General features: G+C 59.8%; 109 protein-coding genes and 1 tRNA gene (2 of these 110 running past the window's edge). 53 read left to right on the top strand and 57 right to left on the bottom strand.

Going from position 1 to position 112,863, the window contains the following annotated elements:
• The 3 genes from HPQ64_RS15930 to HPQ64_RS15920 all read right to left on the bottom strand — a co-directional run.
• A protein-coding gene (locus tag HPQ64_RS15930; protein ID WP_246270722.1) for a GNAT family N-acetyltransferase crosses the window boundary here: on the bottom strand, positions 1-570 show its beginning. The gene continues 771 nt to the left of window position 1, outside the view; only the first 570 of its 1,341 coding nucleotides appear in the window; the start codon lies at positions 568-570; the stop codon falls past the left edge of the window.
• Positions 571-659: 89 nt separating this feature from the next.
• On the bottom strand, positions 660-1,442 hold the full coding sequence (locus HPQ64_RS15925; protein ID WP_172889478.1) for a glycerophosphodiester phosphodiesterase family protein: 783 nt from the start codon (positions 1,440-1,442) through the stop codon (positions 660-662).
• Positions 1,443-1,472: 30 nt separating this feature from the next.
• The gene (locus HPQ64_RS15920) at positions 1,473-1,937 is read right to left on the bottom strand and encodes a RidA family protein (RefSeq protein WP_172889477.1); all 465 of its coding nucleotides are present in this window, start codon (positions 1,935-1,937) and stop codon (positions 1,473-1,475) included.
• 164 nt (positions 1,938-2,101) lie between these two features.
• Between HPQ64_RS15920 and HPQ64_RS15915 the strand changes: the two genes are divergently transcribed.
• On the top strand, positions 2,102-2,965 hold the full coding sequence (locus HPQ64_RS15915) for a cell envelope integrity EipB family protein (protein ID WP_172889476.1): 864 nt from the start codon (positions 2,102-2,104) through the stop codon (positions 2,963-2,965).
• A 1-nt stretch (position 2,966) separates the two neighbouring features.
• Here the strand turns inward: HPQ64_RS15915 and HPQ64_RS15910 are convergent, their stop codons facing one another.
• The 3 genes from HPQ64_RS15910 to HPQ64_RS15900 all read right to left on the bottom strand — a co-directional run bounded on the left by HPQ64_RS15910 (position 2,967) and on the right by HPQ64_RS15900 (position 5,366).
• On the bottom strand, positions 2,967-4,286 hold the full coding sequence (locus tag HPQ64_RS15910) for a DNA polymerase IV (protein ID WP_172889475.1): 1,320 nt from the start codon (positions 4,284-4,286) through the stop codon (positions 2,967-2,969).
• Between the two features lie 92 nt (positions 4,287-4,378).
• Positions 4,379-5,050, bottom strand: a complete 672-nt coding sequence (locus HPQ64_RS15905) for an HAD family hydrolase (RefSeq protein ID WP_210260295.1) — start codon at positions 5,048-5,050, stop codon at positions 4,379-4,381.
• A complete protein-coding gene (locus HPQ64_RS15900; protein WP_343036026.1) occupies positions 5,043-5,366 on the bottom strand; it encodes a DUF3572 domain-containing protein in 324 nt (107 codons plus the stop codon). Before HPQ64_RS15900 ends, HPQ64_RS15905 begins: the two co-directional genes overlap by 8 nt.
• Positions 5,367-5,545: 179 nt before the next feature.
• On the opposite strand from HPQ64_RS15900, the gene HPQ64_RS15895 reads away from it, so the two are divergent.
• Complete coding sequence (locus HPQ64_RS15895; RefSeq protein WP_172889474.1) at positions 5,546-5,914, top strand: response regulator; 369 nt, start codon at positions 5,546-5,548, stop codon at positions 5,912-5,914.
• Between the two features lie 25 nt (positions 5,915-5,939).
• Complete coding sequence (locus HPQ64_RS15890; RefSeq protein ID WP_172889473.1) at positions 5,940-7,304, top strand: PleD family two-component system response regulator; 1,365 nt, start codon at positions 5,940-5,942, stop codon at positions 7,302-7,304.
• A 431-nt stretch (positions 7,305-7,735) separates the two neighbouring features.
• Here the strand turns inward: HPQ64_RS15890 and rpmG are convergent, their stop codons facing one another.
• The 10 genes from rpmG to HPQ64_RS15840 all read right to left on the bottom strand — a co-directional run bounded on the left by rpmG (position 7,736) and on the right by HPQ64_RS15840 (position 19,698).
• Positions 7,736-7,903: a 50S ribosomal protein L33 gene (gene rpmG, locus HPQ64_RS15885; RefSeq protein WP_160774408.1), complete on the bottom strand. Its 168-nt coding sequence runs from the start codon at positions 7,901-7,903 to the stop codon at positions 7,736-7,738.
• A gap of 120 nt (positions 7,904-8,023) precedes the next feature.
• Positions 8,024-9,205, bottom strand: coding sequence for an MFS transporter (locus HPQ64_RS15880; RefSeq protein ID WP_172889472.1), 1,182 nt, complete (start codon positions 9,203-9,205; stop codon positions 8,024-8,026).
• Positions 9,206-9,256: 51 nt separating this feature from the next.
• Complete coding sequence (locus tag HPQ64_RS15875; RefSeq protein WP_172889471.1) at positions 9,257-10,000, bottom strand: NUDIX hydrolase; 744 nt, start codon at positions 9,998-10,000, stop codon at positions 9,257-9,259.
• A complete protein-coding gene (locus HPQ64_RS15870) occupies positions 9,997-10,461 on the bottom strand; it encodes a DUF983 domain-containing protein (protein ID WP_172889470.1) in 465 nt (154 codons plus the stop codon). The genes HPQ64_RS15875 and HPQ64_RS15870 overlap by 4 nt, the downstream gene beginning before the upstream one ends.
• Positions 10,458-12,776 carry a ribonuclease R gene (rnr, locus tag HPQ64_RS15865; protein ID WP_172889469.1) on the bottom strand — a complete coding sequence of 773 codons (2,319 nt, stop codon included), beginning with the start codon at positions 12,774-12,776 and terminating at the stop codon, positions 10,458-10,460. Before rnr ends, HPQ64_RS15870 begins: the two co-directional genes overlap by 4 nt.
• Entirely contained in the window at positions 12,773-15,430 is a 2,658-nt protein-coding gene (gene topA / locus HPQ64_RS15860; RefSeq protein ID WP_172889468.1) for a type I DNA topoisomerase, read from the bottom strand. Before topA ends, rnr begins: the two co-directional genes overlap by 4 nt.
• Positions 15,431-15,619: 189 nt before the next feature.
• Entirely contained in the window at positions 15,620-16,768 is a 1,149-nt protein-coding gene (dprA, locus tag HPQ64_RS15855) for a DNA-processing protein DprA (RefSeq protein WP_172889467.1), read from the bottom strand.
• Positions 16,765-17,385 carry a glycerol-3-phosphate 1-O-acyltransferase PlsY gene (plsY, locus tag HPQ64_RS15850; protein ID WP_172889466.1) on the bottom strand — a complete coding sequence of 207 codons (621 nt, stop codon included), beginning with the start codon at positions 17,383-17,385 and terminating at the stop codon, positions 16,765-16,767. Before plsY ends, dprA begins: the two co-directional genes overlap by 4 nt.
• Positions 17,386-17,411: 26 nt before the next feature.
• Positions 17,412-18,713, bottom strand: a complete 1,302-nt coding sequence (locus tag HPQ64_RS15845; RefSeq protein ID WP_172889465.1) for a dihydroorotase — start codon at positions 18,711-18,713, stop codon at positions 17,412-17,414.
• A 16-nt stretch (positions 18,714-18,729) separates the two neighbouring features.
• Positions 18,730-19,698: an aspartate carbamoyltransferase catalytic subunit gene (locus HPQ64_RS15840; RefSeq protein WP_172889464.1), complete on the bottom strand. Its 969-nt coding sequence runs from the start codon at positions 19,696-19,698 to the stop codon at positions 18,730-18,732.
• Between the two features lie 437 nt (positions 19,699-20,135).
• Between HPQ64_RS15840 and HPQ64_RS15835 the strand changes: the two genes are divergently transcribed.
• Positions 20,136-21,800 carry an acyl-CoA dehydrogenase family protein gene (locus HPQ64_RS15835; protein WP_172889635.1) on the top strand — a complete coding sequence of 555 codons (1,665 nt, stop codon included), beginning with the start codon at positions 20,136-20,138 and terminating at the stop codon, positions 21,798-21,800.
• A gap of 2 nt (positions 21,801-21,802) precedes the next feature.
• On the opposite strand, the gene HPQ64_RS15830 is transcribed toward HPQ64_RS15835, so the two are convergent.
• Both HPQ64_RS15830 and ruvX read right to left on the bottom strand, forming a co-directional pair.
• Positions 21,803-22,729: an AEC family transporter gene (locus HPQ64_RS15830; RefSeq protein ID WP_172889463.1), complete on the bottom strand. Its 927-nt coding sequence runs from the start codon at positions 22,727-22,729 to the stop codon at positions 21,803-21,805.
• Between the two features lie 3 nt (positions 22,730-22,732).
• Positions 22,733-23,230: a Holliday junction resolvase RuvX gene (gene ruvX / locus HPQ64_RS15825; RefSeq protein WP_172889462.1), complete on the bottom strand. Its 498-nt coding sequence runs from the start codon at positions 23,228-23,230 to the stop codon at positions 22,733-22,735.
• A 133-nt stretch (positions 23,231-23,363) separates the two neighbouring features.
• On the opposite strand from ruvX, the gene HPQ64_RS15820 reads away from it, so the two are divergent.
• A complete protein-coding gene (locus HPQ64_RS15820; protein WP_172889461.1) occupies positions 23,364-24,071 on the top strand; it encodes a metal-dependent hydrolase in 708 nt (235 codons plus the stop codon).
• A 70-nt stretch (positions 24,072-24,141) separates the two neighbouring features.
• On the opposite strand, the gene HPQ64_RS15815 is transcribed toward HPQ64_RS15820, so the two are convergent.
• Entirely contained in the window at positions 24,142-24,345 is a 204-nt protein-coding gene (locus tag HPQ64_RS15815; RefSeq protein ID WP_172889460.1) for a hypothetical protein, read from the bottom strand.
• A 149-nt stretch (positions 24,346-24,494) separates the two neighbouring features.
• Here HPQ64_RS15815 and gatC point away from each other — a divergent pair, with 149 nt between their 5' ends.
• The 5 genes from gatC (at position 24,495) to HPQ64_RS15790 (ending at position 30,980) form a co-directional block, all read left to right on the top strand.
• Positions 24,495-24,782, top strand: coding sequence for an Asp-tRNA(Asn)/Glu-tRNA(Gln) amidotransferase subunit GatC (gene gatC, locus HPQ64_RS15810; RefSeq protein ID WP_172889459.1), 288 nt, complete (start codon positions 24,495-24,497; stop codon positions 24,780-24,782).
• A gap of 59 nt (positions 24,783-24,841) precedes the next feature.
• Positions 24,842-26,320, top strand: coding sequence for an Asp-tRNA(Asn)/Glu-tRNA(Gln) amidotransferase subunit GatA (gatA, locus tag HPQ64_RS15805; RefSeq protein WP_172889458.1), 1,479 nt, complete (start codon positions 24,842-24,844; stop codon positions 26,318-26,320).
• 45 nt (positions 26,321-26,365) lie between these two features.
• Positions 26,366-27,481 (top strand): FAD-dependent oxidoreductase, encoded by a 1,116-nt coding sequence (locus HPQ64_RS15800; protein ID WP_172889457.1) that lies wholly within the window; start codon positions 26,366-26,368, stop codon positions 27,479-27,481.
• A gap of 357 nt (positions 27,482-27,838) precedes the next feature.
• Complete coding sequence (locus HPQ64_RS15795; protein ID WP_172889456.1) at positions 27,839-29,572, top strand: ATP-dependent nuclease; 1,734 nt, start codon at positions 27,839-27,841, stop codon at positions 29,570-29,572.
• Positions 29,559-30,980 (top strand): UvrD-helicase domain-containing protein, encoded by a 1,422-nt coding sequence (locus HPQ64_RS15790; protein ID WP_172889455.1) that lies wholly within the window; start codon positions 29,559-29,561, stop codon positions 30,978-30,980. Before HPQ64_RS15795 ends, HPQ64_RS15790 begins: the two co-directional genes overlap by 14 nt.
• 548 nt (positions 30,981-31,528) lie before the next feature.
• On the opposite strand, the gene HPQ64_RS15785 is transcribed toward HPQ64_RS15790, so the two are convergent.
• The gene (locus HPQ64_RS15785) at positions 31,529-32,098 is read right to left on the bottom strand and encodes a TetR/AcrR family transcriptional regulator (protein ID WP_172889454.1); all 570 of its coding nucleotides are present in this window, start codon (positions 32,096-32,098) and stop codon (positions 31,529-31,531) included.
• 218 nt (positions 32,099-32,316) lie between these two features.
• Between HPQ64_RS15785 and HPQ64_RS15780 the strand changes: the two genes are divergently transcribed.
• From HPQ64_RS15780 to HPQ64_RS15765, 4 genes are all read left to right on the top strand, one after another.
• Positions 32,317-32,508, top strand: a complete 192-nt coding sequence (locus HPQ64_RS15780; protein WP_172889453.1) for a hypothetical protein — start codon at positions 32,317-32,319, stop codon at positions 32,506-32,508.
• A 253-nt stretch (positions 32,509-32,761) separates the two neighbouring features.
• A complete protein-coding gene (locus HPQ64_RS15775; protein ID WP_172889452.1) occupies positions 32,762-33,574 on the top strand; it encodes a sensor histidine kinase in 813 nt (270 codons plus the stop codon).
• Between the two features lie 117 nt (positions 33,575-33,691).
• Positions 33,692-33,997 carry a phosphatidylglycerophosphatase gene (locus HPQ64_RS15770; RefSeq protein ID WP_172889451.1) on the top strand — a complete coding sequence of 102 codons (306 nt, stop codon included), beginning with the start codon at positions 33,692-33,694 and terminating at the stop codon, positions 33,995-33,997.
• Positions 33,998-34,130: 133 nt separating this feature from the next.
• Positions 34,131-34,526, top strand: a complete 396-nt coding sequence (locus tag HPQ64_RS15765; protein ID WP_172889450.1) for an ester cyclase — start codon at positions 34,131-34,133, stop codon at positions 34,524-34,526.
• 23 nt (positions 34,527-34,549) lie between these two features.
• Here the strand turns inward: HPQ64_RS15765 and HPQ64_RS15760 are convergent, their stop codons facing one another.
• From HPQ64_RS15760 to HPQ64_RS15750, 3 genes are all read right to left on the bottom strand, one after another.
• Complete coding sequence (locus tag HPQ64_RS15760) at positions 34,550-35,173, bottom strand: class I SAM-dependent methyltransferase (RefSeq protein WP_172889449.1); 624 nt, start codon at positions 35,171-35,173, stop codon at positions 34,550-34,552.
• Positions 35,174-35,203: 30 nt separating this feature from the next.
• Positions 35,204-35,800, bottom strand: a complete 597-nt coding sequence (locus tag HPQ64_RS15755) for a DUF2238 domain-containing protein (protein WP_172889448.1) — start codon at positions 35,798-35,800, stop codon at positions 35,204-35,206.
• A gap of 378 nt (positions 35,801-36,178) precedes the next feature.
• Positions 36,179-37,057, bottom strand: a complete 879-nt coding sequence (locus HPQ64_RS15750) for a LysR substrate-binding domain-containing protein (RefSeq protein WP_172889447.1) — start codon at positions 37,055-37,057, stop codon at positions 36,179-36,181.
• Between the two features lie 123 nt (positions 37,058-37,180).
• Here HPQ64_RS15750 and HPQ64_RS15745 point away from each other — a divergent pair, with 123 nt between their 5' ends.
• The gene (locus HPQ64_RS15745; RefSeq protein WP_172889446.1) at positions 37,181-37,885 is read left to right on the top strand and encodes an SDR family oxidoreductase; all 705 of its coding nucleotides are present in this window, start codon (positions 37,181-37,183) and stop codon (positions 37,883-37,885) included.
• On the top strand, positions 37,875-38,129 hold the full coding sequence (locus HPQ64_RS15740; RefSeq protein ID WP_172889445.1) for a DUF6552 family protein: 255 nt from the start codon (positions 37,875-37,877) through the stop codon (positions 38,127-38,129). The genes HPQ64_RS15745 and HPQ64_RS15740 overlap by 11 nt, the downstream gene beginning before the upstream one ends.
• A gap of 27 nt (positions 38,130-38,156) precedes the next feature.
• Here HPQ64_RS15740 and HPQ64_RS15735 read toward each other — a convergent pair whose 3' ends face one another.
• Complete coding sequence (locus tag HPQ64_RS15735) at positions 38,157-38,411, bottom strand: DUF6455 family protein (RefSeq protein WP_172889444.1); 255 nt, start codon at positions 38,409-38,411, stop codon at positions 38,157-38,159.
• A gap of 198 nt (positions 38,412-38,609) precedes the next feature.
• Here HPQ64_RS15735 and fliK point away from each other — a divergent pair, with 198 nt between their 5' ends.
• The 6 genes from fliK (at position 38,610) to HPQ64_RS15705 (ending at position 44,050) form a co-directional block, all read left to right on the top strand.
• A complete protein-coding gene (gene fliK / locus HPQ64_RS15730; protein ID WP_172889443.1) occupies positions 38,610-39,842 on the top strand; it encodes a flagellar hook-length control protein FliK in 1,233 nt (410 codons plus the stop codon).
• Positions 39,839-40,111 (top strand): EscU/YscU/HrcU family type III secretion system export apparatus switch protein, encoded by a 273-nt coding sequence (locus HPQ64_RS15725; protein ID WP_172889442.1) that lies wholly within the window; start codon positions 39,839-39,841, stop codon positions 40,109-40,111. Before fliK ends, HPQ64_RS15725 begins: the two co-directional genes overlap by 4 nt.
• Positions 40,112-40,186: 75 nt before the next feature.
• Entirely contained in the window at positions 40,187-40,996 is an 810-nt protein-coding gene (locus HPQ64_RS15720; protein ID WP_172889441.1) for a class I SAM-dependent methyltransferase, read from the top strand.
• Positions 40,997-41,173: 177 nt separating this feature from the next.
• Positions 41,174-42,655 (top strand): Asp-tRNA(Asn)/Glu-tRNA(Gln) amidotransferase subunit GatB, encoded by a 1,482-nt coding sequence (gene gatB / locus HPQ64_RS15715; RefSeq protein WP_172889440.1) that lies wholly within the window; start codon positions 41,174-41,176, stop codon positions 42,653-42,655.
• Positions 42,656-42,678: 23 nt separating this feature from the next.
• Positions 42,679-43,137: a GNAT family N-acetyltransferase gene (locus HPQ64_RS15710; RefSeq protein ID WP_172889439.1), complete on the top strand. Its 459-nt coding sequence runs from the start codon at positions 42,679-42,681 to the stop codon at positions 43,135-43,137.
• A gap of 199 nt (positions 43,138-43,336) precedes the next feature.
• Positions 43,337-44,050, top strand: coding sequence for a glutathione S-transferase N-terminal domain-containing protein (locus tag HPQ64_RS15705; RefSeq protein ID WP_172889438.1), 714 nt, complete (start codon positions 43,337-43,339; stop codon positions 44,048-44,050).
• An 84-nt stretch (positions 44,051-44,134) separates the two neighbouring features.
• Here HPQ64_RS15705 and HPQ64_RS15700 read toward each other — a convergent pair whose 3' ends face one another.
• Positions 44,135-44,581, bottom strand: a complete 447-nt coding sequence (locus tag HPQ64_RS15700) for a DUF2147 domain-containing protein (protein ID WP_172889437.1) — start codon at positions 44,579-44,581, stop codon at positions 44,135-44,137.
• Positions 44,582-45,032: 451 nt separating this feature from the next.
• Between HPQ64_RS15700 and HPQ64_RS15695 the strand changes: the two genes are divergently transcribed.
• Together HPQ64_RS15695 and HPQ64_RS15690 are read left to right on the top strand one after the other, a co-directional pair.
• A complete protein-coding gene (locus HPQ64_RS15695) occupies positions 45,033-45,302 on the top strand; it encodes a hypothetical protein (RefSeq protein ID WP_172889436.1) in 270 nt (89 codons plus the stop codon).
• A 220-nt stretch (positions 45,303-45,522) separates the two neighbouring features.
• Positions 45,523-45,612: transfer RNA gene (locus HPQ64_RS15690), tRNA-Ser, on the top strand.
• A 229-nt stretch (positions 45,613-45,841) separates the two neighbouring features.
• Here the strand turns inward: HPQ64_RS15690 and HPQ64_RS15685 are convergent.
• Positions 45,842-46,831 carry a quinone oxidoreductase family protein gene (locus HPQ64_RS15685; RefSeq protein WP_172889435.1) on the bottom strand — a complete coding sequence of 330 codons (990 nt, stop codon included), beginning with the start codon at positions 46,829-46,831 and terminating at the stop codon, positions 45,842-45,844.
• Between the two features lie 438 nt (positions 46,832-47,269).
• On the opposite strand from HPQ64_RS15685, the gene HPQ64_RS15680 reads away from it, so the two are divergent.
• Positions 47,270-48,148: a hypothetical protein gene (locus HPQ64_RS15680; protein WP_172889434.1), complete on the top strand. Its 879-nt coding sequence runs from the start codon at positions 47,270-47,272 to the stop codon at positions 48,146-48,148.
• Positions 48,149-48,250: 102 nt separating this feature from the next.
• The gene (locus HPQ64_RS15675) at positions 48,251-49,516 is read left to right on the top strand and encodes an MFS transporter (protein WP_172889433.1); all 1,266 of its coding nucleotides are present in this window, start codon (positions 48,251-48,253) and stop codon (positions 49,514-49,516) included.
• A gap of 122 nt (positions 49,517-49,638) precedes the next feature.
• Here the strand turns inward: HPQ64_RS15675 and araD are convergent, their stop codons facing one another.
• Positions 49,639-51,378, bottom strand: a complete 1,740-nt coding sequence (gene araD, locus HPQ64_RS15670) for an L-arabinonate dehydratase (protein ID WP_172889432.1) — start codon at positions 51,376-51,378, stop codon at positions 49,639-49,641.
• Between the two features lie 164 nt (positions 51,379-51,542).
• Here araD and HPQ64_RS15665 point away from each other — a divergent pair, with 164 nt between their 5' ends.
• Positions 51,543-52,448 carry a dihydrodipicolinate synthase family protein gene (locus HPQ64_RS15665; protein WP_172889431.1) on the top strand — a complete coding sequence of 302 codons (906 nt, stop codon included), beginning with the start codon at positions 51,543-51,545 and terminating at the stop codon, positions 52,446-52,448.
• A gap of 39 nt (positions 52,449-52,487) precedes the next feature.
• On the opposite strand, the gene HPQ64_RS15660 is transcribed toward HPQ64_RS15665, so the two are convergent.
• The 7 genes from HPQ64_RS15660 to HPQ64_RS15630 all read right to left on the bottom strand — a co-directional run bounded on the left by HPQ64_RS15660 (position 52,488) and on the right by HPQ64_RS15630 (position 60,978).
• Complete coding sequence (locus tag HPQ64_RS15660) at positions 52,488-54,017, bottom strand: aldehyde dehydrogenase (NADP(+)) (protein ID WP_172889430.1); 1,530 nt, start codon at positions 54,015-54,017, stop codon at positions 52,488-52,490.
• Between the two features lie 14 nt (positions 54,018-54,031).
• The gene (locus tag HPQ64_RS15655; protein WP_172889429.1) at positions 54,032-54,970 is read right to left on the bottom strand and encodes a Gfo/Idh/MocA family oxidoreductase; all 939 of its coding nucleotides are present in this window, start codon (positions 54,968-54,970) and stop codon (positions 54,032-54,034) included.
• Between the two features lie 308 nt (positions 54,971-55,278).
• Positions 55,279-55,548: a hypothetical protein gene (locus HPQ64_RS15650; RefSeq protein WP_172889428.1), complete on the bottom strand. Its 270-nt coding sequence runs from the start codon at positions 55,546-55,548 to the stop codon at positions 55,279-55,281.
• A 275-nt stretch (positions 55,549-55,823) separates the two neighbouring features.
• Entirely contained in the window at positions 55,824-57,842 is a 2,019-nt protein-coding gene (locus HPQ64_RS15645; protein ID WP_172889427.1) for a cytochrome c3 family protein, read from the bottom strand.
• Between the two features lie 270 nt (positions 57,843-58,112).
• The gene (locus HPQ64_RS15640) at positions 58,113-58,388 is read right to left on the bottom strand and encodes a response regulator (protein ID WP_172889426.1); all 276 of its coding nucleotides are present in this window, start codon (positions 58,386-58,388) and stop codon (positions 58,113-58,115) included.
• A gap of 92 nt (positions 58,389-58,480) precedes the next feature.
• Positions 58,481-59,092, bottom strand: coding sequence for a response regulator transcription factor (locus HPQ64_RS15635; protein ID WP_172889425.1), 612 nt, complete (start codon positions 59,090-59,092; stop codon positions 58,481-58,483).
• Positions 59,089-60,978 (bottom strand): sensor histidine kinase, encoded by a 1,890-nt coding sequence (locus tag HPQ64_RS15630; RefSeq protein ID WP_172889424.1) that lies wholly within the window; start codon positions 60,976-60,978, stop codon positions 59,089-59,091. The genes HPQ64_RS15635 and HPQ64_RS15630 overlap by 4 nt, the downstream gene beginning before the upstream one ends.
• Before the next feature lie 563 nt (positions 60,979-61,541).
• On the opposite strand from HPQ64_RS15630, the gene HPQ64_RS15625 reads away from it, so the two are divergent.
• From HPQ64_RS15625 to hemA, 3 genes are all read left to right on the top strand, one after another.
• Positions 61,542-62,414, top strand: a complete 873-nt coding sequence (locus HPQ64_RS15625; RefSeq protein ID WP_246270721.1) for an HAD family hydrolase — start codon at positions 61,542-61,544, stop codon at positions 62,412-62,414.
• A gap of 82 nt (positions 62,415-62,496) precedes the next feature.
• Complete coding sequence (locus HPQ64_RS15620; protein ID WP_172889423.1) at positions 62,497-64,062, top strand: arylsulfatase; 1,566 nt, start codon at positions 62,497-62,499, stop codon at positions 64,060-64,062.
• A gap of 368 nt (positions 64,063-64,430) precedes the next feature.
• Positions 64,431-65,642 (top strand): 5-aminolevulinate synthase, encoded by a 1,212-nt coding sequence (gene hemA, locus HPQ64_RS15615; RefSeq protein WP_172889633.1) that lies wholly within the window; start codon positions 64,431-64,433, stop codon positions 65,640-65,642.
• Positions 65,643-65,735: 93 nt separating this feature from the next.
• Here the strand turns inward: hemA and HPQ64_RS15610 are convergent, their stop codons facing one another.
• From HPQ64_RS15610 to HPQ64_RS15595, 4 genes are read right to left on the bottom strand one after another with little or no spacing between them, the layout of a single operon-like run.
• Entirely contained in the window at positions 65,736-66,890 is a 1,155-nt protein-coding gene (locus tag HPQ64_RS15610; RefSeq protein ID WP_172889422.1) for a fumarylacetoacetate hydrolase family protein, read from the bottom strand.
• Between the two features lie 17 nt (positions 66,891-66,907).
• Positions 66,908-67,825 (bottom strand): dihydrodipicolinate synthase family protein, encoded by a 918-nt coding sequence (locus HPQ64_RS15605; protein WP_172889421.1) that lies wholly within the window; start codon positions 67,823-67,825, stop codon positions 66,908-66,910.
• Between the two features lie 48 nt (positions 67,826-67,873).
• Entirely contained in the window at positions 67,874-68,476 is a 603-nt protein-coding gene (locus HPQ64_RS15600; RefSeq protein WP_172889420.1) for a LysE family translocator, read from the bottom strand.
• 34 nt (positions 68,477-68,510) lie between these two features.
• Positions 68,511-69,545 carry an L-idonate 5-dehydrogenase gene (locus tag HPQ64_RS15595; RefSeq protein WP_172889419.1) on the bottom strand — a complete coding sequence of 345 codons (1,035 nt, stop codon included), beginning with the start codon at positions 69,543-69,545 and terminating at the stop codon, positions 68,511-68,513.
• A 161-nt stretch (positions 69,546-69,706) separates the two neighbouring features.
• On the opposite strand from HPQ64_RS15595, the gene HPQ64_RS15590 reads away from it, so the two are divergent.
• The 3 genes from HPQ64_RS15590 to HPQ64_RS15580 are packed head-to-tail and all read left to right on the top strand — an operon-like array spanning position 69,707 to position 72,377.
• Positions 69,707-70,471 carry an SDR family oxidoreductase gene (locus HPQ64_RS15590; protein ID WP_172889418.1) on the top strand — a complete coding sequence of 255 codons (765 nt, stop codon included), beginning with the start codon at positions 69,707-69,709 and terminating at the stop codon, positions 70,469-70,471.
• Positions 70,472-70,502: 31 nt separating this feature from the next.
• Entirely contained in the window at positions 70,503-71,441 is a 939-nt protein-coding gene (locus HPQ64_RS15585; protein ID WP_172889417.1) for an NAD(P)-dependent oxidoreductase, read from the top strand.
• Between the two features lie 45 nt (positions 71,442-71,486).
• Entirely contained in the window at positions 71,487-72,377 is an 891-nt protein-coding gene (locus HPQ64_RS15580; RefSeq protein WP_172889416.1) for a phytanoyl-CoA dioxygenase family protein, read from the top strand.
• Positions 72,378-72,379: 2 nt separating this feature from the next.
• Here HPQ64_RS15580 and HPQ64_RS15575 read toward each other — a convergent pair whose 3' ends face one another.
• From HPQ64_RS15575 to HPQ64_RS15565, 3 genes are read right to left on the bottom strand one after another with little or no spacing between them, the layout of a single operon-like run.
• Complete coding sequence (locus HPQ64_RS15575; RefSeq protein WP_172889415.1) at positions 72,380-72,703, bottom strand: AzlD domain-containing protein; 324 nt, start codon at positions 72,701-72,703, stop codon at positions 72,380-72,382.
• Positions 72,700-73,413, bottom strand: a complete 714-nt coding sequence (locus tag HPQ64_RS15570; RefSeq protein ID WP_172889414.1) for an AzlC family ABC transporter permease — start codon at positions 73,411-73,413, stop codon at positions 72,700-72,702. The genes HPQ64_RS15575 and HPQ64_RS15570 overlap by 4 nt, the downstream gene beginning before the upstream one ends.
• A 17-nt stretch (positions 73,414-73,430) precedes the next feature.
• Entirely contained in the window at positions 73,431-73,910 is a 480-nt protein-coding gene (locus HPQ64_RS15565; RefSeq protein ID WP_172889413.1) for a hypothetical protein, read from the bottom strand.
• Between the two features lie 273 nt (positions 73,911-74,183).
• Here HPQ64_RS15565 and HPQ64_RS15560 point away from each other — a divergent pair, with 273 nt between their 5' ends.
• Positions 74,184-74,933 (top strand): SDR family oxidoreductase, encoded by a 750-nt coding sequence (locus HPQ64_RS15560; RefSeq protein ID WP_172889412.1) that lies wholly within the window; start codon positions 74,184-74,186, stop codon positions 74,931-74,933.
• A gap of 104 nt (positions 74,934-75,037) precedes the next feature.
• Here the strand turns inward: HPQ64_RS15560 and HPQ64_RS20735 are convergent, their stop codons facing one another.
• The 4 genes from HPQ64_RS20735 to HPQ64_RS15540 form a co-directional block, all read right to left on the bottom strand.
• Positions 75,038-75,925, bottom strand: coding sequence for an NAD(P)-binding domain-containing protein (locus HPQ64_RS20735; RefSeq protein WP_172889411.1), 888 nt, complete (start codon positions 75,923-75,925; stop codon positions 75,038-75,040).
• A gap of 76 nt (positions 75,926-76,001) precedes the next feature.
• Positions 76,002-77,597 carry a TRAP transporter large permease gene (locus HPQ64_RS15550; RefSeq protein WP_172889410.1) on the bottom strand — a complete coding sequence of 532 codons (1,596 nt, stop codon included), beginning with the start codon at positions 77,595-77,597 and terminating at the stop codon, positions 76,002-76,004.
• Positions 77,598-78,398 (bottom strand): TRAP transporter small permease subunit, encoded by an 801-nt coding sequence (locus tag HPQ64_RS15545; RefSeq protein ID WP_210260292.1) that lies wholly within the window; start codon positions 78,396-78,398, stop codon positions 77,598-77,600.
• Between the two features lie 82 nt (positions 78,399-78,480).
• Positions 78,481-79,488 (bottom strand): TRAP transporter substrate-binding protein, encoded by a 1,008-nt coding sequence (locus tag HPQ64_RS15540; protein WP_172889409.1) that lies wholly within the window; start codon positions 79,486-79,488, stop codon positions 78,481-78,483.
• Between the two features lie 219 nt (positions 79,489-79,707).
• Here HPQ64_RS15540 and HPQ64_RS15535 point away from each other — a divergent pair, with 219 nt between their 5' ends.
• Positions 79,708-80,361, top strand: a complete 654-nt coding sequence (locus HPQ64_RS15535) for a GntR family transcriptional regulator (protein WP_172889408.1) — start codon at positions 79,708-79,710, stop codon at positions 80,359-80,361.
• 60 nt (positions 80,362-80,421) lie between these two features.
• Entirely contained in the window at positions 80,422-81,267 is an 846-nt protein-coding gene (locus tag HPQ64_RS15530; RefSeq protein WP_172889407.1) for a fumarylacetoacetate hydrolase family protein, read from the top strand.
• Positions 81,268-81,295: 28 nt separating this feature from the next.
• Here the strand turns inward: HPQ64_RS15530 and HPQ64_RS15525 are convergent, their stop codons facing one another.
• Both HPQ64_RS15525 and HPQ64_RS15520 read right to left on the bottom strand, forming a co-directional pair.
• The gene (locus HPQ64_RS15525; RefSeq protein ID WP_172889406.1) at positions 81,296-82,243 is read right to left on the bottom strand and encodes a 2-hydroxyacid dehydrogenase; all 948 of its coding nucleotides are present in this window, start codon (positions 82,241-82,243) and stop codon (positions 81,296-81,298) included.
• A 194-nt stretch (positions 82,244-82,437) separates the two neighbouring features.
• Complete coding sequence (locus HPQ64_RS15520; protein WP_172889405.1) at positions 82,438-82,860, bottom strand: Lrp/AsnC family transcriptional regulator; 423 nt, start codon at positions 82,858-82,860, stop codon at positions 82,438-82,440.
• Between the two features lie 150 nt (positions 82,861-83,010).
• Here HPQ64_RS15520 and rocF point away from each other — a divergent pair, with 150 nt between their 5' ends.
• From rocF to speB, 3 genes are all read left to right on the top strand, one after another.
• Complete coding sequence (rocF, locus tag HPQ64_RS15515; protein WP_172889404.1) at positions 83,011-83,964, top strand: arginase; 954 nt, start codon at positions 83,011-83,013, stop codon at positions 83,962-83,964.
• Between the two features lie 18 nt (positions 83,965-83,982).
• Positions 83,983-85,197: an ornithine--oxo-acid transaminase gene (gene rocD, locus HPQ64_RS15510; RefSeq protein WP_172889403.1), complete on the top strand. Its 1,215-nt coding sequence runs from the start codon at positions 83,983-83,985 to the stop codon at positions 85,195-85,197.
• A gap of 186 nt (positions 85,198-85,383) precedes the next feature.
• Positions 85,384-86,337 carry an agmatinase gene (gene speB / locus HPQ64_RS15505; protein WP_172889402.1) on the top strand — a complete coding sequence of 318 codons (954 nt, stop codon included), beginning with the start codon at positions 85,384-85,386 and terminating at the stop codon, positions 86,335-86,337.
• Between the two features lie 11 nt (positions 86,338-86,348).
• Here the strand turns inward: speB and HPQ64_RS15500 are convergent, their stop codons facing one another.
• Together HPQ64_RS15500 and HPQ64_RS15495 are read right to left on the bottom strand one after the other, a co-directional pair.
• Entirely contained in the window at positions 86,349-86,951 is a 603-nt protein-coding gene (locus HPQ64_RS15500) for a DUF6653 family protein (protein WP_210260291.1), read from the bottom strand.
• A 126-nt stretch (positions 86,952-87,077) separates the two neighbouring features.
• Positions 87,078-88,883 carry a PHA/PHB synthase family protein gene (locus HPQ64_RS15495; RefSeq protein WP_172889401.1) on the bottom strand — a complete coding sequence of 602 codons (1,806 nt, stop codon included), beginning with the start codon at positions 88,881-88,883 and terminating at the stop codon, positions 87,078-87,080.
• A 277-nt stretch (positions 88,884-89,160) separates the two neighbouring features.
• On the opposite strand from HPQ64_RS15495, the gene HPQ64_RS15490 reads away from it, so the two are divergent.
• From HPQ64_RS15490 to HPQ64_RS15465, 6 genes are all read left to right on the top strand, one after another.
• Positions 89,161-89,595, top strand: coding sequence for a hypothetical protein (locus HPQ64_RS15490; RefSeq protein WP_172889400.1), 435 nt, complete (start codon positions 89,161-89,163; stop codon positions 89,593-89,595).
• A gap of 183 nt (positions 89,596-89,778) precedes the next feature.
• Positions 89,779-90,996 (top strand): LL-diaminopimelate aminotransferase, encoded by a 1,218-nt coding sequence (locus HPQ64_RS15485; protein WP_172889399.1) that lies wholly within the window; start codon positions 89,779-89,781, stop codon positions 90,994-90,996.
• Positions 90,997-91,014: 18 nt separating this feature from the next.
• Complete coding sequence (locus HPQ64_RS15480; protein ID WP_172889398.1) at positions 91,015-92,340, top strand: homoserine dehydrogenase; 1,326 nt, start codon at positions 91,015-91,017, stop codon at positions 92,338-92,340.
• A 41-nt stretch (positions 92,341-92,381) separates the two neighbouring features.
• Positions 92,382-93,377, top strand: a complete 996-nt coding sequence (glpX, locus tag HPQ64_RS15475; RefSeq protein ID WP_172889397.1) for a class II fructose-bisphosphatase — start codon at positions 92,382-92,384, stop codon at positions 93,375-93,377.
• Positions 93,378-93,436: 59 nt separating this feature from the next.
• Positions 93,437-95,254 carry a single-stranded-DNA-specific exonuclease RecJ gene (gene recJ / locus HPQ64_RS15470; protein ID WP_172889396.1) on the top strand — a complete coding sequence of 606 codons (1,818 nt, stop codon included), beginning with the start codon at positions 93,437-93,439 and terminating at the stop codon, positions 95,252-95,254.
• A 367-nt stretch (positions 95,255-95,621) separates the two neighbouring features.
• Positions 95,622-96,518, top strand: coding sequence for a nitrilase-related carbon-nitrogen hydrolase (locus HPQ64_RS15465; RefSeq protein ID WP_172889395.1), 897 nt, complete (start codon positions 95,622-95,624; stop codon positions 96,516-96,518).
• Positions 96,519-96,561: 43 nt separating this feature from the next.
• On the opposite strand, the gene HPQ64_RS15460 is transcribed toward HPQ64_RS15465, so the two are convergent.
• Genes HPQ64_RS15460 through HPQ64_RS15450 form a run of 3 tightly spaced genes read right to left on the bottom strand, consistent with a single transcriptional unit; the run spans position 96,562 to position 98,889 of the window.
• Complete coding sequence (locus HPQ64_RS15460) at positions 96,562-97,401, bottom strand: ABC transporter substrate-binding protein (protein ID WP_172889394.1); 840 nt, start codon at positions 97,399-97,401, stop codon at positions 96,562-96,564.
• 11 nt (positions 97,402-97,412) lie between these two features.
• Entirely contained in the window at positions 97,413-98,189 is a 777-nt protein-coding gene (locus HPQ64_RS15455) for an ATP-binding cassette domain-containing protein (RefSeq protein WP_172889393.1), read from the bottom strand.
• On the bottom strand, positions 98,182-98,889 hold the full coding sequence (locus HPQ64_RS15450) for an ABC transporter permease (RefSeq protein ID WP_172889392.1): 708 nt from the start codon (positions 98,887-98,889) through the stop codon (positions 98,182-98,184). Before HPQ64_RS15450 ends, HPQ64_RS15455 begins: the two co-directional genes overlap by 8 nt.
• A 196-nt stretch (positions 98,890-99,085) precedes the next feature.
• Between HPQ64_RS15450 and HPQ64_RS15445 the strand changes: the two genes are divergently transcribed.
• From HPQ64_RS15445 to HPQ64_RS15425, 5 genes are all read left to right on the top strand, one after another.
• Complete coding sequence (locus tag HPQ64_RS15445; protein WP_246270720.1) at positions 99,086-99,511, top strand: DUF423 domain-containing protein; 426 nt, start codon at positions 99,086-99,088, stop codon at positions 99,509-99,511.
• Between the two features lie 123 nt (positions 99,512-99,634).
• A complete protein-coding gene (locus tag HPQ64_RS15440; protein WP_172889391.1) occupies positions 99,635-100,888 on the top strand; it encodes a sarcosine oxidase subunit beta family protein in 1,254 nt (417 codons plus the stop codon).
• A gap of 9 nt (positions 100,889-100,897) precedes the next feature.
• The gene (locus tag HPQ64_RS15435; protein ID WP_172889390.1) at positions 100,898-101,203 is read left to right on the top strand and encodes a sarcosine oxidase subunit delta; all 306 of its coding nucleotides are present in this window, start codon (positions 100,898-100,900) and stop codon (positions 101,201-101,203) included.
• Positions 101,200-104,205 (top strand): sarcosine oxidase subunit alpha family protein, encoded by a 3,006-nt coding sequence (locus HPQ64_RS15430; RefSeq protein WP_172889389.1) that lies wholly within the window; start codon positions 101,200-101,202, stop codon positions 104,203-104,205. Before HPQ64_RS15435 ends, HPQ64_RS15430 begins: the two co-directional genes overlap by 4 nt.
• Positions 104,198-104,764 carry a sarcosine oxidase subunit gamma gene (locus tag HPQ64_RS15425; protein ID WP_172889388.1) on the top strand — a complete coding sequence of 189 codons (567 nt, stop codon included), beginning with the start codon at positions 104,198-104,200 and terminating at the stop codon, positions 104,762-104,764. Before HPQ64_RS15430 ends, HPQ64_RS15425 begins: the two co-directional genes overlap by 8 nt.
• Before the next feature lie 36 nt (positions 104,765-104,800).
• Here the strand turns inward: HPQ64_RS15425 and HPQ64_RS15420 are convergent, their stop codons facing one another.
• Positions 104,801-106,852 (bottom strand): M3 family metallopeptidase, encoded by a 2,052-nt coding sequence (locus tag HPQ64_RS15420; protein ID WP_172889387.1) that lies wholly within the window; start codon positions 106,850-106,852, stop codon positions 104,801-104,803.
• Between the two features lie 136 nt (positions 106,853-106,988).
• Entirely contained in the window at positions 106,989-107,888 is a 900-nt protein-coding gene (locus tag HPQ64_RS15415; RefSeq protein WP_172889386.1) for a DUF6492 family protein, read from the bottom strand.
• 437 nt (positions 107,889-108,325) lie between these two features.
• On the opposite strand from HPQ64_RS15415, the gene HPQ64_RS15410 reads away from it, so the two are divergent.
• Positions 108,326-109,186: a glycosyltransferase domain-containing protein gene (locus HPQ64_RS15410; protein WP_172889385.1), complete on the top strand. Its 861-nt coding sequence runs from the start codon at positions 108,326-108,328 to the stop codon at positions 109,184-109,186.
• Here HPQ64_RS15410 and HPQ64_RS15405 read toward each other — a convergent pair.
• Positions 109,105-110,400 (bottom strand): glycosyltransferase family protein, encoded by a 1,296-nt coding sequence (locus HPQ64_RS15405; protein WP_172889384.1) that lies wholly within the window; start codon positions 110,398-110,400, stop codon positions 109,105-109,107. The genes HPQ64_RS15410 and HPQ64_RS15405 overlap by 82 nt on opposite strands.
• Positions 110,401-110,553: 153 nt before the next feature.
• Between HPQ64_RS15405 and HPQ64_RS15400 the strand changes: the two genes are divergently transcribed.
• Positions 110,554-110,871 carry a hypothetical protein gene (locus tag HPQ64_RS15400; RefSeq protein ID WP_172889383.1) on the top strand — a complete coding sequence of 106 codons (318 nt, stop codon included), beginning with the start codon at positions 110,554-110,556 and terminating at the stop codon, positions 110,869-110,871.
• A 6-nt stretch (positions 110,872-110,877) separates the two neighbouring features.
• Here HPQ64_RS15400 and HPQ64_RS15395 read toward each other — a convergent pair whose 3' ends face one another.
• Together HPQ64_RS15395 and HPQ64_RS15390 are read right to left on the bottom strand one after the other, a co-directional pair.
• Positions 110,878-111,438, bottom strand: a complete 561-nt coding sequence (locus HPQ64_RS15395; RefSeq protein ID WP_210260290.1) for a CAP domain-containing protein — start codon at positions 111,436-111,438, stop codon at positions 110,878-110,880.
• Between the two features lie 30 nt (positions 111,439-111,468).
• Positions 111,469-112,287 (bottom strand): phosphodiesterase, encoded by an 819-nt coding sequence (locus tag HPQ64_RS15390; RefSeq protein WP_172889382.1) that lies wholly within the window; start codon positions 112,285-112,287, stop codon positions 111,469-111,471.
• A 241-nt stretch (positions 112,288-112,528) separates the two neighbouring features.
• Between HPQ64_RS15390 and HPQ64_RS15385 the strand changes: the two genes are divergently transcribed.
• On the top strand, positions 112,529-112,863 hold the start of the coding sequence (locus HPQ64_RS15385) for an ArnT family glycosyltransferase (protein WP_172889381.1). It continues 1,060 nt past the right edge of the window; 335 of the gene's 1,395 nt are visible here — the first part of the coding sequence; its start codon is at positions 112,529-112,531; its stop codon lies off the right edge, out of view.

The raw sequence follows: 112,863 nt of genomic DNA, 5'->3' as shown, positions 1-112,863 counted from the left end.
AAGTGCGGCGATCGCCACGTTACGGTCGATACGCTCTCCGGTCAGGAATCGTCGTCCGGTGGCCGGAGTGAAGGGAACCGAAGACTGGAGCTTCGGATAATAGCGCCCGCCCGCGCGATGGAAGGCATCCGCCCAGCCGTGATCGAAGACATATTCGCCCATTGAGTGGTTCTTGAGATAGCACGGCAGTGCTGCAAGCGCGGCGCCTCTCTCGTCTTCCAGAACGAGGTGCTGGCCGAGCCATCCCGTTTTCGCCGAGGCGCATCCGGCATCTTCCAGAGACGACAAAAAAGCATGCGAAATGAAGGGGTTGTAATCGGATTTCTCATCTTCCGATTCCCAGCGGCGATTGCTCGTCTCAACTGCTTCAAGTGATGGTTCAGCTTGACGCGCGCCGGCGTTCGCCGGTGCCGCGAGTGCCGACGCATCTTCCGTCTTGCGCAGCTTGCCGCCCGGTTCGAGCGACCAGCCCGGGTTGGCGAGCGCATCCCAGGCGGCGGATGGAATGTCGGATAGCGAGGTGTGAACCCGGATGCGGAATTCCTGATCGGTGTCCGGCGTATCGTTCAAGGAAATGCCTCTTCGCAGTGACTATTGACTGCCACACGACAAACTATTGCATGCGGGCGAAACCTCAAGGCGAACAGGGAGCGGAAATTTTAACCGCTTGTGCGGTTGCCCGTATCGCCATCGGGATCGAAGCCTTCGAATACCATTTGGTCAGCGAAGAGCTTTGCACGCTGACGATCTTCTTGTGTGCGAACCGTCCATGTGATGATCGGCAGGCCGAACCAGCGCTTGAGGATGGAAGGGCCAAAGGCCGGTAGGTCATGCACGTTGTAGGAGATGAAGTGCGGCCGCGTTCTCGGCGCATGCAGGATATGGCGGATGACGAACCGCTCGATCCGCGTCAAATGTCCATAGTGTTTCGGATCCCGTGCTCCTTCCGCCACGATGCCGCGCGGAAGATCTGGCGCGATCTCGCGCAGCACGCCCAGCATGTCCGGATCGAACGTCTTCACGACCACGGGGCCGGTGTAGTGCTTAAGGCGCGTGGCAATGCGTGTCACGAAGTTGCGTTGTGAATCCTTGCGCAAGAGCGATTTTATCTCGATGCAGATGCCGACCTGGCCGTCTACCAGCCGGAGAAGGTCGTCCAGCCGCCAGAGCTTGTCGTCTGTCCCGCGCATGGGGATTTCGGAAATCTCCTCAAAGCGTTTTTCGATGACCGGGCCGGTCTCGAAGGTCAGCCGGTCCAGCTTATCATCGTGGAAGACGAGGGCATCCCCGTCGGCGAGTTCCTGCACGTCGACCTCGACGGGCAAGCCGCGTTCCATCGCCGCTTTGACCGCTGATGGCGTATTCTCGATTCGGCCTGCGTGTGCATCGTGAAACCCGCGATGCGCAATCGGCTTGGCTGTCAGCCATGAAATGTCGGGCATGGTATGGTGAAGCTTTCCGGTCCGCGTCGATCAGGCAATCTCGAAGATCGCTTCGATCTCTACTGCCACGTCGAATGGCAGGGCCGCCACGCCAACGGCGGAGCGGGCGTGCCGGCCCTTCTCGCCAAGCGCCTCTACCATAAAGTCCGAGGCACCATTCACCACCTTCGGCTGGTCGCCGAAATCGGGCGTTGAATTCACAAAGGCAACGAGTTTGACGAGGCGTTCGATCTTGTCGAGATCGCCGAGGGCGGCCTTGGCTTGTGCCAATATGTTGATCGCGCAGAGTTTCGCTGCGGCTTGCCCCATTTCCACGGAATAGTCGTCGCCAAGCTTGCCCTGATGCTCGATGCTGTTGGCTCCCATCGGGATCTGTCCGGAAATGAAAAGCTGCGAACCGGTGATCACATAGGGAACGTAATTTGCCGCGGGAGCGGCGGCCTGGGGAAGATCGATCCCGATCTCCGCCAGGCGGCTTTCGATTTCACCTGCCATGGGAGCCTCCACCAATGGTTTTCTCGCGCGGACAGTGACCCAGAATCGCAGGCGCATCAAGCTGCCCGATTTGAAGAAAACGCGATCGGCAATCGGGGCTGGCGAAAGAGGCGCATTTGCGCGAAACTCTGCATCGATTTGAACCGGAGCAGGTGGAGCAGTTGATGGGACTCGATCGTATCGCGGCGCGGCGTCTGGCCGCGCTTTGCGCCCTCGGCGCTGGCTTGGGCGGATTCAGCCCGGACGCGGGCGCGGGTATCGATCTGATGCCGCACCGTGCGATTTACGACATGGAACTCGGCGATGCGCAGGATGGGTCCGGGGTTTCGGGTGTCAGCGGCAGGATGGTGTATGAATTCACCGGCGGTGCATGCGAAGGTTACAGTGTTTCATTCCGGTTCGTTACGAAGCTCGCCAACTCGGACGGCGCCATCAGGCTGACCGACCTGCAGACGTCTTCCTTTGAGGAACCGTCAAGCCAAGGGTATCAGTTCTATACGAAAACCTTCATCGATCGGGAGCTTGCAGAACAAACCAAGGGGCGTGCCGAACATGTCGACGGCAGGGTCGCCATATCCCTGCAGAAACCCTCCGAAAAGAAGGTCGAGCTGGAACACTCCGCGCTGTTTCCCACAGAGCATCTGAAGTCGCTTCTTGCAGCTGCCGAACGCGGTGAGCGCGTTCTGGTTGCCGATGTTTTCGATGGCTCGGAAACGGGTGAGAAGGTCTATTTCACCTCTTCGATCATCGGCGAGCAGCGCGAGGGGCCTGGAAAGCTGTCTCAAGACAAGGAAGAGGCGGTTTTGAAGCTTGGAAAAGTGCCGCACTGGCCGGTTACGATTTCCTATTTCGAGGAAGAAGCTACCGCTGCCAATGGTGAAGAGACGCCGGTCTATCAGCTTGGTTTCCTGCTATATAAGAACGGCGTAAGCCGGCGGCTCATGCTCGACTATGGTGATTTCAAGATTCGAGGGCGCCTCGTGAAGTTCGAGCCTCTTGAGACCGTCGACTGTCCCGCCGGGAACTGACCTATTCCCGATTCCGACGTGGTTTCCGCCGTTGACCTAGGGTGAGGCCGAGTTCCACCGAACTGTCGCCGAACTTCGATCTGAGAACATCTATGGCGCGCTCGGCTTGAGCCCGCCGCCCGGCATCGGCGTCCACAAGATCGGTCGGGTCGGCCAGCGTGGCATCGCCAAGCTCGCTGACCCCGATCCCGATCAACCTGTATCTTTGACCGTTCGTCTCCGGCCGCAGCAGTTCCTCGCCGGTGCGGTAAATCCGGTCGGCCAGTTGTGTCGGATCGGACAGCCCCTTGGAGCGTGTTACCGTCTTGAAACGGTCGGTCTTGAGTTTGAGCGTGACTGTACGTCCGGCGATTCCGCCGCGTTTAAGGCGCGCGGAAACCTTTTCCGCCAACCTTCTGAGCACGATCCGCAATTCCTCGAAGGAGGCGATATCCCGGTCGAATGTCGTCTCCGTGCTGACGCTTTTCGCTTCGCGGTCGGGCGAAACGCTTCTGTCGTCTTCACCTCTGGAAAGCTTGGAGAGCCGTAACCCCATGACGCCGTAGCGCCGGGCAAGTTCGGTCGCTTCAATTGTTTGTAGCTGACCGATGGTGCGGATGCCGTCGCGCTCGAGCTTTTCCTGAAACGCCTTGCCCACCCCCCAGATCAGCCCCACGGGCTGTTTGGCGAGAAACTCGAGCGCTTCGGCATAGCCGATCACTGAAAATCCACGCGGCTTTTCGAGATCGGAGGCGATTTTTGCAAGAAATTTGTTAGGTGCCAGACCGACGGAAACGGTAACGCCGACTTCCGTTTCAATATTGCGCGCGAAGCGCGCCAACGTCTCCGCAGGTGCGGCGTGGTGCAGCTTTTCGGTGCCTGACAAATCGAGGAACGCTTCGTCTATCGACAGCGGCTCGACCATCGGCGTCAGTGCCGTCATGCGTTCGCGAATTTCCCGTCCGACGCGAACGTATTTTTCCATGTCCGGCTTGATGACCACGGCATCGGGACAGCGCTCCAGCGCCTTGAACATGGGCATGGCGGACCGTACGCCGGAGATGCGGGCGATATAGCAGCAGGTGGAAACCACGCCGCGCTTTCCGCCGCCCACGATAACCGGCTTGTCCCGCAGTTCGGGGTTGTCCCGCTTTTCGACCGATGCGTAGAAGGCGTCGCAGTCGATATGTGCGATTGAGAGGGTGAATAACTCCGAATGGCGCACAAGACGCGGGCTCCCGCATGTGGTGCAGCGGCGCGCTTCCGTGGCATTGCGATTTCCGCAATCCCGGCAAAGTGCCTGATGTGTGCCTGGAGGTCGTATCGTAGATTTATGCTCCATCGCTGCCTGTGCGAATTGGAAGAGAGGTCTTCTCCGGCACTCTGCCGGCTGGTGGATCGAATGCGTGAAACCTCCCTAAATGGCCCGCTATCCTAACTCTCGCTTGCTAACAGTTCCTCGATAAAATTGCAGGCTTGCCGCCAGTCATTTGTTTTGAGATGGATGCCCGCGATCGGATCGGCCGATGCGAAAAACCTTTCGTCGGCGATGAACTGGATAAGTGTCGCGCCGGCGTAGGAGCTTTGCACGGACCGAAGGTTCGTCGGGCTGTCGTCTATGAAGATGACCGGTGCGCGCCGCCCGCCCGCAAGGGCTGAGACGGCGCCGCCTTTCGGGCCGCTGTTCGTTACAAGTGGAAAACGAATTTCATGGTCGGCCAGCAGCTTCTCGCGAACCGGTTTGTTGTGCTGGCCGGGCAGGTTCGTCAGCAGAATGATATCAGCGCGAATCGACAATGCGGCGAGCGCATCGGCTGCGCCGTGAACGGGCCGTTGATTAGCGGTGTGAGTGTCGAAAAACGTGCTCAGGAGCGCGCGTACAGCATCCCTGGATGCCGGTTTTCCGTCGTCGTCGACAATATTTCCGTTGAGACGATAGCGGTGATCGGTGAAACGAAAGCCCTGCTTCCCCATGAAATCCTCGAGATGGGAGATGAAGTGCAGGATCACCTCGTCCACGTCGCAAATGATCAAAGGCTTGTTTGTGCGTGGAATTTCGACGATCTGCGCAAGCGTGTGCGGATTTGCCGTGGTGGGCTCAGCCATTTTCTTCAGCGTTCGCGTCGTCAATTTCAGCATTGCAAAGCACAAGATGCGCCGCCGCCACCATCGTCGGCCGGTAGCCTTTTGTTTCGGTGAAGGCGAGCAGAAGCGATTCGTGCTCCATGTAGAATTCCAGAACGCCGACAAGAAAGCCGGGCTCGGTGGAAGCCGCGCGCAGTTCCGCGGGGCCGATTCCCGAAAGAGCGAGAAAGCGGCCAAGGTGCTCCAAATCCTGCGCGAGATAGCCGAGGGCGTCGGTTGCCAGCTTTTCAGCTGCCTCGGTTGTCAGGCTGCGCGTACTACCTAACGTCATATACATTTGCCTTTCCGAAACGAATTCTCCGTAAGATAGTCGCGAATGTAATGCGGGGAAGAAGCGGACGCCATACGTGGCAGGGGCCATACTATAATCATCTCCTGATTGAGTATGGGTTCTGGAGGCACGAGGGTCGGGAAAGCCGGCCTGTACTGGAAGGCGCTGCTGAGAAGGCGGAAAAAATGTCCAAAACCGTGCTGATCGTTGAGGATAACGAACTCAACATGAAGCTGTTCCATGACCTTCTCGAGGCGCATGGTTATCAGACCCTGCAGACGCGCACCGGCATTGAAGCGCTTGAGCTTGCGCGCGCGCACCATCCGGATCTGATCCTCATGGATATCCAGCTTCCCGAGGTTTCCGGGCTGGAGGTGACCAAGTGGATCAAGGAAGATGACGACCTGAAGACCATACCCGTGATCGCGGTGACCGCCTTTGCCATGAAGGGGGACGAGGAGCGAATCAGACAGGGTGGATGCGAGGCATATATTTCGAAACCTATTTCAGTCGTTAAGTTCCTTGAGACGGTTAGATCGTATCTTGGGGAATGATTGGTAAAGGGCTGGGGCTGGCTAAATGACGGGGCGAATTCTGGTCGTCGATGACGTCAAGGCGAACGTGCGTTTGCTGGAAGCGCGTCTGCTCGCAGAATATTTCGAAGTGAAATGCGCGACCTCCGGCGAAGAGGCGCTCAAGACGATCAGAGATTGGTCCTGCGACATCGTCCTCCTGGACGTTATGATGCCCGGTATGGACGGCTTTGAGACCTGCGCCAGGATAAAGGCCGAACCACGCACACGGCATGTTCCCGTCGTCATGATCACCGCGCTTGACCAGACGCAGGACCGGATCAAGGGGCTGGAGGCCGGTGCCGACGACTTTCTGACAAAACCGATCAATGACGTGGCGCTTGTCACACGCGTGCGTAACCTGATCGCGTTGAAGCGCGCTTCCGACGAATTGCGTATGCGCGCGCATACCGGCAGCGTCCTCGGTTGCGACGATGATCAAGCCGCGGCCGAAGGCGCTGCAAGCCGCCTGCTTGTCGTTGACGATCGCGCCTCGTCGTTGGAGCGTCTGGAAAAGATGCTCAGTGCCGAACATGTTGTCGACGGAGAAGCCGATCCGGCTCAGGCGGTGGAGCGCGCCGCGGGCGGGCAGTACGAGCTGGCTGTCGTCAACCTTTCGCTTCAGAACGCGGATCCGTTGCGGTTTTGTTCGCAACTGCGCGATCAAGAGCCCACGCGGCAGTTACCGATCATGGTGATCGCCGATCCCGATGACACGCCACGGATGATGCGCAGCCTCGATCTCGGCGTGAACGACTATGTGCTGCGCCCGGTCGACAAGCATGAACTGCTGCTGCGCGTTCGCTCTCAGGTTTCGCGCAAACGCGCCAACGACCGCCTTATGAGCGATGTTCAAAAGACGATCGCGCTCGCGGTTACGGACGCCCTTACGGGCCTCCATAATCGCCGGTACCTGGAAACGCACCTTAATACGCTGACAAGGCAGGCGCGCGATAGGGAAGGCAATCTTTCGGTGCTTACCCTCGATATCGACTTTTTCAAGTCGATCAACGACACGCATGGGCATGATGTCGGCGATGAAGTGTTGAAGGAATTTGCCCGCAGGCTCAAGTCCAACATACGGGGGCTGGACCTTGCATGCCGCCATGGTGGCGAAGAGTTCGTGCTGGTCATGCCTGATACCGATCTTTCCGTGGCGTATCAGGTCGGCGAACGTATCCGGCGCCTTGTTGCATCGGAGCCGTTCCGGGTGCAGAACGGGCCGGAAATGCTTACGGTGACGGTCAGCGTTGGCGTGGCAAGCTATCATGGCGAGGGCGATACGCCCGAGGAAATCCTCAAACGTTCTGATGAGGCGCTATATTCCGCAAAGCGTGAAGGGCGCAATCGGGTGGTCTCCCAGGCAGCCTGAAACCATCCACGTTCAAAGCATATATCTGGACGTAATTTTGCTCCCGTCTTTCGTGCCGGTCTTCACGGAAATCGAAATTAACCTCGTTACTTTACTAAAATTGTAATTTTTCTTGGACGGTGCTCTCATGTATGTTGCTTCCAGGCTTCGGCACTGTAGTCTCGACATACGAGAGAAATCGCGGACATCCCGTCATGAACTCGGCGGATGAAACCGTTTGAGATCCCTACGGTACTCTCAGGTCCGCCGCATCTCCTGGGTTCCGTAGGGTGGGCCGGTTGCGGTGCAGGATAGAGTGGCCTCCTCGTTACGCCTGCGTCGCAACCGGCCGAATCATTATCGATTGGAAACAAATTTGTTAGAATAACTCGGTAATAAAAAAGGGCGCCGAAGCGCCCGATTTCAAAAAGCATAACCTGCAGTCAATCGGGTTACTTGATTTTCGCTTCGCGGAACTCGACGTGCTTCTTCGCGACCGGATCGTATTTTTTCTTCGTCATTTTTTCCGTCATGGTGCGGGTGTTCTTCTTGGTGACGTAGAAATATCCGGTGTCGGCCGTCGAGACGAGCCTGATCTTGATTGTTGTCGCCTTGGCCATGGCTTTCGTCCTTGCGTGTGTCGTGCCCGAATACGCTGGAATACCGCTTGCGAAGCGGTGAGCTGCGGCCGGGCGATCAGTGAAAACGTCGCGCGCACCATAAGGATGGTTCCTATAAAGTCAAGCCGGATTCCGGTTGGAGCCGGACCATATTCTGTAAAGGGCGATGAGCGCGAAGACGGCGAAAAGAAACGCGCATACGTATGGCAATCCGGCTGGCCCGATCGTTGTCAGCCCCGCCCCCATCATCGTCGGGCCGATCAACATTCCAGTGGAATACATCATGACGAAGGCGGCATTGGCGCCGGCAAGGGCTTTTCCCCGGTAGCGCGCACCGAGATGCGTCAGTCCGATCGTATAGAGGCCCGCGATAAAACCGCCCCAGACGAACAAGACCGCTAGCAGCGTCGGGAAGTCTTGCGAGACGGGCGGCATCAGCAGCGCTCCGCCCGTGCCGATCGCGGCGCATGCGAACAGGAGCCATCGCCGGTCGTATCGGTCGGCGGCTATCCCCAACGGTATCTGAAGCAGGACGTTGCCCAGGGCAACCGCCGAAACCAATAGCGCGGCATCCGACGGCCCGAGACCGACGCGTACCCCGAAGATCGGAAGTAGCGACAGGGCGCCTTGTTCCACTGCACCGAAGACAAGGCCCGCGAGCGTGCCCAGTGGTGCGGCGAAAAGATAGGTAAGGATCGGCAGGGAGGTCTCTTCGCCATGCCGGGACGGTTCGTCGGCCCGCGCAAGCAGCACCGGTACCGCGGCGATCACGAGCAGGATGGCGCCCGCGACGAATGGAACCAATCCGGCTGTCCCGGTCAGGGTGAGGATGGCCGGTCCCGTGGCAAAACCGATCGATAGCACCGTGGCGTAAATGCCCATTACGAAGCCGCGTCTGGCATCGGGCGCAAGCGCGTTGATCCAGTATTCCGAAAGGATGAATGCAATGGTGACCGCTCCGTGGAAAATGACGCGCAGCGGAAACCACATCCAGAAGGCTTCGGCGAAATAAAAACCGATCAGCGATATCGCCGCGAATACCACGCAGAGGAAGGTTGTGCGGGCTGTGCCGATCCGGAACGCAAGTCCCGGTGCGATTGGCGTCACGGCAAGCGAGGCAACGCCTGCCATTGCGGTGTTGATGCCGATCCACGTGCCGGAAACACCGCGCGCTTCCAGCGTCAGCGACAGGAGCGGCAGGCTGATCGATAGCGCGATGCCGACGGCGGTGATCGCCGATATGGCGGCGGCTATGCCGCGCAGGCGCCGCGCCTTATCGACAGTCGCACCCAAAGCGCCCACCGCTTGAACCCTCCGATAAAGAAAGCGCTCATTATTGACGCAGCGTCTATCTCAGACTTCTTCGCGGATAAAGCCCTTGCCGCGCCAGTAGTAGAAGGGGACGGGCGTTTCCGGTGCCAGGTCGCGGTCCGAGGAAAGCCGGTTTTGCAGTTCCTCGATGATCGTCAGCGTGATCGTTGGGAGTTCAAGATCCTTCGCCGCATCCAGCGTCAGCCAATGGACGTCCTCCAACTCTCCGGAAGGGCCCGTACCTTCGGCAAGCTGCCCGGCGATCGCATCTGCGGGAACGGCAAGAAATCTCGTGTCGAATCGGCGCGGGCGGCGCGGCGGAGTGATGGCGCGCGCAATCAGGCGCATGGGCGTGAGGTCGGGCATGAGGCCGCGATCGGAAAAGGCTGCGAAATCCCCTTTTCCCTGCCATTTGCTTTCGATCCTGGAGCCGACGAAAACCCCTGCTTCCTCGTAGGTTTCACGCACGGCCGCCACCGCAAACGCCCTTGCACGGGCGCCTGTTTTCGGCCCTTTCATGGAATGGGCAAGTTTGCGTGAAACTTCCGGGTGGTAGCTGCCGGTAACGGGAGTGCGGGAATCCGATGGATCCACGCGCCCGCCCGGAAACACGAACATGCCGGGCATGAAGCGGTGGCGCTTGTGCCGCCGCCCCATCAGTACCTTGAATTCGCCGTTCGCCTGTCTGTCGAGGATCAGCAGCGTCGCCGCGTCCTTCGGCCGGACGTTGGGATGGTGCGTCTGCCTTTCCGCATTCGACAGGCGTTCGACGAGGGTTTTGCTCATGAGCGCTCGGCCATGACGACGCCCGCTTCTTCCGGGGCGTCCGGATCGACGCTGTTGGGGTCGAAGCCATGCATGTAGAGGCCCCATTGCAGGCCAATCAATGCGCCTTTTATGGGCCGGAGGAAAAAGAGGGATGAAAGGATCGTCAGTGGCAGCCAGAGCGCCATGTGTATCCACATGTCGGGCCGGTAGGCGATTTCGATGCCGAGCGCCAGTGGAACGATCAGGTGGCCGACGAGGAATATGGTGAAATAGGGCGGGGCATCGTCGGCGCGGTGATGATGCAGCTCCTCGCCGCAGGAATTGCACTCACGAGCCACGGTCAGGTAACCGTTGAAAATACGCCCCGCGCCGCAGGACGGGCACTTGCAAAAAAGCCCGCGCAGCACCGCCTTGCCGGTATCGCGCTTGGGAAGCGCAATTTCCGGCGCTTCATGTTCGGTTCCATATGTCACGCTCATCTGCGTCGACCTTTCTTCTGGCGGCCTGGCGCCTTTTGGGCGGCATCTCTGACGCGGCCGCTTCGGGTCTGCGGCCGCTTGAAGGCGGACCGTTTCGTTAGATAACGACCCTCGCTCAGGAGTTCAAACCGCAGCGCGCCGGCAAACGGCGCTGCCTCTACAAGGCGAACCTCTACATGGTCGCCCAATCGGTACGTTTCTCCCGTGGATCGGCCGATCATGGAATGTGACGTTTCGTCGTAGTGGTAATAATCCTCGCCGATTGTCGATGCAGGCACGAAACCATCCGCGCCGGTATTGTCGAGGCGGACGAATAGGCCGGATTTTACAACGCCCGAAATACGGCCGTTGAACGTAGCGCCCACCTGATCCTTCATCCAGATGGCAATCAGCCGGTCGATCGTCTCTCGTTCCGCCAGCATCGCCCGGCGCTCGGCAGCCGATACTTCCGCGCCGATCGCCTCCAGCTTGCTCTCGATGCCTTCGGGCAGGCCGTCGTTGCCGAGGTCGAGCGCGCGAATGAGGCCGCGATGAACGATCAGATCCGCATAACGGCGGATCGGCGAGGTGAAATGTGCATATCGGCGAAGGTTCAGGCCGAAGTGGCCGATATTCGCCGGAGCGTATTCCGCTTGCGCCTGGCTGCGCAGGATCACCTCGTTTACGAGCTGGTCGTTGGGCGTTCCCTGCACTTTTTTCAAGATACCGTTGAAAACGGAGGGACGCAGGCCCCCGCGCTGGGACAGCTTGATGTCGAGCGTTGCGAGAAAGTCCTTCAACGCCTCCAGCTTTTCCGGGCTGGAAGCGTCGTGAATCCGGTATAGTAGCGGCGTCTGCCTTTTTTCGAGCGTTTCGGCGGCGGCGACATTTGCCTGGATCATGAATTCCTCGATGAGCTTGTGCGCATCGAGGCGTTCGGGCACATAGATCGCGGCCACCATGCCCTTCTCGTCGAGCCTGATTATTCTCTCCGGCAGGTCGAGGTCGAGGGGTTCGCGGTCATCGCGCCCCTTTTTCAAGACGGCGTAGGCATCCCAAAGCGGTTTCAGAACACCGTCCAGAAGCACTTCCGTCTTTTCGTCCGTCTGGCCGTCGATCGCGGCCTGCGCCTGAACGTAGGACAGTTTGGCCTGCGAGCGCATGAGGATGCGGTGGAAGCTGTGGCTACGCTTCTTGCCCGCCTTGTCGAAAACCATGCGTACGGCCATCGCCGGCCGGTCTTCCAGTTCACGCAGTGAGCACAGGTCGTTCGAGATGCGTTCGGGCAACATCGGAATGACACGGTCGGGGAAATAGACCGAGTTGCCGCGAATGTGCGCTTCCCTGTCGAGCGCGGAGCCGGGCCGCACATAAGCTGCCACATCGGCGATCGCGACTGTGACGATATGGCCGCCTTCGTTGTCGGGCGCATCGTCCGCCACCGCATGCACCGCGTCGTCATGGTCCTTGGCGTCCGGCGGGTCGATGGTGACAAGCGGCAGGTCGCGCCAGTCTTCGCGTTCGCCCGGCTTTACCGGCTCGGCGCTTTCGGCTTCCGCCAGCACGGTGGCTGGAAAGTCATGCGGGATGCCATGCGTATGGAGAGCGATTTCGGAAACCGCCATCTCGGAGTTCATTGAGCCGATACGCCTGGTAATTCGCGCCTGCGGCAGCCCGAAGCGGCTGGTTCGGGTAATCTGGACGGTTACGAGATCGCCATCTTCCGCGCCCTTGAGGTCTGATGTGTCGACCTGCAGCTCTTTTTGTTTTCGCTCCACCGGCTCAAGCCTTGCGCCGGCCCGGCCCGAATGAAGCCGCAGGATGCCAAGAACGGTCGTCTGCCGGCGCTCAAGCAGCTTGATAATGCGTGCCGAGTGCTTCGCTTCCCGGCCCGGGTCGACATCGGAAAGGCGAACGAGCGCCTGATCGCCAATGCCTCCGGCAGGGCCGGGCTTCTTGTGGCGCTCCGGAAGTATGAGGATCTTCGGCGGTTTTCCGTTCTCCTCCTCGTCCCATTTCATCGGTTCGCCAAGGAGTTCGCCATCGGCGTCCCTTGCGATCAGGTTGACGACCAGAACGGGCGGCAGATCGCCCGGCCTCATGAGCCGTTTCTGCCGCTTTTCCAGAACGCCTTCCTCGGCAAGGTCGTTCAGGAGGCGCTTCAAAAAAATGCGCTGTCCGCCTTTGATGGCGAAATGCTTGGCGATTTCCCGCTTGCCGACCTTGCCCGGCTGAGAGGCGACGAAGGCAAGAATGTCCTCGCGGCTTGGGAGTTCGTCGCCTCCCTTGTCGGTCTTCTTGCGTTTCTTCGCCTTGGCTGGTCCGCCGCGTGTCAAGATGCGTCTTCCGTCGCGCTTTCCGTCGCGCTCTTGCGAGATGGCTTCTTTGCCGTCGATTTCTTGGCTGCAGGCTTCTTTGAAGCTGCCTTCTTGGTCGTTTTGCCCTTGCCGCTCTTCTCGGCTTTTGCATTGACCAGTTCGATTGCGCGTTCAAGCGTGATTGACTGCGGATCGCTATCCTTCGGCAGCGTGGCGTTCACCTTGCCCCACTTGGCGTATGGGCCATAGCGCCCGTCGTAAACGGCTATTACGCCGCCGTCCGGGTGTTCGCCAAGCTCTTTCAGCGGTGCTGCCGCAGCCCCTCGCCGTCCGCCGCCCTTGGCGCGCTTTTGCGCCAGCGCGTCAACCGCCCGGTTAATGCCAACGGAGAAGACCTCCTCGGGGCTGTCGAGATTGGCATATGTCCCGTCATGCAGGACGAACGGGCCGTAGCGGCCAATGCCCGCGCTGATCATCTTGCCGTCTTCCGGGTGCGGGCCCACGTCGCGCGGCAGCGACAGGAGCCTGAGCGCTTTCTCCAGATCCATAGCATCGGCCGACCAGCCGCGCGGAAGCGAGGCGCGCGGCGGCTTTGCGCCTTCGCCGCGCTGCACGTAGGGGCCGAAACGGCCGCTGCGAAGCGTAACGTCTTCGCCCGTTTCCGGGTCCTGGCCAAGCAGGCGTGGGCCTTCGGCCGCAGCCGCCGCTTCCCCGTCCTGCCCGTTTGCTGAAAGCTGTCGGGTGTAGCTGCAGGGCGTGTCCGGATCGTTGTAGTTGGAACAGCCGACAAACGCGCCGAAGCGGCTGACCTTCAGGGACAGCTGACCCTTGCCGCAGGCGGGGCACACTCGAGGGTCGCTGCCGTCTTCGCGCTCAGGGAAGATATGAGCGGCTAGCAGGTCGTTCAGCGCATCGAGAACCTCGGAAACGCGCAAATCCTTGATGTTGTCGACCGCGCCTGAAAATTCACGCCAGAAGTCGCGCAAGACGTCTTTCCACTCTAGTTCGCCGGCGGAGATGCGGTCGAGCTTTTCCTCAAGATCGGCGGTAAAGTCATATTCGACATAGGTGTCGAAGAAGCTTTCCAGAAATGCGATCACGAGCCGGCCCTTGTCTTGTGGAACAAGGCGCTTCTTGTCGAGTTCGACGTAGTCGCGGTCGCGCAGCGTCTGCAGGGTGGATGCATAGGTCGAAGGCCGGCCGATGCCCAGTTCTTCCATCTTCTTGACGAGCGTCGCCTCGGTGTAGCGCGGCGGCGGCTCGGTAAAATGCTGGTCGGCTTCGATGAAGATACCTTTTTCAGAAGCGCCTTTGCTCAGGCCCTCGTTTTCCTTCACGTCGGGCAGGCGCTTGGCTTCCTCGTCTTCCTCATCGTCGCGCCCCTCCTGGTAAAGCGTGAGAAAACCGTCGAAACGCACGACCGAACCGGTCGCCCGAAGGTCCGCCTTGCGGCCACCGGACGAAGCGGCAATGTCGATCGTCGTGCGTTCCAGCACGGCGGATTCCATCTGGCTTGCGATCGTGCGCTTCCAGACCAGCTCATAAAGCCGCGCCTGGTCGGGATCGAGAAAACGTGCAACATCCTTCGGCCGGCGCGACAGGTCGGTCGGGCGGATCGCTTCGTGAGCTTCCTGTGCGTTCTTGGCCTTCGAGGAATAGTGCCTCGGCTTTTCGGGAACGTAATTGGTGCCGTAGTCTTGGCCGATTACCTTGCGGGCGCCGGAGATCGCTTCTCCCGCGATCTGCACGCCATCGGTACGCATATAGGTGATGAGGCCGACGGTTTCGCCGCCGATGTCGATCCCTTCGTAAAGCTTCTGGGCGATCTGCATTGTGCGCTGGGCGGAAAACCCGCATTTGCGCGAAGCTTCCTGCTGCAATGTCGAAGTCGTGAAGGGGGCGTAAGGGTGCCGCTTCTGCGGCTTCGATTCGATCGAGGCAACCCTGAATCCTGCCCCTTGCAAAAGGCTTTTGAGATCGTCCGCCTGCTCTTTGGAAGTGATATCCAGCCGCCCGAGCTTCTTTCCGTCGGCGCCCACAAGGCGCGCCTGCAAGGGCTCTCCCGCTTCCGTCTTGAGGTTCGCGAGGACCGACCAGTATTCCTGCCTTACGAAGGTCTCGATTTCGCGTTCGCGGTCGCAGACGAGGCGAAGCGCAACGGACTGGACGCGGCCGGCGGATCGCGCGCCGGGAAGTTTTCGCCACAGTACCGGAGAAAGCGTGAAGCCCACCAGATAGTCTAGTGCGCGGCGCGCGAGATAGGCATCGACCAGCGGCGCGTCGATGGGGCGCGGATGCTCCATGGCCTCCAGGATCGATTTCTTGGTAATGGCGTTGAAGACGACCCTTTCGACGGGTTTGTCCTTCAGGACTTTCTTGTTCTTGAGCACCTGTAGGACATGCCAGGAAATTGCCTCGCCCTCGCGGTCGGGGTCGGTCGCGAGGATCAGGCGGTCGGCATCTTTCACGGCCCGCGCGATTTCGTTCAGACGCTTCTGGGATTTTGAATCCACATCCCAGGTCATGTCGAAATCGTCGTCCGGGCGAACCGAGCCGTCCTTTGCCGGCAGGTCGCGCACATGGCCATAGGACGCCATGACCTGATAGCCGGAGCCCAGGTACTTGTTGATTGTCTTGGCCTTGGCCGGCGATTCCACAATGACGATATTCATCGATACCCAATCGCAAATGACGTGAAAGACGTGCGGCGCTACGATGCCGATACGTCGAGGTCTGGCGTGACGATCACCAATCGGAAGTCGGCTGTCAAATGGCCCGTTCGGGGAACGCGGTCAAGGCCTTCTGCTGCCGACTTATAGCTGAAACATATCTATATAATTGAAATATATATTGAAACGCCGTCAGTGACGGGCATCTATCAGGGATATCTTGCCGCCGGAATGTCGCTCCACCCTTCCGGCGACCTCCAGTTCCAGGATGACGACGTTGATCATCCTTGTTGGAATTCCGGTGAATTGCGCGATTTCGTCAGGGTCGGCAGGGGTTGGGCCGAGTGCCGAAATAACGCGCCCGCGGTCCGTATCGTCGAGCGGCCCAAGGTCGTCCACCGGAGTTTCCTCTCCGAAGAAACTTTGTTGTGCGGGGCGGATGATATTGCGGCCGTTGCCGAGGCTTTCAAGCACGTCTTCGGCCGTGCCCACAAGTGTTGCTCCCTCGCGGATCAGGCGGTTTCCACCCTCCGAGCGCGGGTCGAGCGGGGAGCCCGGCACAACGAAGACCTCCCGGTTCTGCTCCACGGCGAAGCGCGCCGTATGCAGCGAGCCGGAGGCTCGCGCGGCCTCGATGAGGATGATCCCGCGCGAGAGCCCAGATATCAGGCGGTTCCGGCGTGGGAAGTCGCGCGCTCTCGGCCGCCACCCAAGCGGAATTTCGCTGATGGCCGCCCCGCCGAGGTTGACGATATCGGCCAGCAGGGCTTCGTGCTGAGGCGGATAAAGCACGTCGATACCGCCTGCGAAGACGGCGATCGTCCCGGTTTTCAAGGCCGCCTGGTGTGCGGCTCCGTCGATCCCTCGCGCAAGGCCCGAGACGATCGTGAAGTCGGCTTCGCCAAGACCACGCGCAATTTCGCCGGCAATCTTGCGGCCCGTGAGCGAAGCGTTGCGCGCTCCCACGATTGCGAGCATGTTTTCATGCTTGATCGCGTCGCGTGTTCCTCGGAGCGAGAGGAGAGGGGGCGGCCCGTCGATATGAGCAAGATGCGCCGGGTAGGCATTCTCTCCAATGGCGATGAGATACCCGCCGATGGCCTCCAGGCGCTCGATTTCCTCATCGACATCGGCTGTTGAGGCAATCCTAACGCCCTTGCCACCACCGCGGCGGGAGAGTTCAGGTAGCATTTCAAGTGCTGCTTCCGCCGATCCGTAGTGGCGCATCAGGCGGTGAAAGGTGCTGGGCCCGACATTGTCGGACCTGATCAGCCGCAGCCAGTCACGCTTTTCGGCAGGCGTCGGCGCGCGATATCCGGTCTGGTCCGAAACGTTGGTCATCCCCTGGAGCCTATGCGGCTTTCGGTGCCGGCAAGCAGCCGCTTGATGTTGTCCGCGTGTTTGATCCAGAGAAGCACCGAAAGCAGGGCCATCAACTCAGAGGCCTGCGGCACGCGGAAATAAAACCCGAGCAGTAGCGGCGTGATCAGGCTCGCCGCGAGCGCGGAAAGTGATGAAAAGCGGCTGACGGCGGCAACCGCGATCCAGATCAGAGCAAAGGCGATTGCCGCTTGCCAGTGAAGGCCGAGCAGAATGCCGAGATAGGTCGCAACCCCCTTGCCGCCCTTGAACTTCAGCCAGACCGGGAAAAGGTGCCCAATAAACGCGCCGAAACCGGCGGTTACCGCCATATCGGGACCGTAAAACCGGTAGGCGACGAGATAGGCAGTGGTACCCTTCAGCATGTCACCCAGAAGGGTGAGGGCGGCTAACCCCTTGTTGCCGGTGCGCAACACGTTCGTCGTACCGATATTGCCGGAGCCGATATTGCGGATATCGCCGAGCCCTGCGAGTTTCGTGAGCACAAGGCCGAAAGGGATCGAGCCCAGAAGATAGCCGAAGACGAGCGCGGCGATGAAATATGGCCAGGAAAATGCCCAGCTGATCGGATCCGGCACCTTGCATCCTCCGGTTGCGGTCGCTTTCAAGCGTAATTGTAGACGGTGCGCCCTGCAACAATCGTCCTGAGCACGCGGCCGGAAAAACGGGCATCCTCGAAGGGCGTGTTCTTGGATTTCGAATGGATTTTCGCCTTGTCGAGAATCCACGGCCGGTCGGGGTCGAAAACGGCAATATCGGCGGGAGTGCCGGGCTTAAGCGTTCCCGCATCGATCCCGAGCCGCTTTGCCGGGTTGCACGTCATGGCGGCCAGCAACTTCATTAAAGGCACATCATCGTTGTGGACAAGCCGGAGGCCTGCCGCAAGCAGCGTCTCCAGCCCGATCGCTCCGTCCTCGGCTTCCGCGAAAGGATGCCGCTTCGTCTCTACATCCTGCGGGTCGTGGTTGGAGACGACGATGTCGATCGTACCGTCGGCGAGGCCGGCAATCATCTCCTGCCTGTCGTCCTCTTCCCTGAGTGGCGGCGCCATCTTGAAGAAGGTGCGATAGGGGCCGATGTCGTTTTCGTTGAGCGTCAGGTGGTTGATCGAAACCGCCGCCGTAATATCGAGGCCGGAACGCTTCGCCCTTCGGATCGCGTCGGCACTTTCGCCGCAGGAAATCATCTGGGCGTGATACCTGCCCCTTGTCAGCGCAACGAGCCTGAGGTCTCGCTCCAGCATGATGAACTCCGCCTCGCGCGGCGACCCGGAAAGCCCTTTCCAGCTCGCGTTCAGGCCTTCGTTCATCACGCCGTTGGCTGCAAGGTCCGGATCCTCGGTGTGATGGATGACGAGGGCGCCGAAATCGCGGGCGTATGTGAGTAAGCGGCGCATCGTTCGCGAACTGGCGATCGACCGGTGGCCGTTGGTGAAGGCGACGGCGCCCGCTTCGCCGAGCAGGCCGATTTCGCTCATCTCCTCGCCTTGCAGGCCCTTGGTAAGGGCCGCCATGGGGCGGACGTTTACAAGTGCTGTATCGCGAGCCCGGCGCAGGAGAAAGTCCACAAGGGCCGGGTCGTCGATCACCGGGTTGGTTTCAGGCAAGGTGACGATGGTGGTCACCCCGCCCGCCGCTGCCGCTTCGCTGGCGCTTGCAAGCGTTTCGCGGTGTTCCGCCCCCGGTTCTCCGACGCCTACGCACATGTCGACAAGGCCGGGCGAAACGACCGCGCCTTGCACATCGACGATCTCGGCGCCGTCCGGCGGCGTTTGGGATATCGTCTCCGGCCCGGACGCCAGTATCCTGCCCTCGGCAACGAAAACCGATCCCGCCTCGTCCAGATTGCGGGAAGGATCGACGACGCGGGCATTGATCAGTGCGAGTGGCCTTTCGCTTTCCGCCATTATCTTCGCCCCGTCCTCACTTGTTCGGCAGATGTTCGGATAGCGCTTCAAGCACCGCCATGCGCACGGCAACGCCCATCTCCACCTGCTCGCGAATGAGGCTTTGAGGACCGTCGGCGATTTCCGGGTCGATTTCCACGCCCCGGTTCATGGGGCCGGGATGCATGACGAGCGCGTCGGGCCTGGCATAGCTGAGCTTTTCGCGGTCGAGCCCCCAGTAGCGGAAATATTCGCGCACGGACGGTACAAAGGAGCCCGCCATGCGTTCGCGTTGCAGGCGCAGCATCATGACGATATCGACGTCCTTCAACCCTTCCTTCATGGAGGAATGCACTTCCACGCCCATCTTTTCTATCCCAGTGGGCAGGAGCGTCGAGGGGGCGATAACCTTGACCCTGGCGCCAAGCGCGTTCAACAGGATGATATTGGACCGGGCAACCCGCGAATGCAGGATATCGCCGCAAATTGCGACGACGAGACGCGCGATCCTGCCTTTGTGGCGGCGCATGGTCAGCGCGTCGAGCAAGGCCTGGGTCGGGTGTTCGTGCGGGCCGTCGCCGGCGTTGATGACGGAACAGTCGATCTTGTTGGCCAGAAGCTCCACCGCGCCGGCGGCGTGGTGGCGCACGACCAGGATGTCCGGATGCATGGCGTTGAGCGTTGCCGCCGTGTCGATCAGCGTTTCCCCCTTCTTCACCGAGGAGGAGGAGACCGACATGTTCATGACGTCGGCGCCGAGCCGCTTGCCCGCGATCTCGAAGGAAGATTGCGTTCTCGTGGAAGCTTCGAAGAAAAGGTTGATCTGGGTGCGCCCTCGCAGCACCGCCTTTTTCTTTTCCACCTGCCGGCTGACTTCGATCGCCTCTTCGGCGCGATCCAGAAGGCCCAGGATTTCCTGCGGTTGAAGACCTTCTATGCCGAGGAGATGCCGGCGCGGGAAGGCGGGGTGGGAGCCGCCTGTCTTGGGTTCATCATGCGCGTTCATTAGGGTCTGGCCCCATAAAATTGATGCAAATGGCACCTGAAACGGCAAAGAGATGCAAGGAGAAGGGCGCGGAGCGGGTCGGCTACCCGGTCAAGCGCTTCGACGCAACAGGTCGAAGCCGTTTCGGTGTCTGGAAGATATGGCTGATTTGGCCGGCTACTTTGTCGCAAGACCTTGAAAACCGGATTGGTTTCCTGCGCTCTTGCTTCTCGTATCCGATCAAATCGGCTCATACCATTTCCGTCAATTTTATGGGGCCAGCCCCTAAGCCATCCTCTTAGGCCTTTGCAGGCGATAGGGCAAGACGTCGGCGCAAGGCGTGATAAGCTATTCGCAGGAATTGATAAGAGTCGGGAGCTTAAGGCGATATGTCCGATCGAGACAGCGCTGTCGACAGCGCTCCGCAACCGGGCGATGAGGTGGCTGAAAAGCCCGGGATGCCCGCATCCACGCCGGCGGGAGAACGGTTTCGCACGCATGAGGTGACGAATCAGCCCAGCCCCTATGTCGGCTACAATCTCTTCGATGGCGATCCGCTGCTCATTGCCGCCCTTGGGAACATGCTCGACGAAACAGCCGAGGGAGAGCTTTCGGCGCTTGGCCGTTTCTGGGGATCGAACGAGGCGCAGGAATTCGGCCGGCTGGCAAACAAGCACCCTCCGGTTCTGCACACGCATGATGCTTATGGAAACCGTCTCGAGACGGTGGATTTTCATCCCGCCTATCACGCATTGATGCGCCGTTCTGCCGAAGCAGGGCTGCACATGGCGATGGTGGATGACGACGAAACGAGGAATGGGCGGCGCCATTCGCTCCGCGCGGCGGCGTTTTACGTAACGACGCAGACTGACGCCGGCCACCTTTGCCCCCTCACCATGACGAATGCGGCTGGCGCTGTCCTCAGACACGAAGCCACTGTTGCGCAAGAGTGGCTGCCGCGCATTCGCGCCCGCAAATACGATCACCGCTTCCGCCCCGCTTCCGAAAAGATGGGCGTCACCCTCGGTATGGGCTTTACCGAAAAGCAGGGCGGGACGGATCTTCGCCGCATCACGACGGTAGCCGAGCCTGTGGAAGACGGCAGCTATCGCGTGACCGGCCACAAATGGTTCTTTTCTGCCCCCATGTCGGATGCGTTCGTCGTGCTTGCCAAAACGGCGGAAGGGCCGACGGCCTTCCTTCTGCCGCGCTTCAGGCCTGACGGCACAGTCAATGAAATCCGCGTTCGAAGGCTGAAGAACAAGCTCGGCAATCATTCCAACGCCTCTTCGGAGGTCGAATTCGAGCATGCTTACGCCCAGCGTATCGGGCCGGAAGGGGCGGGCATTCGTACGGTCATCGATATGATCACGCCCACCCGGATCGATTGCGCGGTGGGATCTGCCGGTCTCATGCGTGCCGCGGCCGCGCGCGCTGTCCATCATGTGCGTGAAAGAGTGGCCTTCGGCGGAGCTCTGATCGATCAGCCGCTGATGCTGCGGGTTATCGGCGACATGAGCCTAGATGTGGCGGCGGCGACCGCGCTTGTCGTCCGCCTCGCGCGGGCGATGGATCGCGCTGCTGAAAGCGAGCCCGATGCCGCCTATTTGCGGCTCATGACGCCCGCGGTGAAATACTGGGTCTGCAAGATTGCGCCGTCACTGATTTACGAGGCGATGGAATGTCTTGGAGGTAACGGATACACGGAGGATTTCGATCTCGCCAGGCTTTATCGCGAGGCGCCGGTCAATGCGATCTGGGAGGGCTCCGGCAATGTCATGGCACTCGACGTCGTGCGTGCTCTGGGGCGCGAGGCGGAAACTCTGGATCTTGTTCTGGAGGAAATCGAAAAGACGCTTGGCGCAACCGGTCCGGTATCGATCAACGTTCTGCGCGCGGCCGCCAAGGCCTGTGTCGACGATCCGGGATCGTCGCGCATCCTGACGGAGCAACTGGCGCTGACAGGCGCAGCGGCGGCACTGCGAGAGGTGGCGCCTGCCGTTTTGTCAGACGCTTTCATCGAAAGCCGGCTGGCTGGCCAGTGGCGCTCGACATACGGCATGCTCGATGCGCGTTTCGACTTGAAGGGGCTGGTCGACTGGCTTTATCCGCAGAAGCGATAGGGTCAGGTGGCGATCAGCAGCACAATCGGCATGGTGATGCCTGCAAGCAGCGTCTCGAACGTCAGGATTTCCGCCATGAGGCTGGCGTCGCCTCCCATCTGCCGGGCAAGCAGGTAGGAGCCGCTTGCAGCGGGCACCGACATGGCGATCATCACGACAAGGTATGCCGCGTCCTGAAGCCCGGCGAGCGATGAGAGCGTGAAGGCGACGAGCGGCATGACGGCCAGCTTCAATATGGCCGAGCTCGCAAGCGCTGGGCCGGGCCGGCGAAGTGCTGCGAGATTCAGACCTGCGCCGACGCACACGATGCCGATCGGCAGTGCCGCGCTGCCAAGGATCTTTAGCGTCGTCATCGCGAATTCCGGCAAGGGAAGGCCGGTAAGGTTCAAAAAAAGTCCGAGTGCGGTGGACCAGATGAAGGGGTTGCGGATGAGATCGCCCGCGATTTTTACCGGGCTCGGGCTCGATCCATGCGCATATCGCGACAGCACGATAACGCAGGTGATGTTGAGCACCGGTATCATCGCGACGATTGCAACCGCGAGCAGGGCAACGCCCTGAGGCCCCATGATTTCGTCGGCAAGCGCCAGGCCGATGAAGGTGTTCCAGCGGATCGCGCCTTGAAATACGGAGGTGAAACGCGGGCCGTCGACCTTGAATTTTCGTTCCAGAACAGGACGCAGTATCAGCGCGATCGTCGCGGTGATAAGGATCGATCCAAGCAGCGTCGCCGCCATGGCGAACGCGGGAAGTGTGGAAAAATCCGTCTTTGCGACCGTGTGGATGATGATCGCCGGAAACAGGACGAAATAGGCGATTTTTTCAAGGCCGCGCCATTGATCGCCCGTGATGATGCCGAGGCGCGCCACGACGGTTCCGGCGGCGATTACCATGAGAACCGGCAGGAGCGCGTTGACGATCACCATCATCGCTCAGTCGTCTCTCCCGCCGGAATGCGCGAGGAACCCGAGACGGTCGAGCAGTCCTTGCAGGATGTAGGCTGCCGCCATCTTGTCGACGAGTTCCGCGCGCCGTGCCCGCGAACGGTCGGCATCGATCAGCGTTCGTGTCACGGCCACCGTCGACAACCGTTCGTCCCAATATGTCATCGGGAGGTCGGTGAGGGCGGAAAGATTGCGCGCGAATGCGCGCGTCGCCTGTACGCGTGGGCCTTCGCTGCCGTCCATGTTGAGCGGCAGGCCGATGACGAGCCCGGCAACGTCATGCGCCTTGCACAATTCAAGGAGCCTTGCCGCATCGACGCCAAATTTCTTGCGGCGGATCGTCTCAAGGGGAGAGGCGATCGACAGGCCCAGATCGGAAAGGGCGAGTCCGATCGTTTTTGTTCCGAGATCAAGGCCGATCAACCGCTTGTCAGGCGGAATGAGGCCGGCAAATTCTTCATGGGTAACGGCGGGGTCGGTTGGCATGCGGCGGGCTTTAGCATGAATCGGTTCGGCTCGCTATTGTTTGAAAATCTGCGGTATTTACCTGCAGTTACGGTTTTTCTGCTGCATTACCCGCGTTACACTGGCGCATTGATTGCAAAGGGAGTGGGCCGAAATGAAGATCATCTGGTACGGACATTCGGCATTTCGAGTGGAAATTTCCGGCGCAACGCTTCTGTTTGACCCGTTTCTAACCGGAAACCCAAGTTTTCCGTCTTCCCTGAGCGTCGAGGAAGTGGCAAAGGGCGTTACGCATATTTTACTTACGCATGGGCATGACGATCACATCGGTGATGCGGTCGATGTTGCCAGGCAGTCTGGCGCGCAAATTACGTCGAATTTCGAGATCGCAATGTGGGCACAATCGCAGGGGATCGAGAATATCAATCCGATGGGGTGCGGCGGTACCGTGGATGTCGGCCCGTTTTCGGTGTCCTTGACCCAGGCGCACCACAGCTCTTCAAGCCTTTCCGGCGGCTGGCCGCCCGTTTACCTCGGCAATCCGAACGGGATCATCGTCCAGCCGAAGAACGAACCGCCCATTTACCACATGGGTGATACGGATATTTTCGGCGACATGGCGCTCATAAACGAGCTTTACGAGCCGAAAGTCGGCATCGTCCCGATCGGCGACCGTTTCACGATGGGGGCCAGGACAGCGGCGTTGGCCTGCAAGCGGTATTTCAACTTCGACGTGGTGGTGCCATGCCACTACGGAACGTTTCCAATTCTCGACCAGAACACCGAAAAATTCGTGGAAGAAATGGGCGGAGATGCTTTCAGGGTGGCGTCCATGGAGTCAGGCGGCTGGATCGAGACGTGATGCCCGAAAAGGCTTGGGTTTTTAAGGCTGGGCTCCGGTAAATCGGGCTTTTCTCCTGTAGCTCGAATGTTCACCGGATGATCGGTTTCTTGAATTTGTTCTTCGGCGTGGGCCTGATGATTTCCCCGTTGAGGTCGGCGCCGTGGATGATCTCGGCGTAATTCTGCTCGAACCGCTTGTGAACGTTGCGATTGTTGTTCAGGTAAAGCTTTCCGCCAACGATTTTCCAGGCTTCAGGAATAATCGGCACCTTCAAGGGCTTGCTCGCGTTCACGGTCAGGCCATCGCAAGAAGGGATATTCGGCCAGTCGGCGCGGTGTTTCGGGGTGTTTCGCTTGCCGCAGGCGAAAGGCCGGTGATATAGCCCGTGGGAATTCGAATCCTCACCGGGCGAAGTGCCCGCAAAACGAACCGGAGTGGACCATGTCCGTCGACATCGACACGGTGAAGCGTGTCGCGCGGCTTGCGCGCATCAAGGTCAGCGATCAGGAAGCGGAGCGCATGACCGGCGAATTGAACGGCATCCTGCAGTTCGTCGAGCAACTCGGCGAGGTGGATATTTCAGGTGTGGAGCCGATGACCTCGGTTGTCGAGCAGACGATGAAGAAGCGCCGGGACGAGGTGACGGACGGGAGTAAGGCCGAGGATATCGTAGCCAATGCCCCTGTTTCGGAAGACAATTTCTTCGTCGTTCCAAAGGTGGTCGAATGACCGGCGCTTGAGCCCGCTGCCGCCCTCCCAAATACCTGATCGAGCATAGAAATTCCGCCATGACCGACCTTACCCGCCTGACCATCGCCGAGGCCCGCGAGAAGCTGAAGGCCCGCGAGATATCCTCCAGTGAATTGACCGGGGCATTTCTCGATGCCATCGAGACCGTGAACCCGCACCTGAACGCCTATATCAAGGTGACGCCGGAAAAGGCGCGGGAGATGGCGAAGGCCTCGGACGAGCGGCTGGCGAAAGGCGAGGGCGGGGACCTGGAAGGCATCCCGCTCGGCATCAAGGACCTTTTCGCGACCGAAGGCGTCCACACCCAGGCTTGCAGCCATATCCTTGACGGATTTAAGCCGCGCTATGAATCCACCGTGACCGCGAACCTGTGGGCCGACGGCGCGGTGATGCTCGGCAAGCTCAACATGGACGAATTCGCCATGGGCTCGTCTAACGAGACGTCCTACTACGGTCCGGTCGTCAACCCGTGGCGGAAAGAACGCTCCAACCAGGCGCTGGTGCCGGGCGGTTCCTCCGGTGGATCCGCTGCTGCCGTTGCGGCAAGGTTGTGCATGGGCGCGACCGCGACCGACACCGGCGGCTCGATCCGCCAGCCAGCGGCGTTCACCGGAACGGTTGGCATCAAGCCGACCTACGGTCGTTGCTCACGTTGGGGAACTGTTGCGTTTGCCTCCTCGCTCGACCAGGCGGGGCCGATCGCCCACACGGTGCGCGACAGTGCTATCCTCTTGAAATCAATGGCTTCCGTCGATCCGAAGGATACAACCAGCGTCGACCGGCCGGTGCCGAACTATGAAGACGCCATTGGCCGTTCGGTCAAGGGCCTCAAGATCGGCATCCCGGCGGAATACCGCGTCGAGGGCATGCCGGGGGCGGTGGACGAGCTTTGGCAGCGCGGCATCGAGTGGCTGAAGGACGCAGGCGCCGAGATCGTCGATCTTTCGCTGCCGCACACGAAATACGCCCTTCCGGCCTACTATATCGTGGCGCCGGCGGAGGCCTCCTCCAACCTTGCCCGCTATGACGGCGTGCGCTACGGCCTGCGCGAATCCGGCAAGGATATCATAGACATGTACGAAAACACGCGTGCCGCCGGCTTCGGCGACGAGGTCAAGCGCCGCGTGCTGATCGGCACTTATGTGCTGTCGGCAGGCTATTATGACGCCTATTATCTGAAGGCGCAAAAAGTGCGCACGTTGATCAAGCGCGACTTCGACCTGGCCTGGGAAAGCGGGGTCGATGCGATCCTGACGCCGACGACACCTGACGCAGCGTTTGCACCGGGCGAGATCACCGATCCGGTAACCATGTACCTCAACGACGTCTTCACGGTGACGGTGAACATGGCGGGCCTGCCAGGAATTTCGGTGCCCGCCGGCCTCTCCGAAACCGGGCTGCCGCTGGGGCTTCAACTGATTGGCAAGCCCTTCGAGGAGGAAACGCTGTTCCAGCTCGGCCAGGTGATCGAGGATGCGGCAGGCCGCTTCCAGCCGCAGGAATGGTGGGCGTCGTAGAGAATTCCAGACCGTCCGATCTCATGGCAATCGGGGGCGAAAAAGGTGCCTGAGAAAGTCGAGACGGTCATAATCGGGGCAGGGGTGGTCGGTCTGGCGATCGCCCGCCGGCTTGCCCTGAAGGGACACGAGGTCGTGGTGCTGGAGCGCCACGGCCTGATCGGCTCCGAGACGAGTTCACGCAACAGTGAAGTCATCCACGCCGGCATCTACTACCCGACCGGCAGCCTGAAGGCGCGCGCCTGCTTGCAGGGCCGGGACATGCTTTACCGCTTCTGCGAGGACCACAAGGTGCCGCACGCGAAGACGGCCAAGCTGATCGTCGCGACCTCTGAAGACCAGCTTAGCGAACTGAAAGCCATCGGGGATAAGGCCGGGGATAACGGCGTAAACGACCTGCGCTTCCTGTCACGGGAAGAGGCGCTGGCGCTGGAGCCCGCTCTTCAGGCCCACGGCGCGCTGCTTTCACCCTCGACCGGCATTATCGACAGCCACGCCTTCATGCTGGCGCTGCAAGGCGACATGGAAGAAAACGGCGGTTTTCTGGCGCTGAACACGGAAGCGGCCGCGCTTTCCAGGCGCGATACCGGAGGTTTTCGCGTCGAGACTTGCGCCGAGGGCGGCTTCACGCTCGATTGCCGGAACCTCGTCGTCTCCGCAGGGCTGTCGTCTTCCAGCCTGATGAATGAATTTCGCGGAATTCCAGATAGTTACCGCGTCCCGCGCACCTATTACGCGAAGGGAAACTACTTCCGCCTTGCGAGTGGGCGCGCGCCGTTTTCAAGGCTGATCTACCCTGTTCCCGAACCGGGCGGCCTTGGCGTTCATCTGACGCTCGATCTCGGCGGGCAGGCCCGCTTCGGCCCGGATGTGGAATGGGTGGATGCGGTCGATTACCACGTCGATCCGGCGCGCGGTGAGCGGTTTTACGAGGCGATCCGCCGCTATTGGCCGGACCTGGCGGACGATGCTCTTACGCCCGACTATTGCGGCATACGCCCCAAGGTGGCGGGGCCGGGCGAACCGGCGGCGGACTTTCTTGTCCACGGCCCGAAAGCGCACGGGACCGAGGGCCTCGTCGCGCTTTACGGAATAGAATCCCCGGGCCTCACATCCTCGCTTATGATTGCCGAGGTTGTGGCGGAGGAGCTTTCGGGGTGAGGGTTTTGGCTTTGGTGAGCGGGGGTTTGACGGACCGAAGAATGATTTTGTTTGGCGGTTGTCTTCGGCTCAATTCGGAAGCTGGGGTGTTCTTCAAACAGCGTCTGCTTTGCGCCCGCATTTCCATCGTTCGAGGGTTTTCGATCCGATCCCTGAAGCTGCCGTTCGTTGCGGAGCGGGTGAATGCCCGTAGAAGGCAGGAAGGAACCCAGCTGGACGGGGCGACGGAAATCGCCGATAGGCGGTTGCGGGCAGGGGAAGGCTTTCCCCATCACCATTTTGAGATAATACTTCTTATGAGTGTTGCTAGAATCGCCGCGCCATAAGGCAGCTAAATGATGGGAAGAGTAGTAATAAATGTCTCGGATCAGAAAAGTAGAAATTGAGAACTTCCGGGGCATTCAGAACCTCTCCTGGCTACCATCAAACGGCATAAACTGCCTTATTGGCCCTGGTGATAGTGGAAAATCAACCATCCTTGACGCGATTGACTATTGTCTGGGCGCGCGCCGTAACCTTCAGATGACTGACGCTGACTTTCACAACCTCGATGTTGATAGCGCCATTCAGATTACACTCACCATCGGTGCATTGGACGACGCGCTCAAGAGCATGGACAGTTACGGCATGTTTCTGCGCGGCTTTACCAAAGAGACTGGTGTTGTCGAAGACGAACCTGAAAAGGACGCTGAGACGGTCCTGACCTTGCGCCTGAGAGTCGAAGGCGATTTGGAGCCATCGTGGTCTCTGGTTTCTGATCGTGCCGAAGCCCAAGGCCTTAGCCGTAACCTGTCATGGGCGGACAGGGCACGCCTCGCACCGACGCGGATCGGCGCCTTCGCTGACCTCAATCTCGGTTGGCGTCGGGGTTCCGTACTTAATCACCTAACCGAAGAGCGTGCCGACGCATCGGCCGCAATCGTCAAAGCGGCGCGCGAAGCAAGAGCGGCTTTTGGAGATGATGCAAAGGAGCAGCTTGGCGATGCACTCAAAATCGTGGCGGACACTGCCAAATATCTTGGCATCCCCGTTGGCGACGAAGTTAAAGCCATGCTGGACGCGCACTCGGTATCGGTGAGCGGCGGCACCATCTCCCTGCACAATGAAGCGGGCGTTCCGCTAAAAGGCCTTGGAATCGGATCCACGCGGTTGTTGATTGCCGGGCTGCAACGCATGGCGACTCAGTCATCATCAATCATCTTAATCGATGAATTGGAGCATGGTCTTGAACCGCACCGCATCATGCGATTACTGGGTTCTCTCGGCGCAAAGGAAGCAGACGAGCCGTTGCAGGCCTTTCTGACAACGCATTCCCCGGTCGCACTTCGGGAGTTGGGTGGCCATCAGCTTTTTGTGGTACGCGGCCATGACGATCACCATGACGTCCTCAGTGTCGGCAGCGATAATGCCGTTCAGGGGACAATTCGCCTTTATCCGGATGCGTTTCTGGCAACGTCTGTCATCGTCTGCGAAGGGGCAAGCGAAGTCGGCTTCCTGCGCGGATTAGATCAGTATTTTGAAAGTCAGGGTCAGGTTTCCATCCCGGCACACGGTGTTGCCTTGGTCGACGCCAAAGGCGGCGGCCCGAACGACGCTTATCACCGAGCAACGCCAATGCAATCGTTGGGCTATCGCACCGCGATACTAAGAGACGACGATCAGAAACCGGAGTCAGAAACTCATCAGGCGTTCATTGACGGCGGTGGGTCAGTCTTCACCTGGCGTGATGATCGCTGCCTCGAGGCGGAACTCTTCATGAGCCTGTCAGACGAAGCGGTCGGCAGGCTGGTCGATTTTGCCATCGAGCTGCATGGCGAGGATGTGGTTGACGGGCATATCCGGTCACGAGCGACAAACGGTGAAACACTCAATGACATCCAGATCGAAGCACTAATCGACGGCTATAGCCCACAAACACGAGCTGTTTTGGCAATGGCCTCCAGCATCCGTAAAAAAGGCTGGTTCAAGCAGTTGATGTGGATGGAACAGGCTGCGCGGGAGATTATCGGCCCTGACCTTCAGAACGCGGATGCGGATTTCAAATGCGCCGTAGCGGCAGTGTTTGGGTGGGCTGGCAATGCCGGAACCTGAAATTGATTTGCTGGCGATAGACCGGGGCACCGTTACCGCACCGGCAGGCTGCGGAAAAACCCATCTGATTGCCGAAGCTCTGACCCGACACACCGGCTCGAAGCCAATACTGGTGCTGACCCATACGAATGCGGGCGTTGTTGCCCTTCGCGGACGTTTGGACCAGGCGGGCGTTCCATCCAAGGCCTATCGGCTTTCAACCATAGACGGTTGGGCAATGAGGCTCATCTCCATGTTTCCACAGCGGGGCGCTTACGACCCGAACATTTTGAAACTGGCGAACGCCGGAACTGACTACCCAAACATCCGTGTCGCCGCCGTCAACCTTCTGAAAGCAGAGCACATCAATGACGTGGTCGCTGCCAGCTACGCCCGACTGATTGTCGATGAATACCAAGACTGCTCAATTCGCCAGCATGCGGTTGTCGCCTATGCGGCACAAACCCTGCCAACCTGTGTTCTGGGCGACCCCATGCAGGCAATCTTCGGCTTTGGCAGTGACCCACTTGCCGATTGGGACAAGAACGTATGCAAGTACTTTCCGGTTGTCGGGGAACTGGAAACTCCATGGCGTTGGATCAACGCCGGCAAGGAAGACTTCGGACGCTGGCTTCTGGATGTGCGCAAGAAGCTCCTGAACGGCGAAGCGATTGACCTAACAGCGGCACCCGAAGAGGTCAGCTGGGTTCATCTGGACGGGACGGAGGACATGGCGAGGCAGATGCGGGCAGCCCGTACGACACCTCCGACAGCAGACGGTCGCGTCCTGATCATCGGACGCAGCACCAGCCCCCAAAGCCAACGGGATATGGCAAGCCGAACCCCTGGTGCTGTGACTGTTGAAAACGTCGATCTTCGTGATTTCGTCGATTTCGCAAAGCGCTTCGATTTTAACGCTGCCGACGCTTTCACCAAGCTCGCTACATTCGCCGGTGAGGTCATGACCAATGTCGGTGCACCCGACTTAATCACTCGCGTCGGATCACTACAACGAGGCACTGCACGCAAAGCGCCGTCAGATACCGAACAGGCGGCCCTTGCCTTCTGCGCCGCTCCTTCCCCTAAATCAGCGGCTAACCTGCTGATTGAGATCAACAAGGAAGGTGGTGTCAGACAACATCGTCCTGCCGTTCTTCGTGCCTGTATGAAAGCACTGGAGCAATGCGACGGCACCGAAGGCAATACCTTCTACGACGCAGCTGTCCGCATTCGCGAACAAAACCGCCTTATCGGGCGACCCTTGGCCAAACGCTCCGTAGGCAGCACTCTGCTACTCAAAGGCCTAGAAGCCGATGTCTGTGTCATCCTTGAAGCCCACGACCTCAATACAAAGAATCTTTATGTTGCAATGACACGTGGATCGGCAAAGTTAGTAATGTGTTCTAGGTCAAACCAATTGCAGCCTTAAATCGGTAGAGGGCTACTGCCGACCCGGGACCTATGTCTTTCCAACTGTGCTGGATCACATCCGATCCAACGGCGGGAACAGGCAGCACTTTCGGCATTAAGGTCCTCCACCTCATCATCTTTGGCCAAAAGCTCCGAGATTGTGTCCGCCGGATTTTCTGAATTGGCGATAAACAAAGCCTCGTTTTTCGAAAGAAGGACAGCGAGGTTCCCGGTGTCACCCATGTTGTGAAGTACACCATAGACACCCAAATTGAAACGCCCCAAATGGTCAGCCTTTTTGTCCATTACAGAGTCAGAAGCCTCTTTGATACAATGTTGCAACTGTCCGGGTTACGAACGAGATCGGTGACGGGAAGTTCAGGTAATGGGCCGGAAATTTGCGTCGACTTGATGAATGAGAATGTCCGCTTCAATGGGGCCGTTTCCGGAAGTCGACGGTCTCCTCCCGGCCCCACTCCGGCCGTTTGTCCATGTTTCGAGCTTCCCAGAACCGCACCGGCGTGCTGATGACCTCCTATCCTCAACGTCTCGACCAAAGAACGAGCGTCAATTGCCGGGCAGGGCGGAGGCGAGGAGGGTTTGTGCCGCGAGTTTGGCATCGCGCGCGGCATCGCAACCCTGCCCGAGGACGGCCATCACGATCGCGCCTTCCTTGAGGATAAGGATCTGGCGGGCAAGATCGCCCGGCGCGGCGGCGCCGGCCTGCGCGCAGATGCTCTTGAAATGCTCGAGAAGAAGCCGCTTGTGCTCCGCCGACTGAGAATGGATCGGGTGTTCCCGATCCTGATATTCGGCGCTCGCCTTGATGAACATGCAGCCCCGGAACTCGCGCAGGGCGAACCATTCTTCCAGGGCGTCGAAAATCGCGATGAGCTTTTCGCGCGGCGTATTGCCGAGTTCGTCCATCCGCCGGAACAGCCAGTTCCTGAAATTTTCGTCGCGAAGCCTGAGGGCGGCAAGGATCAACTCCTCCTTCGTGCGGAAGTGCTTGTACATGGACGTCTTGGAGATGCCGGTCTCGGCCACCAGCATATCCATGCCCGTGGCGTGGAACCCGTTCCGGTAGAAGATGTCCAACGCCTTGCGGACAAGTTCGTCGCGTTTCGTCTGTCGCATTTTCAATTCCTTTAATTTACCGATCAGTATAGTCCAGCAGCGAAAAATTGGCAAGAAATTGCATTTCAACTGTATGAAATCACGCTTGATTTCATTTTTGAGCAGGCAAACTCTACGGAAAAACTAAAAAACAGGTTGACGAAAAAGTACAGATCGGTACATTTACGGAAAGTGAACAGAACGGTTCACCCTGAGGAGATCAAGCGGAGGATTGCGCAATGCCGACGACGACCATGATCCCGGTGTCCGTCAATCCGGCCGCGCTCGCAGGCGCCTTGTCCTTCGTTCTTGACGTTCAATCGATCCTCGATGGTGAGGCCGCCGCGCTTGCCATGGCCTGCACGCTTCCCGCCGGCTGCGCGGCAATCGCATCCCTTGCCGCCGCCACGCGGCTGAAATGGGCGATCTGACGACCGGATCGCCCCGTGCGCCCCGGCCGGCAGCCCCTCCTGCCTCCCCTCCCTGGCCGGGGCGCCAATTTTCCTGAAGAGGGAGTTCGCGACATGTTTCGCCCGCCGTTTCCGCCCCTCGACGAAGAGCGGCGCCAGATTTACCGGCCATCCGGGCCGTGGCCGGAAAGACATGCCGGCCTTTGCGAACCCGGCCCCTGATCGAGCCGGCCAGCCAGATATCACCCGCGATTTCGAAAGAGGGGGGAGCCCGATGTTTACCGATCAGTTCAATGTGCAGGATGCAGGCGACATTCACCCGGCAATGCAGCTTCGCGAAGACCCGGGCGAACGCGACATACCCGCCCGCGGACCCGGTCACGACGCCTACGGCAACGCCCTTTCGATCGTCGCGCACGACCTTCGCGGGCCGCTTGCGAACCTCGCCATCCTTGTCGAGGACATCTCGCAAAACCTGCAGGCGCAAACGCAGCCCCGCATCGCCCGCAATGCCGCAAAGGCAGAAGGGATCATCCGGCAACTGAACAAGATGCTGGGCGCCGTGCTCTGGCGTGCCCGCGAAGGGCGCGATCCGCTGGCGTGCGAACTGAGGCTCGTCGACCCGCTGGAGATCCTCCAGCTGGCGGTATCCGTCAACCAGCCGCTTGCGCGCCGCCGGTCGATCGGCTTCCTCTGCAGGGCGGTCGAGCCCGTCTCCGTACTGGGCGACCAGCAGTTGCTGTTCGAGGCCTTCGACAATCTGATCGGCAACGCCATCAAGCATACACGCGCCGGCGGCACGGTGATCTGCGAAGCGGGCCCGACGGGCGACGGCGGCGTCTATGTGCACATCGGCGACGAGGGGCCGGGCTTTACCGCCTCGGATCTTGCGCGCGCCTTCAACCCGTTCACGCGCCTTTCCTCGCGGGCGCAAGCCAGCGGGCAATCGACCGGGCTCGGCCTTTGGATCACGCGCCTGATCGTCGAGCGTCACGGAGGGCGGATCGAAGCGCGCAACCGCCCGGACGGCGCAGGCGCCATGCTTTCGGTGCGGCTGCCTGCCGTCCACGCGGCGCTGGCGGACTGACCACCCGGTTTCGGCGCGGGCCGAGCGCCGCCGCCGCCCGCAAGCGCGGCATCATTGCACCGGAAATGACGCTTGCGCCGCTCGCAATCCGGATATCTCTGGGATAAAACGCGTCACATGACCGACCCAGCACACGCCTATATCGTTCTTCTCGGCCTTGCCGGCATGCTTAACCCGTTCGCGCTCGCCATTGGAGGGGTGCTTGGCTGGTATGCCGACCAGAAGCGCAAGATCGTGATCGCGGGGTTCGCCGCCGCGGTCACGAGCCTGATCCTGGACATTGCGATAAACCTTGCCGGCATCCCACCCGTTGGCGGATACGAGGGCGGAGCGCTTGCCGTGTTTCCAGCGCGCTGGATCGGCGCGAGCCTTGTCGCGGCTATCGTCTTCGCGCTCCGGCGCCAGGTCATCGGGAGAAACTGAAGCGCGCCGGAGGGCGTTCTGGCCGTATCGGTAACGCAACGTTAAAGTGAGGGTGCAAGTCCGGCAATCCGGCCGGGCGGAATGCATTTGACCGCAAGCGTCGGCGACGGCGCGCAAGACCGGAGGAATGCGAATGTCCCTCGATCCCGATGCCGTCGCCAGGATGGCCGAAGCCTATACCCAGGCCTGGAATTCCAAAGCGCCCGAAGCGGTCGCCTCCTTTTATGCCAAGGACGGCCAGATCAGCATCAATCGCGGCGCGCCATGGGAAGGCCGCGCCGGGATTGAGGATATGGCGGCAGGCTTTTATGCCGATGTTCCCGATCTTTTCCTGACCTGCGACGAGATACGCTGCGCAGGCACGCACGCCGTCTACGTCTGGACGTTCACCGGCACTCACGCCGCAAGCGGCAACCGGCTGAAAGTGCGCGGCTGGGAGGAATGGGAGCTGGACGACGACCTGAAGGTCAAATCCTCGCTCGGATGGTTCGACGCCGACGACTACGCACGGCAGGCCGAAGGGCGCTGATTTGCGCTTCGATCAAGACGGGCTCACACCTTCTTCGCGACGATGAAGGGGCGCGGCGGCTTTGCCGGATAATTGCCGGTCTCTATGATTTCGAACCCTTCCTCACGGATGATCGACGCCAGCCCGGCCGCCGTCAGGTAACTGACGTATGGCGCGAGGCCGATAGCCTGCATCGCCGGAATGACATAGCGCAACAGCCGGCTGTGCCCGCCGAGACATACCGTCTTGGAGATGAAAAGGCCGCCGGGCTTGAGCAGCCCGCGTATCCTGCGAATGGCCGCCGGTGCATCTTCCACGAGATGCAGGAGGTTGAAGGGCAGCGCCACGTCGAACGGACCCTTGCCGAGAGCATCCTCGAAGATTTCCGCGCAAATGAACTCAGCGTTTTCAACGCCTTGAGCCTTCGCCTTGTCTTCGGCAATCCGTATCATTTCAGATGAAATGTCGGTTGCGGTGATGCGCCTTGCCTGATCGGCGAGGAGGAGGGCGGTGGAACCCGCACCGCAGCCGACCTCGAGAACGTCATCCTCCTTCGAGAGGTAGAACTTCGTCCGCTCCATGGTGCGGTTGTAGGCTTCCATGTTCTTGACGGGAGACTTCGCGTATCTCCTGGAGGCCTTGTCCCAGAATTTCTCGGCTTTTTGCATTGTGTTGTCTCGATGGGAGGCAGGGACGATTCAGCCGCCATCAATGTTGTATGCGGCTGCGCGGTCCCGGAACTTGAACAGAGCGGCGAAGATGGCCGTGGCGGTCAATGCGCCACCGGCATTGGCGATCAGGTCGAGCATCGTGTCCGTCAGGCCGCGCTGCGAACGGAACAGACCCGTGCGATCTATGGCAAACTCGAACACTTCCCAGATTGTGCCGAGACTGACGGCGGTAGCCAGAACAAGGCACGTGAAAAGCGGCAAGGGAAGACACACGCCCTCTCGGCTGGAAAATTTCAGCATGGCGAAGATCACCAGTGCCGTGATGGCGCCGGAACCCAGGGCATGCATGAGCTTGTCGTAGACTTGCGACGTCTCATAGAGATTTGCCTGCATGCCGAAGACGACATGCGCGAAAAGGAGGGACGTCGCGCAAAGGCCGCTCGCCGTTCGCAGCCCGAGGTCCTCAAGGCAAACGCCGGGCAGGCAAGCGAGCGCGGCGCAGGCAAGGCCGACGGCAAACCACAGGTAATTTCCGCCGGCAAGCCAGACAAGCGCGGTGGCAACGATGCATAGCTGCATCAGCGTCGATGCCCGGTTCAGCACAGGATAAAATTTGTTTGGCATGGTTTATCTCCGGACCACGCTCGAACACTGAAGCGTCAGGTGAGAAATTGCTGAATTACGTAACGTTGATATACGAATTTGCATGAATTGGCGCTCTGTAAATTTCGACTGGAACCAGGCGCGGGCGTTCCTGGCGCATATCCCGCGAAATCCAGCTCGGATTTCGCGGACCAAAGACATGCGAGTTAACTCCGGCTCCCTAAGCCGACCGCAGGATATCGATGCTGGAGCGAATTCTTGGTCCACGAATGCGATCCCGCTTTCAGGACAAGCGCTCCAGTGACGGCGGAAGAGGGCTCTCTGCCGGCGTGGGCGCGCGCTTTGCCTGACACGCAGCCCGCCCTCGCACGGCAGGTGGCCGCTATTGAAGGTTGAGCCTCAATCGCGATGGCTCAAGAGCCAGTCCCTGACGATGCGGACCGGCTTCGGCGGATCCTTGAGCGACAGGAGGTGGAAATCCTGCCCGCCGTGTATTTCCGCCTTGATCGGCTGGACGAGCCTGCCCGATGCCAGTTCCCGTTCGACAAGAAAACGGCTTGCGAGCGCCACGCCCTGGCCTGCAAGGGCGGCGTCGATGCTCAAGGTCGTCTGGTTGAAGCGAACGCCTTTGAGCCGGGCATCGCTTTTCTTGCCGAAGGCTTTTGCGAGAAAGCGGGGCCAGAGATCATGCGTGTCGAACAGCACGAGTTCCGATAGCCGCTCAAGCGTCATCTCGGTTTCGCCCTCATGCAGGAGAGAGGGCGAACAGACGGCGACGATCGCTTGAGGAAAAAGAAGTGCAGCATCGAGGCTTGCGCCGAAGGGCGGGTTTCCCTGCCTGACCGCAAGGTCGATGCCGTCCGCACGGAAGCTCATGACGGCTTCCGTCGCCAGCACGCGAAGATCGATGTCGGGATGGGCGGCGGTAAACTCCGGCAGGCGGTTGATCAACCATTTCGAGGCGAAGGTGGGCGTGACGCTGATCGTCACGCCGGAAGGCCGGGGGCGCAGGAGCGCGGTCGCCTCCTGTATTTCCCGGAACGCATTTGCGATGTGCCGGTGATAGAGCCGGCCCGAATCCGTCATCGCAAGGCCTCTGGCTTCGCGCGTGAAGAGGCGGATATCGAGCCGTGCCTCAAGCGCGCGCACGTGCTGGGCGACCGAGCTTTGCGTCACGCCAAGCTCATCGGCTGCGGCGCGGAAGTTTAGGTGCCGACCCGCAGCCTCGAAGGCGCGCAGCGAATTAAGCGGCGGAAGCGGGGTGTCGGAAGAATTCATCAGTAGAATGTCTACAGGCTTTCAACAGGGATACTGGTTCGTCCGGTTTAGCGGAAGTTGCTAAAACAACGTCAGTTTTAGCGGCGTTTACGCCAGAATGCGAGCGAACGAGCGAGATCTCACATGACTGTAGAAAAAGTGGCTCTGGTAACGGCGGGCGGCAGCGGCATGGGCGCGGATGCGGCCCGGCGCCTGGCGGGGGACGGCTATCGCGTCGGCATTCTTTCTTCCTCCGGCAAGGGCGAAACGCAGGCAGCAGAGCTTGGCGGATTTGGCGTGACGGGATCGAACCTCGAACCGAAGGATCTGGAGCGCTTCGTCGATCAGGCGGTTGCGCGCTGGGGCAGGGTGGATGTGCTGGTGAATTCCGCAGGCCATGGCCCCAAGGCAGAGGTGCTGGAAATCGGCGACGAGGACTGGCACCTCGGTATGGATGTCTATCTCTTGAACGTCATCCGTCCGGCACGCCTCGTAACCCCGATCATGCAGGCGCAAGGGGGAGGCTCGATCATCAATATTTCAACCTTCGCGGCCTTCGAGCCGGACCCGGACTTTCCGACCTCGGGCGTGTTTCGCGCGGGCCTTGCCGCATTCGCCAAGCTTTTTGCCGACAAATACGCACGCGACAACATCCGCATGAACAATGTCCTGCCCGGCTTTATCGACAGCCTGCCGGAAAAGGGCGAACGGCGGGACAAGATCCCCATGGGGCGCTATGGCAGGATGGAGGAAATCTCGTCCCTCATCGCGTGGCTGGCATCCGACGGCGGGGGATATATGACCGGCCAGAACTTGCGCGTCGACGGGGGAATGACACGTGCCGTCTGACGCTCAGGCAGCGGAACCGGGAGGGACGGAAAGGCTGACGTTTTTCCTCAAATGGGCGTCGTCCATCCTGCAGATCTTCGCCTATGGTGCGACCAGCTTCGGCTTCACGCCGATAAACGTTTACTTGTTCGTCATCGGCGTGGTCGGCTGGTTCGCCGTCGGCGTTCTTTGGAAGGACCGCGCGATCATGCTGATCCACCTTGTCGCGTTCATCGCGCTGGTGGCTGGAATTTCCGCCAGTTGAAGGGGCGGGTCCGGTCTGCCGGAGGCGTCAGCTTCCGGCCTTCCATTCCTCGAAGAGATCTGCGTTCGGGCAATAGCCCGGCGCGCGGTCGGCCCCGCCTTCATGCTCGGCAAGCCAGGTCTCGCATTCGCCGGGCCGCGAACAACCCAAGCAGCGCGTCGCGGCCTTGCGAAGCTGCATATCCGCCTGGAACGTATTGGGAATGTGATCCAGCGCACCCACGGTTTCCATCATCCGGCCCATCAGGGCGGCGTGTGTGTTCATCTTGTCGAGATAGCCCATCTTGCTTCCCCTCTTGAAAAACGCGGCCCGCGACGACGGGCAGGGATTCGAGGGAGTCAGAATAGTTACAGGCAAAACCATTTCCTTGACTTCGATCAAATGCGCATGAAGAGATGTAAGGCGTGGGGGTGCGGGAATCGCGGAAATCCGGCATGATGGCCGGGTTGGCTTGTTTTGCGAATCGGAAGGACGTCCCGCTTGGTCACACGCATTTCGTCACCGTTCGGGGTTGTGCCGGTCTCGCCGTCGGAGCGTGTGGCGCGGCTTGAGATCGGCGACACGTTCGTGGCCCGCGTCGCAAGGCATCTGGGGCAGAATACGCTGAGGCTCGCGGCCAATGGATTTCAGCTTGACGTTGAAAGCGCGACGCTGCTGCCGACGGGAAGCCGGGTGCAGGTGACCGTGGGACGAGGGCCGGACGGCCCGCGCTATCAATTACAGCCGTTGCCGGCGGAAAATGGAGCCGGACAGGCCGCAAACGCGCAAGGACAAGCGGCGGGAGCGGCATTTGCGAAAGCGCAAGTTGCGCAAGTAGCGCAGGCGGATTTCGCGCGCACGGCGGCGCAGCAGATTGGACTGGCGACACTTTTCGCGAGCCTTTCCGCGATCCAGCAGGCGGGCGGGGCCGGCTTGCCGGCGAACGTGCAAAGCACGATCGCGGCACTTCTGGGCCTGAGACTTTCCGGCCACAACGGCCTTGACGGCAAGAGCCTGAAGAAGGCGAGCGAACGCTCCGGCGTTTTCTCGCGCAAGGGCGGTGGACCGGCGGGCCTGCGCGCCGGGCTATTGTCGTTGCGCGAGGCGCTTTCGTCCTCCGGCGGTCAACCGCGTGCGCCGGAAGCGGATGCGCCGGACCTGCCGAGCCTTGCCCGTCACCCGCGCGGGCAACCGAAAGCCGCGACGCCTTACGGGATCTACCAGGCGCTCAACGCGGGCGACAGCCAGGGCCTGATCGCGCTGCTTCTGGGCCAGACGGACGCAAGCCTCGCCCGCCTGCGGCTTTCCGCCCTCGCAGCCCTGGGCGCGATGGGCGAGGCGGATGGCGCGCGCGGGACGGCGCCGCTCGACGTCACATTCGAACTGCCGCTGGCACTTGGCGGGGAGACGGCGATCCTTTCCATGCAGATCGGCCGCGACGAGGCGGAAGGAACGACGCCGGAGGACACACACCCGGCATGGCGGCTGAGGTTTGCCGTCGACCTTGACGAAATCGGCGCGGTGGAAGCGATGGTCGGGCTCGACGGCAAGCGGCTCTTCGTCACGCTGTGGGTGGAGCGGGCCGCCACGCTGCAGCACATGCGCGGCGATGCTCAGGCCGTGCGCGAGGACCTTGCCCGCATGGGGCTGCATGTGGAGGACTTCCGGCTCGTTCACGGGCGGCCGAGCGACCCGCCGGCCCTTTCCGGCCAGCTTGTGGATACGCTGTCATGAGCGGGGGGGAGGAAAGGGCGCTGCCAGCGAAAGCCGTCGCCCTGCAATACGACAATGCCGGAACGCCGAAGGTGACGGCGAAGGGCGAGGGCGAACTCGCCGAAAAGATCATCGAGAGCGCGCGGGCGCATGGTGTCCACATCGAGGAGGACCCGGTTCTGGTCGAAGCGCTTTCCATGCTGAAGCTTGACGAGGAAATTCCGCCCGAACTTTTCGAGGCGGTCGCCGCGATCATCGGCTTCATATTGCGACAGCGCCCGGCGAGCTGACCCGCGAATGCTGCGGCGTTGCGCCCGTTTTCGGGCTATCATGACGCCTTGCCCAGGTCACACGGAAGCGCCGCCATGACACGCGATGCATTTCAGCTGACCGCCGATGCGGCCGCGATCTACGAGGAACAGAAGGTTTCCTCGATCTTCGGCCCGCTGGCCCGCGCCACGCTGGACAGAATACCGGTCGCACCAGACGATCGCGTTCTCGACGTCGCCTGCGGGACGGGTATCGTGGTACGGACGATCCTCGACCGCTTCGGCCCGGTGACGCGGATCGTCGGCATCGATCTGAACGAGGGGATGATCGAACACGCCCGCTCGATCACCAAAGACCTGCAAGGCAGGCTTGAATGGCATGTGGGCGACGTGCAGAAACTTCCCTTCGACGATTGCAGCTTCACCCTTGTCATATGCCAGCAGGGCCTGCAGTTTTTCCCGGACGGGGAAGCGGCACTCAAGGAGATGAGGCGGGTGACAGAGCCCGGCGGCAAGCTTCTGCTGACGATCTGGGCGGGCACCAGCCCCTTCTTCAAAGCATTGGCGAGAGCGCTTCACAAGCATGTTTCGGCGGATGTGGCGCGCCGGTCGGTTTCGCCTTTCGACCATGATGTCGGACAGATGCTTCCCGGCATGCTTGCGCGCTGCGGATATTCGAAGCCCGAAATCGAGACGATCGCGATCGATCGCGTGATAAAGGACCCGCAGCGCGGTATTCCCAAGGAGATCATGGGAAACCCCATTGGCCCTTCGGTCGCCGAAAGGGGGGACGCCGTCATGCAAAGAATCGTGGACGACGTCATCGCGGAATGCGCGGCGTACCGGCAGGGCGAGGCTCTCGTCGTTCCCCAATGCGCCACCATGATTGCCGCGAAAGCGGTGTGAGAGGGCGATGGCGGGCGTGATCGCGCCGCGATTTGTGGCGGCGGCCTGCAAGAAGGCCTTGCGGCGAACCGCCCAACCGACTACCCAACAGCAAATGTGATTTTCCGCGTAATCGAACTCGCGGCCGACCGCCCGCGAACAGTCGATGCGCAATGCTAGACAGGAAAAAGGCTCGCGATGTCGATCGTCGATACAAGGACACCCGACCCGAAGAAGTTTCTGAAAGGGGCGACCGGCGACTGGGAAATGGTCATCGGCATGGAGGTTCACGCCCAGGTGACCTCTCACGCCAAGCTCTTCTCCGGCGCCTCGACCGAGTTCGGATCCGAGCCCAACAACAATGTGAGCCTTGTCGACGCGGCGATGCCGGGCATGCTGCCCGTCATCAACGAGGAATGCGTGAAACAGGCGATCCGCACCGGCCTTGGCCTGAAGGCCGAGATCAACCTGAAATCCGTCTTCGACCGCAAGAACTACTTCTATCCCGACCTGCCGCAGGGCTACCAGATTTCCCAGTTCAAGCAGCCGATCGTGGGCGAGGGCAAGATCCTGCTCGACATGCCCGACGAACAGGTGGAGGTGGGCGTTGAGCGCCTGCACCTTGAACAGGACGCCGGCAAGTCGCTGCACGACCAGCACCCGACGATGTCTTTCGTGGACCTCAACCGCTCCGGCGTGGCGCTGATGGAGATCGTCTCCAAGCCGGATATCCGCTCCGCCGACGAGGCGAAGGCGTATCTCACCAAGCTGCGCATGATCCTGCGCTATCTCGGCACCTGCGACGGCAACATGGATCAGGGCTCCATGCGCGCCGACGTGAACGTTTCCGTGCGCAGGCCCGGCGGCGAATTCGGCACGCGCTGCGAGATCAAGAACGTCAACTCCATCCGCTTCGTCGGTCAGGCCATCGAATACGAGGCGCGCCGGCAGATCGGCATTCTGGAGGATGGCGGCCAGATCGACCAGGAAACCCGTCTGTTCGACCCGGGCAAGGGCGAGACGCGGTCCATGCGTTCCAAGGAAGAAGCGCATGACTACCGCTATTTTCCCGATCCCGACCTTCTGCCGCTCGAATTCGATCAGGCCTATGTCGATGCGCTGGCTGAAGGGCTGCCGGAACTGCCCGACGAGAAGAAGGCCCGCTTCATCGATCAATACGGGCTGACGCCCTATGACGCCGACATCCTGGTGATCGAAAAGGCTTCCGCAGACTTCTTCGAGGAAGTGGCGAAGGGCCGCGATGCGAAGCTTTCCGCAAACTGGGTGATCAACGAGCTGTTCGGGCGCCTCAACAAGGAAGGCCTTGAGCTTGCGACAAGCCCAGTTTCGGCGGCCCAGCTCGGCGGGATCATCGACCTCGTCAAGGACGGGACGATTTCCGGCAAGATCGCCAAGGACCTGTTCGAGATCGTGTGGACGGAAGGCGGGGAGCCTGCGAAACTCGTCGAGGAACGGGGCATGAAGCAGGTGACCGACCTTGGCGCGATCGAAAAGATTGTCGACGAGATCGTGGAAGCCAACCCGGAAAAGGTGGAGCAGGCGCGAAACAAGCCAGGGCTTCTCGGTTGGTTCGTCGGCCAGGTGATGAAGGCCTCGCAAGGCAAGGCCAACCCGCAAGCCGTGAACGATCTTCTGAAAAAGAAGATCGGGCTGGAGTAGGGCAACGAGAGGTGCAAGCGGACATGAGCGCAGTCAGGATCGAGCAGGCGGGCGAAGCCGACCTTGCCGCGATCGTTGCGCTCATGAACGCAGGCGCCGTCGGCGTGCGCATCGGTGCCGAGAGCGATGACCTTTCGCCCTATCTCGCCGCGTTCCGGCGGATCGCGGAGAGCCCGGATGCCCACATCTATGTGGCGCGGGACGAGGATGAGGGCGTTATCGGCTGCTTCACGCTGACCTCCATGGACGGGCTTGCCTTTCGCGGGCGGCCGCGTACGCAGATCGAGAGCATGCATGTTCGCGAAGATCAGCGCAGCCGTGGAATCGGTCGCCGTATGCTGGAATTCGCGGTCGAAAAGGCGCGCGAACGCGACTGCTGCATGGTGCAACTGACCTCGAACAGGGAGCGGGTGGACGCGCACCGCTTCTATGAGCGCCACGGCTTCGTGCCGAGCCATGTCGGCTTCAAGCTGATGCTTTGACATGCCGGTGGTGGCGGCCCTGGAGTTCTGAGCACTTAGCCTATCGTTCCGTTTCGGCGATGAATGCAGTTGCGTCGCCATGAGTTGATTGCACGTGAACGATATTGACCCTAGTTCATGAACGAACGCCCGCCCGGAACGCAATTTCCGCCGACACCGGGTGCGGCCGGCTAGCCGTTTTGAAATCGAGGACCAGCGCATGACCGTAACTCAGACCAAGCCGATCGAACTTCACTACTGGCCGACGCCGAACGGCTGGAAAATCTCGATCATGCTGGAAGAACTCGGCGTTCCGTATGATCTGAAGCTCGTCAACATCGGTGCGGGCGACCAGTTCAAGCCGGAATTTCTGGCGATTGCCCCGAACAACCGTATGCCGGCGATCGTCGATCCGGAAGGGCCGGGCGGCGAGCCGATCTCGGTGTTCGAATCCGGCGCGATCCTGCAGTACCTTGGCCGCAAGTTCGGCAAGTTCTACCCCACCGACGAGCGCGCTCGCGTGAAGGTGGAAGAATGGCTGATGTGGCAGATGGGCGGCTTCGGCCCGATGCTGGGCCAGAACCACCACTTCCGCATTTATGCGCCGGAAAAGATCCCCTACGCCATGGATCGCTACCTCAACGAGACCCATCGTCTCTACGGCGTGCTGAACAAGCAGCTTGAAGGCCGCGACTATGTGGCCGACGAATATTCCATCGCCGACATGGCGATCATCGGCTGGGCCAAGGGCTGGGAACGCCAGGGAATGGAAATCGAAAAGGATTTCCCGAATGTGAATCGCTGGCTGGCGGCGCTGATGGAACGCCCGGCCGTACAGCGCGGCCTGGCGGTGGGCAAGGAAGAGCGCGAGAAGCTGAACCTTGCCGCCGACAAGAACGCGCAGTCGGTTCTCTTCGGCCAGCGCGCGAGCTGACGCAGGCATACCCCCAATATCAAAAAAAGCCCCGCGTCCCGAAAAGGCGCGGGGCTTTCGCGTTCTGGTGCTTCTGCGGAGGAGTTACTTCACGCGGCTCCAGGTTTCGCCCTTGCAGATCAGGCCGCCAAGGACGCAGCCCTCCAACTCCATCTTCGAATTGCCGTGCAAGGTGATGTATCCGGTGTAGGTCTTGCCGTCTTCGGCGTTGTAGACCTTGCCCTTCCAAGTGTCCGCTTTGCCCGTCGGCTTCATGCCGAGCACGATCTCGGTACCCAGCAGCGGGTTCCCACGCTTGGCGGGATCCGGATTGTTGACGTCGTTGCGCGGTTCCTTGAGCCATACGAGCTTGCCGCAAAGCGCATTGCCGCAGGATGAAATCTGGATTCGCGACGATCCGCTGGGCCGTGACCAGACGCCCGTCGCGTCGGCGGCACCGGCCTGCGGAACCGCCAATGTGACTGTCGCCAGCGCCGTGGCCGCGATAGCCGATGTCTTTATGAAGCGGCGCCCGCCGAATTTGAACTGCATGGAATCTCCTCCCAATGGCAGGCCGATAATTGCCTGACCTTTACGCAAACGTCACATTAATGGCGATGCGTGGGAGTTTAAAGTCGTGCCGTTACGGCATATTCGAGCATCGCGATAAAAAGTGATCGCGGGGGCACATATGCGCTCCGGAACTTTCTGAAAATATCCGGCAAATTCGCTTGATGGTGAATGAATGGCAAACGTCAAGCGGAGCGGAAAGCAAGATTGTCTTTGTTTTCGCTCCAATATTCGAGATTCGTTGGTAACTGAAATGTAAAATTTACCAAATATTTTCAGAAAATTCGGGTCTCGTTAATTTAAAAATTTAAGTAGCTGTTCAATCACTGTAGCCAGAATTCCTTTCGAAGGGCGATGAAAGCATGAAGACATTACGTCCTTTTCAGATCATCCGGCGCGTTTCCTGCCGGAACAAAGCAGAAGGGAATGTGTCATGGCTCGATTTGAAATTGCATCCGCCGATCTTGCTGCCATGGGTGAAAAGCCCGCAAGCGCGGATATTCTCCTGCAGTTCGGTCTCGACAGCGCATGCGGGCTCAATGGTGCGGAAGACCTTGTGGCCGCGCACAAGTGGTTCAACCTTGCTGCGATGAAGGGCAGCCGGGAGGCGGCTCAGCGCCGCCAGGAAATCGCCGCTGAACTGACGCGCGAGCAGATCGCCGAAGCGCAGCGCCAGGCGCGCGAATGGCTGAGCCTGCATTGATGACGGGGCACAGGTTCGCCGCGAAAGACGGCTGATCCGGCCGCCGGGCAGGGTCCGCCCTGTCGGTTGCCGGACATGCCGGCGCTTCGCGCGGAACGTCCGCGGTTTGCCAGTGGCCGTCGGTGGCGAGGAGCGACGAAGGCTGTTTGCACAATATTCCGGCCTGGTATGAAAAAAAGGGTTGGAATTGCCCGCCTTTCTCGTCTATCGAGAGAGCGACGGAGGGGTGGCCGAGTGGTCGAAGGCGCTCCCCTGCTAAGGGAGTAGACGGGAAACCGTCTCGAGGGTTCGAATCCCTTCCCCTCCGCCACTTATTTTCTCAAAACTCTCTGAAAATGTATCCCTTTTCAGCTTCTCTCAACTCAGGGAGGCTTTTCAGGGCTATCTACTGCGTAACAAAAGCCCGAATTCATGCGCCGAAAAGCCGATCCGAAGCCGCAAGCTGGATGGGTATCGGTCTTTTGCACGGCGCGCCCCCAAAGCGGCTCGGTATCTTGACCATCGTGTTTTTTGGGTCCGGCCCCTGATACCCGACAGCCTCACGGTATCAGCACCGTCGCGCCCAGCGTATTGCCGGATTCTATGGCCTTGTGTGCCTGCACCGCGTCCCTCAGCGGGTATTCGTAGTTGATGTTGGCATTGAGGATGCCGTCGCCAATGGCTTTGAACAGGTCGCGGGCCGTCCATTCGAGGTCGGTTCGCTTGGCAACGTAATGCATGATCGCGGGCCGCGTGATGAAGAGAGAGCCGCGCCGCCCGAGATCCTGGATAATGTCCACCGGGTCGGGTGGGCCGGAGACGTGACCATAGGCGGCGCAGACCCCCATCAGGCGCAGACAGTCCAGACTGTCCTGCAGCGTATCCTTGCCGATTGCCTCGTAGACGACGGCGCAGCCTTCCCCATCCGTCACCTCGCGAACTACGTCGACGAAGCTTTGCTCAGAGCGGACCACCGGATAATGGCAGCCTGCCGTGCGGGCGACCTCGGCCTTTTCCGGCGTCGAGACGGTGCCGACCACCGTGGCACCCAGCGCCTTCGCCCATTGGCAGAGGATCAAGCCCATACCGCCCGCTGCGGCATGGACGAGGATAGTGTCACCGGGTTTTACGGCATAGGTCCGGTGCAGCAGGTAGTGTGCTGTCATGCCCTTCATGAGAAGAGCGGCGACCTGCTTGTCATCGAGCCCTTCGGGCATGTGCAACAGCTTGTCTGCAGGGTAGTTGCGCACCTCCGCATAGCTGCCCAGCGGCGGAATTCCATAAGCCACCCTGTCGCCCGTTCGGAACTCCGTTACGCCATCGCCGACGCCTTCGACGACGCCCACGCCTTCGAAGCCGATCACGACCGGCGGCTCGTCCACTTTCCAGGGATGCGATATGCCGCCCCGGTGGTAAGTGTCAGCGAAATTCACGCCGATCGCCGTGTGTCGCAGCCGGACCTCGCCTGGAGCCGGGTCCGGCACGGCCCAGTCCTGCCAATGCATGACCTCGGGCGGCCCCAGTTTGTGGATCACCTGTGCCTTGCTCATCGTCAACTCCCTTCAAGAACGTGGTTCTTCAGGTGGCGCTCATTTCAGCCTGTTTATCGAGGCTGGGACATGGAGCGCCGTACCTTCCAGCAGGTTCGCTGAAGGACAGGAAATAGCTCAAGGATCAATAAATCGAGTAAAACCTTGTCGAGATGTCCGATCCGTGTCTCGCGGGATAAACTCCAGGTCTCCTCGCGCTGTGGCCGGTGCCGGCCTTGAAGATCGTTGCCGGCACGCTTTCAGGATCGGAAGTTTGCTCGAATTCGGATCCACTGTATTCGGGATCAGCCGCTTGCCCCTTGACCATTCTCATGTGAGGTAGTCATTGAAGGGAACCAGAATCAACCAGTACACTTCTGATAGCCTGACGCGCGAAGGCGCTCGGCTTTCTCGAAGAGTTTTTCAAGTGGAGCGGAAACGTTCCGGAGGGACTGACCGATGCCTGACCTGCCACGGCTCAAGCCTGATCCGATCCCGGCGATCAACCCGGTGCCGGAATATGCCGCGCAGAGCGATCTGGCAGATGTTTACGAGCGGACGAAGGCCGGGTTAGGCGTTCCGTGGATGGGTGTCGTGGCCATGGCCTTCGCTCATTACCGCCGGTTCTACGAATGTTTGTGGAACGCAATGGAGCCGATGGTTTCCGGCGCCGCCTTCGCAAATGCCTGTAGCGACCTCAGGTCCTGCGCCGAGCGCGAGGCCGCAGCCCTTGAACCGCCGACGATACGGCCCCGCCTCAGAACGCTGGGATATGACGAGGCTGAACTTTACGACATCCGCGCCTGCAACGAGATCTTCTCGGCCGGAAACATGCCGTATCTCCTGATGGCGTCTCTTGCCCGCCTCCTTCTGGAGGGACACGAGTGGCGAAGCGATGTCATTTCGGATGCGCCCGTCATTGCGAGGCGGGGGCAACAAAAGCCGACCCTGATCGAAGCGCACCATGCCGACCCCACCATCGCATCGCTCTACGCGGATATTCGAGCAACGCTGGGGCTGCCGTTCGTGAATACCGATTACCGCGCCTTCGCCCGCTGGCCGAGCTACTTCGTACCCGCATGGACTGACCTGAAAAAAGCCATCTCGGGCCCAAACTATGAAAGGCGCGTTGCACGGGTGCACGACCGCGCGGTGCATCTCGCGGCCAGCCTGCCGAACAACACCCGCGTCACCGCCAGGGAACTTCGCGCTGCAGCCGATGCCGACGCAACCGCAGACGAGGTGCTGTCCGTGGTCCGCCTCTTCCAGTGGCTCCTTCCGGGGCTCGCGGTCAATGTGGGGTTTCTGCGCGGGCAGCTTGTTGACGAGAAAGTTTGACGAGAACCACCATGCATCCCATACCCTTCAGGGGGTAACGCGGCTCGCCGCTCGGTCGGCGGCACCCGGACGAAAAGGCCGGAAAGCGTTGGGGGACGATCGATGAAACAAGCCTTGTCCGGCGTCTGGGCTCTTCTGCTCGGTATCGTTCTCATCATGCTGGGCAACGGCATGCATTTCACATTGATCGGCTTGCGCGGCGGAATCGAGGGATTTTCGGCGGCGGAACTGGCCATCGTCACCTCTGGTTACTTCATGGGTTTTTTGTCGGGCGCGCGTTACACGCCGACGCTGATCCGCCGCGTGGGGCATGTGCGCGTCTTCGCGGCTCTTGGCAGCTTCATGTCGGCGGGGCTGATTTCATTTCCGCTGCTGACTGACCCAATCGCCTGGACGTTGCTGCGGGTGCTCATCGGCTTTTGCATGTCGGGAATCTACGTCGCCGCCGAAAGCTGGTTGAACGATGCTGCGACGAACGAAACACGCGGCAAGATGCTCTCGGCCTACATGATTGCCCAGACACTTGGCATCATCGGGGCGCAAGGGTTGCTCACGCTGGGGGATGCGGGCACCTCTGTGCTGTTCATCGGTGCCTCGATCCTTGTTTCGGTGTCTTTCGCGCCGATCCTCCTGTCCGCCACCCGGGCCCCGGAAACCGAAGTCGGACGCCCGATGTCCCTGCGCGCGCTTTTCGCGGGATCGCCGCTGGGAACTGTCGGGATTTTCCTGCTGGGCAGCATCTATGCGACCCAATCGGGCATGGGAGCGGTTTTCGGGACCGAGATCGGAATGACGGCGAACAGCATCGCGCTTTTCGTGGCGATGCTGTTCGCGGGAGCGCTGACGCTGCAATACCCGATTGGCTGGCTCTCCGACCGGATCGACCGGCGCAGGCTGATCTTCGGCGCGGCCTGTTTCGGCGCTGCATCCTGCGCGTTGGGCTGGATCGCCGGCGGCGGCCTGTGGCCGATGATGGCGGCGGCTTTTTTCGCGGGGGGCGTGACGACGCCGCTCTACGCCCTGTTCCTCGCCTATACCAACGACTTTCTGTCGGCCGAAGAAATGCCGGCCGCGTCCGGCGGGCTCGTCTTCACTTTCGGGCTCGGCGCTATCGTGGGCCCGCTGATTACCGGCTGGTCGATGGAGCAGCTTGGACCGCTCGCGTTCTGGCTGGTGCTGGGTGTGACCTTCGGCGCCATCGCGCTTTATGCGCTCTACCGCATGACGCAGCGTGCTGCCACCCCCGTGGAGGAAACCGAAAGCTATCTGGGCGTTCTGCCCACCGCTTCGACAGTGGCCGTTCAGGCAGCAGGGGAGTGGGCCGCCGAACAGGCCGAGGCGGAAGCCGAAGACGAAGCGCGGTCCTGAATGCGCTTAAGACGCTGCGCTTTCCCGTGAAGCCCGGCGGTGTCCGGTCAAGGCCGCAGGCTTTTCTCCCATGATTTGCGAATTCCGCGTCAAATCAAAGAATGAAATCGGTCATTTCATTCTCAAAAGATATCGGGTTCGCCGGCGGTGTGCCCGAAATCGGTTTGCAGGAAGTCGAAATCGCAGCCCTGGTCCGCCTGGGTGACATGGCGCGAGAACATGTAGCCATAACCCCGTTCGAAACGCGGCTCCGGGCTTTTCCATTCCGCGCGCCGTCGTTCCAGTTCCGCGTCGTCGACCAGCATGTCGAGGCGCCGGTTCGCAAGGTCGAGACGTACGATATCGCCCGTCTTCAAGAGGGCGAGCGGCCCGCCGACGTAGCTTTCGGGCGCGACGTGCAAAACGCATGCGCCGTAGGAAGTGCCGGACATGCGGGCATCGGAAATCCGCAACATGTCTCGATGCCCCTGCTTGATCAAGGCCTTCGGGATGGGCAGCATGCCCCATTCGGGAAAGCCTGGCCCCCCTTGCGGCCCGGCATTGCGTAGCACCAGAACGTGATCGGGGGTGACGACAAGGTTTTCATCGTCAATCGCCGCCTTCATCTCCGGATAGCTGTCGAAGACCAGCGCGGGGCCTTCGTGCAGGTGGAACTTCGGATCGCAGGCGGCGGGCTTGATCACCGCGCCGTCCGGGCACAGGTTGCCCCGCAGAACCGCGAGCGAGCCTTCGTGATAGACCGGGTTTGAAAGCGGGCGGATGACATCGTCATTGTAGACCTCGGCACCTTCGAGGTTCTCGCCCATACTCCTGCCAGTTACCGTCAACGCGGTGCAATCCAGTTGACCCTCGAGTTGCTTCATCAACGCGCCCAAGCCGCCTGCGTAATAGAAATCCTCCATGAGGTAGTCCTTGCCGGCGGGGCGGACGTTGGCGATGAGCGGCGTGATGCGCCCCAGTTCGTCGAGATCATCGAGCGTGAGGCCGATGCCTGCGCGGCGCGCCATGGCGATCAGATGAACGACGGCGTTGGTGGAACATCCCGTCGCCATCGCCACGGTCGCGGCGTTTTTCACAGCGGCTTCTGTAAGAATCCGATCAGGCGTCAGGTCCTCCCAGACCATTTCCACGATCCGCCGCCCGCAGGCAGAGCCCATGCGTTGATGACCGGAATCCACAGCCGGAATGGAGGAAGCGCCGGGCAGCGTCAGCCCCAGTGCTTCGGCGATCGCCGTCATGGTGGAGGCGGTGCCCATGGTCATGCAGGTTCCGGCGGAACGCGCTATGCCGCCCTGGATGCCGAGCCATTCCTTGTCGGTGACGTTACCGGCGCGTCGCTCGTCCCAGTATTTCCAGGCGTCCGAGCCGGAGCCCAGGACCTTGCCCGCATAGTTGCCGCGCAGCATGGGACCGGCGGGCAGGAAGATCATAGGCACGCCGGCCGAAATCGCGCCCATGATCAGGCCGGGGGTTGTCTTGTCGCAACCGCCCATGAGAACGATACCGTCGAGCGGGTGCGAGCGGATGATCTCCTCCGTCTCCATCGCCAGCATGTTGCGATAGAGCATCGATGTCGGCTTGGTGAAGCTCTCGTCCACCGAAAGCGCCGGCATTTCGACCGCGAATCCACCCGCCTGCAATACGCCGCGTTTCACGTCCTTTACTCGCTCGGGAAAATGCGCGTGGCAGGTGTTGAGTTCCGACCAGGTGTTCAGGATGCCGATGACCGGCCTGTCGCGGAAATCCTCTTCCGCATAGCCGAGTTGCATCATGCGCGAGCGGTGGCCGAAACTGCGAAGGTCGTCGGGCGCAAACCAGCGCGCCGAGCGGAGGTTTTCCGGTTTTTTCGTTCGATTTTCCATTTTTCGCCGGTCAGGAATTCGAGTTGGCTGGCCGGGCCCGAGGCCCGGAATCGAGTACAGGTAGTATTACGTCTGCAACCCGGGCAGTATAGCCGTAGACTGCGATGTTCGATTCATGATCGCATCCGACCATCGAATTTCTCCAACACTTCAGGATGGCTGCGATGACAGACGCAACTGGACTTCGCAATTCACTGGCTGGAATTTCCGGCATCCTTGTGACGCCATTCGACAGCGCCGACCGGATCGATGCAAAGCCGCTCCGTCCGGTCATTGACCAAGCGATAGACGCAGGCGTCCACATCCTCGTTTCCAACGGAAATACGGGCGAATTCTACAGCCTTACGCTCGACGAAGCTTTGGCGACGGTCGCCGAGACGGCGCGTATGGTCGATGGCCGTGTGCCGCTGATCGGAGGTGTGGGACGGTCCGTACAGGACGCTTGCGCGCTGGCGCGGGCATCCGCCGAAGCAGGGTGCTCGGCATTGATGGTCCACCAGTTGCCGGATCCCTTCGTCTCGCCAAGAGGAACGGTAAATTACGTTCGCCGGATCGCCGATGCCGCCGACGGGCTGCCGCTTGTCTTGTACATCCGCAACGATGCGATCGGCACGCAGGCGATTGCGGAAATTTGCGCTATTTCCTCTGTCGTCGGCGTCAAATGGGCAACGCCCAACCCGATGAAGCTGGCCGCGGCGATGGGGGCATGCGAGCCGAATATCGTATGGGTGGGTGGGCTTGCCGAAATCTGGGCACCGGCGTTTTACGCGGTTGGCGCGCGCGGGTTCACGTCGGGGTTGATCAACGTCTGGCCCGAGCGCTCCGTCGCGATCCATGCTGCGCTTGAACGGCAGGATTATGCCGAGGCGCGCCGCCTGATCGAGGGTATGCGCGCCTTCGAGGATGTTCGTGCGGAAGAAAACGGGGGAGCGAACGTTTCCGGCGTCAAGGCGGCGCTTGCGATGCTCGGCCATGACTGCGGGCACGCCCGCCCGCCCGCGGCCTGGCCGCTGACCGATGATCAGTCAGCGCGAATAGCCGATGTGCTGGAATGCGCGAAGAAGGGCTGACGGCTCCCTTCGACGCCGCCAGCTGAAAATCGCTAAGGATCAGGTGTTGAGGTCCTCCGGGAGTATGCTTTCCGGCATGTTCTGATAGCAAACGGGCCTCAGGAAACGGCGGATCGCCATGGTGCCGACCGAAGTCGCGCCGAAATTTGTGGATGCCGGATAAGGCCCGCCGTGGACCATCGCGTCCGCCACTTCGACACCGGTCGGAAATCCGTTGGCGAGAAGTCGCCCCGCCTTGCGCTCCAGAATGGGGAGAAGCTGGCGCGCCTCGCCGGCGTCCGCATCGTCCATATGCAACGTCGCGGTGAGCTGGCCTTCCAGGCTCTTGGCAACCTCAAGCATTTCCGAAAAATCCGTGGCCCGAACCACGAGACCGAGCGGGCCGAAAACCTCTTCCCCAAGCTCGCGGTTCGAAAGCCAATCCTTGCCCGAGGTGGAGAAGAGATAGGGCGTCGCATTGCGAAGGTCGCAAGTCGACGTCAGCACCTCGCGAACGCCGCTTGAGCCCGCGACACGGTCGCGGCCTTCCCGGTAGGCTGCGGCGATACCATCCGTCAGCATGACCTGCGCGCCGACTTCGCCAAGCGCGCCGGCGGCAGCTTCCACATAAACATCGGCATCCGGCCCGTCGATGACGACAGAAATGCCCGGGTTGGTACAGAACTGGCCGGCGCCCATGGTGAGCGAGCCCGCCCAGCCTTTCGCGATATCGGCGCCACGCGCAGAGAGGGCTGCAGGAAGCAGGAACATCGGGTTGACCGAGCCGAGCTCGCCGAAGAAGGGGATCGGCTCGGGTCGGGCCGCGCAAAGGTCGAACAACGCCCGCCCGCCGGCGAGAGAACCCGTAAAGCCGACCGCCTTGATGAGCGGATGCTGGACCAGGGACTGGCCCACATCACGCTTGCCGCCCTGGATGAAGGAGAAGACGCCGCGATGCACGCCGCATTTCCTGATCGCTGCGTCGATCGCTTCGGCAACGATCTCTCCCGTACCAGGGTGGGCGGAGTGGCCCTTTACGACCACAGGGCAGCCGGCTGCAAGCGCGGATGCCGTGTCGCCGCCCGCCGTGGAAAAGGCGAGCGGGAAGTTCGACGCGCCGAAGACGGCGACCGGACCGACGGGACGCTGGATCAGCTTCAGGTCCGGGCGGGGCAGGGGCTTGCGGTCCGGCAACGCTACGTCGTGGCGGCGGTCCAGATAGTCGCCTTCCTCGATGTGCGAGGCGAAGAGGCGAAGCTGGCCGACGGTGCGGCCGCGCTCGCCCTCTAGGCGGGCCTGCGGCAGTCCGGTCTCCGAGGTTCCGATTTCGGTGATCGCTTCGCCGCGCGCCTCGACCTCGTCGGCGATTGCGTTGAGGAATGCCGCGCGTTCCGCCCGGGTGCTGTAACCGTACGTCCAGAAAGCCTCCTCCGCGGCCCTTGCCGCGGCATCGACATGCTCCGGCGTGCCGACCGAATAATCGAAAGACGGTCCGTGCGCCGGGCTTGAAGCAAACGTCGTTGTGCCGCCGACCCATTCGCCGGCGATCAGGTGGCGCCCGTGCGGTTTGAAGACAGGTTTATCGAGCATGGTCATTCTCTTGGTCAGTCGTTGAAAGGAGCCGCGACACGCCGTTTGCCGAGCATGAAGGCGTCCGCCACGTGGCGAAGCGGGGAGTTGTCGACCTCGCTCCGGCTCTCCCGCAGCAATTCGGCAAAGCGGCTATAGATGCCGTCATACTCCGATTGGAGCGCCTCGGCATCCGTCATGTTACGTCCGTCGACTTCAAGATGCGCTCCCCCACCGGTCAGGCGCAAGACCCCATGGTCGGTTTCAACCTCGATATTCCAGGTTTGCGGGCCGGTCTGGCGCCAGTCGAAATCCGCTTCGACAATTAGATTTCCCGCGCCACGCATTGAAAGCCTTGCTGCAATCGGCGTGTCGCGGTTTTCCGGAAACTCAAGCTCCGCCGCGGTCATATGGACGGGGGAGGGCAGGATTTCGGTCAGGATCGAAAGCGCGTTTATGCCCGGATCGAAGACGCCGAGGCCGCCCGGCTGCCAGATCCATTGCTGGCCCGGATGCCAATGACGGACGTCCTCGCGCCAGGTGATCTTGACCTTGCCGATGTCACGCGCCGCAAGCCATTCCTTCGCCTTCGCCACCCCTTTGGCAAAGCGCGAATGCCAGGTGGCGAAGAGGACGCAGCCATTCGCTTCGGCTAGATCACACAGTGCCTCGACCTCCGAAAGGGAGGCGCCGGGTGGCTTTTCGAGCAATACATGGCGCCCTGCGCAAAGCGCTTCATACGCGAGGTCGAAGCGGACTTGCGGGGGAACACAAAGGGCGACGGCCGGCACATCCGGCTCATTCGCCAGCATTTCGCCAAGGGTCTTATAGGAGGGAATGCCTTCCATGGACGCATGGCGGCTGACAACCGCGCCGAGGTGGAAAGCGGGCGAGGTGGCGATCGACGGCAGGTGCTGGTCGACCGCGATCTTGCCCAGCCCGACGATGGCGACGGGTGTTTCAAGGACTGTCACGGGCTACGTCCTCTGCGCGCCCGTCTCCGGGCAAATTCAAATTCACCCGGAGATAGGCACCATGGAGATGCGTGTGAAAGAGTTCTGCACGACCTTGGGCGACATGTCCATGTTGCCGCCTTCCGCGAAGCAAGGATAGCCCTTCGGCCCGCAGTACTTCACAAGAGTGATGCAGGACTAGCCGTCGAACGCGGGGGGTATACGGCCCGAGATGCCGGGCAATACGGAATCTGCGCTGGCAAGCGGATGCCGAAACGTCATGATGTCATCCGCCGGATCCTCCCTCCCCGAAGATCACTGGCTAGTCGCTATTCGACGTTGCCCATCTGCTTGGCTTGATTGATCAGCTCCTGGCATTGTTCTTCATTGCCGTCGCGTCGCTGCTCATTGGCTTGATCGAGAAGCTGGCGCATAGTGTCAGCGGTGGTTTCGTCGATGCCACTGTCGCCGGCCTGGCCTAGCGCGCGCTCCACCTTGTCGATGTCCTCCGCGCAATCGGCGAGGGCAAATACCGGCGCTGCGATGATAAAAGCCGAGCAGCCAAGGAATATTGCCAATTTTTTCGTGTATCCGGGCATTTTCTTTCCTCCGTTGTGTGAATTCGGCCCCAAGGATTCTCACCGACGAAAATCAAAATTCGGTCGTCGCTTGCATTCACAGGGCTGATAACTGTCAGAAGTTGCCGCAATAAAAAATGGCTTGCGACTCTGAGTTGATAAAATCTGCATGTTTTTTCTATTGAGGAAATATCGCATTTTCTGCTTTGAAAAGAAAGTATGTATTACTCCCATCGGAAATTATGAAATTAGGAAAACTGAATACTTCTTTAGAGTAAGGGAAAATATGCCGTAACTTACTGAGCGTTTTGGCTCTGGCGTGCTGCTTCTTGTGAACGCTGCATATAGCGTAGCGCCTCCTCCTGACGACCCATCGATCCGAGTATCTCCGCCAGGGTCGACATCAGGAGCGCGCTGTCAGGTTTTTTCTTCAATCCCTCCTCGGCGATCGAAATCGCGTCTTGCGGATTTCCGGTCGCCCAGGCTATCCGGGCGCGCATTCGCCACGCCTCATGAAGCTGGGGGTCGAGTTCGACGGCAGTGCGGAACGCCTGATCCGCAGCCGGGACGTTTCGGAGGGCGAGGGCAAGGCCGCCGATCGCCATTTGCGTTTCCGGAAAGTCCGCCTTGGCTGCCAGCGAAGACTGATAGTCCCTGAAGGCTGCCGACAGGGCCTGCCGTTTGTCATCGGGTATCGGCCGGGCCAATACGGCGATCATGTTCCTCGCAGCATCAATCCGCACGCTCTTCACCGGATCGGAGAGAAGCGGAAGGAGACGCGTCAGCAAGTTGTCCGGCTCGGCAGCAGCCTGAAGCTCGATAGCCGCCGACCTCACCAGTGGATCTTCATCGTTTAGGAGAGATGCCACGCGAGATGCGATCCGGGGTGAGGCCGTCTGCAACAGCCGGTCAAGCACGCTTGCGCGTGAGATGCCCGGATTTTCTACCTCGTCCGCGTAATTCGCGAGACGTTCGACTGCTGCATCGTCGAGCGTCATGTTGGGGTTCAGGAAATGAGCGAGGGATTGCGTGCCGGAGCGACCGTCCGGAAACCACTGCTTCACCGTTTCCACTGCCCATTCGCTCGTCCTGCCCTCATGACATCCGGTGCAGGCGTTCGGAACGCCGAACGCCACCGAAAGGTCGGGCCGTGGTACTCGGAAGGAGTGATCACGGCGCGGATCGACCCGCATATAGGTCGTTGCCGGCATATGGCACGCGACGCAGCGTGCGCCTTCTTCGCCCACTTCGTGGTTATGGTGGGCAGGATCGTCATACAGCGCGGGCTTCAGGCTCGAAAAATCAGCGTTGCCGTTCGGGCTATGGCACTGCGTGCAGAGCGCATTATCATTTGCCTTAAGCTTCAGGGAATGCGGATCATGGCAACTCGAGCAGGTTACGCCAGCCGCGTACATCCGGCTTTGAAGAAAGGAACCGGCGACATAGACCTCGTCTCGTATCTGGCCGTCGGGGTGGTAAAGGCCCGGCCTGAGGAGGGAAAGGCGATAGTGGTTTGAAAAACGGGCTGCGGCCGGCGGACTGTCCGGGCCTATCGGTTCACGCCGCGAATGGCAGCGGAAGCAGAGGTTGATTTCCCGGTACTGGCTCGATCCTTCGAGCCTTTCTGGAAATCCATAGCTGTCTACACCTTTAAAGCCTGAAATAGCCGCCACGGTATCGGCATCGGCTTCCTTGGCGCGGGCCCACGCGACATGCGCTTCTCCCGCGCCGTGACAAGCTTCGCAGGCGACGTTCAACTCGCCCCAGGTACTTGAATAGATGCGCGTTTGGGGATCGTAATTCTTGCGGTAGCCGGTCTGGTGACATTCCGCGCAACGTGCGTTCCAGTTTTTGTAAGGGCCGGTCCAATGCAGGCCGTCATCCGGATCCAGCTTCTGCTCGGGATAAAGGTAGAACCAGCGACGATTATCCGTATCCCAGGCAACATCGAGCGCCTGAAGGCGACCGGGCTCGATCTCTACCAGATATTGCTGCAGCGGAGTTACGCCCACGGCATAGGCTATTTCATAGGACGCGGTGCCGCCATCGGCGCCTGTCTGCTCGACGCGATAGCCGCTGCCGCCGCGATGAAAACGATAGATCGTCCCGCCTTGCGCGAATTCTGCATCGTCGAAATCACCGAGGACATAAGGTTCGCTCGCGGGCTTGAGTGCCCAGTCGTGATGCGAGCCCGACCATGCCTCGAATGCGGAAGAGTGGCATGACCGGCAGGTCTCGCTCGTGACGAAGGAAAGTGGGGAAGGGTTTTGCGGCCAAGCGGGACCGGATGCGAAAATTGAAGAACTGATGATCAAAACCGAAAGAAGTAACGCAGGAACGGTGCAGTTTGTTTTGAAGAAGAAGTGTCTCAATATGCCGACTGCCGATAAATTATTATTCAACAGACGATCCCAACCCGTCTGAAAACGCTTCGAATTTTGATCGATTTTCGACATTGAGTAACAAGCTTCCCGCCAATGACGCAGAACCTTACGATATTTAATCAGATCCTCGTCGCGGATGCGATCGCCCTTGCCACTTTGGTGCTTTCGAGCGGTTTGATCATGTAAGTCGCCGCTCCGGCTTCAAAGCATTTTTCGCGCAAGCCCGGCTGGCTGATCGAGCCCTGTAACGGCAATCGCCGGTATCCCCCGCCGCCTTGACGCCAGTTCCCGAAATAAATCCGGCCCGTTAAATCCGGGCATATGAAGGTCAAGCAGCATGCAATCCGGCGCCCGACGGTCGAGGCTGGCAACGAATTCATGGCCCGATCGAAAGTCCACCGGATCGAACGACAGAGACAGAACCATTCGTTGCAGGGTGCCGCGCACGGGATCATCATCATCCACGATTGCGATCACGACTTTTTTCGGCTTTCATCGGAAATTTATACGACGAAAAAGACCGGGCAGGATATTGCCCTCGGGTCCAATGGCTTTCAGTGAAACAAGGCTCAAGAGCCGTGTCGTGTGATTATTCGCACAAGATCGGCGACGGTCCGCACTCTCATCTTTGCCATCATGCGGCAACGATGGACCTTGACCGTTTTTTCCACGATGCCGAGGTCCGCGGCGATCTGTTTGTTCATCCGTCCCGCCACAACATGGGACAGGACCTCCCGTTCCCGCGCGGTCAGGCTTGCCAATAGATCATCGACCGATTTTTTCCGGGCGTACTCCCGTCGCGCGTCGATATCCCGCCGGCAGGCCGCCTCGACCGCAATCACGAATTGATCCGCCTCTACCGGTTTCGTCAAAAAGTCGACCGCACCGGATTTCATGGCGCTGATGCCGCCGGCAATGGTCCCGCGTCCGGTCAGAAATATCGCAGGCCTTCCAGGGCGCATCTCTAGAAGTCGTTCGTGAAGAGCAAAGCCATCCAGCCCCGGCAGTTCGAGATCGAGCACTGCGCAACCGGGCGCATCCGGGTCGTGGGCGTTCAGAAATTCTTCCGCGCTTGAATAGCGCTTACACCGATATCCGTAGCCGGCGAGCAGCCTGGAGAGCGCGGTAAGAATGCTTTCGTCGTCATCTATCAGATAGACCGTCGCGGGTTTGTCACTCATTGCCAACCTGCTCTCGCCCCATTCGTCGATGGCAAGGTGAGTATGATGCGAGTACCTTCGGCGGCCTGGTCGTCAAACTTCAGGATCCCGCCGTGGGCCTCGGCGATCGAACGGCAAATTGCGAGGCCGAGCCCCATCCCGTTCGCTTTTCCGCTGACAAAGGGCCGAAACGCCGCCTCTCGCAATTCAGCGGACAATCCGGAACCCCGATCCGAAATCGACAGCATGCGTGATCTGTTCGCCGTGATATTGGTTTCGATCTCTATACGGCGATCGGCCGGGGCAAGATCAGCCATGGCATCCGCGGCGTTCAGTGTCAGGTTGAGAACGACCTGCTGCAGCTGCGCCATATTACCCTTGACTGGCAAGTTTTCAGCATTGCGAATGAAGCGGACCTTTGTCTGCCGTGCGACCAGTTCGCCCTGCAATAGTGCAAGGGTGCTCGATACGGCGTCATTCAAGTCCATTGGCTCAAGAGTCACTTCGCCCTTCAGCATCATTTGCCTGAGATGCTTGATGACGCCTGCGGCACGGCGGTCTGAAGACGCGATATCTTCGAGAATACTCCTGATCTCCTTAAGGTCCGGCTTCTTCCTGTCGACAAGGCGAATGCCCGCTTCGGCATTGGCGAGGATCGAAGTGAGCGGCTGGTTCAGCTCATGCGCAAAGGAACCCGACAATTCTCCGAGTTGCGAGGTCCTCGAAAGGTGAGCAAGTTCCAGCCGCTCCAACGCAAGCTCTTTCTCAATCCGCCGCTTTCTGCGATCAAGGACGATCAAAGCCGCTATTGTTCCGGATTGAAGTACCAGAACCGCCAGGATCGCCATGACCTGAAACCTATATCGATCCCAGATCGAAGGCTCACGGTGTAGGACAAGAGCGTTTTCAGGAAGCAGTGTCTCATCCATTCCCCAACGCGCGAATTGACGCCAGTCGACCACCGGTAACCCGGAAGATGTGACGAACCGTTCCTTCGGAGAGCTTCCGGATAAAATCCGATTTGCCATGTTCGCAATATCGGTGCCAATCCCCTCGAAAGTTTCGATGAAGCCCCCGACGGCGCCGGTTCCGATGTATGAGCTGTAGACGGCGTACACAGGGGCGGCGGAGATTGCGGCGAGTTCAGCTGTAACATCGCGCGGGATGTAAGTTCGCCCATCTGCAGCCTTGAAGACAGTCAGGATCAAAAGAATCGTGTCTTCCGGCAAGTTCTTTACCGCTTGCTTGAAACCGTCGAGTGTCATGCTCGAGAGATATTCAACCGAAACGCCACGGTAGTTCTCCGAAAGGTCCTGACGGGCGGTTTCCTTCCAGATGCGGTCGAAGTCGGAAGACCCGGTCAGCAAAACGATTTTCTTCGCATCAGGCTGAAGCCGAAGAGCGAGATCGACCGTTTTCGACACGTCTAAATTGCTGGCGACCCCATAGACGCCATCCGGCAACGAAGAAATTTCGACCGATGACCAAGAGAAACCCCCGGCAATCACTGGCACGTCCGGCGCGATTGCCTGCCTGTTCTCCAGCAGAAACGATAGCCCCGCCGGGCCGATGGCGATTGCTATGTCGATGGGGGCGTCGCCATATTTCGCAGCCATCAACCGGGCAATGCGCTTGCGGTGGGCTGAGCCGGGAAATCGAATAAAATCAAGGTGCTCGATATAAAACTCGACGGCTGTCGGCTTCGTTTCCGCAAGTTCGCGCTTCAACCGTTCAATAACTTTCTGAACCGCGAAAAGATTGCTGTCGTGCTCGCTGACGATCAGAATGCGAGCCGCGCCTTGTCTGGCATCCACTTGAGTGAAAGGAGCAATCGAGATGCAAAAAATCATCGATGCGGCAAGGGATATCCTTGCAATCACGCTCCGACCAGCAATGAAAAAACGCATGAGCTAGCGAGGTTGTTTGAACCATTCGTGGATATATTTGGAGTGTATAACGTACACGCGTTCAAGAAAATCATATATCGCGAACCGTAGGGCATGGATCCCTCGAGTTGCCAGGCTCGGTGCCGTTTCCAATCCTCTGGCGCTTGCAACAGTTTGGCGCATGTGTTTCCCCAAGGTCTAACTTCCCATACGTAAATTTTGCAAGAAAAATGAAGAGTGCCTCAACCGTGGATGCCGCAGTGTTCGTAAAAGTATTGCGCTTAAACGCTGACAAACGACGGTTGATATAGCGCTTTCTACGGAGGCAAAGCCGCTTTCGCGATTAATGAAAGCTCCGTTTTGCGGAACATTTTCCGGGGTGGCTGGAAAGGTTGGGATAAATGCCGGCTGGATCAGGATTTTGCCATTGCCCGCGAGATTTGCTCGCAATGCCCGGTCCCGACCGCCGTCCAGGCCGGCTGGCTCGCATCTTTGTAATGGTCGCCGGATTCAGCCTGTTCGCTTCAGTCGTTCAAGCTGACCCATTGCCCTCATGGTCGGATACCGAAAGCAAGGCGCGGATCATGGAATTTGTGGATCGCGTGACGGAGAAGGGCGCGGATACTTATGTAGCGCCCGACGACCGTATCGCCGTCTTCGACAATGACGGGACCTTGTGGAGCGAGCAACCTCTCTATTTCCAGCTTATATTCGCTATCGATCGCCTGCAGCAGCGCGCGCAAGCCGATCCCTCCATCCTCACCTCCGATGTTCTGAAGAAAGCGGCATCCGGCGATGTTTCCGGCGCACTGGCAGGAGGCAAGCAGGCGCTGCTGGAAATCGTCGAGGTTTCGCATTCGGGGCTGACGGTGGATGAATTCCAGAACGAGGCGAGAGAATGGCTGGAGACAGCGAGACACCCTCAAACGGGAATGGCTTATGACGAGATGGTCTACCAGCCGATGCTGGAATTGCTCTCTTATCTCAGGGACAGAGGGTTCCAGACGTATATCGTGTCCGGGGGCGGTATTCATTTCATGCGCGTCTTCGCCGAGGACGTCTACGGTATTCCGCCCGAGAAGGTCATCGGGAGTGCCGGAAACACCAGCTACAGCGTGGAGAATGGCGTTCCCACGATCCAGAAGGATCCCGGCATCGCCTTTATCGATGATGGTCCCGGCAAGCCAATCCGCATCGAGACGAAAATCGGCAAAAGACCGATCTTCGTCGGCGGCAATTCGGATGGCGACTTTCAAATGCTCGAATGGGCAACTGCGGGCGACGGGCCGCGCTTCGGGCTGATTGTCCACCACACGGATGGTCAGCGCGAATTTGCCTACGACCGTGAAAGCCATGTCGGAAAGCTCGCGCGCGGCCTTGACGAAGCGGACGGCCGTGGCTGGCTGGTTGTCGATATGGCGCGCGACTGGAAAGCCGTTTTTCCAAATTCGGAATGAATGAGCGGAAGAATTCGCCCGTATCGGGGTTGATTGTTTTTTCGAAAGTCGGGGGATTTTGACGAATTACCAGGAGGAGCAGATGAAACGGATATTGCTGGCCGCTGCATTCGCGGTCTCGCTTGCCATCCCGGCGTCGGCCCAGGATGCTCAGAAACCGAACATACTTGTCATATGGGGCGATGATATCGGCACGTGGAACATCAGCCACAACAACCGTGGCATGATGGGATACGACACGCCAAATATCGACCGTATCGCCAGCGAGGGCTTGGCCTTCACCGACTACTACGCCCAGCAAAGCTGCACCGCCGGGCGCGCCGCATTCATCGGCGGCAGCGTGCCTGTGAGAAGCGGGATGACGAAGGTGGGCCTGCCGGGCGCCGAACAAGGCTGGCAGGAGAGCGACGTCACAATGGCGACCATCTTGAAATCGCTCGGTTACGCCACCGGCCAGTTCGGCAAGAACCACCAGGGCGACCGCGACGAACACCTGCCGACCAATCACGGGTTCGATGAGTTCTTCGGCAATCTCTACCATCTGAATGCCGAGGAAGAGCCGGAAAACCGCGATTATCCCAAAGGCATGGTGCTTGCAAACGGCAAGACGTTCGAAGAGCAGTTCGGACCGCGCGGCGTGCTCCATACGTGGGCGAATGAGGACGGGACCCAGCGCATCGAAGACACAGGCGCGCTTACCAAAAAGCGGATGGAAACCGTCGACGAAGAGACCCTGGCGGAAGCCAAGCGCTTCATTCGGGAAGCGCATGAAGCGGGAACGCCCTTCTTCGTGTGGTGGAACGGCACGCGCATGCATTTCCGCACGCACGTCAAGGAGGAGCATACCGGCATCTCCGGACCGAGCGGCGATGAATATCACGACGGCATGGTCGAGCATGACATGCATGTCGGGGAATTGCTGGACCTGCTCGATGAACTCGGCATCACCGACAATACGGTGGTTATGTATTCCACCGATAACGGGCCGCATTACAATACTTGGCCGGATGCGGGCACGACACCGTTCCGCAGTGAAAAGAACTCGAACTGGGAAGGTGCATACCGTGTTCCGGCATTCGTGCGCTGGCCGGGCCAGTTCCCTGCGGGCAAGACGCTGAACGGTATTGTGGCGCATGAAGACTGGTTGCCGACATTCGCTGCAATAGCGGGCGATCCGGAAATCAAGGGCAAGCTACGCGATGGTGTCGAGTTGCGCGGACGTACCTACCGGAACTACATAGACGGCTACAATATGGTCGACTATCTCTCCGGCAACACGGAAGAATCACCGCGCCATGAATTCTGGTACGTGAATGATGATGGGCAGGTGGTTGCCGCCCGGTATGACGACTGGAAGGTCGTGTTCCTGGAAAATCGAGGACAGGCCTTTGGCGTGTGGCGGGAACCATTCATCGAGCTGCGCGTCCCGCTCATATTCAACTTGCGGCGTGATCCGTTCGAGCGCGCCCAGCACAACGCGAACATATATGACGACTGGCTGCTTGATCGCGCCTTTGTCATCGTGCCGATCCAGGCGCTCGCGGCACAGTTCCTGCAGACCATACGGGACTATCCGCCCAGCCAGTCGCCGGGGTCGTTCAATTTGAGCGCGATCGAGGCAAAGCTGAAAGAGGGCATGGGGCGCTAGGCAAACGCGATATGGCTGAGAGGTGCATTGGGGCCGGTAATGCCGGCCCCTTCGCGCGATAAAACGGTTGAGCATGCATTCGATTTTTTTATATATTCAATTTTATATATGTTTTGGCAAGGTGAAATCCGCACGCAAACTCCAGCTTGTATCGCGATAAGATCGAGGCTTTGTGGATCGTCGAAGCTCGATGAACACTTTGTGAGGGTGCGGCGAATTCGCCGTAAGGGTCTCTACGGCCTTGGAATCTTGGCTATGATCGGGCAAAGAGGGGCGTATTGAACATTCGCGTAGAGCCTGGCGCATTCGCAAGAGGCCGGTTCCGCAGGGAAAACAAGGGCAAGGAAAGGGGAAGAAGCGTGAAGGATATGGACGCTTTCTTCAAGCAGGCCATCGACGGACTGCGCGAGGCGGGAAACTATCGTGTTTTCTGTGATCTCGAACGGCATTCCGGCGCCTTCCCGAAAGCCACGCGCTATCGCGAGGACGGTTCGACTCATGATGTAACCGTTTGGTGCTCAAACGACTACCTTGGCATGGGGCAGCACCCGGCCGTGACCGAAGCCATGAAGACGGCGATCGAGCGCTGTGGCGCGGGCGCGGGCGGCACCCGGAATATTTCAGGCACCAATCATTATCACGTCGAACTGGAGCGCGAACTTGCCGATCTACACGGCAAGGAGTCGGCATTGATCTTCACCTCCGGCTATGTTTCGAACTGGGCGGCACTCGGCACGCTCGCCTCGAAGATCCCCGGAGTGATCGTCTATTCCGACGAGTTGAACCACGCATCGATGATCGAGGGCATTCGCCATTCGCGCTGCGAAAAGCGGGTGTTCAAGCACAATTCGCCGGAAGACCTTGAAAGGTTGATCGCCGCTGACGATCCGGACCGTCTGAAGCTGATCGCCTTTGAAAGCGTCTATTCTATGGACGGGGACATTGCCCCGATCGCCGAATTCTGCGATATCGCCGACAAGTATGGCGCGATGACCTATCTGGACGAGGTGCATGCAGTCGGCCTTTACGGTCCGCGCGGCGGCGGGATTGCCGAACGCGAAGGCCTGATGGACCGCCTGACCGTGATCGAAGGTACGCTTGGCAAGGCTTTCGGCGTCATGGGCGGTTATATCGCGGCATCCGCGACGCTTTGCGACTTCGTTCGTTCCTTCGCATCCGGGTTTATTTTCACGACCGCACTGCCGCCGGCGCTTGCCGCGGGCGCGATCGCTTCGATCAAACATCTGAAGCAAAGCGAGTTCGAGCGCCACCAGCAGCGGCGTAACGTGGAAAAGTTGCGCGCCATGCTGGATGCGCGTGGCATTCCTCACCTTGAGAACCCGAGCCACATCGTGCCGGTGATGGTGAAAAATGCCGCCAAGTGCAAATGGCTGTCGGACCTGCTTCTGGACAGCTACGGTATTTACGTGCAGCCGATCAACTATCCGACGGTTCCCGTCGGCACGGAACGCCTTCGCATTACTCCGTCGCCACTTCACACGCCTGGTGATCTTGAGCATCTCGTCGGCGCGCTCAACGACCTGTGGTCGCAATGCGCACTGTCGCGAGCAGTCGCCTGAACCTGGGCAGCCGGTAAGCAAAAAATAGAGCGCCCGGACAGAAATGGCCGGGCGCTTTTTATCGAACGAATGATCGTTGATCGGAATCCGTGACTATAGAAGGCCGCGACCGGCGAGGTTGCGCATAAGCGCGGCGGTTCCGAACTGCCACACCGGACACTCGGTCGAAAGACGAACGGTATTTCGTAACTCACCCAGATTTGCTTCCGAGATCGAAACGACGTCGCCCACTTTATGCGTGAAGCCTTGGCCCGGCTCGTCGCGATCCTGGATCGGCGCGAAGAGCGTACCCAGGAACAGCATGAATCCGTCGGGATACTGGTGATGGCGGCCGATGGTCTGGCGGACGATATCCTCCGGATCGCGGCTGATTTGCGTCATCGAGGAATGACCATCGAGGACAAAGCCGTCTTCACCTTCAACCTTCAGGTTCAACTCGGCGCGTCTCACGTCATCGAGCGTGTAGGCGTCATCGAATATGCGAATGAACGGGCCGATCGCGCATGAGGCGTTGTTGTCTTTCGCCTTGCCGAGCAGCAGAGCGGATCGTCCTTCGATATCGCGCAGGTTCACGTCGTTGCCGAGGGTTGCTCCACGTATTCGGCCCTTGCTGTCGATTGCGAGCACAATTTCGGGTTCGGGATTGTTCCACCGCGATATCGGGTGCAGGCCGACCGACGCGCCCCAGCCGACGGAAGCCATCGGCTGCGCCTTGGTGAAGACTTCGACATCCGGCCCGATTCCCACTTCCAGATACTGTGACCACAGGCCTTCGCGCTGGAGTACGGCCTTGACCTGCATCGCCTTGTCGGAGCCCGGTACAATGCCGTGCAGACTGTCGCCGATGACGGCTTGCACCTTCTTGCGGATGTCTTGCGCAAGATCGGGGTCGCCCGCCGCCCGCTCCTCGATCACGCGCTCTACCATCGATTGGGCGAAGGTGACGCCGCTGGCCTTGATCGACTGAAGGTCGGCAGGCGAAAGAAAATGAATTTTTTCCTTGTCCGGCCCTTCTGTGGAATTGCCGAATATCTCGGCCAGCGAGCCCAAGTCTTCACCTTTCGCGGCGCGCAAGTAAGCGGCAAGGTCGTCCCGCTCCAGAAGGTCGCGCATGGTGGGCGTTTCTTTCGACGTGATGTCGATTACCCGCTCACCGCGTACGGAGACAAGCGAAGGGCCGGCCGCATCGGGGCGCCACACCCGACCGACCAGCAGGGCTTCGCCCAGGTTATTGCTTGTGGGAAGCATATTCGTTTCTCCCAAGTCTATCGTCCCCAGGAAAGCACAAGCGGATCAAGCGGTTTCAGGAACTCGATCAGCATCGCGCGCGTTTCCGGATGCAGGGGTGGGATCGGGTGGCGGCAGAACGCGGAACGGATGACACCGCCTTCCACCATCGCCTCTTTCGCCGCGCGAAAACCGCACTGGCGGTTCTCATGGTTGATTGCGGGCAGGACGCGGGAATAGCCTTCAAGTGCTGCCTGCCGGTCGCCTGCAAGATGATCTCTTACGATGGGGCCGATCAGGTCCGGAATCATGGCCGATGTCATCGTGCCGCTCGCGCCCGCATCGAGATCGGCCATCAAGGTGATTGCCTCCTCGCCGTCGAACGGTCCTTCGATCGCGTTTCCCGCCTCGTCTATGAGCGCACGAAGCTTGGCTGCTGCACCGGGGCATTCGATCTTGAAAAGTTTCAGCATGTCGATTTCCCGCGCCATCCTCGCCAGGAGAGGTACGGGCAGGTCGACGCCCGAAAGCGGCGCATCCTGCAGCATGATCGGTATTCCGATGTCGCCGACACGGACGAACTGCTCGAATGTCTGCTCGGCGGTGCCCTTGAGAAGAGCTCCGTGATAGGGCGGCATCATCATGACGATGGAGGCGCCCAGTTCCTTCGCCTGACGACTGCGCGCCGTCACGATCTCGGTCGCGAAATGGCTGACGGTAACGATCACCGGAACGCGCCCCGCGACATGTTCCAGCGAAAGGCGGGTCAGCATATCGCGCTCGGCATCCGAAATAAGGAATTGCTCGGAAAAATTGGCGAGGATGCAGATACCGTCGACGCCCTGATCGATCATGCAATCCAGAACGCGGCGCATTCCCTTGACGTCAATCGTGCCATCTTCGTTGAAAGGCGTCGGGGCAACCGGCCAGATGCCGGAGTATCCATAGGCCGTCATTTCAACACTCCCGCTTGTTTGAGTTCGTCAGGCCAGCTTTCCCAACCCTCAAGACGTCCCGCCGAATCCTGAAAACAAGGCCAGTGCAACCACGCCCAGCATCGACAAAGCCATGATGACATTGATGCGGAACTGGTGGTGCGCGGCAATTTCCAGCCGCTTTAGCGCAATACCGGCATAAAGCCAGGCCAGATGAATGGGTATCCAGATCAGATTCAGGATGATGAGCTTCGATACCGTCTCGACCAGAAGGCTTTCCGGATAAAACGCAAAGCCGGTGAAGAGCGTTGTGTTTACCGCATATGCCTTCGGATTGATGAACTGGAGCAGGATGCCCGCCATGACGCCGGGCGCGGTTTTCGCCTCGATAAAGGCGATCCTGGATCCGGCGAAGGCGATCCTCGCAGCGAGGTAAAGAAGGTAGGCTACGGAAGCGACAAGCAATATCGTGCGAATGACGGGATTTGCGAGCACGATCGCCGCCAGACCGGAGATGACGGCAAAGGCGACCATGTTCGTGCCGGTGAAAAGGCCAGTGATATATTTCAGCCCATCTCTCACGCCGAATGCGGACCCCACGCCCGCGGTGGAAAGAACGCCGGGGCCGGGCGTGATGATCAAGAGAAACACGGCGGCTGCGAATGTCAGCATGAAGTTCGGGTTCCAGTTCTGTCAGGTTCTGCCGTCACGCGCCGAAATCCAGTTGCACCTTCATTGCGCGGGATCTGTCTGACGCTATGTCGAAAGCTTCCTTGAACGAGGCGAGGGGAAGGGTATGGGTCAAAAGCGGTTTCACGTCGATCAGACCTTTCGACATGAGATCGACAGCGACGGCAAATTCTTCGTGGAAGCGGAATGAACCGCGCAGCTCAAGCTCTTTTGCGGTAATCTGCGTCATCGGAAGGCTCATGTCGCCGGACAGGCCAAGTTGCACGATCACCCCGCGTGGACGCAGGGCGCCGATGCCTGCGGCAAGGGCCGCTTGGGCACCGGAACATTCCATAAGGATGTCGAAATACCCTTTATCGGCGGAATACGAGGATAGGGCTTCTGCCTCCTCAACTGTATTGATGGCCTGGTCCGCGCCGGCACGAAGGGCAAAGCGTAGCGGATTTTCCTCAATATCAACCACCACGATTTCCGCCGCTCCGGCGCGGCGCGCCGCAAGCACCGCCAATACGCCAATCGGCCCGCACCCCGTGATCAGTACCCGCTTTCCGAGCACTTCTCCCGCACGGCGGGTGGCATGAAGGCAAACGGACAGTGGTTCCGCCATCGCCGCTTCCGGAGGGCTCAAGCCTTCGGCAGGTACGCATTGTTCGGCCGTGGCGATGAGTTCTTCGCGAAACGCTCCCTGAATATGCGGAAACGGCATCGCAGAGCCGTAAAAGCGCATGTTCAGGCATTGGTTCGGCAAGCCCTGGAGACAAAAGCGGCATGACTTGCACGGCCTGGAAGGCGAAACGGCCACGAGGTCGCCTTCGCGTAAATTACGCACATCGCTGCCAATTTCGATGATGTGGCCTGCAACCTCATGACCAAGGATCATCGGTTCGCGCAACCGCACGGTGCCAAATCCCCCATACTGGTAGTAATGCAGATCCGATCCGCAGATTCCGCCACGGGCGATCTTCACGCGCACTTCATCAGGGCCCGTGCGCGTGGATTGCACTTCCGAGAGCCGTAAATCTCCGGCGGCGTGAACATGGATCGCCTTCATGGCGGGTCTCCCTGGAGCGCGATTTTCCAATATGCGGTAGAGCATAAGTCGGCTTGCGGCACCGCCGAAATGGTATACCATTTGAGCCGACCATCAAGAAGATTGGAAAAGTTTCCAGAACCGGTTTTCGCGAGAACGGCAAGCGGAAGAAAACGGACGAGATGTCAAATTTATTCGATCTTTCAGGCCTGACGGCACTCGTGACGGGATCGTCTATGGGTATCGGCAACGCGCTTGCCCGTGGCCTTGCGGAAGCGGGAGCGAGCGTCGTCGTGAACGGACGCAATGCCAGCCGACTGAAGAAAGCCGCACAAAAGCTCGAGGAAGAGGGCTTCAAGGTGCATGAACTGCCTTTTGACGCCTGTGACGCTGAAGCGGTTGCGCAAGCCGTTGACCGGTTTGAACGCGAGGAAAGGCCCATTGACATCCTGGTCAACAATGCGGGCATGCAGCACCGCGCACCGCTGGAAGAATTCGAAACCGAAGCATTCGACCGACTCATGAAAACCAATGTTTCGTCGGTCTTTTATGTCGGTCAGGCCGTAGCGCGGCACATGATCCGGCGCGGGCAGGGCAAGATCATCAACATAGCCTCGGTACAATCCGCCTTGGCGCGCCCTGGAATTGGGCCCTATACCGCGAGCAAGGGTGCGGTGACGAACCTGACCAAGGGCATGGCGACCGACTGGGCAAAATACGGCCTTCAGGTGAACGCCATTGCGCCGGGTTATTTCGATACCCCCTTGAACGCGGCCCTCGTCAATGATCCGGAGTTTTGCGCCTGGCTTGAAAAGCGCACGCCTGCCGGTCGCTGGGGGAAGGTGGAAGAACTTGTCGGGGCTTGCGTATTTCTTGCCTCGAACGCTTCCAGTTTCGTCAACGGTCACACGCTGTTCGTGGATGGCGGCATAACAGCCAGCCTTTGAAGGCCGTACCTCTAAGGCCATGGGAGGAGACATGACACAGGCATCCGGCAAGCCCGTTATAGGCTTCATCGGTGTTGGGTATATGGGCCACGGGATGGCGGCGAATATACTGAAAGGCGGCTACGAACTTATCGTCAAAGGGCACAGAAACCGCAAGCCGGTCGACGATCTCGTATCCAGAGGTGCGCGCGAGGTGGCAAGCCCGAAGGAGATGGCCGAAGCGTGCGATATCGTTCACATCTGCCTTTCCAGCAGCGAACAGGTGGAAAACGTGATCCGCGGAGAAGAGGGGATCCTCGCCTCCGGCAAGTCGGGCCTGATCGTCATCGACGCCACAACGGCCGACCCGAATTCGACTGTAACACTCGCCGCTGAATTGAGCGGAAAGGGTATGACGCTGGTCGATGCGCCGCTTGGCCGCACGCCTGCCGAAGCCGAGGCGGGAACGCTGGATGCGATGGTGGGAGCGGAGCCGGAAGTCTTCGAAAAAATCCGGCCGGTGATTGAATGCTGGGCCGCCAATATTCAGCATATCGGGCCGGTGGGGAGCGCCCACAGAATGAAGCTCATCATGAACTTCATCGCCATGGGATATGCCGCACTTTATTCCGAAGCGGTCACACTTGCCGCGAAGGTTGGAATCTCTCCGCAAACGGTCCGTGACGTGATCGGTTCGAGCCGGATGTCGAACGGTTTCTTCGACACCTTCATGCACTATACCGTGGACCGCGACCGCGATGCGCACAAGTTCACAATCGCAAATGCCAGCAAGGATGTGCGCTACATTGCTAATATGGCGGCCGGTGCGGATGTCGTGAACATCATGGGGGCGTCTGTGAAGCACTATTTCACCCACGCCGAGGCGATCGGGAAGGGGGGCGATTACGTTCCCATGCTGTCCGATCATGTGGCCGCGCTGAACGGCGTGAACATCGCCGAAGCGGTCGAGAAAGGGCGAAAGAAAAAATAGGGTTGGACGTGTGCTTGTTGAACATGCGGTGGGGAGGTCGGCCAGATGCTGACACAGGAACAAAAGGCGCGTTACGACCGCGACGGCTACCTCATGATCGAAGATGCCATCACGGAAGATCAACTGCGGGAATTGCAGCGGATCACCTACGATCTGATTGAAAAGTCGCGCGATGTGACCGAAAGCAACGACATCTACGATCTGGATGAAGGCCATAGCGCGGCGTCACCGCGCCTCACGCGGATCAAGCTGCCGCACCGTGTTCACCCCTATTTCTGGGAATTGTTGCGCGACTCAAGGATCACAGAGGTTTTGATCGATCTGCTGGGTCCGGACACGATGCTGCAGACCAGCAAGCTGAACACGAAAGCGCCGGGTGGCGGCGCGGCCGTGGAGTGGCATCAGGACTGGGCGTTTTATCCCCATACGAATGATTCCATGCTCGCTTTCGGCCTGATGCTTGAAGACGTTGATGACGACAACGGGCCCTTGATGGTGATACCGGGGTCGCACAAGGGCGAAATCCTGAGCCATATGGCAAACGGCGTGTTTTGCGGCGCGATCGATCCCGACGACCCGCTATTCGAAAAGGAAAAGGCGGTGACGCTGACCGGCAAGGCAGGAAGCATGACGGTGCATCATGCCAAGACGCTGCATGGCTCGGCGCCCAATACCAGCGACCGGGCGCGGCTGATCCTGTTCTACGAGTGTCACGCTGCCGACGCCTGGCCATTGTTGGGGGCTGGATCCTACATCCATTCGCTCGGCCAAAGGCGTTTGTGGGACGACCTTCAGGAGCGGCTGATCACAGGACGCTTGTGCCTTGCGCCGCGGCTGGAAAAAGTTCCGGTCTCGATCCCTCTGCCACCAGCTCCGGACGCCAGCTCGATCTTCAAGTCGCAGAAAACGGGCGGCGCCAAAAGCGCATTCGTCTGACTTCAACCGAGCAGGTATTGCATCAGATAAAGCGTGCCCATGCCTGCGACGACCGCGCCAACGATGCTGTTCCTCAGACCCACAAGGAAAGCCGCCAGCGCCGCAATCAGGCGCGCCGCATCGGTTTCGCCGCCGGTTGCCGGCGGCCAAAGCACCAGCGGCGTGATCAGGGCGGGCAGGACGGCGACGGCGACATAGCGAAGATGGGAAAGCACCCAGCCGGGCAGGGCGCGCCCGCCCAAAAGCCCGAGAAAGGAAAAGCGGATCAGAAAGGTGCCGGCGCCAAGCAGGCACGTCACGATCCAGAAAATATCTTTCTCGATCATGCCCGCTTTGCCCGCCGTTCAAGAAAAAACTCCGTCTGGGCACCGGCCGCCATGGCAAGGCTGCCGGCCACGATCAGCCAGAGATTGTAGGGCATCCAGGAAAAGGCAATCGCGCCGAGGACCGAAACGAAAGCGGAAATCACATGCGGCAGGCTGCGCATCATCGGCGCGACGAGCGCGATGAAGCAGACGGGGATGGCGAAATCGAGCGAAAAATGCGTCGGAATCGCTTGTCCGATCATCGCGCCGGTGAAGGTGCAAAGATACCAAAGCGGGCAAACCGCCGTCACGCAGCCGAAATAATAGGAGATCTTCTCATCCAGCGGCATTCGCGGCTCTTCCTCGTAGGTTTTCACCGAAACCGCGAAGCTTTGATCGACCATCAGGTAGGCCATGAGGACGCGCAACCGCATTGGAGCCTTGCCCAAGTGCGGAACAAGGGCGGCAGAATACATCGCCATGCGCATGTTCACGGCAAGCGCCGCAAGAAGCACAATGAAGACCGGCGCATGCTCCTGCATCAACGCAAGTGCTGTGAATTGCGATGCTCCGGCAATGATGAGCACGGACATCGACATGACTTCGTAGACGGCAAGGCCGGCATCGCGCGCAACCACACCGAACAGGAGCGCGTAAGGGATGACGATTGCGACGAATGGGCTGCAATCGCGGAATCCGCGGCGAAACGCCTTCTTGGTGGAAACGGTCATTCTATGTCGTGGCCGGTCTATCTGGATGCGTTCGACTGGATAAGCAGCTTGACATAGGCAAGCCCGACGGCCGTCGCCTCGCAGCGCGCGTGAGCATGCCGCGTTTTCTCATCCGGATCCTTGCGCACAAGGGTCAGTTCCCTGATGCGGTCGCACTGAAGCAGGTTCTGCTGTAGGTCGTATTTGACCTCGATTCCGGCAATCTGGCTGATCTCGTCAGGAGCACTTGCCCTGATCTCCTCCATGCGTTCCTTGATCAGGCCACCCCATTTTTCTTTTGCTTCGAGAAAGCAGGCCAATCCGGCGTGGCTTCCTTCTTCATATTGGAGGCAATCTGCCTGAAAGCGGTTCACGCATTCGGCGGCTGAAGCGCCTGCTTCAGACTGGATCGCGACGCAGGCGCGCGCCGTTTCGGGCTCCTCCGCCAGCGCGGGAAGAGCGAGGCAACTTGCCGCAGCAACTGTTGTCACCAAAGCAAGCCTTGCAATTGGGGTCATGATTATCCCTGAATTTTGCGGACCGTGACGCATTTCAAAATCCAAATGTGATATTCATCGCACTTGGTATACCAAGAAGCGAATCCATCCAACGCAATAACAGGATCGGCTGAAAAAGACAGCCTTGAGGAAGCCGGATCCGCCCGTATGTGGCCTTCGCCTTCGCAATTAACGCCGAAGGGTTCTTGCTGCCGGAAGCCGTTCGCGAAAGCACCATTGCCCGCGTGTGGCGGCGAAGACGAAAGACTGATAATTTTGAAGGGAGCGACAGGAATGACCGAGAATGGCGCAAGGACGATCCTCATAACCGGTGCAGGCAGCGGGATCGGGCGGCTGACGGCGAGGATTTTTTTGAAGGAAGGCTGGCGTGTCGCTCTCGTCGGAAGGCGTGAAAACGCGTTGGAAGAGAGCGCGGAGGGTCATGAAAACGCTCTTGTTCTCCCTTTTGACGTGACCGACCCGAAAGCGGTCGCAGAGGGATTTTCGGAAGTGTCGGGTCGCTGGGGCCGACTCGATGTGTTGTTCAACAACGCGGGAATGAGCCTGCCTTCGACATTGATCGACGAAATCGCGGTCGATGACTGGCTGGCGCTGAGCAATGTCAACATCAACGGCATGTTTTTATGCGCGCGCGAAGCCTTCGGCACGATGCGCAAACAGGACCCGCAAGGCGGGCGCATCATCAACAATGGTTCGGTATCGGCCTATGTGCCGCGGCCGGGATCGGTGCCCTACACCATGTCTAAACATGCGGTAACAGGCCTGACGCGCACACTCTCGCTAGATGGGCGGCGATTCAACATTGCCTGCGGTCAGATCGACATCGGCAACGCCCTCACCGACATGGCTGTTGCGATGACCAAAGGCGTACCGCAGGCCGACGGTTCGACGCGCATCGAACCCGTCATGGACGCAAGCCACGTCGCAACCTCCGTCCTGCATATGGCAACGTTGCCGCTTGAAGCCAACGTGCAATTCATGACGGTGATGGCGACCGCCATGCCATACATCGGACGGGGCTAAGCGGAGATTGCTTCCGACCGGGCCGTATCCGGCATCATGAGCCGGGTACGGTTTGCCTGTGAAGGGGCTGTAATGTGAATTTCGGCGCGAAGGATTTGTGGTCTTTATTTCCTGGCGAAAGCGGAGGCCAGAAAATCGACCATCTCGGGGACCATGCGTTCGCCCCAGCCATCGCCGACAGCCTCCTCGAGCGTCTCGGTTGCGGCGGATGACATCCGCGATCTCGCGCCGAGCTCTTCGGCCATCGCGCGATAGTAGCCGACGTCCTTTTTCGCGTTTGCCATGGAAAAGGCGAGGTCGACCTTGTGGTCCATCGCGTAGGATTTGATGAAGTCCATCATGCCCGAGTGCAGCGGGCCCGCCGCCATCACCTGATAGAGCTTTTCGCGCGGAACGCCCGCGCTGTCGGCCATGGCGAACGCTTCAGACATCGCGCAAGCGGTGGTCATGGCGAAGAAATTGTTGATCAGTTTGATCGTATGCCCGGTGCCGAGCGGGCCGAGGTGAAAGACGTTCTCTCCCAGGACATCAAGCACCGGCTTGACCTTTTCGTAAGCCGTATCGTCGCCGGAGCACATGATGTTCAACTTGCCTTCCTTGGCATGTGAAGGCGTGCGCCCAAGCGGTGCGTCCAGATAGACCGCTCCTTTTTTCGCCAGATCGGCTCCGATCTTTTTGGTGGAGCCGGGAAGGGAGGTGCCGAAATCGATCACGACCGTGCCGGGCTTGACTCCGGCGAGAGCGCCATCATCGCCATAAACCCGGCTTTCCACACTGGCGGAAGTATCCATGCAGAACATAACGATATCGGAAGTGGCGGCGAGTTCGGCTGAGGTCTTGGCTTCGGTTGCGCCGCGCGCGAGCGCTTCATCAATCGATTTGCGCGACCGATTGACGATCACCGTCACGTCGTAGCCATTGGCCTGCAGGCATTCCACCATCGCCGAGCCCATGAGGCCAAGGCCGATGAATCCGATTTTGGGGTGGGTCACGGTAATAACTCCCGATTGGTAAAAGTCGGATCGCCGGATCGCCGCAGGGTGGCGTCCGGCCGGTTTCGACTGCGCCTTACAAAAAGAGCGAGACCATTGGCGGCCAGATCAGCAGCACCGCGAGGGCGAGCAGCTGTATGCCGATAAATGGCAGAAAGCCCCTGAAAATGTCAGTAAGCGTGATGTGCGGCGGGGCAACCGACTTCAGGTAGAAGGCGGCCGGGCCGAACGGAGGCGACAGAAAGCTGACCTGCATATTCATGGTGAAGACAACGCCGAACCAAATCGCGACGTGCCGGGGGTCCAACCCCCCCAGAAAACCGAGTTCCTCCACCGGAAGACGCAGCACGATCGGCAAGAACACCGGCATGACGAGAAGGACGATGCCGACCCAGTCCATAAATGCACCGAGAAACAGGAAGATGACCATCATTATCAGGATGATGCTCATCGTCGGCAGTTCGGCCCCGATAATGGTGTTGGCGATGTAGGTGGGGCCGCCGGCGATTGTGTAGGCACCGGCGAGAGCCGTGGCGCCGATTGTAACCCAGATGATGGTACCGGTGGATTTCAGCGTGCGTTTGAGGCTTTCAAACAAGAGGTGAAAGCTCATCTCTCTACGAAGCGTAGCGATGACACCCACGGCGACGACGCCCATGCCCGCAGCTTCGGTAATGCCGGTGATCCCGCCATAAATGGAGCCGAGAACAACACCGATAACTACAAGCGGAGCAACGAGCCCTTTGCCCATCTTCCAGGACTTGGCGAACCGTTCGCGGCCTGCCACGAACAATATGAGCCCGAGCGCGATTGCCAAGGCGATGCCGAACTTCAAGACGTAGTCCGGAGTTCCCAGCGTTATCGCATCAACACCTTCCCTGGCCGTATTCTGGCCTGTCACCGTAAAGAAGGTCGCCCTAAGGAAAAGAGCGGTGCAGAAGCCGGCGATCAACGTCAGGACGAAGGTACCAAACAGCGCTGCTTTTTCGCGCCCCTCAGGTTCCCCAGGCACAGGCTCGGGCAAGGGGGCGTGATCGGGGTTCAATTGCGTGCGGACGATAATGTAGATGATGAAGAAACTGGCCAGCATGAAGCCTGGAAGAAAGCTCGCCGTGAACAGTGCCTTGATCGAAGTTTCGGTAATCAGGCCGTAGATGATCAGAACGATCGAGGGAGGGATCATCGTCCCGAGCGAACCGCTTGCGCAGATCGTGCCTATGGCCAGGTTCTGGTTGTAGCCCAGACGGAGCATCTGCGGCAGTGCGATGAGCCCAAGCAGCACGACCTCGCCACCGATGATGCCCGACATTGCCGCCATGATCACCGCCATGACCGAGGTGACGATAGCTATCCCGCCGCGCGCCCGGCTGAGCCAGACATTGAGCGAATTATACATTTCGCTGGCGATGCCGGATCGTTCCAGCAAATTCGCCATGAAAATGAAAAGCGGGATGGATATCAGCACGTAGTCGGTGAGAAGGCCGTAAACCCTTTGCGCCAAAATGTTCAGCGGGCCCGTGCCGAAGTTTCCGAACAGGATATCCGGGCCGAATTTCATAACCAATACGCCGACCGCCAAGATGGCCGACGCGAAGCCGAGCGGCATGCCGATGGCCAGCAGAAGAAGCATCGACATAAGCAGGATGATCGAGATGGTTCCGATATCGAACATTTATTTTTCTTTCTCGCCGGCGTGCTTATGCTCTTCGACGGAATGGATTATGTCTTCGATTTCCTCTTCGTCGATGATCGCATGATGTTCAGGCAACTTGTTCCAGTCGGCCACCAGATTGAATAGCGCCTGTATTGCAACAAGCAGAATGATCAACAAGATCATGGGTTTGAGAGTTGCCGGGATCGGAGGGTCGAACGCCGTTCCGAAGGTTTCCCAACGCATGAGCTTGGCCAGTGCTTCGTTGTAGCTGCCGTAGATCATGGCAAGAGCAAAGGCGAGTATCAGCAGTGCCGATATCACATCGCACAGCCGCTGGATGCTCCGGGGAAGCACATCATAAAGGAGATAAATGCGAATGTGACTGCGCTGCTGCATGGCATAAAGGCCGGCGAGCAGGAATATGAAACCTGCCATCCATAACGATAATTCGTTAGCCCAGAGCGTCGGTCGTTCAAAGACGTATCGCAGAACGACCTCGTAAAACATGACCGACACGAGGATGACGATCAAAAGCATCGTCGAGCGCCCGAGAAAGATACTGATGCGGTCGAAGAAGGTCTCGGCATCTCCTTCACCGGTTGTCGTTTCCGCGTTTACGATGCCCATGACAAGAGCGAGAGCTGCCACGAGCATGATGAGAAAATCGATCAGCCCGGCAGGTGTGTTCTGAGAGTTGAGGGCATCGTTCCCGAGGCCGAAGAAAACGATGAATTGCGGGAAGAACCATATGAAGTAACCAAGGCTGGCAACGAAGATCGTCGGCCAGAGCATGTCCTTGGCGGACCCGGACCTGTGCATCGCGGTCCCTCTGAAGCTTTGGGCTGGGAATAGTCAGGCAAGCTCCGGGATGGAGCTTGCCTTGTTTAAGGTGGCGTCGCCCTTAATTCGCGACGAGGCCGAGCTTGTTCAGGAACGCCATGTGGCTATCGACAAGCGCGCGTGCTTCCGGCGTCTTTTCGGCCCATCCCTGCCATGCTTTCTGCGCGGCGGCGCGGAAAGCAGCGCGATCTTCCGGCGACCAGTCGTGCAACGTGACGCCCTGTTCGCGCAGTTTCGCGGCGGCTTCGTTATTGGCCACTTCGAAAGTCAGCGCGGTCTGGAAAGCCAGCTTCTGCATCGCGGTATCGATGATCCGCCTTTGCTGATCGGTGAGGCTGTCCCACTTGTCCTTGCGGCAGGCGAGATGGTCCGACGGCATCGAATGGAAGCCAGGATAGGTGGCGTGCTTGACCAGATCGTAGAGGCCGAGGCCTACGTTGTTGGCCAATCCGCTGGCATCCGCGCCATCGATGATGCCGGTTTCAAGCGCGGTGAAGATTTCGGTGAAATCCATGACCACCGGGCTGGCGCCCAACTCGGCAAAAATCTCGGTCTCAAGGCCGGGAGGCGAACGGAACTTCCAGTCCTTGAGGTCCTCGGGGCCGGCGATTGGCTTGGATGAGGACATTGATTCCTGACCGTAGACCCACCAGCCGACAAGCTTCATGTTGTACTGGTTGTAGAGCGCGTCAGCGGCTTCGAAGCCGCCGTTGTAAAGCCAGGCGTACTGCTGCCAGGGCGTATCGTACCCGCCCATGATGTCGCCCACGAACTGGAAGGCGGGGTTCTTGCCGGTCTGATAGGCGCCGCCGGTCATGTCGCAGTCCAGGATGCCGTTTGCGGCGGCGTCGAACGTTTCAACCGATTTAACGACCGAAGATGAATAAAACATCTCGATCTGGATATCGCCGCCGGACATGGTCTGGACGTCGTCCACGAACTGGCCTGCGAGTTTGCCGGACACTGTTTCGGGCGCGTAGTGCGTCTGGATACGCAGCGTTTCCGCAGCCGCCGGACCCGCCAGAAGCGCGGACACTGCGACAGATGTGATCAGCGTCTTGAGTTTCATGTTTCCTCCCTTCGGCTTATGCCGAAATTCTTGATCGCGTGGTTGTGCACGACGAAGCGTCGCCCACCTGCATGGTATACCATACATGCGGGAACGCTAGCCAAAGCAGCCTCGACAATCAATCGTTTTTGGTATACCAAACTTCCGCTGTTGATATGCGATTACCGACGCAAGGAGAGGCGGGGCTGAAGTGGGATCGCCTTGCGGGCTGGAACAAAAATGGAACAGTCGTCGACGCTAGCGGAGCGCATCGCCAATCAGTTGCGCCGCAAGATTCTTCTCGGAGGCCTAGCGCCAGGTGCCAGCATCAAGGAACGCGATAACGCCGAAGAACTTGGAGTGAGCCGAACTCCAATGCGCGAGGCGATCCGGATTCTTGCGAAGGAGGGGCTCGTCGTGCTCCGCCCCGCCCGCAGCCCGATCGTAGCCGCACCCTCGCTGAAAGAAATATCGGACGATCTGGAGGTGATGAGCGCGCTGGAAGTCCTGTCCGGCAAGCTTGCCTGCAAGAACGCGACGTCCGAAGAGCTTGAGGAAATCGAGCGCCTTTACCGGAATATGCTGAAAACGGCTCAAACGGGAGATTCTGTCGACCTGTTCGAAGTCGACATGGACTTCCACCGCGCAATCGCGGCCGCGTCCCACAACAGGTCGCTCGCGCAGACGCATGCCGCTTATCTCGCTCGACTTTGGAGAACGCGTTATCTTTCCGCCAGAATCAAAAGCGACCGGGAACGCTCCTTGACCCAGCACGGGGAGATCGTGCGGGGGCTGAAAGCCCGCGACGCGCGCTTCGTGGCAAAGGAAATCGGGAGCCACATCAAGCATGTGGTCACGAATGTTGCGGGCCTGTTCGAAGAACGCGAAACCTGAATTGGCGGTCGATGAAAAGCGCCTCCTGTTTTCTCAAGTAACCTGAAGAAAGGAAAGTCTTTGAAGCTCTTGCGATTCGGGCCGAAGGGCCAGGAAAGACCCGGCATTCTCGACAAGGACGGCAATGTGCGAGACCTGTCCGGAAAAGTCGATGATTTCGCCGGCACGGGCGTTTCGCTCAACGCGTTGGAAGCGATTCGGCGGATAGATATCAACGGCCTTCCCGTCGTCGAGCAGCCGGGAAGGATCGGAAGCTGCCTTGCGGACGTTCCGAACTTCTTTTGCATTGGGTTGAATTACGCCAAGCATGCGGCCGAAACCGGGGCCGAACCGCCCAAGGAACCGATCATCTTTTCCAAGGCGACTTCGGCCTTGTCCGGGCCGTTCGATCCGGTCGCGATCCCGCGCGGATCGGTCAAGACCGACTGGGAGGTCGAGCTTGGCGTCATTATCGGGCGTGAGGCGACGTACATCAGCGAGGCTGATGCGCTCGACTTCGTCGCCGGGTACTGCACGATCAACGATGTTTCGGAACGCGAATTCCAGATCGAGAAGGGTGGGCAGTGGATCAAGGGTAAATCGGCCCCCACATTTGGGCCGGTGGGCCCCTATCTGGTCACGGCCGACGAGGTGCCGGATCCTCAGAATCTGAAGGTCCGGCTCACGCTCAATGGCGAGGTGATGCAGGCTTCGGATACCTCGGACATGATCTTCACCGTGGCCGAGATCATCTCCTACATGTCGAACTTCATGACGCTTCGCCCCGGCGACATCATCGCCACCGGTACGCCGTCGGGCGTCGGGATGGGCCTGAAGCCTCAGCGTTTTCTGAAGCTTGGCGACGTCATGGAGATCGAGGTTGCCGGCCTCGGCAGACAACGGCAGGAAGTCGTTGCCGCTGAATGATGCGTTATCGTGTTGTCACTCCCGTCGATCAGTTGACGGGAGTGAGCAGCTTTTCGCCCGCGAAAAAGGCGGCGAGATTGTCGCGCTGTAGTTGGCCCATCGCCTTGCGGGTTTCAATCGTGCCGGACCCCTGATGAGGTTGCAGAACAACATTATCGAGCTCCAGGAAGCGCGGATCGATGTTCGGCTCATTATTGAAGACGTCGAGCCCGGCGCCACGAATTCCGCCGTTTTCCAGCGCTTCGAGTAGCGCGGCCTCATCAATGGTGGAGCCGCGTGAAATGTTGATCAGGATGCCGTCCGGCCCCAGCGCCTCGATGACTTGCCTTGAAACGTAGCCGGCGGTTTCCTTGCCGCCGACAAGCGCGACGAACAGATAGTCGACATCGCGCGCCAGCGATACCGGATCGGCGTGGAACGTCCAGGATCGCGGCGTGTCCTTGGGCGAACGCGAGTGATAGTGGATCTCCATCTTGAAGGCGGCCAGACGGTCGGCGATCTCCCGTCCGATTCGGCCAAGGCCCACGATGCCGGCGCGCCGGCCGCTAGCCTTTCGATTAAGCGGCAGCTCCCCCTTTTTCGGCCAATCGCCAGAGCGAACCCAGGTCGAACCTTCGATCAGCTTGCGTGACTGCGCAAGCAGCAAGGCCACGGCAAGATCCGCGACATCGTCATTGAGAACGTCCGGCGTGTTGCTGACCTGTATATTGCGCTCGCTCGCGGCGGCGACGTCAATTGCATCGAAGCCCACGCCATAATTGGCGATCAGGCCAAGCGCAGGCAGGCTTTCCATATGCCTTTCGCCAAACGGCGTATGCCCCTTGAATGCGATGGCGCGAACTTCGGCTCTCACATCGGCAGGAAGATCAAGCACCGCATCCGCATTGGGCACTTCGTGCAAGGTGTAGCCGGACGCCATCGCCTCCCGGTCCCACTCGAAATAACTACCGATGGCGATCAAGTGGTTGCCGGCCATATGTTTCCCTTCTCGTTTTTTGCCGATGTCCGCAAGACGGCAAATTGTCTGCGCGGCGCGTTCAAGGCGCCGTTTTCACGATTGTGGACCACTTATTGTCGACCGTGGCTCTTCGCGCAAGGCCAATTCCCGCGGCTAGATTGCCGATGAACGACCGGGGCTGAAACACCGTGCCGTAGCGCATTCGATAGGGATTACCGTTTTCTCGACGACAGAAGGATGCTCGTCTCCGTCGAGGCTATGCCGTCGAGCTGACGAATAGTCGTCAGAAGTTTGTCGAATGCCTCCAGCGTGTCGGTCTCGATCTCGGCCACCACGTCCCAACGCCCGTTGGTGGTGTGAAGCGCGCGGATTTCGAGAAATCCGTAAAGGCGCTTTATGATCGCCTCGGCCCGATGCCCTTCGACCGCGATCATCATGACCGCGCGTATGCGGTTGGCATTGGCGTCCTCGCCGAGATTGATGGTGAAACCCAAGATGACGCGGGATTGCACGAGGCGGTCGATCCGCGCGCGTACGGTAGCGCGTGATACGCCAAGTTCCGTAGCGAGACTTGCTATCGGCAATCTGGCATCATGCCTGAGCAGGGCGATCAGTTTGCGGTCAATATCATCCATGCATGTTCCAGTTCGCTCAAAACGACTTTCCAATTCGAAAAAAACATATAACCAGACCGCCAAATTTCCAACTTTTCGCTAACTTCCAGATCGGTCACTCTTCGCTGGAAGGTTCAAGAGAATGAAGAGGCGGACGGAAAAGGGAACCCAATGGCAAAACGCACGGACACAATGATTGGCATCATCGGCGTGCCTCTTGAAGCCGGAACCGGGCGTCGCGGCGCGGCCATGGGTCCGGCAGCACTACGCGTTGCGGAGCTTCCCGAACGATTGCAGGCGCTTGGGCTGACGGTGCAGGATTTCGGCGATATCACCCCGGATGACGCACGGGCCCTGGAGGAACTTCAATTCGAAGGGAAAGCGCATTTACCGGCAACGGTTGCCGCATGGGTGCGTCCGCTGGCCCGCAAGACGCGCGAGATCATCGGCTCGGGGCATATGCCGATCGTGCTCGGCGGCGACCACAGCCTGTCGATGGGATCCGTGATGGGGGTGGCGCGCCATTGGCAAGAGCAGGATCGCCCGCTGTTCGTGTTGTGGCTGGATGCGCATGCGGATTTCAACACGCCTTCGATTTCGCCTTCGGGAAATATGCACGGCATGTCGCTGGCCCTGCTTGCCGGTGAAGAGGAATTGAAGCCCGTATTCGACGGTGAACCGACAGCTTTCGTCGATCCCTCGCGCATGTGCGTTTTCGGTGCGCGGTCCATTGATCCGGAGGAACGGGAACTTTTGAAGCGGCGTGGCGTGAATGTCGTCGACATGCGCATGATCGACGAGCACGGCGTCTCCGTTCTCATGCGTTCCTTCCTGGAGCATGTCGCGGAGCGAAACGGCGTACTTCACGTTTCGCTAGATGTTGACTTTCTCGATCCGACGGTTGCCCCCGGGGTCGGTACCACGGTGCCCGGCGGTGCGACTTATCGCGAGGCGCATCTCGTCATGGAGATGCTCGAAGACAGCGACCGCGTCGTTTCTGTCGACGTAGTCGAGTTGAATCCCTTCCTGGATGAGCGTGGCCGCAGCGCCACCGTGCTTGCCGAACTTGTAGCAAGCCTCTTTGGCCAGGACGTCATGGACCGGCCGACGCAGGCCTTTGCGTAATTCACTGGAGACAACAGAATGAGCCGTCTTCCCGAAGACTTCATCGCCGCCGAGCACCGGTTGGGTGCGCATAACTACAAGCCACTCGATGTGATCCTCACTCGCGGAGAAGGCATCTGGCTTTGGGATGTGGAGGAAAATCGCTATCTGGACTGCCTATCGGCCTATTCGGCGGTCAACCAGGGCCACTGCCACCCAAAGATCCTGAAAGCGATGGTCGACCAGGCTTCGAAGCTGACGCTAACATCCCGTGCGTTTCGCAACGACCAGCTTGCCTATTTCTACGAAGAGATCGCAGCCCTTACCGGATCCCACAAGGTTTTGCCCATGAACTCTGGAGCGGAAGCGGTCGAATCCGCCATCAAGGCGGTTCGCAAATGGGGGTACGAGGTCAAAGGCGTTCCGCAGAACAAGGCCGAAATAATTGTCTGTTCCGATAATTTCCACGGCCGTACCATGGGGATCGTCGGGTTCTCGACCGATCCGGTCGCGCGGAGCGGGTTCGGCCCCTTTGCGCCCGGTTTCAGGGTTGTGCCATTCGGCGATTTCGAGGCATTCTCCGAAGCCGTCAACGAAAACACGGTCGCGTTTCTCGTTGAACCGATTCAGGGAGAGGCGGGCGTGCTCATCCCGCCAGCGGGCTACTTCAAACGCGTGCGCGAACTCTGCACGGAAAAGGACATCACGCTGATCCTCGATGAAATCCAGACAGGGCTTGGCCGCACGGGCAAGATCCTTGCTGAGGAACATGAGGAGATCGAGGCGGATGTGACCCTCGTCGGCAAGGCGCTTTCGGGCGGCTTTTATCCGGTTTCCGCGGTTCTTTCGAACACGGAGGTGCTGGGTGTGCTCAATCCGGGCGAGCACGGCTCGACCTTCGGCGGCAATCCGCTTGCCTGCGCGATTGCCCGTGCGGCACTGAAGGTGCTGGTGGAAGAAGGCATGATCGAAAATGCCGAAGAGCAGGGCGCCTATTTCAAGAAAGGCCTTGAGGAAATTCGCTCCAATGCCGTTCGCGAGGTCAGGGGCAGGGGCCTGATGCTGGCGGTCGAACTCCACCCTGAGGCGGGGGGCGCTCGGCGCTATTGCGAAGCCCTCAAGGAACTTGGCATTCTTGCGAAGGACACGCATGAGGACACGATCCGCATCGCACCACCCCTCGTGATCGGGAAAGATGACGTTGATTGGGCGCTGGAGCGGTTCGACAAGGTGCTCACGCGCACGGCGGCCTGACCACAGCTGCAGGCCCGGCCCGCGGAAGGTCGGAATTCGTCGAATAACGGCGGGGGAGCATCTGGCCGCCCCCGTCGTCGGACAAGCAGTCAAAAATCGTTTTGAAGAAGCGGCTCGAAAAGGGTGTTCAATACCCTTGCGCGCGGGCACTATCCCCCGGATATTTCTTGCCAGAACAGGTGGATGATGAGCAGCCGCTATCCGCGCCCGACAGACAATGCCTTTTTGGGCGAGAGCCTGAAAGGCGGTTCGCATGAGCCGACATATGGCGGCGCGCTATCTTTCATGCGAAGACGGTTTTCGCGGGATCTCTCGGGGGTCGATCTTGCGGTCTGGGGCATACCGTTCGACGCCGCCGTATCAAACCGTCCAGGCGCGCGCTTCGGGCCGCAGGGTGTGCGCCGGGCGTCGGCGATTTTTGACGGCGATCCGCAATACCCTTTCGGGTTCGATCCGTGGGAAGTGCTGGCCGCCGTCGACTACGGCGATTGCGTTTTCGACTATGCCGTTCATGCCGAGATCCCGGGCCATATCGAGAGGCAGGCGCGCGAGATCATCGACAAGGGCGTTCATCTCTTCTCGATCGGGGGCGATCATTTCGTCACTTGGCCGCTCCTGAAGGCGCATGCGGCGAAACACGGGCCTCTGGCGCTCGTCCAGTTCGATGCGCATCAGGACACGTGGGATGATGATGGCGGGCGCATCGACCACGGCTCCTTCGTGCTTCGCGCCGTGCGCGATGGCATCATAGACGCGGAACGTTCCATCCAGATTGGCATTCGCACGCATGCGCCGCAGGATTGTGGCTTTGAAATCATCCACGGTTATGAGTTCGACACGCTCGGGATTCCCGGAATAATCGAGCGGGTCAAGGCACGCGTCGGATGCTGTCCGGCATATATGACGTTCGATATCGATTGCCTGGATCCGGCCTTCGCGCCGGGCACGGGGACGCCCGTTGCGGGTGGCCCGTCATCGCGCGAGGCGTTGTCGGTGCTCAGGGGACTGGGCGACGTCGATTTTGTCGGCGGTGATATCGTCGAAGTGGCACCCGCCTATGACCACGCCGACATTACGGCGATCGCCGGCGCGACGGTCGCCCTCACATATATTGGCCTGCTTGCGGAAAAGAGGCGCTGAGGCTGAGGAAACTATCCGGCACGCTCGTGCCGGCCACCCGCCCTCTCGTTGTCGTTTACCGGCGTAAGCGTCCATGAACGATAGAGCGGATGGGCATTGCGCATCAGGTCGTAGATCTGAACCATGACGGCGAGAAAAGCGAGCTTTCCTGCATAGGTCACCACAGCACCTGAGATCATCAACGGCAAGGATGCCGAGATTGCGCCCCAAAGCCCAGCAAAGAAACCGACGCCTGCCAGGGCCGAAAACGCTAACGCCTTGCGGTTCTCATCATGTGGCACGGGAATGGCCGCGCGATTGAGCCAGATGCGTTCGCCAAGCACGGCGCGCGCGTGCCATCGCTCAAAGGTATTCGGCGCGGGGAAGATCCGTGGATTCAGCCATAGCCAGCCGACAACGATGGCGCTCAGGCCGGCTGCGGCGGTCCAGCCGTAAATCGTGTGCGACCAGACGGCGAGATAGAGAAAGGGAAGCGTGGCGAAGCGGGTCCACACGCTCCATCCGCTGGCATGGCGCCTCCAGACATCCGAACTCATGCCGAGCAGACGGATACGTCCGGCATCCATCGGGCGGATCTGCTGACTGGAAAATCGCGAGCGTTCGAGCCTAATCATGACGGGCTGCTGGTTTTGCGGCCTGCGGGGCGCGTTCGAAGCAGATTGAAAAAAGAATACTACCAGAGCGGCGCGGCCTCAAATGCCGATTGGGGCGGAGGATATCCGCGTGCGGCGTGTGGCGGTTCAAACCTGTGTTTTCACATAGCTTCCTGGTGCATCCTCGATGATCTTCATTCGTCTCGCGCCCGGCTTGCGCGCTTTGACCATGGTGTCGTCATGAGAGCGGATCCACACATCCCAATGCGGCCACCATGAACCTGGATGCTCCTCGGCCGATGCGATCCAGTCGTCGAGTTCGCCCTCCGGCTTGCCGTCTAACCAATATTGATATTTCTTCTTCTCGGGCGGATTGACCACTCCGGCGATATGTCCGGATCCGGCCAGAACGTAGGTGACATCCCCGCCGAAGTATTGCGAGCCGAGGTAGACCGACTTGGCTGGCGCAATGTGGTCTTCGCGCGCCGCGAGATTGTAGATCGGTATTTTCACCTTACGAAGATCGAGCTTCTCGCCCGCGATTTCCATTTCTCCCTTCGTCAGGCGGTTTTCCAGATAGCAGTTACGCAGGTAAAACGAGTGATTGGCCGCGGGCATGCGTGTCGAATCGGAATTCCAGTAGAGAAGGTCGAACGGGAAGGGCTCCCGGCCTTTCAGATAATTGTTCACCACATAGGGCCAGATCAGGTCGTTCGAGCGCAGAAGGTTGAAGGCCGTCGACATTTTCGAGCCTTCCAGATAGCCCTTTTCGGACATTTCCCGCTCAACCGCCGCAATCTGGTCTTCATCGACGAAAACCTTGAGATCGCCCGCATATGTGAAGTCCACCTGGGTGGTGAAAAGGGTGGCGCTTTTGATGCGCTCGTCGCCCTTCGCGGCCATATAGGCAAGCGTGACGCCCAGCAGCGTGCCGCCGACGCAATAGCCGATCGCGTTGACCTCCTCCTCGCCCGTCGCGCGCTTGATCACGTCCAGCGTCTCCAGAATGCCTTCGCGCATGTAATGCTCGAAGCTTTTCTGCGCCTGCCGCCGGTCGGGGTTGACCCAGGAAATGACGAAGACCGTATGGCCTTGCTCGACGGCCCACCTGATGAAGGATTTCTCCGGATTGAGGTCGAGAATGTAGAACTTGTTGATCCAGGGCGGCACGATCATGAGCGGCCGCTTCAGGACCTGATCGGTCGTCGGCGTATATTGGATAACCTGGCACACGTCGTTTTGCGCGATCACCTTTCCGGGCGTCATCGCCAGGTTCTTGCCGACCTTGAATTTCGTGGGGTCGGACTGGCGGATCTTGAGCTCGCCCTTGCCGGCCTTGATGTCTTCGGCAAGCAACTGCATCCCCTTGACGAGGTTTTCGCCGTTCGATTCCAGCGTCTCGCGCAAAAGCTCGGGGTTGGTCAGAACGAAATTGGAAGGCGAGAGTGCATTGGCGATCTGCTTGACGTAGAAATCAGCCTTGTGGCGCGTATGTTCGTCCAGTTCCGCGGCATCGGCCACCATCTCCTCCGCCCATTGGGAGGTGATGAGATAAAGCTGCTTGACGAAATCGAAGAACTGATTGTCGTTCCATTCCGGATCTTGGAAGCGCTTGTCGCGCGGGTCGGGGGTTACGGAAGGCTTGGCTTCCTCGCCCATCATGCGCTTGAGCGATGAGTTCCACAGGCTGATGTAATTGTTCCAGAGCCGGGTCTGGGCTTCCACCGCGCGCTGCGGGTCGGACATCCAGTATTCGCCGACTTGTGAAAGCGTCTTCACGATCGCCTTCAGATCGTCTGTGGAAACCGGCCTGATGGCGCCTTTTTCGCGAGGTTCGACATAGGCGGCCATGGCTTTCCCGGCGTTTTCGACGATCTTCGCCAGGTTCTGGGCAAAGGTCTCCGGATTCTTGACGATATATTGCAACAGGGGATTCTGACGGTCTTCGGTCATCGCTCGGCGTTTCCCCGGAACTTAATTTGAGTTTCGTTCATGTTGTTGAGTCATAATAGCGCTTTGTAAGCGGGTGCTGACAAGATGGTGAAAGGTCATAGGCCGTTGGTCGCGTTGCGCAAGGACACTATGTAAGGTCCTGCGGCGCAAAAATTTCACGTTGTGTGACCGACTGTCATATTTTTCGGGAGTGTGACCGACACGTATCTACCTTTTCAAGGCGTTACGGTGTAAAGAACTCACGGTTATGGCAATCTGGTATTGGGAGCCAGGGAAATTGAGCGGTATTTTCAATCGGGCCTCGGCCGTGGTGGCGGCAGCGCTTCTGCTCGGAGCTTGCGCATTGAATCCGAATGAAACGCTGTTCGAGGCGCTTGAAGCGCCTGCCGCGCAACCGACAATATTGAAGTCGTCGTCGCTGCCCGCGGCAACGCCCGATCCCGTCAGCGATCCGAACGTCTCCACGCCGCTCGTTCAGGAGAACTCGCAACCGGTGACGGCGACAGCACCGGCGGGCGCATCAGGAAACGACCTGCTTTCCTACGAGCAGCAGGAAGCGACGCGAAGCTCGCTCGAAGCGCTTGCCCGCTCGCGCGCAGGCTTGCAATTGCGTGGCTCGCCGTCGACGGCGGAATTTCTGAAACGCCTCGGTGAAACGCATGGCGATGCCGCGATCACCGAAATCGAGGGTGGCGACGCGCCCGCCCAGTAAAACTCAAAGCAGCAATAATTACCGGAAATCGGTCTTTCCCGGACGAAAGGCCGATGCACTTTTGCCCGCACGCTGATAAACAGGCGGCGAAACATATGCCCACGCCGTATTGCTGACGCTCTTGACCTTGAGAAACGGCAGCGGCCTGGCGCCGAATGCGCGCATTAACACTCGAGGTTCGCCATGGAAGACTTCTACAAGACCCGGCGTCTGCCGCCTTACGTCTTTGAACAGGTCAACCGGTTGAAGGCGAAGGCGCGCGCCAACGGCGCGGATATCATCGATCTCGGCATGGGCAACCCCGATCTGCCGACGCCGAAACACATCGTCGAAAAACTCGTCGAAACGGTGCAAAATCCTCGTACGCACAGATATTCGGCATCCAAGGGCATTCCGGGCCTTCGCAGGGCACAAGCCGGATATTACGCCCGGCGCTTTGGCGTGAAGCTCGATCCGGATACGCAGGTCGTTGCGACGTTGGGCTCGAAGGAGGGTTTTGCCAATATGGCACAGGCGATCACCGCGCCTGGCGATGTCGTTTTGGGGCCTAATCCAAGTTATCCGATCCATGCGTTCGGCTTCCTGATGGCGGGTGCCGCATTGCGGGCCATTCCTGCCGAACCGGGTGAGGAACTGTTTCGGGCGCTCGATCGCGCCGTCGTTCATTCGGTGCCCAAACCGATTGCCGTGATCCTTTGCTATCCCGCCAACCCGACGGCCTATGTGGCGGATCTCGATTTCTACAGGGAAGTCGTCGCCTTTGCGAAGAAGCACGATATTTTCGTTTTGTCCGATCTCGCCTATTCGGAGATCTATTTCGGCGATACGCCTCCGCCGTCGGTTCTTCAGGTTCCGGGTGCCTTGGATGTCGCCGTCGAGTTCACTTCCCTGTCGAAAACGTTCTCGATGCCGGGGTGGCGTATGGGGTTTGCGGTCGGCAACGAACGTCTGATCGCGGCTCTTTCACGCGTAAAATCCTACCTCGATTATGGCGCGTTCACGCCCATTCAGGTGGCTGCTGCCGCAGCGCTCAACGGCCCGGAAGACTGTATCGCAGAAACGCGCGCAATCTATCGCAAACGCCGTGATGTGTTGGTCGAGTCTTTCGCGCGAGCCGGGTGGGTGGTGCCTGCGCCCGAGGCGAGCATGTTCGCCTGGGCACCGATCCCGGAGAAATTCCGGGCATTGGGCAGCCTGGAGTTTTCCAAGCTTCTTATAGAAAAGGCGGATGTCGCCGTCGCGCCCGGTATCGGCTTCGGCGAATACGGCGACGATTATGTGCGTATCGCCCTTGTGGAGAACGAACAGCGCATTCGCCAGGCGGCAAGGGGCGTGCGGCGTTTTCTTGAAACGGCGGACGAAACGTTGCACAACGTCGTTTCCCTGAACTCTTCCCGTTGAATCGGAATAACTTGTCTCATGGCAAATGACTTGCGTTTGGGTGTCGCAGGCCTCGGCACGGTCGGCACATCTCTCGTGCGGATTATCCAAAACAAGGCTCATGCGCTGGAAAAGCGGTGCGGCAGGCGCGTTGTCGTAACCGCCGTCAGCGCTCGCAGCCGCGACAAGGATCGTGGGATAGACCTGTGCGACACCGAATGGTTCGATGACCCGGTTGCTCTTGCGGAAAGCGACGGGATCGACGTTTTCGTCGAACTCATGGGCGGTGACAGCGGCCCCGCCGAGGACAGCGTTAGGGCGGCATTGAAGGCCGGCAAGCATGTTGTCACCGCCAACAAGGCGCTTTTGGCCAGGCACGGGGTGGAGCTTGCGCGAAGTGCGGAGGCCAGTGACGTAAGCCTCAATTATGAAGCTGCTGTCGCCGGCGGAATTCCGATCGTCAAGACGATGCGCGAGAGCCTTGCCGGCAATGACGTTACCCGCGTCTATGGTATTTTGAACGGCACCTGCAATTACATACTGACCCGAATGGAGCGCGAAGGGCTTGCCTTTGCCGAATGCCTTGCCGATGCCCAAAGGCTTGGATACGCGGAAGCGGACCCTACTTTCGATATCGAGGGGTTCGATGCGGCGCATAAACTGGCGATTTTGACGAGCCTCGCATTCGGCTGCGAGATCAGCGCGGATTCCATTTACGTTGAAGGCATCACCTCCATCACCACCGCCGATATCCAGGCTGCGGACGAACTGGGGTATCGCATCAAGCTGCTTGGTGTGGCGCAACGCACGGATACCGGCATCGAACAGCGCGTACACCCGACAATGGTTCCCAGGTCTTCCGCGATTGCGCGCATTGACGGCGTGCTGAACGCGGTTGCTGTCGACGGTGATGCGGTTGGCGAGGTCGTTCTCGCCGGTCCCGGCGCGGGCGGTAATGCGACAGCCTCCGCCGTGCTTGCCGACATCGCCGATATCAGCCGCGGCGACCGCGCTCCGACGCTGGGCAAGCCTGCGGATGAACTGGAGCCCTATGTGCGCGCGCGGATGCGCAAGCACGAGGGCGGGTACTATATCCGCCTTTCCGTATTCGACCGCCCGGGCGCGTTTGCCACGATCGCGCAGGAAATGGCCGCGCATAACATTTCGCTGGAGTCCATCGTGCAGCGGCGGCGGGCGATCAAGAGCGATGCTCCGGGCGACAGCCACCCGAGTGAACCTGCACCTGTTATCCTGATAACCTATGAGACAACGGAAGAGGCGATCAAGGAAGCGCTTGCAGCGATTGACGCAAAGAAGGTTATCGCCGACAAGCCGCAGATGATTCGCATCGAAAAACTGACGTGATGACGGCGTAAGTTGTATCCTGTCCTTCTGGGAGTTGTTGAATGTCGAAGACGCAGGCGCCGCAGGGCGAAGTTCTTGACCGCATCCTGACACTGGAACTGGCTCGCGTCACGGAGCGCGCCGCTGTGTCTGCGGCGCGTCTTCGCGGACGGGGTGACGAAAAGGCCGCCGATCAGGCGGCGGTGGACGCCATGCGCCGCGAATTGAACCGCCTGCCGATCGACGGCACGGTCGTGATCGGCGAGGGCGAGCGCGACGAGGCGCCGATGCTCTATATCGGTGAGGAGGTCGGCACCAAGCAGGGACCGAAGGTCGATATCGCGCTCGATCCTTTGGAAGGAACGACGATTTGCGCCAAGAACCTTCCCAATTCGATCGCCGTTATCGCCATGGCGCCTGCCGGAGGGCTCCTGAACGCGCCTGACAGCTACATGGAAAAAATCGCGATCGGCCCCGGCTATCCTGAAGGCCTGGTCGACCTGGATGCGCCCATCGCCGACAATCTGAACGCTCTCGCGAAGGAAAAGGACGTTGCGGTTGGCGAGATCACGGCCTGTGTCCTCGACCGCCCCCGACATGCGCGTCTGATCGAGGAAATCCGGGCTGCCGGCGCTTCCATTCGCCTGATCGGCGATGGCGATGTGGCTGGCGTGATCCACACGACAGATTCCGACGAAACCGGTATCGACATCTACGTCGGTATCGGCGGTGCGCCGGAAGGTGTTCTCGCCGCTGCGGCACTGCGATGCATCGGAGGCCAGATGCAGGGCCGGCTCGTGATTACGCGGGAAGAGCAGGTCGAACGTGCTCACCGAATGGGCATCACGGATATCAAGCGCAAATACCGGATGGAGGAAATGGCTAGCGGTGACGTGCTGTTCGCCGCGACCGGGGTTACCGATGGCAATTTCCTGCGCGGGGTCAAGTTCGGGCGCCGTTTTATTTCCACCCATACGGTCGTAATGCGCTCAACCACGAGCACCCTTCGCTATATCGAGGCCCAGCACAGCCATTTCGACAAGTTTTTGCTGGACTGACCGGCCAAGCCCGGCAATAGCAGGGTACATGTTCGCCTTCCGAAACAAGACTGAGTCGAATGCTGATTGACCGGGGCGAGAGCGGGCGCCGGCTGGTGCTTGGCGTGCACAAATCCGTGCTCGGCCGGACGTGGCGTGAACGGTTGGACACCGAGCAATCCGCTCAGGCGCTCGCGATTGCACAGCGAAGCGGCATTCCCGATATCGTTGCTCGTATCCTGGCCGGACGGGGTGTTTCGATTGAAGAGGTCGAGCGCTTTCTGGATCCTACCATCAAGGACCTGCTTCCCGACCCATCGATGCTGACGGATATGGACAGCGCCGCAGCAAGGGTGGCGGATGCCGTAGGCCGGGGCGAGCAGATCGCGATCTTCGGGGACTATGACGTCGATGGCGCGACGTCATCTGCGCTTCTGTCGCGATACCTCGGCGCCATCGGCATCAAATCCCGCGTCTACATTCCCGACCGTATCATTGAAGGATACGGCCCGAACGGCCCTGCGATCGAAGCGCTGAAGGCCGAAGGGGCTGATCTCCTTGTTTGCGTGGACTGTGGCAGCACCTCTTTCGATGCGTTCGAGACGGCAGGCCGCGTTGGCCTGCCTGTCGTCGTCATCGACCATCACCAGGTGGGTGAAGCCCTTCCGACGGTTGATGCTCTCGTCAATCCGAACCGGCAGGACGATCTTTCCGGGCAAGGCCATCTCGCAGCCGTCGGCGTGACGTTTCTATTCCTTGTCGCGCTCAATCGCGAACTTCGCCGGCGTGGGTTTTTCGAAAGTCGTAACCAGCCGGACCTTTTGGCCCTGCTTGATCTCGTCGCGGTCGGCACGGTGTGTGACGTGGTCCCTCTCAAGGGGCTCAATCGCGCCTATGTCACGCGCGGGCTTCAGGTTCTCCACCGCCGGCTCAATCCGGGGCTTGCGGCTCTTGGCGACATCGCGCGCGTGCAGGGCAAGCCGTCGCCTTATCACCTTGGCTTTCTCATCGGCCCGCGCATCAATGCCGGCGGGCGCATTGGCGATGCGGCGCTCGGCGCCCGCTTGTTGACGACCGAGGATATCGACGAAGCCCGTGACATCGCCGCCACCCTTGAGCGTCTCAATCAGGAACGCCAGGCTGTGGAAGCCGCAATGCTGGAGGAGGGCGAGGCACAGGCTTTCGCGCGGATGGAGGCCGAAAATCCTGCGGTTCTGCTGACAGGTTCCGCCGGCTGGCATCCCGGTGTCGTGGGCCTTGTCGCCTCACGGCTGAAGGATCGCTACCGCCGTCCGACATTTGCGATTGCCTATGACGAAACCGGCAAGGGCACCGGATCCGGCCGCTCGATTTCCGGCGTCGATCTCGGGCGCGCCGTGCGGGCCGCGGTCGAGGCCGGAATCCTGGAAAAGGGCGGAGGCCATGCCATGGCCGCGGGCCTTACCGTTCGCAAGGAAAAGGAAGCGGAGCTTCTGGCTTTCTTCGCCGATGAGCTTGCCGATGATGTCGAAGCGGCAACCGCCGAGCATGAACTGAAAATCGACGGAGCGGTGACGGCGTCGGGCGCGACCATCGATCTTCTGCATAAGATCGAAAGCGCGGGCCCTTATGGGGCGGCGCATCCGGAGCCGGTCCTGGCATTGCCGAGCCACCGAATTTCCTATGCCGATATCGTCGGAAACGGTCACGTTCGCGTGACGATTGCCGCAGGTGCGGGAGACAGCCTCAAGGCAATCGCCTTCAAGGCCGCCGATACGCCGCTCGGTCAGTTGTTGCTTTCGAGGAGGGGGCAGCCGCTGCATCTTGCGGGCTCGCTTTCCATCGATACCTGGCGTGGCGCGGAGCGCGTGCAGATGCGCCTGATCGATGCTGCCGACCCCACCCTCAGCCGGAATTGACTCCAGCTCTACTCACTGCCGGGTAGCGTTAACCAACGTGTAACACGAGCGCCGGTAGCTTGCCCGCGAATGGTACCGAGTACGGGGATGGCAATGAATTCTCGCGCGCGATTGCGGCGCCTAATGTCCGATGTCGACATAGCAGCGACACGGGCTGAAAGAAGCCTGAAGAGGGCCAGGCAACGTTCGGCGGCATTGGCGTTTGAAGAGCCGAGAGGAGCGCTTGCGTTGCGCTCGTCGCTTCTGTTGGCAAGCCTTGCAATGGCGGCAAAGGTTCTCGTTCAGCAGGATTAGGCTGTACGAATTCCGCCGGACAATCCCGTATGATGTCCAAATCAGCCAGGGAATCCTGCGGAGATAGCCCATGATGCCGGAAACCTTTCGTATCGCTCTTTGGTCGGTCAATCTCGGCGCGGAGGCAAGGTCTCTCGAGGCCTGGCTGGAGAGAGTCCAAGGTCGGGCGCTTGAGGCCAGGGCGCAGGGTGCGCGCCTGCTGCTTATGCCGGAATTCGTGAGCGAGGGTTTTCTTGCCTGGAAGCCGGACGGGCTTGCCCAAGCCGGGGAAATCGCGTGGTTGGCCAGCCAGACGCCGGCGGCCATTGAAGGTTTGCGAGCGCTTGTCGATAGGCACGGCCTTTCCATAGTTGCGGGATCGATGCCTTTTGCCGATGATTCCGGCCACACAAACCGCACCTATGCGCTCCTCGCTGATGGCCGTACACTGACCTACGACAAGCTCTGCCTTACGCCGCCCGAGAAGAATCCTGCCGACCTGAACCTGACTGCCGGGAGACGGTTGACTGTATTCGAGCTGGAGGGCGTGCGGATCGCGCTTCTTATTTGTCTCGACGTGGAATTGCCGGCGATTTCCATGCGGCTTGCCCTGCTCGCGCCTGATTTGATCCTTGTGCCGTCGATGACCCAGCAGCTTTCAGGTTATCACCGCGTCTACGGTTGCGCCAAGGCGCGAGCTGTTGAGCTTATGACTTCCGTCGCGGTTTGCGGCACGGTTGGCGTGGCGAAGGGGAATGCGCTGCAAGAAACCAATGTCTCTGGAGCCGCGCTTTATGTCCCATGTGAGCCGCAACTTGGCTCCGACGGAATTGCCGCTTCGCATCCGCCTGTTGATGGAATGGCGGGGGAGGAGCCTTTTGTAATTGCCGATGTGCCTGTGGGGGTGGTGCGTCGTCTGCGCGAAGGCGGAGCCGAAGTCTGGCCGGGGTTATGGACGGGCGATCATATCGAGGTGGACTTCGCCCGATAACGGAAAAAAGCGCAGGCGGCGCGCCGCCTGCGCCAGTGGGCGTTCAGTTCGTCGCCTTGTTTGCGTTCGGGAAGAAGAGCTGCTGGCCATCCAGCTTGTAATTCGCGATCGCCTGCTGGCCTTCCGGTCCGGTCAACCAGTCGATGAAGGCTCCACCTTCATCGGCTTTGACCGCAGCGTGTTTTTCCGGGTTCATGAGAATAACGCCGTACTGATTGAACAGCCGGTCGTCGCCTTCGGTCAGGATCGCTAATCCGCCCTTGTTCTTGAAGGATATCCAGGTTGCCCGGTCGGTAAGCGCATAGGCGTTCATCCCGGCGGCCGTATTCAAGGTCGCGCCCATTCCCGAACCGGTCTCGCGATACCAGGAGCCGGAAGCGCTGGTGACGTCGATATCGGCCGATTTCCAGAGTGAAAGCTCTTTCTTGTGCGTGCCGGAATCATCGCCTCTGGAGGCGAACGGAGCTTTAGCTTTCGCGATCTTCTTCAGCGCGTCGGTCGCGTTTTCCATGCCCCTTATCCCGGCAGGGTCGTTCTCGGGGCCTACGATCACGAAGTCGTTGTACATGACGTCGTATCGCTTGACGCCCCACCCATCGGCAACGAATTTCTCTTCCGCCGGTTTCGCGTGCACCAGGAGAACGTCGCCGTCGCCGTTCGTCGCGTTCTTGATCGCCTGTCCGGTGCCGACGGCGACAACGCGCACGTCTATGCCCGTCTTGTCCTTGAACTTCGGCAGAATGGCATCGAGGAGGCCTGAGTTTGCCGTCGAAGTGGTGGACTGAATGACGATAAACCTGTCTTCCGCGCTTGCCGGCACGGCCGTCCACTGCAGGGCAGCAAATGCGATGAAAGCGGCCGAAAGCGCGGTTTTACTCAGCATATTCCACTCCTTTAGATCAGGATTTTGCCGTCCAGATATGCCCTTGCCTCCCTGGAGGATGCGGCATTGAAAAAGATGTCCGCCGGGGTGATTTCCGACACCTGTCCGTGATGCAGGAAGACGACCTGTTCCGCCAGTCGCCGGGCCTGGTGAATGTCATGTGTCACGAGAATGATTTTCGTGCCTTGCGCCTGCGCCTGTTTAATCGTGTCCTCAATCAGTTGGACCGAGGCAGGGTCGAGATTGGCACAAGGCTCGTCCAGGAAAAGTATCTCGGGCTTGAGCGCAAGCGCGCGGGCCAGCGATAGTCGTTGTTGCTCGCCGCCCGACAGGAGACGCGCCGGACGGTCTGCGAGTGTTTGCAGATGCAGCCTTTTCAGAATCGGCTCCAGATCGCCTCTCGATCTGGCGAGTCCGCGCAACCCCATGGCGAAGCGGAGGTTTTGAAGAACGCTGCGTCTCAGGAGAACGGGCTTTTGAAATACCATCGCCTGCGATTTGCGCAGCGCCCGGTCGATTGGCCTGCCGTTCCACAGGATCGTGCCGCCGGTTGGCGCCATTAGCCCGTGAAGAAGGCGAAGAAGTACGCTTTTACCCGCTCCATTCGGCCCCATCAGCACGGTCAGGTCGTCGCTTGGAAGGTCGAACGAGACTTTCTTGATGATATCCTGCCCGTCGGCGGAGTAGGACAAGCCCCGGACGCTCAAGGGATAACGGCCTGTTGCTGTCCGAAGGCATTCGGGCGGCGAGACCGGCGGTGCTTCCCGCAATGCGGCGGTATCATGCATAGGCATTTCTCCGCGCGCTTGCCTTGATCCCCTGCACAGCGGCATTCACCGTCATGGCGATGAGCAGCAGGATGATGCCGAGGGCGAGTGCGAGAGCAAGATCGCCCTTGGATGTCTCAAGGGCGATCGCCGTCGTCATGGCCCGCGTCACATGGTTGATATTGCCGCCGACGATCATCACCGCGCCGACCTCCGCAATTGCCCGCCCGAAGCCGGCAAGCGCTACGGTTGCCAGCGCGAACCGCGCGTCCCACAGAAGCGCGGCCATTGCCGCCGGAAACGGGACGACGAGCGAGCGGAACTGTTCGGCATACTCCCTGTCGAGGTCTTCAATCACCTGTCGGGAGAGGGCGACTATGATCGGCGTTACCAGGATCGTCTGGGCAATCACCATGGCGCCAGGCGTATAAAGCAGCCTCAATACGCCGAGAGGCCCCGCGTTGGACAACATCATATAGACGAGCAGACCGATGACGACGGGCGGCAGGCCCATCATCGTGTTGAAGACCACAACGATTGCGCCGCGCCCGGGAAACCTGGAAACAGCAAGTGCGGCGCCAATGGGAAGTCCGATGAGACAGGAGATCAGCAAGGCGGCGAATGTGACGCGCAGCGAAAGCCCGACGATCGAAAGGAGGTTGGCGTCAAGGCTGGCGATCAGCTCGAAAGCAAGGCTGAAAGCATTGCGGAAATCCTGCATTATTTGGTTTTTCCTCCCGAAAAGCGGCAATTCTCATCGTTAAAAGGAAAATATGCAACAAAACCTCATCGGGTCAAACTGTTCGTGCAGTTTGGCGGGTGGCTGGCCTGCGACGCCCTGTCGGTTCCGATTTTTCGCCATCGCGTGTAACGCTTGAAAGATTCCGGGTCGTGGTGATCCGGACAAGGAGGAAGCCATGCCAGGGCCGCAAGACAAGATGCCGAAATCGGGAAGCGAACCGGTTCGTTCCACATCCCGCTGGCTTCCGGCCCTTGGATTGATTTGCGCGGGCTTGAGCGGGGCGACCGGCGTCGTCATGTCCGCCGTCGCCGCGCACGCCATTGAAGAGACGTTCATATCCACGGCGGCGAACATGCTGTTGTTTCACGGGGGCGCCTTTGTCGCCATCGGTGCCTACTCGATGCTTCGGCGCAGCTTTCTGCTCGCGCTCGGCTTCTTCCTGATCGCTGTCGGCTGCGGGCTTTTCAGCGGCGATCTTCTCCTGCGGGCGCTTGCCGGAGTGCATGCCTTCCCGAATGCCGCGCCGATAGGCGGATCGGCCATGATACTCGGCTGGATAGCCGTTATTCTTGCCGGGATTTCGCATCTCTTTCGCCGCTAATTCCATAAGCGACGCATTGCAGCAGGCTTGTGTCGGATTCTGGCAAGAGTCCGGATGCCCGGCGTTCCAAAACGACGGTTGGATTTATGGTTACGTCCGGGCAAAAAGGGGCGTCAGCGCCAGATGAGCCGTTTCAACTTCTGGGAACTCGCCAAGAACGCGCTTTCCGCGCATGAGAACTGGGGCCGCCAGTGGCGCGCGCCGGAGCCGAAGGGCGAATATGATGTCGTCATCATAGGTGCCGGCGGCCACGGCCTTGCGACCGCCTATTACCTGGCCAAGGAGCATGGCGTCACAAATGTCGCCGTTCTTGAGAAGGGCTGGCTCGGCGGTGGTAACACCGGCCGCAACACGACGATCGTGCGATCCAATTATCTCTGGGAAGAAAGCGAAGGGCTCTACGACCACGCAATGGACCTGTGGCAGAACCTGTCGCAGGAATTGAACTACAACGTCATGTATTCCGCCCGCGGTGTGATGATGCTGGCGCATACCATCCACGACGTACAGGTGTTCAAGCGGCACGTTTATGCCAACCGCCTCGCCGGCGTGCAAAACGAGTGGCTGACGGCGGAAGAGGCCAAGGAATATTGCCCGCCGCTAAACATCTCGAAAAACATGCGCTATCCGGTGCTGGGCGCGGCCCTCCAGCGCAAGGCGGGTGTTGCGCGTCACGATGCCGTCGCCTGGGGTTATGCGCGCGGGGCAGACAAATACGGTGTCGATATCATCCAGAATTGCGCCGTGACGGGCATTCGCCGCGGAGCCGATGGCGCTGTGGAAGGGGTGGAGACGTCGCGGGGCTTCATCCGCGCCAAAAAGATCGGCGTGGTGGCCGCCGGCCATACGACGACGGTCATGGATATGGCCGGCGTGCGCATGCCGCTTGAATCCTATCCCCTCCAGGCGCTCGTGTCGGAGCCCGTCAAGCCCTGTTTCCCTTGTGTGGTCATGTCGAACACGATCCACGCCTATATGTCGCAGTCCGACAAGGGTGAACTCGTCATCGGGGCGGGCACCGACCAGTATATCTCCTATAGCCAAACCGGCGGTTTGCAGATCCCTGCCCACACGATCGAGGCGATCTGCGAACTTTTCCCCATGTTCCGGCGCATGCGTATGCTTAGAAACTGGGGCGGAACGGTGGATGTTACACCGGACCGTTCGCCGATCATCGGCAAGACTCCGGTTCCGGGCCTTTTCGTGAATTGCGGATGGGGCACAGGCGGCTTCAAGGCGACGCCGGGTTCGGGTCATGTGTTTGCTCATACGCTCGCCAAAGGCGAGCCGCATCCGATCAATGCCCCCTTCACGCTGGACCGGTATCGCACCGGACGGCTCATCGACGAAGCGGCAGCCGCCGCCGTGGCGCACTGAGGCCTGAACATGCTGCTGATTTCCTGTCCCTATTGCGGTGTCGAACGCCCGGAAATCGAATTCCGCCACGCTGGCGAGGCGCATATCGCGCGCCCCGCCGAACCGTCCAAACTGACGGATGAGGAGTGGGCGGAATACCTCTACATGCGCACCAACCCGAAGGGGCTTATGGCCGAGCGTTGGCGCCATACGCACGGTTGCGGGCGCTTTTTCAATGCGATCCGCGACACGGTGAGCGACAAGTTCGTCACCGTCTACAAGATGGGTGAGGCGAAGCCCGACCTCGATCAGCTCTTGGTGGAGGCGGCCCAATGACACACGAATTCCGCACTTCCGCCGGTGGCAGGATTGACCGTTCCTCGCCGGTCGAATTCACTTTCGACGGCAAGTCTTATCAGGGTTTTGCGGGCGATACGCTCGCCTCCGCGCTTCTTGCGAACGGCGTACATCTCGTCGGCCGTTCCTACAAGTATCACCGGCCGCGCGGCATCGTCACCGCCGGCTCCGAGGAGCCGAATGCGCTCGTCGGGATTGCGCGGGAAAAGGGCCAGAACACTCCGAACCTTCGTGCCCCGCAGGTGGAGATCTATCAGGGGCTCAACGCGGAAAGCCAGAACCGGTTTCCATCGCTTTCCTTCGATATCGGCGCGGTGAACGATCTGCTGTCCCCGCTTTTCGTGGCCGGGTTCTACTACAAGACATTCATGTGGCCGCGCTCGTTCTGGCAGAGGGTTTATGAGCCTTTCATCCGTTCGGCCGCGGGCCTGGGCAAGGCGCCGACGGATCCCGACAAGGACCGTTACGCTAATTATTATGCCCACTGCGATGTGCTGGTGATCGGCTCCGGCCCTGCAGGCCTTGCTGCCGCAAATGCGGCAGCACAGTCCGGCGCACGGGTGATCCTGTGCGATGAGCAGGCCGAACTTGGCGGCTCGTTGCTACATGACGCAACGTCCATGATCGACGGCAAATCCGCAGCCGACTGGGCGTCGGAAACAATCAAGGCTCTTTCCGAAAACGACCGGGTGACGCTGCTGCCGCGCACCACCGGCTTCGGTTATTACGCGCAGAATTTTGTGGCACTTGCCGAACGCGTTACCGACCATCTCGCCAACCCGGACCAGAGCCTGCCGCGCGAACGCCTATGGCAGGTGAGAGCAAAGGAAGTCGTCATCGCGACCGGCGCGATCGAGCGTCCTCTCGTTTTCCCGGAGAATGACCGTCCCGGCGTCATGATGGCGGAAGCGGGCCGTATCTATCTCAACCGTTATGGCGCCATGGCGGGCAAGCGTGTGGTCATCGCGACCGCCTGCGATACCGCCTATCGTACGGCTGTGGATCTGAAGGCGGCCGGTGTCGACGTCGCTGTTATCGCCGATCTTCGGCCGGAACCCGTCGGCGTGCATGTTGATGCCGCGCGCTCAGCCGGAATCCGGGTTGAAGGGGCCTGCGTCGTCACCGGAACGAAGGGCCGGCTCAGGGTCAAATCCGCACGCCTTGGCCGCATTCGCCCCGACGGCTCGGTGACGGTGATGGGCGAAGAGGCCTGCGACAGCTTGCTGATGTCGGGCGGCTGGACGCCGAACGTGAGCCTTTATTCCCAGTCGCGCGGCAAGGTCGTCTGGGATGAGGAAGCGGGCGCCTATCTTCCCGGGCCGTCTGTCCAGCATGAGCGCTCGGCGGGAAGCTGCCATGGCGTATACGGGCTTCATGCCGTCCTTGAGGATGGCTATCGCGCGGGCGAAAGCGCGGCGCGTGCTGTCTCAAGCGCTGCGAAACGGCCGGAAACACCTTCGGTATCGGGCGGCGAAGCAGGTGCAGGCGGTACGCTCGGCGCGCTGCCGCACGACCGTGACCCATCGCGTGTGCGCGCCTTTATCGATTTCCAGAACGACGTGACGGCGAAGGATGTGAAGCTTGCGGTCCGAGAGGGCTTCCACTCCATCGAGCACATCAAGCGCTATACGACCACCGGCATGGCGACCGATCAGGGCCGTCTTTCGAACATGAACGCGCTTTCGGTCGCCTCTAAATCGCTGGAAAAGCCGATCCCGCAGGTTGGCCTCACGACGTTCCGCCAGCCATATACGCCGGTGACCTTTGGCACATTCGCAACGACCGCGCGGGGCGAGGCTTTCGATCCGGTGCGGCGCACGCCGATGCATGACTGGGCGGTGGAAAAGGGGGCTGAATTCGAAGATGTAAGCCTTTGGAAACGCGCTTGGTATTTCCCAAGGCCCGGCGAGAGCATGCATGAAGCGGTGGCGCGCGAATGCGCGACCGTGCGTGAAAGCGTCGGGATCTTCGATGCCTCGACGCTGGGCAAGATCGAGGTCGTTGGCCCGGATGCGGCGGAATTCCTGAACCGGGTCTACACCAACCCCTTCCTGAAGTTGGGTGTGGGGCGGTTGCGCTATGGCATCATGCTGAGCGAAGCCGGTTTCATCATGGATGACGGCGTCGTCGGGCGGATTGCAGAAGACCGCTTCCACGTAACGACGACGACCGGCGGCGCGCCGCGCGTTCTGGCCCATCTTGAGGACTACCTGCAGACGGAATGGCCGGATCTCAATGTCTGGCTGACGTCGACGACCGAACAATGGGCCGTGATCGCGGTGCAAGGGCCCAGGGCTCGGGACGTGATAGCCCCGCTGGTGGAAGGCATTGATCTTTCAACCGAATCCATGCCGCACATGAGCGTGCGTGAGGGCAGGATTTGCGGTGTTCCGACGCGGCTTTTCCGCATGAGTTTCACCGGCGAGGCGGGGTATGAGATAAACGTTCCGGCTTCCAGGGGGCGAGAGGTCTGGGACGCGGTCTGGAAAAACGTCGAGGCAGCCGGCGGCGCGCCTTACGGGACGGAAACGATGCATGTTCTGCGCGCCGAGAAAGGTTACATCATCGTCGGGCAGGAAACGGACGGAACGGTCGTTCCAAACGATGTCGGCATGGACTGGGCGGTGGGCAAGAAAAAGGCCGATTTCATCGGCATACGGTCTCTGACGCGACCGGATATCGTCGCAGCAGGGCGCAAGCAACTCGTCGGTGTCCTGACGAAAGACCCGAAGGTGATCCTGGAAGAGGGTGCGCAAATCACGGCCGAAGCTTCGCCCGCACTTAAAACGCCTGCGCTCGGGCACGTGACATCTTCCTACTACTCGTCCGCCCTTGGACGGTCGATGGCGCTTGCCATGATCGCCGACGGACGCGACAGGATCGGCGATACGATTTACGTGCCGACGGCCGAGGGCGTTGTCGTCGTGGAAATAGTTTCTCCGGTCTTTTACGACGCCGAAGGGGGAAAACTCGTTGCCTGAGAAATCCGTTTATTCCGCAAACGCGGATCTGGCCCCGATCATCGCCACCTCGCGGGTGCGGGTCGCGGAGGCGGCGCCCCTCATTCGCTTTTCCCTCAGGGGAGGTGAAGCAGCGGCTTCTCACGCTGGGACAGCTGTTGGGGTCTCGTTACCCCTCGAACCGCTGACGTCGATCGCGACAGACAAAGTAGCGGCATTCTGGCTTGGGCCGGACGAATGGAATCTTGTGATCCAGGATGATGACGCCCGCGCAATGTTCGAGCGTGTCGAAACCGCGTTGGCCGACACGCCGCATTCGCTTGTCGATGTGAGCGATAGAAACCGCGCGCTCATCATTTCAGGGCGGAAGGCGGCGTGGCTCCTGAACTCGCAGGTGTTTCTGGATTTCGACGAAGCGTCATTTCCCGTCGGCATGGTGACAAGAACGCTTTTCGGCAAGGCGGAGATCATGCTCTGGCGGCAAGCCGAAGATACGTTCGTGATCGAGGCTTGGCGCTCGTTCATGCCCTACGTGATCGAACTCCTGCAGGAAGCGTCAAGGGAGCTTGAGGCGGCCTGAAGCCGCCTGCAAGTTTTCCCGGCCGAGACACCCCGATCAAGCTACCTTCAGCCCGCGCTTTTCCAGAAGCGGGCCGACGTCGGGCAGGCGGCCGCGGAAACTCACGTAAGCCTCGGCCGGGTCTTGTTTGCCGCCCGCGGAATATATGAACTCCTTGAGTTTTCCCGCGGTTTCGGGGTCGAAAATATCGCCCTTTTCCTCGAATGCGGTGAAGGCGTCGGCATCCATCACCTCCGACCACATGTAGCTGTAATAGCCCGAGGAATAACCGTCGCCTGAAAAGACATGGGCGAAATGCGTCGGGCGATGGCGCATGATGATCTCATCCGGCATGCCGATGCGGCCTAGCGTTTCCTTTTCGAGATCGCCGACCTCGATGCCGTCGAATTCGGGTCGCGAGTGAACGTCGAGATCGTATAGGGCGGAGGCCAGATATTCGACGGTCGCAAAGCCCTGGTTGAAGTTGCGCGCGGCAAGGAGACGGTCGAGCAATTCCCGCGGCATAGGCTCGCCCGTCCTGTAGTGGACGGCGTATTTCGACAACACTTCCGGCTCGGACAGCCAATGCTCGTAGAGCTGGGAGGGAAGCTCTACGAAATCGCGGGCAACCGAGGTGCCCGAAATGACCGGGTAGGTGACGTCCGACAAAAGGCCGTGAAGGGCGTGGCCGAATTCGTGAAAGAGAGTGCGCGCATCGTCGAAGGTGAGAAGCGCAGGCTCGCCCACACCGCCCTTGGCGAAGTTCATGACGTTGACGACGATGGGACGGACCTCGCCGTCAAGCTTGTGCTGGCGGCGGTAAACGCTCATCCAGGCGCCGCTGCGCTTGGACGCCCGATTGAAATAATCCCCCAGAAAAAGGCCGACATGATTGCCGTCCTTGTCGCTCACCTCAAAGGCGCGGACATCCGGGTGATAGACGGGAAGGCCCTTCTTTTCCTCGAAATTCAGGCCGAAAAGCCTTCTCGCCGTGTCAAACGCCGCCTGTATGATGTTTTCAAGCTGGAGGTAGGGCTTCAGCTCGGCCTCATCCAGATCATGCTCAGCCTTGCGCAGTTTTTCTGCGTAATAACGCCAGTCCCATGGGGCGATGCCGGCATTGTTTCCCTCGCTTCGGGCAATTTCTGCCAAAGCTTCGGCCTCTTTGCGAGCCGCTTCCGCCGCAGGATTCCAGACGCCCTCAAGGAGTTCGCGCACGGCTGCCGGCGTCTTGGCCATCGTGTCGTCGAGCTTGAATTCGGCGAAGTTATCGAAGCCGAGAAGGTTCGCGCGTTCCTTCCTCAGTTTCAGCGTTTTCGCGATGATCTTGCGATTGTCGAATCCATTGCCGTTTTCGCCCCGGCTCGCCCAGGCGCGGAAGGCCTGCTCGCGAAGATCGCGCCGGGAAGAAAATTGCAGGAACGGCTCGATCAGCGAGCGTGACAGCGTGATCGCGAATTTACCCTCCGCGCCCCGCTCGGCAGCGGCTGCTCCCGCCGAGGCGCGCAGAAAATCGGGCAATCCGGCCAATTCATCCTCGCCTTCCAGAAAGAGTGCATAATCGGCTTCGTCAGCGAGAACGTTTTGGGAGAATGCCGTGCCAAGCTCCGCCAGCGACTGCGAAATCTCGGCCATTCGTACCTTGGCTTTTTCGTCGAGTGCCGCGCCTGCGCGCACGAAGGACGTGTGATATCGCTCAAGAACGCGGGCGTCCTCCGGCGAAAGACCAAGGTCATCCCGGCTTTCCCAGAGTTTTGCCACACGGCCGTAAAGTGCTGAATTCAGCATCGTCTGGCTGTGGTGGCGCGACAGTTTCGGCGCCATCTCGCGCTCGATCTCCTGTAGCGCGGGCGAGGTATTGGCGCCGGACAGGTTGAAGAAGACGGTCGCGACCTTCGTCAGCGCCTTCCCGCTTTTCTCAAGCGCGACGATTGTGTTTTCGAACGACGGGGCATCGGGCTGATCTGCAATAGCGTCGATTTCCGTGCGAGCCTCCTTCAAGGCGATGTCGAAGGCTTCGCGAAAATGAGAAGCGTCGATATCGCCGAACGGAGGCAGTTCGAAAGGCGTGGACCATTCGGTGAGAAGTGGATTGGCGTTGCGTGTCATTGTCGGAATTGCTCGAAGAGTTGAGGGCGGAATGTCGCGATGAGTGTTCGCTGGAACCTGAATATGGTTCCGTTTGTACCCGCACTCCAGCCCCGTTGCGTCATCACGTGTGAGAAGAGCGGAAACCGCGACGGCGCTATTGGCCGATCCGCTCAACCTGAGCGGGTTCTATCAGCCCGTATTCGAGCATTTTTTCCCGGACCAGAGGGTAGGGTTCTTTCATGTTGGACTGGACCACGAGAAATATGCCGCCCGGCTCCTCTTCCCTTAGCCGGTCGAAACATTCGAATCGCCAAACGGAGTTTTCCCATAGCAGGCGATCCGGATGCTCCCTTGTGCCCGCGGGCGTGTGATAACGGTCCAGCAGGCCTTCCTCTCTGCCGACGAGGAAGTAGAGAGTGTATTCGCTCCAGCGATACCAATGTTTGTAACCTGGGATGTACTGGTGCAGGGCATTGCTGCGCAGAGCCTTGACCAGATATTCGAACCAGTCGCCCTTCGGCGCGCGCTTCGTCAGGCGATCAAGGGTGCGTCTGCAAATCTCGCTCGACATCAGCACGGGCGTCACGCCAATCGTACGTCCGCCATTCGGTTTCTTCACTCCCAGCAATCTGGCCGAAGCGTTCCACCAGGAGGTGCGGTGCGTGCCGCCGGGATCGATCAGCGCCTTGCCGGAGGGGAGCAGGATGTCCCGTGAAATCGGCTTGACGCACAAGGCATCGGCATCAAGCGTCAGCACGAAATCGCCTTCAAGGCGCGCGGCACCGGCGAGCTTGATGATCTGCTGCTTGGTCCATCCGCTGACCGTTCCCTGATCGGCGACTTCGGGAACGAGTTCCGTTTCGTCCATGATGCGAATGTTCAGGCCGGGCCAGCCCGCGAACGCCGCGCGTCCCGCCTCGATATCGCTCGGCGGCATGGCGATGACGACGCAGTCGAATGTGCCTGCGGCGGCATGCCTTGAAAGGCTCTGCAGCAGATAGTTCGTCCGTTCCGCCTCGAAAGCGTCGCGGTTTCCTTGAATGCGCAGAGGCAATAGCGCGGATAGTCCGGGGCGAGCCGGAAGAGAGGTCGGGTGCAATCGATTCATATCTCTTTTTTGCATTAACTTACGTAATGGTCGAATTATTTTTTATTCTGAACTAATAGTGCTATCGTTAAGTTAAAAAATATAATACTCAAATTATATACTTTATTATTTTATATCATTAAAGGAAAATTGTTATAGAAATCGTAATTTAGCCTGGATCTATATTTTGATCGTAAAGAAAGAGGTGCGGCGATTCGATCACCGTCTGGATCGGTAACGGCCTTTTCAATTTTCGTAATTTCGAAGGTTGCCGCGCAAGCCCTACGATCAAGGCCGCAACCGACCGTGCTGGTGCAACCGACCGGACTGGTGATGCCGCATAGCAGCGGTCGCGATGCCTGCTTGCCTGAATCCGATTTCCGATAAAGCCTGGACCCTCTCCCATGAAATTCATCACGGTTGACACCGCCGCGAGCCCGAAACTCGAGCGGCTCAGACGGTCATGCCGGTATCACGGAATCCCGCTGGAGGTGATCGGCGAGGGGCGTCCTTATCCGGGGCACGGCGCAAAGATCGCATATGTGATCGAGTATCTTTCGGCGCAGGAGCCGGACGAGATCGTCATGTTCGTCGACGGCTACGATGTCGTTTTTCTTGCAGGCGCTGAAGAAATCGAGCGCAAATTCGATGCATTCGGGCATCCGCTTGTGTTTTCGACGGAGCAGAATTGCAACGTCAACGGCGGGTTTTTCTCACGATTTCCGGTCTGGCTTCGATATCCCAAGGGCAAGCGACCCTATCGTTTCATCAATTCCGGCTCCTACATCGGAAGAGCCGGCTATATGCGTGAATTCCTGCAAAGGATCGATGCGACGCAGGCTGCTTCCGACCAGACTGTCATCAACCGGTATTATGTGAAACATCCATCCGAGCTTGCGCTCGACTACGATCAGGAGATCTTCACCTGCACGGCCGGGCGGACGGGGCTGGAAGAAGAGGATTACCGGGTCGAGGACGGGCGGCTTCGTAATCTGGTTACGGACAGTCTGCCCTGCGTTCTTCATTGTCCGGGCAAGAACTTCATAGGGCTGGAAAAGATCGTCTCGAAACTGCCGATCGGCGGTTCGCCGTACAAAGCATCCGAGACAGAGGCCCGCAAGTACCGCAAAAGCCGGCGGATCAACCGCATCAATGCCCGGCTTTTGCCGGACAATTTCCTTTTTCACCTGATCCTCGACGGTCTCCTTGTCCTGCTTGGCGTTTTCGCGCTGGCCGCCGCGTCGAAGGCTGCCGCTATAATCTGAGCCTGGGTGCGGAACGAGTAATTTTCCGAGGCCCCGCGCGGGCGCGCGGGAATGACGCCTGCCAAGCAATCGTCGAGGAAGGAAACGGCTTTTTCCAGGTCGTCCGGTCTTACGTGAAGCGCGGAGCCGATTTGCGTAAACATCCGCTCAAGCTCGGGATGCCCGGGCCCGATGGACAGGATGGGCCTTGAGGACGCCAGGTAATCATAGGTCTTGGCGACGATGCGCTGGGCTGTCGTGTTGATCTCGACCAGCACATCCGCCTTTTCGAAAATGGCCTGTGCCGCCGCATAGGGCTGATGGCCGATGATCGTGATGCGGCGGGATACGCCGAGGCTTTCGGCGAGCGCCATGTCTTCCGCTGACGGAGGATGCGTGAGGACAAGCTGCAGCGCGGCTGAACGGCCACCGGTTTCCGACGTTTTGGCCAGCAGGTGGATCAGCGGCGCGGCCTTTACCACATCGCCGAAAGTCCCGAAGAACAAGAGCGAGGGGGAAGGCATCGAACCGCTCCAATCCATCGTCTGAAGTGCGCGATCGAAGCCGTTGTGGAAGGAAACAAATGTTTCCAGGTCCCGGTGCGAATAGACTGCGCGGTAGCCGTTCCGACACTGTTCTGTATAGACAATCACTTTCTGGCTTGTATCGATAACACGCCGTTCGTGAAAGAAATTGGCGATTCGCGTGTGTGGAAGGCGTTTGGGGTTGCGACGTTCGCAAAGGCGCCACGGATCGCCGAATATCGTGACGAGCGGAAGGCCGGTCTCCAACGCAAGCTCCCGGCCTACGAGCAAGGAAGCCACAGGGCTCGATTGGGCGACGATGAGATCGCATGGATTTTTTTCCAGCAGCGACTTGGCGCTGGAAAGCGCATTTTTGTGAAAGGCGCCGTAATCTCCTATCGGCAGGAAATCGCGCTCGGATGCCCACCGGGAAATGCGCTGCGCGAGCGTCGGTGCACGGGCTCCGGTCGGTTCCGCAACCCGTGGCCGGTAGTCGAACCCCTGACGTCCGCTGTAGCTTCTGTCCACGATCATGCCCGGCGGGATGAAATCCGACAGCGTATCGTCAGCAGGTTCCGAAGGGGACTGGTCGGCCAAAACCACCGGTTGCCATCCGTAGTGTGGAAGGTGCCTGGTGATCTTGAGCGGATCGAGCGCGCCGACGCGGCGCATCGGCGCAAAGAACGGGCTGATGTAGAGGAAGTTCGGCATGAACCTTTGGAAGAAAATATAACGTAGCGTATTCAAGCTTATACGATGAGGAAAACGGCATTACCACCTGGTGGAATGCCGAATTCATTGAATCGTTCAAATTTTAGGAAGCGCCTTCAAACTCATTTAAGACGGAAAATCTACGTTTCGCCCATGTCCGCTCTCGATACCTCCCTCTCCGGCCTGCATGACGCCTCCACCCGCTTCGCGGATGCGGCGGGGCGGATCGTCCAATCCGGCACGCAAGGCGCCGAGGCGCTTTCTCGGGATGAACGGGGAAGGGATGTCGAGCCCGTGGAAGCCGCTGTGTCGGTGCGCGGCGCCGACCCTCTTTCAGGCGACACGGCTGCGGCGCTGGTCGAACTTGTTCAGTCCGAACAGGCTTTCAAGGTGAATGCGGCCGTCGCAGGCAAGGTTTCGGACCTTTACAAGGAAACGCTGAATATCCTCGGGCCGCGCGACCAGGTTTGAGCCAGGTCAGTCGACGTCGGGAGGGCCGTCCTCCTTCGGCCGTGACAGGATCATCACCCAGAAATTCCGCCATTTGCCGTCCGATCGTCTGGTGCGCGCGAAACCGACACGGGTGACGTAAGGGTTCAGAAGGTTCTTGTCGTGATCCTTCGAGCCCTTCCACCCGGCAAGCGCCGCATCGAAGTCGCGATATCCGGCGCCGAGATTTTCCGCGCCCGCGTAATTTTCATAGCCTGACCCGTCAAGCCGCCGCGCAAGGCCCGATGCGCTGTGGGCGCGCACGTCCAAGCTGTCGTGGCGGGCGATCAGATGGGCCATTTCCCTGGAAACTTCATTCAGGCGCGGGTCGAGCGAAAGGGCATGCAGCCCGCGCGAAGACCGGTAGGCGTTGACGTTGGCAAGTGCGGCCGGTCCGTCGACCGGGACGTCGACGACCTCGGCGTCGTCCGCTCCGGGCCTGAAGGAAGCACAGGCCGTAAGAAGCAAGCCGATGGCCATAAGGAATACAACGGCGCCAATACGCCGTTTTCCGCCCGCAGCCTCGACGGGGTATGCGAATTTCAGCAACGCGAGCCTTCCCGAATTTGCCGCCATCCGTCAGGCCACACCCTCGTCGAAGATGAAGGGGAAGGGGCCCGGATAGCTTTCCACATAGGCAAGATGCGTCACAAGCCCTGAATCCTTGGTGAAATGATGGAGAAAAAAGGCCGGCGGCTCCATGACGAACGCCGGCGGGGCGTCTTCATGCAAGTCGAGCACGACCTGATGTGCCGTGCTTGGCGCAAGCGCCATGACGGTTCCGGCGAAGCGGGTGACGATCGACCGGTGGACATGGCCGCAAATGACCCGCTCCACATGGGGATGCTTCGAGATGACAGCGGTGAAGGCCTCCCGGTCGATCAGGGCGATCGCGTCCATGTGGCGGATGCCGAGGATCGCCGGAGGATGATGCAGGGCGACGACCGTCGGTCGCCCGGTTTCGCCGAGGTTCCGGTCCAGCCACGCGAGCTGCTCTTCGCCAAGCTCGCCATGGGCGCCGCCCGGCACGGAACTGTCCAGCGCTATGAGCCGTAGCGCACCGATGTCCGCGGTATAATGCATCTTGCCGGGCGTTCCGCCCTCGATGCCCGGAAAGCCGGAAAGGCCAGCGCGCATCCGCCCTGTGAGATCGTGGTTGCCCGGCATCATGTAAACGGGAACGCGAAGCCGCGAGAGAAGCGCGCGCGCTGTCGCATATTCACGCTCATCCCCCCCGTCGGCGATATCTCCGGTTATGACGATCGCGTCGGGCTGCGGGTCGAGCGCGTTCAAAACACGGACCGCCCGCTCGGCGAGCATATTCGTCTCGCTGACCCTTCTGCAGGCAAGGCCGTTCGGCCGAATGTGCAAATCCGTGATCTGGGCGATCAGCGTCATCGCGAAGTTCCTCGTAAAATTCGGTTTCCCATCAACTTCGCCGATAGCGGCCCGGTGCGAAAGCCTTGTGACAACGCGATGTGGCGTTTCTTTTCTTGTGTGAGAATAATGTGAGGCAGATGCGAATATTCTGGAAGCCGCATCGCCGCCGGCAAAGCGCCTTGCAGGCGGGCGTTCCGGCTGATCTAACGTGAGGTTTGAACGCCAGGAAAACGAAGAAGGCCGAAACTCGGGACCGGTGATGACCGACGCCACCATGCCGACATCCGATGGGGCAAAACCCGCCCGCGACGCGGTGAAGCCGCTCTGGCTCAAGGTGCTGGGATTGCGCCTGCTTGCGCCGGCCGCGCTCGTCGTCCTTTCGCTTGCGATGACCGTTGCGGGCGTATTCCAACTTCCCGCGTTAGCGCCCGGTGAGGCTGAATTCGTGGAAGCCACGAAACAGATGGTGGAAACGGAGGGCTACTTCGATCCTGGCATCCAGGCTGCCATGGGCCACAATCATCCGCCCGGCGTTCACTGGCTTCAGGTCGCTGCCGTCAGGACACTCGCAAATGGTAGGGATGCCGAGGTCTG

It is taken from the genome of Hongsoonwoonella zoysiae (genome assembly GCF_013266695.1).
GTDB lineage: Bacteria > Pseudomonadota > Alphaproteobacteria > Rhizobiales > Stappiaceae > Hongsoonwoonella > Hongsoonwoonella zoysiae.
This window is presented reverse-complemented; position numbering and strand designations above follow the sequence as displayed.

Bases quoted from the DNA above. Each gene is read 5' to 3' on its own strand.
- HPQ64_RS15750 (WP_172889447.1), bottom strand. From the start codon at position 37,057: ATGAATTCTTCCGACACCCCGCTTCCGCCGCTTAATTCGCTGCGCGCC.
- gatC (WP_172889459.1), top strand. From the start codon at position 24,495: ATGTCCGTCGACATCGACACGGTGAAGCGTGTCGCGCGGCTTGCGCGC.
- HPQ64_RS15390 (WP_172889382.1), bottom strand. From the start codon at position 112,287: ATGACGCTGATCGCCCAGATCACGGATTTGCACATTCGGCCGAACGGC.
- HPQ64_RS15870 (WP_172889470.1), bottom strand. From the start codon at position 10,461: ATGAGCGTGACATATGGAACCGAACATGAAGCGCCGGAAATTGCGCTT.
- HPQ64_RS15905 (WP_210260295.1), bottom strand. From the start codon at position 5,050: ATGGCTGAGCCCACCACGGCAAATCCGCACACGCTTGCGCAGATCGTC.
- HPQ64_RS15680 (WP_172889434.1), top strand. From the start codon at position 47,270: ATGCCTGACCTGCCACGGCTCAAGCCTGATCCGATCCCGGCGATCAAC.
- ruvX (WP_172889462.1), bottom strand. From the start codon at position 23,230: ATGCCAACCGACCCCGCCGTTACCCATGAAGAATTTGCCGGCCTCATT.
- HPQ64_RS15720 (WP_172889441.1), top strand. From the start codon at position 40,187: ATGACACGCGATGCATTTCAGCTGACCGCCGATGCGGCCGCGATCTAC.
- HPQ64_RS15595 (WP_172889419.1), bottom strand. From the start codon at position 69,545: ATGAAGGCGATCCATGTTCACGCCGCCGGAGATTTACGGCTCTCGGAA.
- HPQ64_RS15410 (WP_172889385.1), top strand. From the start codon at position 108,326: ATGAAATTCATCACGGTTGACACCGCCGCGAGCCCGAAACTCGAGCGG.
- HPQ64_RS15485 (WP_172889399.1), top strand. From the start codon at position 89,779: ATGGAAGACTTCTACAAGACCCGGCGTCTGCCGCCTTACGTCTTTGAA.
- HPQ64_RS15840 (WP_172889464.1), bottom strand. From the start codon at position 19,698: ATGAACGCGCATGATGAACCCAAGACAGGCGGCTCCCACCCCGCCTTC.
- HPQ64_RS15540 (WP_172889409.1), bottom strand. From the start codon at position 79,488: ATGAAACTCAAGACGCTGATCACATCTGTCGCAGTGTCCGCGCTTCTG.
- HPQ64_RS15735 (WP_172889444.1), bottom strand. From the start codon at position 38,411: ATGGGCTATCTCGACAAGATGAACACACACGCCGCCCTGATGGGCCGG.
- HPQ64_RS15895 (WP_172889474.1), top strand. From the start codon at position 5,546: ATGTCCAAAACCGTGCTGATCGTTGAGGATAACGAACTCAACATGAAG.
- HPQ64_RS15650 (WP_172889428.1), bottom strand. From the start codon at position 55,548: ATGCCCGGATACACGAAAAAATTGGCAATATTCCTTGGCTGCTCGGCT.
- HPQ64_RS15400 (WP_172889383.1), top strand. From the start codon at position 110,554: ATGTCCGCTCTCGATACCTCCCTCTCCGGCCTGCATGACGCCTCCACC.
- HPQ64_RS15770 (WP_172889451.1), top strand. From the start codon at position 33,692: ATGACCGACCCAGCACACGCCTATATCGTTCTTCTCGGCCTTGCCGGC.
- HPQ64_RS15460 (WP_172889394.1), bottom strand. From the start codon at position 97,401: ATGCTGAGTAAAACCGCGCTTTCGGCCGCTTTCATCGCATTTGCTGCC.
- HPQ64_RS15795 (WP_172889456.1), top strand. From the start codon at position 27,839: ATGTCTCGGATCAGAAAAGTAGAAATTGAGAACTTCCGGGGCATTCAG.
- topA (WP_172889468.1), bottom strand. From the start codon at position 15,430: ATGAATATCGTCATTGTGGAATCGCCGGCCAAGGCCAAGACAATCAAC.
- HPQ64_RS15445 (WP_246270720.1), top strand. From the start codon at position 99,086: ATGCCAGGGCCGCAAGACAAGATGCCGAAATCGGGAAGCGAACCGGTT.
- HPQ64_RS15765 (WP_172889450.1), top strand. From the start codon at position 34,131: ATGTCCCTCGATCCCGATGCCGTCGCCAGGATGGCCGAAGCCTATACC.
- HPQ64_RS15695 (WP_172889436.1), top strand. From the start codon at position 45,033: ATGGCTCGATTTGAAATTGCATCCGCCGATCTTGCTGCCATGGGTGAA.
- HPQ64_RS15535 (WP_172889408.1), top strand. From the start codon at position 79,708: ATGGAACAGTCGTCGACGCTAGCGGAGCGCATCGCCAATCAGTTGCGC.
- HPQ64_RS15435 (WP_172889390.1), top strand. From the start codon at position 100,898: ATGCTGCTGATTTCCTGTCCCTATTGCGGTGTCGAACGCCCGGAAATC.
- HPQ64_RS15525 (WP_172889406.1), bottom strand. From the start codon at position 82,243: ATGGCCGGCAACCACTTGATCGCCATCGGTAGTTATTTCGAGTGGGAC.
- HPQ64_RS15845 (WP_172889465.1), bottom strand. From the start codon at position 18,713: ATGGCGGAAAGCGAAAGGCCACTCGCACTGATCAATGCCCGCGTCGTC.
- HPQ64_RS15745 (WP_172889446.1), top strand. From the start codon at position 37,181: ATGACTGTAGAAAAAGTGGCTCTGGTAACGGCGGGCGGCAGCGGCATG.
- HPQ64_RS15625 (WP_246270721.1), top strand. From the start codon at position 61,542: ATGGAATTTGTGGATCGCGTGACGGAGAAGGGCGCGGATACTTATGTA.
- rpmG (WP_160774408.1), bottom strand. From the start codon at position 7,903: ATGGCCAAGGCGACAACAATCAAGATCAGGCTCGTCTCGACGGCCGAC.
- HPQ64_RS15420 (WP_172889387.1), bottom strand. From the start codon at position 106,852: ATGACACGCAACGCCAATCCACTTCTCACCGAATGGTCCACGCCTTTC.
- HPQ64_RS15760 (WP_172889449.1), bottom strand. From the start codon at position 35,173: ATGCAAAAAGCCGAGAAATTCTGGGACAAGGCCTCCAGGAGATACGCG.
- HPQ64_RS15780 (WP_172889453.1), top strand. From the start codon at position 32,317: ATGCCGACGACGACCATGATCCCGGTGTCCGTCAATCCGGCCGCGCTC.
- HPQ64_RS15495 (WP_172889401.1), bottom strand. From the start codon at position 88,883: ATGACCGAAGACCGTCAGAATCCCCTGTTGCAATATATCGTCAAGAAT.
- HPQ64_RS15725 (WP_172889442.1), top strand. From the start codon at position 39,839: ATGAGCGGGGGGGAGGAAAGGGCGCTGCCAGCGAAAGCCGTCGCCCTG.
- HPQ64_RS15925 (WP_172889478.1), bottom strand. From the start codon at position 1,442: ATGCCCGACATTTCATGGCTGACAGCCAAGCCGATTGCGCATCGCGGG.
- HPQ64_RS15875 (WP_172889471.1), bottom strand. From the start codon at position 10,000: ATGAGCAAAACCCTCGTCGAACGCCTGTCGAATGCGGAAAGGCAGACG.
- speB (WP_172889402.1), top strand. From the start codon at position 85,384: ATGAGCAGCCGCTATCCGCGCCCGACAGACAATGCCTTTTTGGGCGAG.
- HPQ64_RS15915 (WP_172889476.1), top strand. From the start codon at position 2,102: ATGGGACTCGATCGTATCGCGGCGCGGCGTCTGGCCGCGCTTTGCGCC.
- HPQ64_RS15605 (WP_172889421.1), bottom strand. From the start codon at position 67,825: ATGACGGCCTATGGATACTCCGGCATCTGGCCGGTTGCCCCGACGCCT.
- HPQ64_RS15775 (WP_172889452.1), top strand. From the start codon at position 32,762: ATGTTTACCGATCAGTTCAATGTGCAGGATGCAGGCGACATTCACCCG.
- HPQ64_RS15545 (WP_210260292.1), bottom strand. From the start codon at position 78,398: ATGCACAGGTCCGGGTCCGCCAAGGACATGCTCTGGCCGACGATCTTC.
- HPQ64_RS15520 (WP_172889405.1), bottom strand. From the start codon at position 82,860: ATGGATGATATTGACCGCAAACTGATCGCCCTGCTCAGGCATGATGCC.
- HPQ64_RS15685 (WP_172889435.1), bottom strand. From the start codon at position 46,831: ATGAGCAAGGCACAGGTGATCCACAAACTGGGGCCGCCCGAGGTCATG.
- HPQ64_RS15675 (WP_172889433.1), top strand. From the start codon at position 48,251: ATGAAACAAGCCTTGTCCGGCGTCTGGGCTCTTCTGCTCGGTATCGTT.
- HPQ64_RS15910 (WP_172889475.1), bottom strand. From the start codon at position 4,286: ATGGAGCATAAATCTACGATACGACCTCCAGGCACACATCAGGCACTT.
- HPQ64_RS15830 (WP_172889463.1), bottom strand. From the start codon at position 22,729: ATGATGGTGATCGTCAACGCGCTCCTGCCGGTTCTCATGGTAATCGCC.
- HPQ64_RS15755 (WP_172889448.1), bottom strand. From the start codon at position 35,800: ATGCCAAACAAATTTTATCCTGTGCTGAACCGGGCATCGACGCTGATG.
- HPQ64_RS15450 (WP_172889392.1), bottom strand. From the start codon at position 98,889: ATGCAGGATTTCCGCAATGCTTTCAGCCTTGCTTTCGAGCTGATCGCC.
- HPQ64_RS15565 (WP_172889413.1), bottom strand. From the start codon at position 73,910: ATGACCCCAATTGCAAGGCTTGCTTTGGTGACAACAGTTGCTGCGGCA.
- HPQ64_RS15600 (WP_172889420.1), bottom strand. From the start codon at position 68,476: ATGCTGACATTCGCAGCCGCCGTGTTTCTCTTGATCATCACGCCCGGC.
- HPQ64_RS15590 (WP_172889418.1), top strand. From the start codon at position 69,707: ATGTCAAATTTATTCGATCTTTCAGGCCTGACGGCACTCGTGACGGGA.
- HPQ64_RS15610 (WP_172889422.1), bottom strand. From the start codon at position 66,890: ATGCTTCCCACAAGCAATAACCTGGGCGAAGCCCTGCTGGTCGGTCGG.
- HPQ64_RS15620 (WP_172889423.1), top strand. From the start codon at position 62,497: ATGAAACGGATATTGCTGGCCGCTGCATTCGCGGTCTCGCTTGCCATC.
- rocD (WP_172889403.1), top strand. From the start codon at position 83,983: ATGAGCCGTCTTCCCGAAGACTTCATCGCCGCCGAGCACCGGTTGGGT.
- araD (WP_172889432.1), bottom strand. From the start codon at position 51,378: ATGGAAAATCGAACGAAAAAACCGGAAAACCTCCGCTCGGCGCGCTGG.
- HPQ64_RS15500 (WP_210260291.1), bottom strand. From the start codon at position 86,951: ATGATTAGGCTCGAACGCTCGCGATTTTCCAGTCAGCAGATCCGCCCG.
- HPQ64_RS15480 (WP_172889398.1), top strand. From the start codon at position 91,015: ATGGCAAATGACTTGCGTTTGGGTGTCGCAGGCCTCGGCACGGTCGGC.
- HPQ64_RS15785 (WP_172889454.1), bottom strand. From the start codon at position 32,098: ATGCGACAGACGAAACGCGACGAACTTGTCCGCAAGGCGTTGGACATC.
- HPQ64_RS15455 (WP_172889393.1), bottom strand. From the start codon at position 98,189: ATGCATGATACCGCCGCATTGCGGGAAGCACCGCCGGTCTCGCCGCCC.
- gatB (WP_172889440.1), top strand. From the start codon at position 41,174: ATGTCGATCGTCGATACAAGGACACCCGACCCGAAGAAGTTTCTGAAA.
- HPQ64_RS15630 (WP_172889424.1), bottom strand. From the start codon at position 60,978: ATGCGTTTTTTCATTGCTGGTCGGAGCGTGATTGCAAGGATATCCCTT.
- HPQ64_RS15575 (WP_172889415.1), bottom strand. From the start codon at position 72,703: ATGATCGAGAAAGATATTTTCTGGATCGTGACGTGCCTGCTTGGCGCC.
- HPQ64_RS15705 (WP_172889438.1), top strand. From the start codon at position 43,337: ATGACCGTAACTCAGACCAAGCCGATCGAACTTCACTACTGGCCGACG.
- HPQ64_RS15440 (WP_172889391.1), top strand. From the start codon at position 99,635: ATGAGCCGTTTCAACTTCTGGGAACTCGCCAAGAACGCGCTTTCCGCG.
- HPQ64_RS15580 (WP_172889416.1), top strand. From the start codon at position 71,487: ATGCTGACACAGGAACAAAAGGCGCGTTACGACCGCGACGGCTACCTC.
- HPQ64_RS15835 (WP_172889635.1), top strand. From the start codon at position 20,136: ATGCCCGCATCCACGCCGGCGGGAGAACGGTTTCGCACGCATGAGGTG.
- HPQ64_RS15660 (WP_172889430.1), bottom strand. From the start codon at position 54,017: ATGCTCGATAAACCTGTCTTCAAACCGCACGGGCGCCACCTGATCGCC.
- HPQ64_RS15900 (WP_343036026.1), bottom strand. From the start codon at position 5,366: ATGTATATGACGTTAGGTAGTACGCGCAGCCTGACAACCGAGGCAGCT.
- HPQ64_RS15665 (WP_172889431.1), top strand. From the start codon at position 51,543: ATGACAGACGCAACTGGACTTCGCAATTCACTGGCTGGAATTTCCGGC.
- HPQ64_RS15790 (WP_172889455.1), top strand. From the start codon at position 29,559: ATGCCGGAACCTGAAATTGATTTGCTGGCGATAGACCGGGGCACCGTT.
- HPQ64_RS15920 (WP_172889477.1), bottom strand. From the start codon at position 1,937: ATGGCAGGTGAAATCGAAAGCCGCCTGGCGGAGATCGGGATCGATCTT.
- HPQ64_RS15430 (WP_172889389.1), top strand. From the start codon at position 101,200: ATGACACACGAATTCCGCACTTCCGCCGGTGGCAGGATTGACCGTTCC.
- HPQ64_RS15890 (WP_172889473.1), top strand. From the start codon at position 5,940: ATGACGGGGCGAATTCTGGTCGTCGATGACGTCAAGGCGAACGTGCGT.
- HPQ64_RS15560 (WP_172889412.1), top strand. From the start codon at position 74,184: ATGACCGAGAATGGCGCAAGGACGATCCTCATAACCGGTGCAGGCAGC.
- HPQ64_RS15585 (WP_172889417.1), top strand. From the start codon at position 70,503: ATGACACAGGCATCCGGCAAGCCCGTTATAGGCTTCATCGGTGTTGGG.
- hemA (WP_172889633.1), top strand. From the start codon at position 64,431: ATGGACGCTTTCTTCAAGCAGGCCATCGACGGACTGCGCGAGGCGGGA.
- HPQ64_RS15700 (WP_172889437.1), bottom strand. From the start codon at position 44,581: ATGCAGTTCAAATTCGGCGGGCGCCGCTTCATAAAGACATCGGCTATC.
- HPQ64_RS15405 (WP_172889384.1), bottom strand. From the start codon at position 110,400: ATGCCGAACTTCCTCTACATCAGCCCGTTCTTTGCGCCGATGCGCCGC.
- recJ (WP_172889396.1), top strand. From the start codon at position 93,437: ATGCTGATTGACCGGGGCGAGAGCGGGCGCCGGCTGGTGCTTGGCGTG.
- rocF (WP_172889404.1), top strand. From the start codon at position 83,011: ATGGCAAAACGCACGGACACAATGATTGGCATCATCGGCGTGCCTCTT.
- HPQ64_RS15820 (WP_172889461.1), top strand. From the start codon at position 23,364: ATGAAGATCATCTGGTACGGACATTCGGCATTTCGAGTGGAAATTTCC.
- HPQ64_RS15550 (WP_172889410.1), bottom strand. From the start codon at position 77,597: ATGTTCGATATCGGAACCATCTCGATCATCCTGCTTATGTCGATGCTT.
- HPQ64_RS15635 (WP_172889425.1), bottom strand. From the start codon at position 59,092: ATGAGTGACAAACCCGCGACGGTCTATCTGATAGATGACGACGAAAGC.
- HPQ64_RS15710 (WP_172889439.1), top strand. From the start codon at position 42,679: ATGAGCGCAGTCAGGATCGAGCAGGCGGGCGAAGCCGACCTTGCCGCG.
- gatA (WP_172889458.1), top strand. From the start codon at position 24,842: ATGACCGACCTTACCCGCCTGACCATCGCCGAGGCCCGCGAGAAGCTG.
- glpX (WP_172889397.1), top strand. From the start codon at position 92,382: ATGTCGAAGACGCAGGCGCCGCAGGGCGAAGTTCTTGACCGCATCCTG.
- dprA (WP_172889467.1), bottom strand. From the start codon at position 16,768: ATGACCAACGTTTCGGACCAGACCGGATATCGCGCGCCGACGCCTGCC.
- HPQ64_RS15465 (WP_172889395.1), top strand. From the start codon at position 95,622: ATGCCGGAAACCTTTCGTATCGCTCTTTGGTCGGTCAATCTCGGCGCG.
- HPQ64_RS15570 (WP_172889414.1), bottom strand. From the start codon at position 73,413: ATGACCGTTTCCACCAAGAAGGCGTTTCGCCGCGGATTCCGCGATTGC.